The organism is Streptomyces sp. NPDC037389 (genome assembly GCF_040636475.1).
GTDB lineage: Bacteria > Actinomycetota > Actinomycetes > Streptomycetales > Streptomycetaceae > Streptomyces > Streptomyces hesseae.
Genome location: NZ_JBEZUS010000005.1, coordinates 1 through 115,343 on the forward strand (window position 1 = coordinate 1; position 115,343 = coordinate 115,343).

General features: G+C 70.0%; 87 protein-coding genes, 2 tRNA genes and 2 pseudogenes (1 of these 91 running past the window's edge). 59 read left to right on the forward strand and 32 right to left on the reverse strand.

All coding sequences use genetic code 11. From position 1 onward, the window contains the following. Nucleotides 1-159: 159 nt before the first annotated feature. Nucleotides 160-4,356 (reverse strand): Pls/PosA family non-ribosomal peptide synthetase, encoded by a 4,197-nt coding sequence (locus AB0E98_RS12250; RefSeq protein WP_361701547.1) that lies wholly within the window; start codon nt 4,354-4,356, stop codon nt 160-162. Between the two features lie 334 nt (nt 4,357-4,690). Then, nucleotides 4,691-6,328, reverse strand: coding sequence for an ABC-F family ATP-binding cassette domain-containing protein (locus tag AB0E98_RS12255; protein ID WP_361701548.1), 1,638 nt, complete (start codon nt 6,326-6,328; stop codon nt 4,691-4,693). Between the two features lie 335 nt (nt 6,329-6,663). Here AB0E98_RS12255 and AB0E98_RS12260 point away from each other — a divergent pair, with 335 nt between their 5' ends. From AB0E98_RS12260 to AB0E98_RS12270, 3 genes are read left to right on the forward strand one after another with little or no spacing between them, the layout of a single operon-like run. Next, nucleotides 6,664-7,629 (forward strand): FAD-dependent oxidoreductase, encoded by a 966-nt coding sequence (locus tag AB0E98_RS12260; protein WP_361701549.1) that lies wholly within the window; start codon nt 6,664-6,666, stop codon nt 7,627-7,629. A gap of 19 nt (nt 7,630-7,648) precedes the next feature. Then, on the forward strand, nt 7,649-8,602 hold the full coding sequence (locus tag AB0E98_RS12265) for a dihydrodipicolinate synthase family protein (RefSeq protein ID WP_361701551.1): 954 nt from the start codon (nt 7,649-7,651) through the stop codon (nt 8,600-8,602). A gap of 57 nt (nt 8,603-8,659) precedes the next feature. Beyond that, on the forward strand, nt 8,660-10,012 hold the full coding sequence (locus AB0E98_RS12270; protein ID WP_361701552.1) for a hypothetical protein: 1,353 nt from the start codon (nt 8,660-8,662) through the stop codon (nt 10,010-10,012). Here the strand turns inward: AB0E98_RS12270 and AB0E98_RS12275 are convergent. The 3 genes from AB0E98_RS12275 to AB0E98_RS12285 form a co-directional block, all read right to left on the reverse strand. Next, nucleotides 9,973-11,571, reverse strand: coding sequence for an AMP-binding protein (locus AB0E98_RS12275; RefSeq protein WP_361701554.1), 1,599 nt, complete (start codon nt 11,569-11,571; stop codon nt 9,973-9,975). The two genes, AB0E98_RS12270 and AB0E98_RS12275, sit on opposite strands and share 40 nt — an antisense overlap. A 523-nt stretch (nt 11,572-12,094) precedes the next feature. Then, nucleotides 12,095-14,488, reverse strand: coding sequence for a Tex family protein (locus AB0E98_RS12280; protein WP_361701556.1), 2,394 nt, complete (start codon nt 14,486-14,488; stop codon nt 12,095-12,097). Nucleotides 14,489-14,577: 89 nt separating this feature from the next. Beyond that, the gene (locus AB0E98_RS12285) at nt 14,578-15,447 is read right to left on the reverse strand and encodes a hypothetical protein (RefSeq protein WP_361701558.1); all 870 of its coding nucleotides are present in this window, start codon (nt 15,445-15,447) and stop codon (nt 14,578-14,580) included. Nucleotides 15,448-15,601: 154 nt separating this feature from the next. Between AB0E98_RS12285 and AB0E98_RS12290 the strand changes: the two genes are divergently transcribed. Further along, nucleotides 15,602-16,582, forward strand: a complete 981-nt coding sequence (locus tag AB0E98_RS12290; protein WP_361701560.1) for a GlxA family transcriptional regulator — start codon at nt 15,602-15,604, stop codon at nt 16,580-16,582. 54 nt (nt 16,583-16,636) lie between these two features. Beyond that, nucleotides 16,637-17,260: a DJ-1/PfpI family protein gene (locus tag AB0E98_RS12295; protein ID WP_361701561.1), complete on the forward strand. Its 624-nt coding sequence runs from the start codon at nt 16,637-16,639 to the stop codon at nt 17,258-17,260. Between the two features lie 111 nt (nt 17,261-17,371). On the opposite strand, the gene AB0E98_RS12300 is transcribed toward AB0E98_RS12295, so the two are convergent. Then, on the reverse strand, nt 17,372-18,124 hold the full coding sequence (locus tag AB0E98_RS12300) for an enoyl-CoA hydratase/isomerase family protein (RefSeq protein ID WP_361701563.1): 753 nt from the start codon (nt 18,122-18,124) through the stop codon (nt 17,372-17,374). A gap of 198 nt (nt 18,125-18,322) precedes the next feature. Between AB0E98_RS12300 and AB0E98_RS12305 the strand changes: the two genes are divergently transcribed. Next, nucleotides 18,323-18,829 (forward strand): ATP-binding protein, encoded by a 507-nt coding sequence (locus tag AB0E98_RS12305; protein ID WP_361701564.1) that lies wholly within the window; start codon nt 18,323-18,325, stop codon nt 18,827-18,829. Here AB0E98_RS12305 and idi read toward each other — a convergent pair. The 3 genes from idi to galE form a co-directional block, all read right to left on the reverse strand. Next, nucleotides 18,804-19,415 (reverse strand): isopentenyl-diphosphate Delta-isomerase, encoded by a 612-nt coding sequence (gene idi / locus AB0E98_RS12310; protein ID WP_361701566.1) that lies wholly within the window; start codon nt 19,413-19,415, stop codon nt 18,804-18,806. The two genes, AB0E98_RS12305 and idi, sit on opposite strands and share 26 nt — an antisense overlap. A gap of 121 nt (nt 19,416-19,536) precedes the next feature. After that, on the reverse strand, nt 19,537-20,511 hold the full coding sequence (locus tag AB0E98_RS12315) for a cation diffusion facilitator family transporter (RefSeq protein ID WP_361701568.1): 975 nt from the start codon (nt 20,509-20,511) through the stop codon (nt 19,537-19,539). 153 nt (nt 20,512-20,664) lie between these two features. Then, complete coding sequence (gene galE, locus AB0E98_RS12320) at nt 20,665-21,651, reverse strand: UDP-glucose 4-epimerase GalE (RefSeq protein ID WP_361701570.1); 987 nt, start codon at nt 21,649-21,651, stop codon at nt 20,665-20,667. Nucleotides 21,652-21,931: 280 nt separating this feature from the next. Here galE and AB0E98_RS12325 point away from each other — a divergent pair, with 280 nt between their 5' ends. The 17 genes from AB0E98_RS12325 (at nt 21,932) to AB0E98_RS12405 (ending at nt 42,411) form a co-directional block, all read left to right on the forward strand. Continuing rightward, nucleotides 21,932-23,770: a DUF5941 domain-containing protein gene (locus AB0E98_RS12325; protein WP_361702110.1), complete on the forward strand. Its 1,839-nt coding sequence runs from the start codon at nt 21,932-21,934 to the stop codon at nt 23,768-23,770. Continuing rightward, nucleotides 23,767-24,519 carry a phosphocholine cytidylyltransferase family protein gene (locus AB0E98_RS12330; RefSeq protein WP_361701571.1) on the forward strand — a complete coding sequence of 251 codons (753 nt, stop codon included), beginning with the start codon at nt 23,767-23,769 and terminating at the stop codon, nt 24,517-24,519. The genes AB0E98_RS12325 and AB0E98_RS12330 overlap by 4 nt, the downstream gene beginning before the upstream one ends. After that, nucleotides 24,507-25,568, forward strand: coding sequence for an iron-containing alcohol dehydrogenase family protein (locus AB0E98_RS12335; RefSeq protein WP_361701573.1), 1,062 nt, complete (start codon nt 24,507-24,509; stop codon nt 25,566-25,568). The genes AB0E98_RS12330 and AB0E98_RS12335 overlap by 13 nt, the downstream gene beginning before the upstream one ends. Then, a complete protein-coding gene (locus AB0E98_RS12340; RefSeq protein WP_361701575.1) occupies nt 25,546-26,325 on the forward strand; it encodes a CDP-alcohol phosphatidyltransferase family protein in 780 nt (259 codons plus the stop codon). The genes AB0E98_RS12335 and AB0E98_RS12340 overlap by 23 nt, the downstream gene beginning before the upstream one ends. An 11-nt stretch (nt 26,326-26,336) precedes the next feature. Beyond that, nucleotides 26,337-27,218 carry a glycosyltransferase family 2 protein gene (locus AB0E98_RS12345; RefSeq protein ID WP_361702111.1) on the forward strand — a complete coding sequence of 294 codons (882 nt, stop codon included), beginning with the start codon at nt 26,337-26,339 and terminating at the stop codon, nt 27,216-27,218. 91 nt (nt 27,219-27,309) lie between these two features. Beyond that, on the forward strand, nt 27,310-28,245 hold the full coding sequence (locus AB0E98_RS12350) for an ABC transporter permease (RefSeq protein ID WP_361701577.1): 936 nt from the start codon (nt 27,310-27,312) through the stop codon (nt 28,243-28,245). Then, nucleotides 28,238-29,026 carry an ABC transporter ATP-binding protein gene (locus tag AB0E98_RS12355; protein ID WP_361701579.1) on the forward strand — a complete coding sequence of 263 codons (789 nt, stop codon included), beginning with the start codon at nt 28,238-28,240 and terminating at the stop codon, nt 29,024-29,026. The genes AB0E98_RS12350 and AB0E98_RS12355 overlap by 8 nt, the downstream gene beginning before the upstream one ends. A gap of 405 nt (nt 29,027-29,431) precedes the next feature. Further along, nucleotides 29,432-30,331 carry a squalene synthase HpnC gene (gene hpnC / locus AB0E98_RS12360; protein ID WP_361701581.1) on the forward strand — a complete coding sequence of 300 codons (900 nt, stop codon included), beginning with the start codon at nt 29,432-29,434 and terminating at the stop codon, nt 30,329-30,331. Between the two features lie 8 nt (nt 30,332-30,339). Then, the gene (gene hpnD / locus AB0E98_RS12365; RefSeq protein ID WP_361701583.1) at nt 30,340-31,278 is read left to right on the forward strand and encodes a presqualene diphosphate synthase HpnD; all 939 of its coding nucleotides are present in this window, start codon (nt 30,340-30,342) and stop codon (nt 31,276-31,278) included. A gap of 130 nt (nt 31,279-31,408) precedes the next feature. Beyond that, nucleotides 31,409-32,869, forward strand: a complete 1,461-nt coding sequence (gene hpnE / locus AB0E98_RS12370; protein ID WP_361701584.1) for a hydroxysqualene dehydroxylase HpnE — start codon at nt 31,409-31,411, stop codon at nt 32,867-32,869. Nucleotides 32,870-32,913: 44 nt separating this feature from the next. Further along, nucleotides 32,914-34,008, forward strand: coding sequence for a polyprenyl synthetase family protein (locus AB0E98_RS12375; protein WP_361702113.1), 1,095 nt, complete (start codon nt 32,914-32,916; stop codon nt 34,006-34,008). Nucleotides 34,009-34,142: 134 nt separating this feature from the next. Next, on the forward strand, nt 34,143-36,161 hold the full coding sequence (gene shc / locus AB0E98_RS12380; protein WP_361701586.1) for a squalene--hopene cyclase: 2,019 nt from the start codon (nt 34,143-34,145) through the stop codon (nt 36,159-36,161). Beyond that, nucleotides 36,161-36,820 carry a 1-hydroxy-2-methyl-2-butenyl 4-diphosphate reductase gene (locus AB0E98_RS12385; protein WP_361701588.1) on the forward strand — a complete coding sequence of 220 codons (660 nt, stop codon included), beginning with the start codon at nt 36,161-36,163 and terminating at the stop codon, nt 36,818-36,820. The genes shc and AB0E98_RS12385 overlap by 1 nt, the downstream gene beginning before the upstream one ends. Before the next feature lie 5 nt (nt 36,821-36,825). Next, on the forward strand, nt 36,826-37,848 hold the full coding sequence (hpnH, locus tag AB0E98_RS12390; RefSeq protein WP_311609379.1) for an adenosyl-hopene transferase HpnH: 1,023 nt from the start codon (nt 36,826-36,828) through the stop codon (nt 37,846-37,848). 5 nt (nt 37,849-37,853) lie between these two features. Further along, nucleotides 37,854-39,020: a flavodoxin-dependent (E)-4-hydroxy-3-methylbut-2-enyl-diphosphate synthase gene (ispG, locus tag AB0E98_RS12395; RefSeq protein WP_361701591.1), complete on the forward strand. Its 1,167-nt coding sequence runs from the start codon at nt 37,854-37,856 to the stop codon at nt 39,018-39,020. Between the two features lie 68 nt (nt 39,021-39,088). After that, the gene (gene dxs, locus AB0E98_RS12400; RefSeq protein ID WP_361701593.1) at nt 39,089-41,017 is read left to right on the forward strand and encodes a 1-deoxy-D-xylulose-5-phosphate synthase; all 1,929 of its coding nucleotides are present in this window, start codon (nt 39,089-39,091) and stop codon (nt 41,015-41,017) included. After that, complete coding sequence (locus AB0E98_RS12405; RefSeq protein ID WP_361701595.1) at nt 41,014-42,411, forward strand: aspartate aminotransferase family protein; 1,398 nt, start codon at nt 41,014-41,016, stop codon at nt 42,409-42,411. The genes dxs and AB0E98_RS12405 overlap by 4 nt, the downstream gene beginning before the upstream one ends. Before the next feature lie 20 nt (nt 42,412-42,431). Here the strand turns inward: AB0E98_RS12405 and AB0E98_RS12410 are convergent, their stop codons facing one another. Next, on the reverse strand, nt 42,432-43,223 hold the full coding sequence (locus tag AB0E98_RS12410; RefSeq protein WP_361701597.1) for a tyrosine-protein phosphatase: 792 nt from the start codon (nt 43,221-43,223) through the stop codon (nt 42,432-42,434). Nucleotides 43,224-43,365: 142 nt separating this feature from the next. Between AB0E98_RS12410 and AB0E98_RS12415 the strand changes: the two genes are divergently transcribed. Continuing rightward, complete coding sequence (locus AB0E98_RS12415; RefSeq protein ID WP_361701598.1) at nt 43,366-44,157, forward strand: SGNH/GDSL hydrolase family protein; 792 nt, start codon at nt 43,366-43,368, stop codon at nt 44,155-44,157. A gap of 80 nt (nt 44,158-44,237) precedes the next feature. Here AB0E98_RS12415 and AB0E98_RS12420 read toward each other — a convergent pair whose 3' ends face one another. Beyond that, nucleotides 44,238-44,699: an ATP-binding protein gene (locus AB0E98_RS12420; RefSeq protein ID WP_361701599.1), complete on the reverse strand. Its 462-nt coding sequence runs from the start codon at nt 44,697-44,699 to the stop codon at nt 44,238-44,240. 136 nt (nt 44,700-44,835) lie between these two features. Between AB0E98_RS12420 and AB0E98_RS12425 the strand changes: the two genes are divergently transcribed. The 3 genes from AB0E98_RS12425 (at nt 44,836) to AB0E98_RS12435 (ending at nt 46,900) form a co-directional block, all read left to right on the forward strand. Then, nucleotides 44,836-45,702: a helix-turn-helix transcriptional regulator gene (locus AB0E98_RS12425; protein ID WP_361701601.1), complete on the forward strand. Its 867-nt coding sequence runs from the start codon at nt 44,836-44,838 to the stop codon at nt 45,700-45,702. A 3-nt stretch (nt 45,703-45,705) separates the two neighbouring features. Beyond that, the gene (locus tag AB0E98_RS12430; protein WP_361701603.1) at nt 45,706-45,972 is read left to right on the forward strand and encodes a DUF397 domain-containing protein; all 267 of its coding nucleotides are present in this window, start codon (nt 45,706-45,708) and stop codon (nt 45,970-45,972) included. Between the two features lie 157 nt (nt 45,973-46,129). After that, nucleotides 46,130-46,900, forward strand: a complete 771-nt coding sequence (locus AB0E98_RS12435; protein WP_361702114.1) for an SAM-dependent methyltransferase — start codon at nt 46,130-46,132, stop codon at nt 46,898-46,900. Between the two features lie 12 nt (nt 46,901-46,912). Here the strand turns inward: AB0E98_RS12435 and AB0E98_RS12440 are convergent, their stop codons facing one another. Next, on the reverse strand, nt 46,913-47,473 hold the full coding sequence (locus AB0E98_RS12440) for a carboxymuconolactone decarboxylase family protein (protein ID WP_361701605.1): 561 nt from the start codon (nt 47,471-47,473) through the stop codon (nt 46,913-46,915). A gap of 116 nt (nt 47,474-47,589) precedes the next feature. On the opposite strand from AB0E98_RS12440, the gene AB0E98_RS12445 reads away from it, so the two are divergent. The 3 genes from AB0E98_RS12445 (at nt 47,590) to AB0E98_RS12455 (ending at nt 50,502) form a co-directional block, all read left to right on the forward strand. Then, entirely contained in the window at nt 47,590-48,237 is a 648-nt protein-coding gene (locus AB0E98_RS12445; protein ID WP_361701606.1) for an alpha-ketoglutarate-dependent dioxygenase AlkB, read from the forward strand. 48 nt (nt 48,238-48,285) lie between these two features. After that, nucleotides 48,286-49,458, forward strand: a complete 1,173-nt coding sequence (locus tag AB0E98_RS12450; protein WP_361701608.1) for an MBL fold metallo-hydrolase — start codon at nt 48,286-48,288, stop codon at nt 49,456-49,458. 168 nt (nt 49,459-49,626) lie between these two features. Continuing rightward, the gene (locus tag AB0E98_RS12455) at nt 49,627-50,502 is read left to right on the forward strand and encodes a chitosanase (RefSeq protein WP_361701609.1); all 876 of its coding nucleotides are present in this window, start codon (nt 49,627-49,629) and stop codon (nt 50,500-50,502) included. Nucleotides 50,503-50,567: 65 nt separating this feature from the next. Here the strand turns inward: AB0E98_RS12455 and AB0E98_RS12460 are convergent, their stop codons facing one another. Beyond that, on the reverse strand, nt 50,568-53,900 hold the full coding sequence (locus tag AB0E98_RS12460) for an amidohydrolase family protein (RefSeq protein WP_361701611.1): 3,333 nt from the start codon (nt 53,898-53,900) through the stop codon (nt 50,568-50,570). 301 nt (nt 53,901-54,201) lie between these two features. Between AB0E98_RS12460 and AB0E98_RS12465 the strand changes: the two genes are divergently transcribed. Next, nucleotides 54,202-54,278 (forward strand) — tRNA-Pro (locus tag AB0E98_RS12465). A 153-nt stretch (nt 54,279-54,431) separates the two neighbouring features. Here the strand turns inward: AB0E98_RS12465 and AB0E98_RS12470 are convergent. The 4 genes from AB0E98_RS12470 to AB0E98_RS12485 all read right to left on the reverse strand — a co-directional run bounded on the left by AB0E98_RS12470 (nt 54,432) and on the right by AB0E98_RS12485 (nt 56,900). Beyond that, nucleotides 54,432-54,920 carry a tyrosine-type recombinase/integrase gene (locus tag AB0E98_RS12470; RefSeq protein WP_361701612.1) on the reverse strand — a complete coding sequence of 163 codons (489 nt, stop codon included), beginning with the start codon at nt 54,918-54,920 and terminating at the stop codon, nt 54,432-54,434. Nucleotides 54,921-55,061: 141 nt separating this feature from the next. Beyond that, the gene (locus AB0E98_RS12475; RefSeq protein ID WP_361701613.1) at nt 55,062-55,274 is read right to left on the reverse strand and encodes a hypothetical protein; all 213 of its coding nucleotides are present in this window, start codon (nt 55,272-55,274) and stop codon (nt 55,062-55,064) included. 436 nt (nt 55,275-55,710) lie between these two features. Then, nucleotides 55,711-56,334 carry an NUDIX hydrolase gene (locus AB0E98_RS12480; protein ID WP_361701614.1) on the reverse strand — a complete coding sequence of 208 codons (624 nt, stop codon included), beginning with the start codon at nt 56,332-56,334 and terminating at the stop codon, nt 55,711-55,713. Between the two features lie 59 nt (nt 56,335-56,393). After that, nucleotides 56,394-56,900 carry a hypothetical protein gene (locus AB0E98_RS12485; RefSeq protein WP_361701615.1) on the reverse strand — a complete coding sequence of 169 codons (507 nt, stop codon included), beginning with the start codon at nt 56,898-56,900 and terminating at the stop codon, nt 56,394-56,396. A gap of 761 nt (nt 56,901-57,661) precedes the next feature. On the opposite strand from AB0E98_RS12485, the gene AB0E98_RS12490 reads away from it, so the two are divergent. Continuing rightward, on the forward strand, nt 57,662-58,549 hold the full coding sequence (locus AB0E98_RS12490) for a hypothetical protein (RefSeq protein ID WP_361701616.1): 888 nt from the start codon (nt 57,662-57,664) through the stop codon (nt 58,547-58,549). Nucleotides 58,550-58,760: 211 nt separating this feature from the next. Continuing rightward, nucleotides 58,761-59,078 carry a hypothetical protein gene (locus tag AB0E98_RS12495; RefSeq protein WP_361701618.1) on the forward strand — a complete coding sequence of 106 codons (318 nt, stop codon included), beginning with the start codon at nt 58,761-58,763 and terminating at the stop codon, nt 59,076-59,078. Here the strand turns inward: AB0E98_RS12495 and AB0E98_RS12500 are convergent, their stop codons facing one another. Continuing rightward, nucleotides 59,079-59,660 (reverse strand): hypothetical protein, encoded by a 582-nt coding sequence (locus AB0E98_RS12500; RefSeq protein ID WP_361701619.1) that lies wholly within the window; start codon nt 59,658-59,660, stop codon nt 59,079-59,081. A gap of 40 nt (nt 59,661-59,700) precedes the next feature. Continuing rightward, a complete protein-coding gene (locus AB0E98_RS12505; protein ID WP_361701620.1) occupies nt 59,701-60,750 on the reverse strand; it encodes a hypothetical protein in 1,050 nt (349 codons plus the stop codon). Between the two features lie 230 nt (nt 60,751-60,980). Between AB0E98_RS12505 and AB0E98_RS12510 the strand changes: the two genes are divergently transcribed. From AB0E98_RS12510 to AB0E98_RS12530, 5 genes are read left to right on the forward strand one after another with little or no spacing between them, the layout of a single operon-like run. Then, entirely contained in the window at nt 60,981-63,860 is a 2,880-nt protein-coding gene (locus AB0E98_RS12510) for a DUF6603 domain-containing protein (RefSeq protein WP_361701621.1), read from the forward strand. After that, nucleotides 63,857-66,121, forward strand: a complete 2,265-nt coding sequence (locus AB0E98_RS12515; protein WP_361701623.1) for a hypothetical protein — start codon at nt 63,857-63,859, stop codon at nt 66,119-66,121. Before AB0E98_RS12510 ends, AB0E98_RS12515 begins: the two co-directional genes overlap by 4 nt. 34 nt (nt 66,122-66,155) lie before the next feature. Further along, nucleotides 66,156-69,986 carry a hypothetical protein gene (locus AB0E98_RS12520; protein ID WP_361701624.1) on the forward strand — a complete coding sequence of 1,277 codons (3,831 nt, stop codon included), beginning with the start codon at nt 66,156-66,158 and terminating at the stop codon, nt 69,984-69,986. Then, nucleotides 69,983-71,047: a hypothetical protein gene (locus tag AB0E98_RS12525; protein WP_361701626.1), complete on the forward strand. Its 1,065-nt coding sequence runs from the start codon at nt 69,983-69,985 to the stop codon at nt 71,045-71,047. The genes AB0E98_RS12520 and AB0E98_RS12525 overlap by 4 nt, the downstream gene beginning before the upstream one ends. Beyond that, nucleotides 71,044-72,228, forward strand: a complete 1,185-nt coding sequence (locus AB0E98_RS12530; RefSeq protein ID WP_361701627.1) for a hypothetical protein — start codon at nt 71,044-71,046, stop codon at nt 72,226-72,228. Before AB0E98_RS12525 ends, AB0E98_RS12530 begins: the two co-directional genes overlap by 4 nt. Nucleotides 72,229-72,452: 224 nt before the next feature. Here the strand turns inward: AB0E98_RS12530 and AB0E98_RS12535 are convergent, their stop codons facing one another. Then, a complete protein-coding gene (locus AB0E98_RS12535) occupies nt 72,453-73,172 on the reverse strand; it encodes a hypothetical protein (protein ID WP_361701628.1) in 720 nt (239 codons plus the stop codon). A gap of 231 nt (nt 73,173-73,403) precedes the next feature. Next, the gene (locus AB0E98_RS12540; RefSeq protein ID WP_361702116.1) at nt 73,404-73,838 is read right to left on the reverse strand and encodes a tyrosine-type recombinase/integrase; all 435 of its coding nucleotides are present in this window, start codon (nt 73,836-73,838) and stop codon (nt 73,404-73,406) included. A gap of 221 nt (nt 73,839-74,059) precedes the next feature. Between AB0E98_RS12540 and AB0E98_RS12545 the strand changes: the two genes are divergently transcribed. Beyond that, nucleotides 74,060-74,467 carry a hypothetical protein gene (locus tag AB0E98_RS12545; RefSeq protein WP_361702135.1) on the forward strand — a complete coding sequence of 136 codons (408 nt, stop codon included), beginning with the start codon at nt 74,060-74,062 and terminating at the stop codon, nt 74,465-74,467. Here the strand turns inward: AB0E98_RS12545 and AB0E98_RS12550 are convergent. Beyond that, nucleotides 74,444-74,809 (reverse strand): annotated as a pseudogene (locus tag AB0E98_RS12550) (hypothetical protein); the annotation flags it as partial. The gene AB0E98_RS12545 and the pseudogene AB0E98_RS12550 overlap by 24 nt on opposite strands. A 792-nt stretch (nt 74,810-75,601) precedes the next feature. Between AB0E98_RS12550 and AB0E98_RS12555 the strand changes: the two are divergent. Both AB0E98_RS12555 and AB0E98_RS12560 read left to right on the forward strand, forming a co-directional pair. Then, entirely contained in the window at nt 75,602-75,766 is a 165-nt protein-coding gene (locus tag AB0E98_RS12555) for a hypothetical protein (RefSeq protein WP_361701629.1), read from the forward strand. A gap of 103 nt (nt 75,767-75,869) precedes the next feature. Next, nucleotides 75,870-76,007, forward strand: a complete 138-nt coding sequence (locus AB0E98_RS12560; RefSeq protein WP_361701630.1) for a hypothetical protein — start codon at nt 75,870-75,872, stop codon at nt 76,005-76,007. On the opposite strand, the gene AB0E98_RS12565 is transcribed toward AB0E98_RS12560, so the two are convergent. Continuing rightward, nucleotides 76,000-78,990 (reverse strand): FG-GAP-like repeat-containing protein, encoded by a 2,991-nt coding sequence (locus AB0E98_RS12565; protein WP_361701631.1) that lies wholly within the window; start codon nt 78,988-78,990, stop codon nt 76,000-76,002. The genes AB0E98_RS12560 and AB0E98_RS12565 overlap by 8 nt on opposite strands. A 565-nt stretch (nt 78,991-79,555) precedes the next feature. On the opposite strand from AB0E98_RS12565, the gene AB0E98_RS12570 reads away from it, so the two are divergent. Continuing rightward, nucleotides 79,556-85,714: an RHS repeat-associated core domain-containing protein gene (locus AB0E98_RS12570; RefSeq protein ID WP_361701632.1), complete on the forward strand. Its 6,159-nt coding sequence runs from the start codon at nt 79,556-79,558 to the stop codon at nt 85,712-85,714. A 17-nt stretch (nt 85,715-85,731) separates the two neighbouring features. After that, a complete protein-coding gene (locus AB0E98_RS12575; RefSeq protein WP_361701633.1) occupies nt 85,732-86,169 on the forward strand; it encodes a hypothetical protein in 438 nt (145 codons plus the stop codon). Nucleotides 86,170-86,681: 512 nt separating this feature from the next. On the opposite strand, the gene AB0E98_RS12580 is transcribed toward AB0E98_RS12575, so the two are convergent. Beyond that, nucleotides 86,682-88,136 carry a tyrosine-type recombinase/integrase gene (locus AB0E98_RS12580; RefSeq protein ID WP_361701635.1) on the reverse strand — a complete coding sequence of 485 codons (1,455 nt, stop codon included), beginning with the start codon at nt 88,134-88,136 and terminating at the stop codon, nt 86,682-86,684. A 306-nt stretch (nt 88,137-88,442) separates the two neighbouring features. On the opposite strand from AB0E98_RS12580, the gene AB0E98_RS12585 reads away from it, so the two are divergent. The 7 genes and pseudogenes from AB0E98_RS12585 to AB0E98_RS12615 all read left to right on the forward strand — a co-directional run bounded on the left by AB0E98_RS12585 (nt 88,443) and on the right by AB0E98_RS12615 (nt 94,759). After that, the gene (locus tag AB0E98_RS12585; protein WP_361701637.1) at nt 88,443-89,579 is read left to right on the forward strand and encodes a hypothetical protein; all 1,137 of its coding nucleotides are present in this window, start codon (nt 88,443-88,445) and stop codon (nt 89,577-89,579) included. A gap of 61 nt (nt 89,580-89,640) precedes the next feature. Then, nucleotides 89,641-89,865: a hypothetical protein gene (locus AB0E98_RS12590; RefSeq protein WP_361701638.1), complete on the forward strand. Its 225-nt coding sequence runs from the start codon at nt 89,641-89,643 to the stop codon at nt 89,863-89,865. 531 nt (nt 89,866-90,396) lie between these two features. Beyond that, entirely contained in the window at nt 90,397-90,801 is a 405-nt protein-coding gene (locus AB0E98_RS12595) for a hypothetical protein (RefSeq protein WP_361701639.1), read from the forward strand. Between the two features lie 9 nt (nt 90,802-90,810). Continuing rightward, on the forward strand, nt 90,811-91,371 hold the full coding sequence (locus tag AB0E98_RS12600; RefSeq protein WP_361701641.1) for a hypothetical protein: 561 nt from the start codon (nt 90,811-90,813) through the stop codon (nt 91,369-91,371). A gap of 75 nt (nt 91,372-91,446) precedes the next feature. Further along, the gene (locus AB0E98_RS12605; protein WP_361701642.1) at nt 91,447-92,850 is read left to right on the forward strand and encodes a hypothetical protein; all 1,404 of its coding nucleotides are present in this window, start codon (nt 91,447-91,449) and stop codon (nt 92,848-92,850) included. A gap of 659 nt (nt 92,851-93,509) precedes the next feature. Continuing rightward, nucleotides 93,510-93,959, forward strand: a complete 450-nt coding sequence (locus AB0E98_RS12610) for an endonuclease domain-containing protein (protein ID WP_361702117.1) — start codon at nt 93,510-93,512, stop codon at nt 93,957-93,959. 52 nt (nt 93,960-94,011) lie between these two features. Next, nucleotides 94,012-94,759, forward strand: a pseudogene (locus AB0E98_RS12615) (transposase). 248 nt (nt 94,760-95,007) lie between these two features. Here the strand turns inward: AB0E98_RS12615 and AB0E98_RS12620 are convergent. Together AB0E98_RS12620 and AB0E98_RS12625 are read right to left on the reverse strand one after the other, a co-directional pair. After that, nucleotides 95,008-95,145 (reverse strand): hypothetical protein, encoded by a 138-nt coding sequence (locus AB0E98_RS12620; RefSeq protein ID WP_361701644.1) that lies wholly within the window; start codon nt 95,143-95,145, stop codon nt 95,008-95,010. 288 nt (nt 95,146-95,433) lie between these two features. Then, nucleotides 95,434-99,420 (reverse strand): CHAT domain-containing protein, encoded by a 3,987-nt coding sequence (locus AB0E98_RS12625; protein WP_361701645.1) that lies wholly within the window; start codon nt 99,418-99,420, stop codon nt 95,434-95,436. Between the two features lie 201 nt (nt 99,421-99,621). Here AB0E98_RS12625 and AB0E98_RS12630 point away from each other — a divergent pair, with 201 nt between their 5' ends. The 3 genes from AB0E98_RS12630 (at nt 99,622) to AB0E98_RS12640 (ending at nt 101,630) form a co-directional block, all read left to right on the forward strand. Continuing rightward, nucleotides 99,622-100,005, forward strand: a complete 384-nt coding sequence (locus AB0E98_RS12630; RefSeq protein WP_361701647.1) for a hypothetical protein — start codon at nt 99,622-99,624, stop codon at nt 100,003-100,005. Between the two features lies 1 nt (nt 100,006). Then, the gene (locus tag AB0E98_RS12635) at nt 100,007-101,020 is read left to right on the forward strand and encodes a hypothetical protein (RefSeq protein WP_361701648.1); all 1,014 of its coding nucleotides are present in this window, start codon (nt 100,007-100,009) and stop codon (nt 101,018-101,020) included. 497 nt (nt 101,021-101,517) lie between these two features. After that, nucleotides 101,518-101,630 (forward strand) — tRNA-Pro (locus AB0E98_RS12640). 137 nt (nt 101,631-101,767) lie between these two features. Here AB0E98_RS12640 and AB0E98_RS12645 read toward each other — a convergent pair. The 3 genes from AB0E98_RS12645 to AB0E98_RS12655 all read right to left on the reverse strand — a co-directional run bounded on the left by AB0E98_RS12645 (nt 101,768) and on the right by AB0E98_RS12655 (nt 105,001). Beyond that, complete coding sequence (locus tag AB0E98_RS12645; protein WP_361701649.1) at nt 101,768-102,172, reverse strand: transposase family protein; 405 nt, start codon at nt 102,170-102,172, stop codon at nt 101,768-101,770. A 106-nt stretch (nt 102,173-102,278) separates the two neighbouring features. Beyond that, on the reverse strand, nt 102,279-104,567 hold the full coding sequence (locus AB0E98_RS12650) for a heavy metal translocating P-type ATPase (protein WP_361701651.1): 2,289 nt from the start codon (nt 104,565-104,567) through the stop codon (nt 102,279-102,281). Between the two features lie 128 nt (nt 104,568-104,695). Continuing rightward, a complete protein-coding gene (locus tag AB0E98_RS12655) occupies nt 104,696-105,001 on the reverse strand; it encodes a heavy-metal-associated domain-containing protein (RefSeq protein ID WP_361701652.1) in 306 nt (101 codons plus the stop codon). A 389-nt stretch (nt 105,002-105,390) separates the two neighbouring features. On the opposite strand from AB0E98_RS12655, the gene AB0E98_RS12660 reads away from it, so the two are divergent. Beyond that, complete coding sequence (locus AB0E98_RS12660; RefSeq protein WP_361702118.1) at nt 105,391-106,464, forward strand: HoxN/HupN/NixA family nickel/cobalt transporter; 1,074 nt, start codon at nt 105,391-105,393, stop codon at nt 106,462-106,464. 129 nt (nt 106,465-106,593) lie between these two features. Continuing rightward, the gene (locus AB0E98_RS12665) at nt 106,594-107,022 is read left to right on the forward strand and encodes a hypothetical protein (protein ID WP_361701653.1); all 429 of its coding nucleotides are present in this window, start codon (nt 106,594-106,596) and stop codon (nt 107,020-107,022) included. 14 nt (nt 107,023-107,036) lie between these two features. Here the strand turns inward: AB0E98_RS12665 and AB0E98_RS12670 are convergent, their stop codons facing one another. Then, nucleotides 107,037-108,350 (reverse strand): MFS transporter, encoded by a 1,314-nt coding sequence (locus AB0E98_RS12670; protein WP_361701655.1) that lies wholly within the window; start codon nt 108,348-108,350, stop codon nt 107,037-107,039. After that, nucleotides 108,347-109,477: a PLP-dependent cysteine synthase family protein gene (locus AB0E98_RS12675; RefSeq protein ID WP_361701656.1), complete on the reverse strand. Its 1,131-nt coding sequence runs from the start codon at nt 109,475-109,477 to the stop codon at nt 108,347-108,349. Before AB0E98_RS12675 ends, AB0E98_RS12670 begins: the two co-directional genes overlap by 4 nt. A gap of 2,178 nt (nt 109,478-111,655) precedes the next feature. On the opposite strand from AB0E98_RS12675, the gene AB0E98_RS12680 reads away from it, so the two are divergent. After that, nucleotides 111,656-112,564 carry a hypothetical protein gene (locus tag AB0E98_RS12680; protein WP_361701658.1) on the forward strand — a complete coding sequence of 303 codons (909 nt, stop codon included), beginning with the start codon at nt 111,656-111,658 and terminating at the stop codon, nt 112,562-112,564. Nucleotides 112,565-112,612: 48 nt separating this feature from the next. On the opposite strand, the gene AB0E98_RS12685 is transcribed toward AB0E98_RS12680, so the two are convergent. Next, a complete protein-coding gene (locus AB0E98_RS12685) occupies nt 112,613-112,738 on the reverse strand; it encodes a hypothetical protein (protein ID WP_361701660.1) in 126 nt (41 codons plus the stop codon). Between the two features lie 28 nt (nt 112,739-112,766). Between AB0E98_RS12685 and AB0E98_RS12690 the strand changes: the two genes are divergently transcribed. The 3 genes in view from AB0E98_RS12690 to AB0E98_RS12700 are tightly spaced (at most 54 nt apart) and all read left to right on the forward strand, a layout consistent with a single transcriptional unit that may run on beyond the window. Then, entirely contained in the window at nt 112,767-113,444 is a 678-nt protein-coding gene (locus AB0E98_RS12690) for a M56 family metallopeptidase (protein WP_361701661.1), read from the forward strand. A gap of 54 nt (nt 113,445-113,498) precedes the next feature. Then, complete coding sequence (locus AB0E98_RS12695; protein ID WP_361701662.1) at nt 113,499-114,182, forward strand: response regulator transcription factor; 684 nt, start codon at nt 113,499-113,501, stop codon at nt 114,180-114,182. Between the two features lie 2 nt (nt 114,183-114,184). Further along, nucleotides 114,185-115,343, forward strand: the 5' portion of a protein-coding gene (locus tag AB0E98_RS12700) for a HAMP domain-containing sensor histidine kinase (protein ID WP_361701663.1). The gene runs 140 nt beyond the window's last position; 1,159 of the gene's 1,299 nt are visible here — the first part of the coding sequence; the start codon lies at nt 114,185-114,187; its stop codon lies off the right edge, out of view.

A 115,343-nucleotide genomic window follows, 5' to 3' on the forward strand; every position in this document is an offset into this window, starting at 1 on the left:
GGGGGGGGGGGCCTGGGGAGGGGGGCGGCGTGCACAGGCCCGAGTCGGCGGGGGGGCGGGGGGGGCCCCCGCGGGGGGGGGGGGGGGCGCCCCCGGGGCGCCCCCCCCCCGCGGCCGTGAGGAGGCCGCGGCGGCTGCACGAGAAGCGGTCCCGGAGGCTCATGCCACCAGCTCGGGCGCGGGCCGGGGCTCCGCCCCGGCGATGGGGTTGCCCGCCCAGTGGGTTCCGGCGGGCACCGTCTCGCCCCGCATGACGAGGGAGGACGGGCCGATGGCGGCGTGCTCGCCGACCGTGCTGCCCGGCAGCACGATGCCGTGCGGGCCGAGCGAGGCGCCCGCGCCCAGATCGACGCCGTCCATGCGCATGATCCGGTCGTGGAACAGGTGCGTCTGGAGCACACAGCCGCGGTTGACGGTGGCGCCGTCGCCGAGGGAGATGAGATCGGTCTCCGGCAGCCAGTGGGTGTCGCACCAGACGCCACGCCCGATGCGGACGCCGAGGCTGCGCAGCCACCAGTTGAGGACCGGCGTGCCGGTGAACGGACCCGCCAGCCACGGCACGGCGAGGGACTCCACGAAGGTGTCGTAGAGCTCGTTGCGCCACACGAAGGAGCTCCACAGGGGGTGCTCCCCGGCCTTGAAGCGGCCCATGAGCAGCCACTTGGCGGCGGTCGCGGTGAGCGCGGCCACGATGCCGGCGGCCAGCAGCAGGGGAGCGGCGATGAGCGCGGCGAAGCCGATGCCGCGGGCGTCCAGGGCGTCCTGCTCGATCAGCATCACGGCCTCGGCGAGCGCGAGGCCGCACATCAGTGGCAGCACCCGGCACAGTTCGACGGCCGCGCGGGCCATGACGAGGCGTCGGGGCGGCTCGAAGGTGCGCCCGGAGTCGCCGGCGGAGGCGACGCGCGGCAGCGGCATGGCCGGGCGGCCCAGCCAGGAGCTGCCGGGCTCGCTGTGCGCGGGGGCGTCGGACAGCACACCGATCAGCGCGTGGTCGGGGACCTCGCGGCCGGGGCCGACGATGCCGGAGTTGCCGACGAAGGCCCGGCGCCCGATACGGACGCGGCCCAGCCGCATCCGGCCCGCGTGGAGCTCGAACGGGGCGACCAGGGTGTCGTCCGCGAGGAACGCGCCGTCGTCGACGGTGAGGAGCGAGGGCAGCGGCAGGACCGTGGAGATCTCGGCCCGCCGGCCGATCCGCGCGCCCAGCAGGCGCAGCCAGCCGGGGGTGGCCAGGCTCGCGTAGAGCGGGAAGAGGCCGGCGCGGGCGCCGTCGAGGAGCCGGGTGACCAGCCAGACCCGCCAGGCGACGCCGCCGTCGGCGGGGTGGTTGCCTGGGGTGATGCCACGGCCGAGGATCCGGACGACCAGGGCGATGAGCAGCATCCAGCAGATGGTGGTGACGAAGGTGAACGCGGGGGCGGCGGCCAGCAGCCACAGTCCGGCGGACGTGAGGGTGGCGCAGCCCTTGATCAGGTAGTACGTGCCGATGAGCGCGGGCAGCGCGGCCAGCAGCGGCAGCAGCGGCAGCCCGGCGAGGGACAGCCCGTAGGCGAGGGGCCAGCGCCGCGAGCGGCGGTGTCGCGGGGTGTGCCGCCGGCCGTGCTCGGCCTCGCCGGGGCGGCGCGCCCCGGGAACGTGGGCGCTCCGCGCGGGGTGGGGTCCGGCGTGGGAGACGCCGGCGTCCGGGCTCCCGCCCGGGAACGTCCGGCCGCCGTGACCCGCCCCCGCGTAGGACACGTCCAGGGACGGCGCCCCGGAGTGCGCGGGCCCGGCGGCGGGCAGCCCGTCGTAGGAGTACTCGGCGTGGAACGCCTCGGCGCCCGGAGCCCCGGCCCGGAGCGGAGCGCCCTGGGGCGCTCCCGCATCCGTGAGCCCAGCCGCAGGCGACCCCGCAGGCGACCCTGCCACCGGGCGGGCCGGGGAGCCCTCCCACGTCTGGCCGGCCGGGATGTGGCCGTCCAGGCAGCCGCCGCCCTCAAGGGTGGCGTTCGGGCCCAGGGAGGCGCCCGGCATCAGCATGGTGCGGTGGCCGACGCGGGCGCCGGCGCCGATGGAGACCGCGCCGATGCGCAGCGTCTCGCCGTCGAGCCACCAGCCCGCGAGGTCGGCCTCCGGCTCGACGCCGCAGCCGTCGCCGAACTCGGCGAGGCCCGTGACCGGCGGCATGGCGTGGAGGGAGACGTTCCGGCCCGTCGCGCAGCCCAGGGCGCGGGCGTACCAGACGGCCCAGGGGGTGCCCAGCAGGGCGGGGACGCCGAAGGAGGCGACGGTGCGTTCGGCGGCCCACAGCCGCAGGTGGACCCGGCCGCCGCGCGGGTAGGCGCCCGGCGCGATGCCGCCGGTGAGCAGGCGTGCGGCGGTCGCGCCCAGCAGGAAGCGGGAGGGGGAGCTGAAGAGGATCAGCCAGCCGGCCAGCACCAGCCACCAGGAGGTGTGGGGGGCCCAGGCCTCGGGGGCCAGCAGGCCCAGGACGTTGTCGGCGGCGGCCAGGCCCACGAGCCCGCGCAGCCCGGCGACGCCGAACAGGGCGGTCTGCACCACGATCTGGGCCGCGCCCATGCGGCGGCGCACGGGCCGGACCTCGCGTTGGACGGCTTCCTGCGGGGCGAGGGTGTCGAGGTGGCCGGCCATGTCGCGGAGCACGGGATGGCGGTAGAGGGCGGCGACGGAGACGCCGGGGTAGTGCTCGCGCAGCGCGGAGGCCATCTTGGCGGCGGCCAGGCTGGTGCCGCCCAGGGAGACGAAGTCGGAGCCGGCGGAGGGCCGGGTGCCGAGCAGCTCTTCCCAGACGTCGGCGAGCCGGGCGGCGGTACCGGTCAGCGGCCCGCCCTCGGTCCCGTCGTCGCCGGTGGTGGGCAGCGGCCAGAGCAGGGCGTCGCGGTCGACCTTCCCGGAGGTGCGGGTGGGCAGCTCGGCGACCTCGCCGAGGACGGGCACCAGCGCGGCCGGCAGCCGTTCCGCCAGCAGCTTTCTCGCGAGCTCGCGGTCGTACTCGGGGCCGGGCACCACATATCCGGCGAGCAGCCGGCCGCCGGCCGGGGTGGTGCGGACGGCCGCGGCGGCGCCCAGCACGCCGGGCAGGGCGCTGAGCGCGGCGTCGATCTCGCCGAGCTCCAGCCGGCGCCCGCCGATCTTGATCTGGTCGTCGGCGCGACCGGCGAAGACCAGGCCCTCGGGGTCGGCGCGGACGAGGTCGCCGGTGCGGTAGGCGCGGGCGGTCTCCAGGGCGGCCGAGGGGCGGTAGCGGTCGGCGTCCTTGACGGGGTCGAGGTAGCGGGCGACGCCGACGCCGGCGACGACCAGCTCGCCCTCGGCGCCCCAGGGCACGGGCTCGCCCGCCGGGTCGACGACGGCCAGCTCCCAGCCGTCCAGGGGCAGCCCGATGCGCACGGGGTCGCCGGGGTGCATCCGGGCCGCGCAGGCGACGACGGTGGTCTCGGTGGGCCCGTAGGTGTTCCACATCTCGCGGCCGGGCACGGCGAAGCGGTCGACGAGCTCGGCGGGGCAGGCCTCGCCGCCGACGATCAGCAGCCGCACCCGGTCCAGGGACTCCGGCGGCCACAGCGCGGCGAGCGTGGGCACGGTGGAGACGACGGTGATGCCGCGCTCGACGAGCCAGGGGCCGAGCTCGTGGCCGGCGCGGACGAGGGAGCGGGGGGCGGGCACCAGGCAGGCGCCGTGCCGCCAGGCCAGCCACATCTCCTCGCAGGAGGCGTCGAAGGCCACGGACAGCCCGGCCAGGACGCGGTCGCCGGGGCCGAGCGGGCAGTCCTTGAGGAAGAGACCGGCCTCGGCGTCGGCGAAGGCGGCGGCGCTGCGGTGGCTGACGGCGACGCCCTTGGGGGCGCCCGTGGAGCCGGAGGTGAAGATGATCCAGGCGTCGTCGTCGGGCAGCGTCGGACGGCCCGCGCCGGTGGCGGGGGCGGGGCCCGGCATCAGCGTGTCCGCGGTGATGACCAGGCAGACCCCGGCCTCGCGGAAGACGGTGGTGGCCCGCTCGTCGGGGTCGTCGGCGTCGACGGGCACGTAGGCGGCGCCGCAGCGGAGGACGGCGAGGATCGTCAGGTACAGCTCGGCGGTGCCCGAGGGCACCCGGACGCCGATCCGGTCGCCCGGCCCGGCGCCGGCCCGGCGCAGCCGGTCGGCGCGGGAGGCGACCTCGGCGGTCAGCGCCCGGTAGGTCAGGGTCTCGCTGCCGGTGTCCAGGGCGAGGGCGTCGGGATGCGCGGCGGCGGTGGAATCGAACACGTCGAGCAGGGTGCGCTCCGGGTGCGGTGGGGCGCTCCGGTAGCGCGCCCTGCCCGCTGCGGAGCCCGTGGGTACGGGTGCGGGTCCTGGGAGGGTCGATGACATCAGTCGGTACGCCTCTATTCGACGTGGGTGGCACGGACGTCATCGGACGACGTCCGCAACCACAGACGACGCCCGCCGACGAGGGGTTCGTATGCCGGTTCCCAACGTTCCGTAAATCGAACGCACCCTGGGTAACCCCATCAACACTTCAAAAGCACAGCCGTACCCGGGGTATCACCGCTGATTCAATGGTCAAACAAGGCTGACGCCATGGCCTTCTCTTGGGGAAGTGTTGGCCTTCCCCTGGGATTCTTTTCGGACGCGGCTTCACCCGTTCGCTCGGCCCCCGCACAGCTTCCGCACAGCGAGCGCCGAGGAACCGCTCGGGGTCCGCTCAGCGCTCGCTCACGCGCCCGTCCGCGACCTCCAGCCGCCGCGTGGTGTGGACCGCGTCCAGCATCCGGCGGTCGTGGGTGACCAGCAGCAGCGTGCCGTCGTACGAGGCCAGCGCCGACTCCAGCTGTTCGATGGCCGGCAGGTCGAGGTGGTTGGTGGGCTCGTCGAGGACGAGCAGGTTCACCCCGCGCGCCTGGAGCAGGGCCAGCGCCGCACGGGTGCGCTCGCCCGGGGAGAGCGTCACGGCCGGGCGCAGCACGTGCGCCGCCTTGAGACCGAATTTCGCCAGCAGCGTCCGGACGTCCTCCGGGGCGAGCTCCGGGACCTCCGCGCCGAACGCCGCCAGCAGCGTCTCCTCGCCGAAGAACAGCGCCCGGGCCTGGTCCACCTCGCCCACGACCACTCCCGGGCCCAGCGCGGCGCCGCCCTCGTCCAGGGGCAGCCGGCCGAGCAGGGCGGCGAGCAGCGTGGACTTGCCGGAGCCGTTGGCGCCCGTGATGGCGACCCGGTCGGCCCAGTCGATCTGGAGGTCCACCGGGCCGAGGGCGAACGACCCGCGCCGGGCGACCGCGCCGCGCAGGGTCGCCACGACCGCGCCCGAGCGGGGCGCGGCGGCGATCTCCATCCGCAGCTCCCACTCCTTGCGGGGCTCGTCGACGACGTCGAGCCGCTCGATGAGCCGCTCGGTCTGGCGCGCCTTGGCGGCCTGCTTCTCCGTCGCCTCGGAACGGAACTTGCGGCCGATCTTGTCGTTGTCGGTGGCCTTGCGACGGGCGTTCTTGACGCCCTTCTCCATCCAGCCCCGCTGGGTGCGCGCCCGGGACTCCAGGGCCGCCCTGGTGTCGGCGTACTCGTCGTAGGCCTCGCGGGCGTGCCGGCGGGCGGTCTCGCGCTCCTCCAGATAGGCGGCGTAGCCACCGCCGTAGAGGTTCACCTGCTGCTGGGCGAGGTCGAGCTCCAGGACCTTGTTCACCGTGCGGGTCAGGAACTCCCGGTCGTGGCTGACCAGGACCGTGCCGGCACGCAGCCCCGTGACGAACGACTCCAGCCGGTCCAGGCCGTCCAGGTCGAGGTCGTTGGTGGGCTCGTCCAGCAGGAAGACGTCGTAGCGGCTGAGCAGCAGGGAGGCGAGGCCGGCGCGGGCGGCCTGACCGCCGGAGAGGCCGGTCATGGGCCGGTCCAGGCCGACGCCGAGGCCGAGCGAGGCGGCGACCTCGTCGGCCCGCTCGTCGAGATCGGCACCGCCCAGGTCCAGCCAGCGCTCCAGCGCGACGGAGTAGGCGTCGTCCGCCCCGGGCGCGCCGTCGACGAGGGCCTGGGTGGCGGCGTCGAGAGCGGTCTGCGCGGCGGCGACCCCGGTGCGGCGGGCGAGGAACGCGCGGACGGACTCGCCCGCGCGGCGCTCGGGCTCCTGCGGCAGATGGCCGACGGTGGCGGTGGGCGGGCTGAGCCGCAGCGTGCCCCGCTCGGGCGTGGCGAGGCCCGCGAGCATCCGCAGCAGGGTGGACTTCCCCGCCCCGTTGGCCCCGACGAGCCCGATGACGTCCCCGGGGGCGACGACGAGGTCGAGCCCGGAGAAGAGGGTGCGGTCGCCGTGTCCGGCGACGAGATCCTTGGCGACGAGGGTGGCACTCATAAGAGCACCGACTGTATCCGGTCGGACAATCAGCCCGTCCGGTGCGGCGGAGCCCCTTCGGGCAACACCCGTACCACCAGCACCTCGGCACCGCACCGTGCCACCGCATACGTGCCCCACGGCACCGGCGCCCCACCCGGTGCCCGCCCGGCCCGACCCGCCCGTCGAACAGTTCGCGCGCCCGCACCCGCCCCAGCGGCCCCGGCCGGTAGCCCGTCACCCGCACCCGGCACGCCTCGGTCACCTCCGGACGGGCCTGCCCGGCCGCCCTGTCCATTCCCCCGGGTGTGCCACTTCGAGCCCGGCGGCGGGGAATTCACCGGTACCGTCGGCGCATGGCAAGCGATGTGATCGTGGTCGGTGCCGGGGTCATCGGCCTGACCAGCGCGGTCGTCCTGGCGGAGCGCGGCAGGCGCGTCGAGGTGTGGACCCGCTCGCCGTCCGCGGAGACCACCTCGGCGGTGGCCGGGGGCCTGTGGTGGCCGTACCGGATCGAGCCGCGCGACCGGGCTGGCGACTGGGCGCTCGCCTCGCTCGCGGTCATGACCGGCCTGGCCGACGGGCCGGAACGCACCGGCGTGCGCCTGGCCGAGGGGACCCACGCCGGCCAGGCCCCGGCGGAGCTGGGGGCGTGGGCGGCCGAGGTGCCGGGGCTGCGGGCCGCGGGCGCGGGCGAACTGCCGCGCGGCTACGACCGCGGCGTACGCGTCCGCCTGCCGTTGCTGGACATGGCCACCCACCTCACCTATCTGACCCGGCGGCTCCGCGCGGCGGGCGGCACCGTCGCCGTCCGCCCCGTCGCCTCGCTCGCGCAGGCCGCCCGCTCGGCGCCCGCCGTGGTCAACTGCACCGGCCTGGGCGCCCGCGACCTCGTCCCCGACCCCTCGGTGCACCCGGTACGCGGCCAGCTCGTCGTGGTCGAGAACCCCGGCATCGACGAGTGGTTCACCACCGCCGACGGCTCCGCGACCGACACCCTCTACGTCTTCCCCCAGCCCTACGGCGCCGTCCTCGGCGGCACCGCCCAGGAACACATCTGGGACCGGGCCCCCTCGCCCTGCACCGCCCAGGCGATCATCAGCCGCTGCTCCCGCGTCTTCCCCCGCCTGGCCCGCGCCCGCGTCCTCGGCCACCGCGTGGGCCTGCGCCCGGCCCGCCCGCGCGTCCGCCTGGAGGCCGAGCCCCTGCCGGGCGGCGGCCGGCTGGTCCACAACTACGGCCACGGCGGCGCGGGCATCACCGTCTCCTGGGGATGCGCCCTGGAAGCGGCGGACCTGGTGGAGGCGGCCACGCCGTCTTGACAGCGCGGGCCCGGACGGAATGCTGTACCGCGTGACGCACCTGCCCACACCCCTGACCGGCGTCGTCCCTCCGCTCTGCACCCCCCTCACCCCCGGCGGCGAGGTGGACATCCGCTCCCTCGTCTCGCTCGTCGAACACCTGCTGGACGCCGGGGTCCACGCGGTGTTCGCCCTCGGCACCAGCGGCGAGGCGGCCTTCCTGAGCGACGCCCAGCGCGACGAGGTGCTGCGGGTCACCGTCGAGGCGGTGGCCGGACGGGTGCCCGTGCTGGCCGGGGTCATCGACATGACCACCGCCCGCGTCGTCGACCGGGCCCTGGCCGCCGCCGCCCACGGCGCCGACGCGCTGGTGGCCACCGCGCCCTTCTACGCCGGGACCCACCCCGCCGAGACCGCCGGCCACTTCCGCCGGATCCGGGCCGCCGTGGGCCTCCCGCTGATCGCCTACGACATCCCCCAGACCGTCCACAGCAAGCTCACCGCCCCCGTCCTCCTCCGGCTCGCCGAGGACGGCACCCTCGCCGGCCTCAAGGACAGCAGCGGCGACCTGGGCGCCTTCCGCCGGCTGCTGGTCGCGCTGCGCGAACGTGGCCTCGACCACGCCTTCGCCGTGCTCACCGGCTCCGAACTCACCGTGGACGCGGCCCTGCTGGCGGGCGCGCACGGCGTCGTCCCCGGGCTGGGCAACGTCGACCCGGCCGGGTACGTACGGCTGTACGGCCACGCGCGGGCCGGGCGCTGGCGGGAGGCGGCGGCCGAGCAGGACCGGCTCGCGGCGCTGTTCGCCCTCGTCGACGCGGGGGACACCACCACGATGAGCGGCGGTGCCGCCGCGCTCGGCGGCTTCAAGGCCGCCCTGCGCGCGCTCGGCGTCATCGACTGCGCGGCGACGGCCGCGCCCCAGCGGCCACTGTCCGAACAGGCCGTGGCCGAGGTCCGCCGACGGCTGACGGAGGGTGGGCTGCTCACGTAGCGCGGGCTTCCTGCCGAAGACGAACGGTGAACGCCGACCGGTGGGAGAGAGCCGCTCATGGACGAGGTGACCGCGCGCTACGTGGAACTGTGCCGTGCCGACGGGAGCGGGCTGAGCGCGGCTGTGGCCGAGGCCGAGCTGCCGGCCGCGCTGCGCGACGCCCGGCTGCTGGCCCGGCCGCTGTTCGCCGACGAGCCCGGGCTGCGGTCGGCGGCGGAGGACCTGCTGACCCTCTTCGACGTCCTCGTCACCCTGCCCGACCGGCTCTTCGACGGCGACATCGAGCGGTACTGGGCGGCCCTGGGCGGCGAACCCCGCCTGGGCCCGCCGCTACGGCGCCACGTACGCGCCGGACGGCCCGCGGACCGCTTCGGCCGGGCGGACCTCTACCGCGACGAGCACGGCTTCGCCCTGCTGGAGTTCAACATCGCCGGGGGAGTGGGCGGCTTCGAACTGGGCGAACTGCCCCGCTCCCTCGAAGCCGTGCCCGCCTTCGCCGCGTTCGCCGAGCGGTACGCGCTGCGCCATGTGCGGACCGCCGAACGCGTGGCCGAAACGCTGCGGGCCGTCGCGCCACGCCCGTCCCCCGTGGTGGCACTGGTGTTCGCGCCGGGGGCGCTGCCCCGGTACCGGCGGCCCGTCGCCCCCACCGTCGCGGTGCTGGAGGGCCAGGGGCTGGAGGTGGTCCTCGGCGAGCTGGGCGACGTGCGGGGCGACGCCGGGAAGCTGTTCGTCGGCACGGCCCGCGTCGACGTGGCGCTGCGCTTCTTCACCGTCGACGACACGATCGGGCACGAGGACGCCCTCGACGCGATCACGCGCGCCCATGAGAAGGGGACCGCGGTCCTGTGGACCGGCCTGGACAGCGCCCTGTTCACCAACAAGGGCGCCCTGGCGCTGCTGTCGGACCCCCGGTGCGACGCCGTGCTCTCCGAGCGGGAGCGGCGGGCGACGGAACGGATCCTGCCGTGGACCAGACTGCTGACCGCGCCACTGGTCGACCGGTGCGTCGAGGAACGCGAACGGACGATCCTCAAGCCCTGCCGCGGCTTCGCGGGCTCGGGCGTCGTAGCGGGCTGGGCCTGCCCGGAACGGGAGTGGCGCGACGTGCTGCGCTCCTCCGCGGGCGGCGGGTTCGTCGTACAACGGCGGGTCGTGCCCCGGCCGGAGCCGGTCGTGGACCCGGGGACGGGGGTGACCGAGGACTGGACGCCGGTCTGGGGCCTGTTCGTCACCCCCGACGGATACGGGGGCAACGCCATCCGCGCGCAGCGCGCCACCGGCGGTGACGTCATCGGCTACAGCACCAGCACCGAGACCCTGGCCACCGTCGCCTTCACCCGGCCCGTCGGAGATCAGCCCACCGGCGATCAGCCGGCGGACTCCGCCCGTGCCGTCGTGTCCCCGTGAAGCAGCCCCTGGTGCCCGGCCCAGTGGGGCGCGCGCAGGGCGGTCTTGTCGACCTTGCCGATGGGGGTCAGCGGCAGCGCGTCGACGAACTCGAAGCTCGCGGGCAGATAGACGGGCCGCTCCAGCTCGGCCAGCACACACTTGCGCAGCTCGTCGAGCTCGACCCGCGCCCCGGGAGCGGTGACGACGACGGCGTGCACGGCCTGCCCGTAGAACGGGTGCGGCACCGGGATCACCGCGGCGGCCCGGACCGCGGGATGGGTGGTCAGCGCGTTCTCCACCAGCGGCGAGTAGATGGTGGACCCGCCCTCCCCCGTGATGATCACGTCATTGCGCCGGTCCATGAGGAAGACGTAGCCCTCCTCGTCCTGGTGGCCGAGGTCGCCGGTGCGCAGCCAGCCGTCCGGGTGGAACGCGGCGGCGGTGGCCTCCGGCTGGTTGAGATAGCCCTCCATGACGCGCGGCCCGCGCGCGCAGATCTCCCCGACCTCCCCCGGCGGCAGGGGCCGGCCCTGGTCGTCGCGGACACCCGTCTCCATGTCGGGGAAGGACCGGCCGACCGAGCGCAGCAGTCTCCCGCCGTCCACGACGTGATCGGCGGAGCTCAGCGCTGTGAGACCGAACGCCTCCGTCTGCGCGTACAGCTGCCACAGCACCGGACCGAACCGGTCGAGGGCCTGCCGGAGCCGGTCCGGGGTGATCGGGCTGGCCCCGTACATGACGCGGCGCAGCCGGGAACAGTCGACGCCGGCCAGTGCCGGGTGGTCGAGCAGCCGGTACAGCATCGGGGGCATCAGCATCATGGCGGTGATCGGCTCGTTCGTCAGCGCCTCGATCACGGCCTCCGGAGTGAAGCGGTCCAGGAGGGTGAGGGTGCTGCCCTGGGCCAGGCTGGTCAGCGCGTACAGGCCGCCGACGTGGGCGATCTGGCTCGTCACCAGCAGCTGTACCGGCTCCGGCAGGAACGGGTGCGCCAGGATCGTCCGGTACATCCGGTGCCGGTGGAGGATGCACTTGGTGAGGCCCGTGGTGCCGCCGGAGCACAGGACGGTCTCGACCTGCGCGGCGTCCGCCCAGCCCTGGCCGGGGGCGGCATCGGCCCGCCGGGCCACGTCCAGGATGTCCGGCGCCGGCCCCCCGGGGCCCAGCGACCACAGACGGGCCCCGGAGAACGCGCTCGTGACGGCCTGCGCGCCCGCCTCCGGAATCCGGTCGTCCATGATCAGGGCGTCGGCGGGGGCGTTCTCCGCAATGCTCGCGTACTCGGCCGGGCCCCGGTCCATCGGCATCGGCAGGAACCGCGCCCCCACCAGATGCGCGGCGAAGGGCACGCACACCGCCTCGGGGCGGTTGCCGCTGGCGAGGGCCACGGTGGTGCCCGGACCGAGGCCCACCGACCGGAATCCGGCGGCCAGCCGGCGGACCGTCTCCGCCAGCTCGGTGTAGGTGATCCGGCGGGCGCCGTGCACCACGGCCTCCCGGCTCCCGTACCCGGGGAAGACCTCGTCCACCAGCCAAGCGGCGTAGCTGCGCCCTGCCACTCCGTCCGACCCGTCCATGGGCCCGCCTCCTCTTCCGGTTCCGGTAACCGCCCCTGGTCGGTGGAGGACGGGACATCGCGGGGCGACGGCGCGGACGCGCGTCGTCCCGTGTGATCGATGGCCGGTGGCACGGCGGCTCTCACCGGGAACGCCGCGCATTCATCCGGTCGGGTGCAGGAATCGGCCCGGGCACGAGAGGTCGGGCGGCGGAGTCGTGGTGTCGGCGACGGCGTACCGGGGGGCTGTCGGGCCGGTGCCGGCGGCGTATCGGGGGCTGCCGGTCCGATGCCGGTGGGGTCCGGCACCGTTCGAGAGGTCCCGCCGGGTGACCGTCCGGCCGGGCCGGAGCACTGGGCCGCGGACGGCGTGCACCCCACGCCGGCCGGTCCTGCCGCACTCGCGGCGGCCTGGCTGCGCCTGACCGTATGACCCCGGGTTGTGGGCGATCGTCCCGCTGGGCGATGGGGGCACCTCCCAGCGGTAGCCGGGGGAGGGTGGGCACAACCCCGACCACCGGGCCGCACCCACCCACGCGGCGGGGCTAACGGCCCTGCGGCCCCAGCAGTCCCGCACGCCGCAGCGCGTCCGCCATCGCACTGTCGGCCGGGGCGGCGGCCTGACGGCCGCCGCCCTCCGCCCGGCGCGGGCGCGGGGTGTTGCCCCGGCGCGGAGCGCCTCCCCGCTCGCCGCGCTCCGCACGCTCGCCGCGCTCGCGGGGCGCACCGCCACCGCGGGCGGCCGGCGTCGCCTCGTCGTCGATACGGAGCGTCAGCGAGATCCGCTTGCGCGGGATGTCGACGTCCATCACCTTCACGCGCACGATGTCGCCGGGCTTGACCACGTCGCGCGGGTCCTTCACGAACGTCTTCGACATCGCCGACACATGCACCAGGCCGTCCTGGTGGACGCCCACGTCCACGAACGCGCCGAAGGCCGCGACGTTGGTGACGACGCCCTCCAGCAGCATCCCCGGCGCCAGGTCGCCGATCTTCTCGACGCCCTCCTTGAACGTGGCCGTCTTGAAGGCGGGTCGCGGGTCGCGGCCCGGCTTCTCCAGCTCGCGGAGGATGTCCGTCACCGTGGGCAGACCGAAGGAGTCGCTCACATAGTCCTCGGGACGCATCGAGCGCAGCGTCGCCGTGTTGCCGATGAGCGCGGCGACGTCGCCGCCCGTGGTCTTCACCATGGACCGCACCACGGGGTACGCCTCGGGGTGGACGCTGGAGGCGTCCAGCGGGTCGTCGCCGCCGCGGATGCGGAGGAAGCCGGCGCACTGCTCGTATGCCTTGGGGCCCAGGCGGGCCACGTCCTTGAGCGCCCTGCGGGAGCGGAAGGGGCCGTTCGCGTCGCGGTGGGCGACGATGTTCTCGGCGAGGCCGGAGCTGATGCCGGAGACCCGGGAGAGCAGCGGCGTGGAGGCGGTGTTGACGTCGACGCCGACGCCGTTGACGCAGTCCTCGACGACCGCGTCCAGCGAGCGGGACAGCTTCACCTCGGACAGGTCGTGCTGGTACTGGCCGACGCCGATCGACTTCGGGTCGATCTTCACCAGCTCGGCGAGCGGGTCCTGGAGCCGGCGGGCGATGGAGACCGCGCCGCGCAGGGAGACGTCGAGCTCCGGCAGCTCCTGCGAGGCGAAGGCGGACGCGGAGTAGACCGAGGCGCCGGCCTCGGAGACCATCACCTTCGTCAGCTTCAGCTCCGGGTGACGGGTGATCAGATCGGCCGCCAGCTTGTCGGTCTCGCGGGAGGCCGTGCCGTTGCCGATCGCGACGAGCTCCACGCCGTGCTCACGGGCGAGCCGGGCCAGGGTGGCCAGCGAGGCGTCCCACTTGTTCTGCGGGACGTGCGGATAGATCGTCTCGGTGGCGGCGACCTTGCCGGTCGCGTCCACGACGGCGACCTTCACGCCCGTACGGAAGCCCGGGTCCAGGCCCATCGTGGCGCGGGTGCCGGCCGGGGCGGCGAGCAGCAGGTCGCGCAGGTTCGCCGCGAAGACCCGGACGGCCTCGTCCTCGGCGGCCTGGCGCAGCCGCGTCCGCAGGTCGATGCCGAGGTGCGTCTGGACCCGGGTGCGCCAGGCCCAGCGCACGGTGTCGCCCAGCCACTTGTCCGCGGGCCTGCCCCGGTCGGCGATCCCGAAGCGCCGGGCGATCATCTGCTCGTAGGCGCTGGGGCCCTCGGTGGTCTCCTCCGGAGCCTGCGGCTCCAGGGCGAGGTCGAGGACCTCCTCCTTCTCGCCGCGCAGCATCGCCAGCACCCGGTGCGAGGGGAGCTCGGTGAAGGGCTCGGCGAAGTCGAAGTAGTCGGCGAACTTCGCGCCCGCCTCCTCCTTCCCCTCGCGCACCTTCGCGGCCACCCGCCCGCGCGACCACATGCGCTCGCGCAGCTCGCCGATCAGGTCGGCGTCCTCGCCGAACCGCTCGGTGAGGATCGCGCGGGCGCCCTCGAGCGCGGCGGCCGCGTCCGCGACGCCCTTGTCCGCGTCGACGAACGCGGCCGCCGCCGCCGACGGCTCGGCACCGGGGTCGCGCAGCAGGCCCTCCGCCAGCGGCTCCAGCCCGGCCTCGCGGGCGATCTGCGCCTTGGTGCGCCGCTTGGGCTTGAAGGGCAGATAGATGTCCTCAAGGCGGGCCTTGGAGTCGGCCTCGCGGATCCGGGCCTCCAGCGCCTCGTCCAGCTTGCCCTGGGACCGCACGGACTCGAGGACCGCCGCCCGGCGGTCCTCCAGCTCCCGCAGATACCGCAGCCGCTCCTCCAGGGTGCGCAGCTGCGCGTCGTCGAGCGCCCCGGTCGCCTCCTTGCGGTAGCGCGCGACGAACGGCACGGTGGACCCGCCGTCGAGCAATTCGACGGCGGCCCGTACCTGCCGCTCCCGCACGCCGAGCTCCTCGGCGATCCTGCCTTCGATCGACGTCGACGTCGTCACGATCACGCTCCGCTTTCCCTGTTCCGCGGCGGTTCCGCCGCGCTGAGCCGCGATCTGCATTGTGGCAGGTACCGGTGACAGCGCCCGCGCGTCGGCTACCCCCGCAGGTCGGACGGGAAGGCGCCGCCCTGCACCAGGGTCGTGGTGTACCCCTGCGTCAGCTCGGTCAGCCGCGCGACCCCGGCGGCGCCCAGGTGCTCGTAGGGGGCGCGGTCCAGGTGGTCCGTCTCCTCCTCCAGCTCCTCGCGCAGCGCGACGCCCGCCTTCGACAGGGTGCCGTCGGCGTTCAGCAGCCCGCGCTCCAGCAGCCGCTCCCGGCCGGCGGCCAGGTCCTCCTCGCTCCAGCCGCGCGTGCGCAGCAGCCACTTGTGGGACATGCCCTTGCCGGTGGCGGAGTGGGTCAGGATCGCCTCGACCGGGTCGATCCCGGCCCGGACGAGGACCAGCAGGTGGCCGTCGCCGCGGTATTCGCGCAGCAGCGTGGTGGCGTGCCACAGCGCCAGGTGCGGGGCGTCCGGCACGGGCTGGTCGGCGTGGGCCGCGTACAGCGTGCGCATGGACCGGTCGCAGGCCTCGGTGGCCCGCAGCGCGAGCTCGGCGGCCTCGGCCATCTCGGGGGAGGCCACGGTCTCCTCGCCGAGCAGCCGCCGCAGCTGGGCGTCGGCGGCGCGCAGCCGCGCGGCCAGGACGTCCTCGGGGGAGGCGATGTCCCAGACGGCGGGGATGTGCCGGGAGATCAGCTCATGGCTGAAGCTGAAGAACGAGGCCGTCACCGCGCCGGGCCCGACCCGGCCGAAGGCGGCGGCGCGCCCCGCCAGATAGACGGCGCCGAAGCTCTCGGTGCCGCTGCCGATACCGAGGGCGCCCACCTCCTGCTGGATCTCCGGGGAGAAGTACTGGGCCGAGTGGTAGGGGTTGAGGAAGGACTGGCAGCGCCGTGCGGCGCCGGCGGGGAGAGAAGTCATGTCCCGTACCGTACGTACTGGTTGGTACGGCGGAAAGGGTGAACGTCACAGGTGAACGTCACAGCTGTCGCGCCGCGTCGTCCGCGCCCGGTGGCAGTAAAGGTGGGGAACCCGTCATTGCCGCCATGCCGGACGGGCCGCCAGCATGGTTGCCATGAGAACCCGCACGGTGCTGATCGTCCTCTTCGAGGGGATCCAGCCCCTCGATGTCACCGGCCCCCACGAGGTGTTCGCCGGGGTGCGGCACGCCCATGGCGGCGAGGGCGCCTACGAGGTGCGCACCGCGACGGTCGACGGCCGGCCGGTCCGCAGCACCAGCGGGCTGCGGCTGGCCCCCGACGCGGCGCTCGGCGACTGCGCCGTGCCGGATCTCCTCGTCGTCCCGGGCGGGGAGGGCGCCCTCGACCCGGATCCCCGGATCGTGGCCTGGCTGCGGGACAACGGCCCCCGGGCCGGGCGGCTGCTCTCCGTCTGCACGGGCGCGTTCCTGGTCGGAGCCGCCGGGCTGCTCGACGGCCGCCGCGCCACCACCCACTGGGCGTACTGCGACCGGTTCGCCGAGCGCTTCCCGGAGGTACGGCTGGACCCCGAGCCCATCTTCGTGCGGGACGGCGGCATCGCCACGTCGGCCGGGGTGACGGCGGGCATCGACCTCGCCCTCGCCGTCGTCGAGGAGGACCACGGCCGGAACGTGGCCCTCACCATCGCCCGCCACCTGGTCGTCTTCCTCCGGCGCCCCGGCAACCAGCGGCAGTTCAGCGTGCCGCTCGCCGCCCAGACCGCCGGACGGCCCACGCTGCGCGACCTCCAGCACTGGATCGTCGAGCACCTCCGCGCCGACCTGTCGGTGGACGCGCTCGCGGACCGGGCGGGCCTGTCGCCCCGGCACTTCGCCCGGGCCTTCCGGGACGAGGTGGGGATGACACCGGGGCGCTACGTCGACCTGGTGCGCCTGGAGGCCGCCCGCCGGCTGCTGGAGGACACCGGGCAGGGCGTGGAGGAGGTCTCCCGCGCCTGCGGCTACGGCACGCCCGAGGCGATGCGGCGGGCCTTCGTCCGGTCCCTGGGCGCGGGTCCGGCCGAATACCGGCGCCGCTTCCGGCCCATGACCCCTGTTCAGCCCCTCGCGGGCTGACCTTTCCTGTCACATCTCGATCGACCCTGACCGAGTACGAGAGAAGGCTTCGCCATGCAGATCGCCATCCTGCTTTATCCCGGTTTCACCGCTCTTGACGCGGTGGGCCCCTACGACACCCTCAGCCGCGTCCCCGGTGCCGAGACCGTCTTCGTGGCCGAGCGGCCCGGCCCGGTGGCCAACGAGAGCGGCAACCTCACGCTCGTCGCCGAGCGCTCCCTCGCGGACGTGCCCCGCCCCGACATCGTCGTCGTCCCCGGCGGGCCGGACCGGTTCCTGCCGCTGGAGCCGGGCCCCGTGCGCGATTGGCTGACGGCGGTGGACCGCCACACCACCTGGACGACGTCGGTGTGCACCGGATCGCTGATCCTGGCCTCCGCCGGACTGCTGACGGGCCGCCGGGCCACCTCGCACTGGCTGCACCTGGAGCAGCTGCGCTCCCTGGGCGCCGAGCCGACGGGGGAACGGGTCGTCACCGACGGCAAGTACGTCACGGCCGCCGGGGTGTCCTCGGGCATCGACATGGGCCTCACCCTCCTCGGCCGGATCTCGGGCGACCGGACGGCCCAGGCCGTCCAGCTGATGATCGAGTACGACCCCCAGCCGCCGTACGACGCGGGCTCCCCGGAAAAGGCCCCCGCCGACCTCGTCGCGGAGCGGCGCGCGGCGCGGGCGTGAACCGGACGCGGCCCGTAAGGGGCGCGGGGCAGTGCCGGTTTGCGGCTACCGCCGCGTGGGCGCGACCAGCCCCCACCGGCCCGCGGTGACCGGACCGTCCCGGACGGGGGTCTAGACGGACCACTCGAAGCGCGGCACCCGCCGTTCCAAGAACGCGGCGACACCCTCCGCGGTGTCGCCGCTGCCGTGTTCCCGCGCCGCCCAGTGGGCCACGCGGTCCGGCCCGGCCGGGCCCGCCGTGAACTCCTTGGCCGCCGCCTGCGTCAGTTGCGAGCGCGCCGCCAGTGTCGCCGCGAACGCGGCGACGCGCTCGTCCAGCGCGTCCGCCGGCCACACCTCGTCCACCAGCCCGGTGCGCAGGGCCCGTTCGGTGTCGATCAGCTCGGCCGAGAACAGCAGGTACTTGGCGGTCGCCGGGCCGACCAGCTCCACCAGCCGCCGGGTGGTGGACGCCGGGTAGACGATGCCCAGCCGGGCCGGGGTGACCCCGAAGGACGCCCCCTCCACGGCGAACCGCAGATCGCAGGCGACCGCGAGCTGGCAGCCGCCGCCCACGCAGTGGCCGCGCACGGCCGCGATCGTCGGCTTGGGGAAGGCGGCCAGCGCCTCCTCCGCCGCCACCGCCAGGTCCCGGGATCCCACGCCGCCGTCGGCGGCCAGCGTGGCGATGTCCGCGCCCGCGCAGAAGGTGTCGCCCTCGCCGGTCAGCACCAGCACCCGGACCGCCGGGTCGGCGGCGCAGCGCGCGAGGAGCGCGGGCAGCTCCCGCCACATCCCGGTGGTCATGGCGTTCCGCTTGGCGGGGTTGACGATCCGGACGGTGGCGACGGCTCCATCGATGCCGAGACGCAGTGCGGGTTCCATGGCCGGATGTTAACCGGGACCAGGAAGTCATGATCAAACAGTCTGCCGGGCGACAGCCGTGTGCGTGATCGGTCGAACCCCGCCGGAATCCGTCGATAGCCAATGACTTCTGGTCAGCTCACCGGAGCGGACGCCAAGGTTCCCAACACTCGGCACAGGTGGTCGGGCCACGGCGAGGGGTGGGATGCGGAGATGGAGATGCGCGGGGGACGCCCACCCGGGCCGGGACGGGCGGCCGCGCCCCGCAAGCCCGCCGAGTACGACGGGAGCTGGCGCTGGACCGCTCCCGCGCTCGACCGGACCGTTCCCGCGGCCCGCAGCGCGGTCCGCGAGCTGATCCGGCGCCGTGCGGTGCCGCTGCGCGAGGACCAGCTGTACGGGTTGCTGCTCATCGTCTCCGAACTGGTCACCAACGCCGTGCGGCACGCGGCGCTGCTCTCCCCGGAGGTGGCCGTGGAGGTCTCCCTGGGCCCGGAGTGGGTCCGGGTGGCCGTCGAGGACAACCACCCGTACCGCCCCGCGCCCATGGAGGCGTGCCCCGAGGACGAGCCGCGCACCGGCGGCCGGGGCCTGCTGCTGGTGCAGGCGACGGTGGAGGAGGCCGGTGGCGCCTACGACATCGAGCACACCGCCGGCGGCGGCAAGGTGGTCTGGGCCGCCCTGCCGCTGCGCCCCCGGCCTACCAGCCTGCGGCGTCCCCGGTGACCTCGCGGATCGCCGGGCGGGCGGCGTCCAGCACGGTCATGAACCACGCGGAGAAGGGGTACTTCTCGCGCAGCGCGTCCAGCTCGGCGGGGGTGACGAACGCGGTCTCCGCGATCTCGGACGGGTCCGGGTCCGGCAGGGCCGTGACCGTGCCCACGAACAGGTGGTTGTACTCCTGCTCGACCAGGCCCGAGGCCGGGTCCGGGTGGTTGTAGCGCACGGTCCCGGCCTCGCGCATCAGCGCGGGCGCCAGGCCCAGCTCCTCACCGGTGCGGCGGGCGGCGGCGACGAAGGGCGGCTCGGCCGGGTAGGGGTGGCCGCAGCAGGTGTTCGACCACACGCCGGGGGAGTGGTACTTCTCCAGCGCCCGGCGCTGGAGCAGCAGCCGGCCGGCGTCGTCGAAGAGAAAGACCGAGAAGGCCCGGTGCAACCGGCCGGGGGCGATGTGGGCGGAGAGCTTCTCGGCGGTGCCGATGGTTCTGCCGTCCTCGTCGACCAGCTCCAGCATGATCGGTTCGGTGGTGTCGGCGGCCGCGGGAACCCGGTCCGAGTCGGCGGAGCGGCCCTTGGCAGATGTGATCGGCATTGACCATCCTCATTGTCGGTCTTCCACCTTCAAGTCTGCCGTACGGAATGCCCACGGCCACGGCGGATGAGTCATCGATCCGATCGGTGACTGATCGGACCGGCCCTCGGCCGGCCGTGGCTCAGCGGCAGGTCTCGGCGGCAGGTCTCAGTGGGCAGAGACCGGCCTCGTGCTCGGCGCGCCCGCCGGGCTCCAGCTGGAAGGTGCAGTGCTCCACGGCGAAGTGCTCGCCGAGGCAGTCCTGAAGGTCGTGCAACATCTTCTCCTGCCCCGCCGGGTCCAGCGCGCCGGGGTCCACCACCACATGCGCCGACAGCACCGGCATCCCCGATGTGATCGTCCACACATGGAGATCGTGGAGGCCCCGCACCCCGGGCAGGGCCAGGATGTGCGCCCGCACCTCGCCGATGTCGACGTTCCTCGGCGCCGCTTCCAGCAGCACGTCCAGCGCCTCGCGCAGCAGCTTCACCGTGCGCGGCACGATCATCAGCCCGATCAGCAGGGAGGCGACAGGGTCGGCCCGGGTCCAGCCCGTCACCATGATCACCAGCGCGGAGACCACCACGGCCAGGGAGCCCAGGGCGTCCGAGAGGACCTCCAGGAACGCGCCCCGCACATTCAGGCTCTCCTTGCTGCCCCGCGTCAGCAGGGCCAGCGAGATGCCGTTGGCGACCACGCCGGCCAGGCCGAAGACGACCGTCCGCGTGCCCGGGACCGGCGCCGGCTCCGCCAGCCGCTCGACGGCCTCGACGAGGACGTAGCCGCCGACGCCGAGCATCAGCACACAGTTCAGCAGGGCGGCGAGGATCTCGGCCCGGGCGTAGCCGAAGGTGCGTCTGCCGGTGGCCGGGCGGGCGGCGAAACGAATCGCCACCAGGGCCATGAAGACCCCGATCGCGTCCGTGGCCATGTGGCCCGCCTCGGCGAACAGCGCGAGCGAACCCGTCAGCGCGCTGCCCGCGGCGTAGACCAGCAGGACGGTCAGGGTGATGCCCAGCGCGATCCGCAGCCGCCCCTTGTGGGCGGCCGCGGCCGTGCCGGTCGCACCGGGCGGGGGTCCCCCGTGCGAGTGGCCGTGGTGGTGACCCGCTCCCATGCCCGCCGCCTTCCGAGGCCGTCGTCGCCGCCCGGCCGGCGGGCACCCGCCGGCCGGGCCCAGTCAACTACGGGCGGGGGGTATCGGACGGCAACGCCTCTTCGACACCTCCGGGAGCCCGCCCTGGCCTGCGACGAATCCCTTGTACGGGGATCAGGGGCGGCGTGCCCCGGGGTGGTGGAGGCACCATCCCTCCCAGGCCGAGGCGACCATGTCGCGAAGGCCGTGGCGGGCGCTCCAGCCCAGCTCCTTCGCGATCAGCTCGTTGGAGGCCACGACACGCGCCGGATCACCCGGACGGCGCGGGGCCGTCTCGGGCGTCAGCTCCGGGCGCCCGGTGATTTCACCGATCAGGTCGGCCATCTCCCGGACGGACACCCCGAGCCCGGTGCCGACGTTCAGCGTCAGGTCGCCCGCGCCCGGTCGCTCGGCGAGCCGGCGGGCGGCGGCCAGGTGCGCGGTCGCCAGGTCCTCGATGTGGATGTAGTCACGGACGCAGGTGCCGTCCGGGGTGGCGTAGTCCTCGCCGAAGATCAGCGGGCGCTCGCCCCGGGTGACGCGGTCGAACATCATCGGGATGATGTTGAAGACGCCGGTGTCGGCCAGCTCCGGCCGGGCCGCGCCCGCCACGTTGAAGTAGCGCAGGCACGCCGTGGCGATGCCGTGCGCGGCGCCCGTCGCCCGGACGAGCCACTCGCCGGCGAGCTTGGTCTCGCCGTACGGGTTGATCGGCAGGCAGGGCGTGCGCTCGGTGACCAGGTCCACGTCGGGCATGCCGTAGACGGCCGCCGAGGACGAGAAGACGAAGCTGCGGACCCCGGCCGCGACCACGGCCTCCAGCAGCACGGTCAGCCCGTGGACGTTCTCCCGGTAGTACAGCAGGGGCTTCTCGACCGACTCCCCGACCTGCTTCTTCGCCGCCAGGTGCACCACCCCCGTCACGCCGAGGCCGGTGAGCGTCCGGTCGAGCAGCTCACGGTCCAGCACCGAGCCCCGCACCAGCTGGACCGACTCCGGCAGCCGGCCGGCCACGCCCGAGGACAGATCGTCCAGGACGGCCACCCGCTCCCCGGCCTCCGTCATCGCCCGCGCGACATGCGCCCCGATGTACCCAGCTCCACCTGTGATCAGCCACGTCATGACGGCACCCTATTCCAGCCATCCGACGGGAAACGTTTCGTCCGTCCGTGGGAACCGCCCGGACATCCCGGACGTCCTGATAGGGGCCGGTTCCCGGGCCTTCGCCCGGGCCGGGAACGCCCGGGTGCACGTGCGGTGAACTCGGCCTTCCGGTGATCCGATAGCCTCTGCCGTCGTGCCGTGCGCCGCCCCGCAGAGCCGGGCCCGGCGCGGCACGCCAGCCGCCCGCCGCGTCCCGCGGCCGCATGGCGGCCACGCCAGCCGCAAGGAGTGAGTTCGTCTGTCGACCGCCATCCTCATCGGTCCGCCGCCCGCCGGCTCCTCGCTGGAGGACGACCTGCGGGCGCTCGGCTTCGACGTGCGCACCACGACGGGTGCCGCCGGCGCGGCCGAGGAGCTCGCCGCGGTCCCGGCCGCCGAGCGGGTCGCCGTCGTCGACCCCCGCTTCGTCGGCCACCGGCACGCACTGCGGCTGGCCCTCACCGACCCCCGCTTCCCGGCGGGCGCCGTCCCCGGCGCCCTGACGGCACAGCCGGAAGCGCGCAGCGCGCTGGCGCTGGCGCTGACCGAACCGACGATCACGGGACAGGCACCGGCCGCGCCCGCCGCCGAGAGCCCGGCGCGGCCGGCCGGCGGCAGCCTGCCCGACGCCCTCGCCGCCCGGCTCGAAGCCGAAGGCGTCACCGTGCACCGCCCCGAGCTCGGCGTGCTCGTCGCCGCCGTGCCCGATGACGCGGACGCCCGGGCCAAGACGCTCGCCGAGACCGACGCCGTCGACGACGAGGCCGTACGGCTGCGCGCCGCCGTGAAGTCCCGCGACGGGTTCTTCACCACCTTCTGCGTCAGCCCGTACTCCCGGTACATCGCGCGCTGGTGCGCCCGCCGCGGCCTCACCCCCAATCAGGTGACGACCGCCTCCCTGCTGACCGCGCTGATCGCGGCCGGCTGCGCGGCCACCGGCACCCGGCCCGGGTTCGTCGCGGCGGGCGTGCTGCTGATCGCCTCGTTCGTCCTGGACTGCACCGACGGGCAGCTCGCCCGGTACTCGCTCCAGTACTCGACGCTCGGCGCCTGGCTCGACGCGACCTTCGACCGGGCCAAGGAGTACGCCTACTACGCGGGCCTGGCGCTGGGCGCCGCCCGTGGCGGCGATGACGTCTGGGCCCTCGCGCTCGGCGCCATGGTCCTCCAGACCTGCCGGCACGTCGTCGACTTCGCCTTCAACGAGGCCAACCACGACGCCACCGCCAACACCAGCCCCACCGCCGCCCTCTCCGGCAGGCTCGACAGCGTCGGCTGGACCGTCTGGGCCCGGCGCATGATCATCCTGCCGATCGGTGAGCGCTGGGCGCTGATAGCGCTGCTCACGGCGTTCACCACACCCCGTGTGGTCTTCGTCGTGCTGCTGATCGGCTGCGCCTTCGCCGCCTGCTACACCACCGCCGGCCGGGTGCTGCGCTCGCTGACCCGCAAGGCCCGCAGGACCGACCGCGCCGCCCAGGCCCTGGCCGACCTCGTGGACTCCGGCCCGGTGGCCGAGGCCGTGAGCCGCGTCCTCGGCCGGCGGGTGCCCGGCGGGTCGTACAGCGCGCCCTACTGGGCGCTGCTCGCCGCCGCGGCCCTGTTCGTCTGGCCGCTGGCCGCCGGGAACCTGGGCACCTGGCGGGGCCTGCCGCCCGCCGTGGTCTACGCGCTGCTCGCGGGCGTCGCCGTGGCGCACGCCCTCAAGGGCCCGCTCGACTGGCTGCTGCCGCCCGTCTTCCGGGCGACCGAGTACGGGATCGTCCTGCTGCTCGCCGCCCGCTCGGACGCCCCCGGCGCCCTGCCCGCGGCTTTCGGGCTGGTCGCCGCGGTCGCCTACCATCACTACGACACGGTGTACCGCATCCGCGGCGGCACCGGCGCGCCCCCGCACTGGCTCGTCCGGGCCATCGGCGGGCACGAGGGACGTGTGCTGGCGGTCACCGCCGCCGCCTCCCTGTGGCACGGCCGAGGCTTCACCATCGCGCTGACGGTCCTGGCGGCCGCCATCGCGCTCGTGGTGCTCAGCGAGAGCATCCGGTTCTGGGTGTCCTCCGGGGCGCCCGCAGTCCACGACGAAACAGGAGAACCCGCATGATCGGCCTCGTGCTGGCCGCCGGCGCCGGACGGCGTCTGCGCCCCTACACCGACACGCTGCCCAAGGCTCTGGTGCCGGTGGGTCCCGAAGGCGCGGAGGACTCGCTGACGGTCCTCGACCTGACCCTCGGCAACTTCGCCGAGGTCGGCCTGACCGAGGTCGCCGTCGTCGTCGGCTACCGCAAGGAGGCCGTGTACGCGCGCAAGGAGGAGCTGGAGGCCAAGTACGGCGTCACGCTCACCCTGATCGACAACGACAAGGCCGAGGAGTGGAACAACGCCTACTCCCTGTGGTGCGCCCGTGACGTGCTCGGCCGCGGTGTGATCCTCGCCAACGGCGACACCGTCCACCCCGTCTCCGTCGAGAAGACCCTGCTCGCCGCGCGCGGCGACGGCAAGAGGATCATCCTCGCCCTCGATACGGTGAAGAACCTCGCCGACGAGGAGATGAAGGTCGTCGTGGACGCCGGCAAGGGCGTCCAGAAGATCACCAAGCTGATGGAGCCCGGCGACGCCACCGGCGAGTACATCGGCGTCACCCTCATCGAGGCCGAGGCCGCCGCCGAGCTGGCCGACGCCCTGAAGGCCACCTTCGAGCGCGACCCCGACCTGTACTACGAGGACGGCTACCAGGAGCTCGTCCACCGCGGCTTCAAGATCGACACGGCCCCCATCGGCGAAGTGAAGTGGGTCGAGATCGACAACCACGACGACCTCGCCAAGGGCCGGGAGATCGCGTGCCAGTACTGACGAGGCTCATCCCCTCGCCGGTCGTCGTCGACATCCGCCCCGGAGCGCTGGACAACCTGGCCGGGCTCCTCCACGACCAGCGGATCTCCAGCTCCGGCAAGCTGGCCGTCGCCATCAGCGGCGGCTCCGGGGCGCAGCTGCGCGAGCGGCTCGCCCCGGCGCTGCCCGGCGCCTCCTGGTACGAGGTGGGCGGCGGCACCCTCGACGACGCCGTCCGGCTCGGCGACCGCATGAAGAAGGGGCGCTACGACGCGGTCGTGGGCCTCGGCGGCGGAAAGATCATCGACTGCGCCAAGTACGCGGCCGCCCGCATAGGGCTTCCGCTGGTCGCCGTGGCCACGAACCTCTCGCACGACGGGCTCTGCTCGCCGGTCGCCACGCTCGACAACGACGCGGGCCGCGGCTCCTACGGCGTGCCCAACCCGATCGCCGTCGTCATCGACCTGGACATCATCCGCGAGGCCCCGTCCCGCTACGTCCGCTCCGGTATCGGCGACGCGATCTCCAACATCTCCGCCGTCGCCGACTGGGAGCTCGCCCACCGCGAGCGCGGCGAGAGCATCGACGGACTGGCCGCGGCCATGGCCCGGCAGGCCGGAGAGGCCGTGCTGCGCCACCCCGGCGGCGTCGGCGACGACGCCTTCCTCCAGGTGCTCGCCGAGGGCCTGGTGCTCACCGGCATCTCGATGTCCGTCGCGGGCGACAGCCGGCCGGCCTCCGGCGCCTGTCACGAGATCAACCACGCCTTCGACCTCCTCTTCCCCAGGCGCGCCGCCAGCCACGGCGAGCAGTGCGGCCTCGGGGCAGCCTTCGCGATGCACCTGCGCGGTGCCCACGAGGAATCCGCGCTCATGGTCGAGGTACTGCGCCGCCACGGTCTGCCCGTGCTGCCGGGCGACATCGGCTTCACCGACGACGAGTTCGTCTCGGTCGTGGAGTACGCGCCGCAGACCCGCCCCGGGAGATACACCATCCTGGAGCACCTCGACCTCTCCACCGATCAGATCAGGGACGCGTACGCCGACTATGCACAAACCATCAGTCGCTGAACTCCGCCCGGTCGTCCACCCCGCGGGTGTGAAGGACCGGCGCAGCGGTGAGCACTGGGCAGGCCGCCTCTATATGCGAGAGATCTCGCTGCGCTGCGACCGCTACCTGGTGAACACCAGGGTCACGCCCAACCAGCTCACCTACCTGATGACCGTGGCGGGCGTCCTCGCGGCCCCGGCCCTGCTGGTGCCGGGGATCTGGGGCGCCGTCCTCGGTGTGGTCATGGTCCAGCTCTATCTGCTGCTGGACTGCGTCGACGGCGAGATCGCCCGCTGGAAGAAGCAGTACTCGAACTCCGGGGTGTACCTGGACCGGGTCGGCGCCTATCTGTGCGACGCCGCGGTCCTGGTCGGCCTGGGCCTGCGCGCCGCCGACCTGTGGGGGAGCGGCCGGATCGACTGGCTGTGGGCCTTCCTGGGCACGCTCGCCGCGCTCGGCGCCGTCCTGATCAAGGCCGAGACCGACCTCGTCGGCGTCGCCCGCCACCAGGCCGGGCTGCCGCCGGTCAAGGAGGCCGCGTCCGAGCCGCGCTCGTCCGGCATGGCGCTGGCCCGCAAGGCCGCCGCGGCGCTGAAGTTCCACCGGCTGATCCTCGGCATCGAGGCGTCCTTGCTGATCCTCCTCCTGGCGATCGTGGACGCGGCCCGGGGCGACCTGTTCTTCACCCGCCTCGGCACGGCCGTCCTGGCCGGCATCGCGCTGCTCCAGACGGTGCTCCACCTCGTGTCCATCCTGGCGTCGAGCAGGCTGAAGTGAGCGAGAACACGATGAAGGTCGGCGCGGTCGTCCTGACCATGGGCAACCGCCCCGACGAGCTGCGCGCCCTGCTGGAGTCGGTCGCCAAGCAGACCGGCGACCCCATCGAGGTCGTCGTCGTCGGCAACGGCTCCCCGCTGCCCGAGCTGTCCGTGCCCGGCCTCGCCGTGCGCACCGTCGAGCTGCCCGAGAACGTGGGCATCCCGGCCGGCCGCAACGTCGGCATCGAGGCCTTCGGTCCGGCCGGCCGGGACGTCGACGTCCTGCTCTTCCTCGACGACGACGGGCACCTGCCGAACCAGGACACGGCGAAGCTGTGCCGGGAGGCGTTCGCCGCCGACCCGGAGCTGGGCATCATCAGCTTCCGGATCGCCGACCCGGACACCGGCGTCACCCAGCGCCGTCATGTGCCCCGGCTGCGGGCGTCCGACCCGATGCGTTCCTCGCGCGTGACCACCTTCCTCGGTGGCGCCAACGCGGCCCGCACCCGGGTCTTCGCCGAGGTGGGCGGGCTGCCGGACGAGTTCTTCTACGCCCATGAGGAGACCGACCTGGCCTGGCGGGCCCTGGACGCGGGCTGGATGATCGACTACCGGTCGGACATGGTGCTCCACCACCCGACGACCGCCCCGAGCCGCCATGCCGTCTACCACCGTATGGTGGCCCGTAACCGGGTCTGGCTGGCCCGCCGCAATCTGCCCGCGCCGCTGGTCCCCGTCTACGTCGGGGTCTGGCTGCTGCTGACCCTGGCCCGGCGGCCCTCCCTGCCCGCGCTGCGCGCGTGGCTGGGCGGCTTCCGGGAGGGCTGGACGACCCCGTGCGGCCCACGGCGCCCGATGAAGTGGCGTACCGTGTGGCGCCTGACCCGACTGGGTCGTCCGCCCGTGATCTGACAAGCTCGTATCCGAGAGTCGTGTCGAAGAGCATCGGGCGCGCACCGGGGCCTGGCCCTGGGGGCGCGCCTTGAGGACGAAAGTGTCAACTGTGAGCGAGACAACGCACGACAGTGCGGTCGCCCTGACTGTGCCGTCGTCACCCGACGACGGACTGCCCGCCGCCGAGCTGGCCCGTAAGTACGGCCTCGCGGTGAGCGGCGCCCGGCCTTCCCTGGCCGAGTACACGCGGCAGCTGTGGGAGCGGCGCCACTTCATCGCCGCCTTCTCCCGGGCGAAGCTGACCGCTCAGTACAGCCAGGCCAAGCTGGGCCAGGTCTGGCAGGTGGCCACGCCCCTGCTGAACGCCGTCGTGTACTACTTCATCTTCGGCGTGATGATGGACCAGAAGCGCGCGATGGCGACGAACACCTACGTCCCGTTCCTGGTGACCGGTGTGTTCGTCTTCACCTTCACCCAGAGCTCGGCGATGGCGGGCGTCCGGGCGATCGCGGGCAACCTGGGCCTGGTGCGGGCCCTCCACTTCCCCCGGGCGGCCCTGCCGATCTCCTTCGCGCTCCAGCAGCTCCAGCAGCTGCTCTACTCGATGGTCGTGCTGGCCGTCGTCCTGGTGGCCTGCGGGCACATGCCGTCGATGGCATGGCTGATGATCGTCCCGGTGCTGGCGTTCCAGTTCCTCTTCAACACCGGACTGGCGCTGATCCTGGCCCGCGCGGGCAGCAAGACCCCCGACCTGGCCCAGCTGCTGCCGTTCCTGCTGCGCACCTGGATGTACGCCTCGGGTGTCATGTACAGCCTGGTCGACAACCTCAAGCGGACCCACGTGTCCCAGTGGGTGATCGATCTGCTGGGGGCCAACCCGGCGGCCGTCTACATCGACCTGATGCGCTACGCGCTCATCGACGACTACGGGGCGAAGCACCTGCCGCCGCACGTGTGGGCGCTGGCGGTCGGCTGGGCCGTGCTGATCGGCGTCGGCGGCTTCGTCTACTTCTGGAAGTCCGAGGAGAAGTACGGCCGTGGCTGAGCAGATCACCCCCAAGGGTTCCGAGAACGTCCCGACCGTGATCGCGGACGACGTCCATATCGTCTACCGCGTCTACGGCGGCAACACCGGCCGGGGCAGTGCCACGGCCGCCCTGAACCGGATCGTCCGCCGGCAGCCGAGCGCCGGCGTGCGGGAGGTGCACGCCGTCAAGGGTGTGAGCTTCACCGCCTACCGGGGCCAGGCCATCGGCCTGATCGGCTCCAACGGCTCGGGCAAGTCGACCCTGCTCAAGGCGATCGCCGGGCTGCTGCCCACCGAGCGCGGCAAGGTCTACACCGACGGCCAGCCCTCGCTGCTGGGCGTCAACGCCGCCCTGATGAACGACCTCACCGGCGAGAAGAACGTGATGCTCGGCGGGCTGGCCATGGGGATGTCCCGGGAGCAGATCCGCGAGCGCTACCAGGGCATCGTCGACTTCTCGGGGATCAACGAGAAGGGCGACTTCATCACCCTGCCGATGCGCACGTACTCGTCCGGCATGGCGGCCCGGCTGCGGTTCTCCATCGCGGCCGCCAAGGACCACGACGTGCTGATGATCGACGAGGCGCTGGCCACGGGTGACCGGGCCTTCCAGAAGCGCTCCGAGGAACGCATCCGTGAGCTCCGCAAGGAGGCCGGCACGGTCTTCCTGGTCAGCCACAACAACAAGTCCATCCGGGACACCTGTGACCGGGTGCTGTGGCTGGAGCGCGGGGAACTGCTGATGGACGGGCCGACGGACGAGGTCGTCCGGGCCTATGAGAAGGAAACGGCCCGCTGACACGGACGTGACGTCCAAGGCCCCCGCCGGTGCGCTCGCGGCGGGGGCCTTGACCGTTCCGTAACGATCAACTGGCTTATTGTCAGGGCCGATTGGGCGCTCGCGTGGCATGGTATGGATCAAGCACATACCCCGGCGAGCGTCGGACACCTGTGCGGCGTACGCTGTAGCCTGCTCTTTTGCGGCTGTTTTGGGGCGGGGCGTGGCGATGCACGCGGACGGCCCCACCGCCGGAGCCGCGACGGAGCGGCCCGGAAGGGAGGCCAGGGGCGCGGCCCGCCCTGCGGCGTGTCCGAAATAGGATGTTCTGGGTCGGCAGTGTAGAACGGGAGATGTGACGGCAATGGTTACGGGAACTCTCCAGATCAGAGACGCGTACGCCGTCCCCGGTCCGGGCAGCCCGCGATGACCGCGGGGACGGACGCGCACGCGCGCGCCGTGCTCGACAAGGCCGCGCACGAGAACTTCCCCGTGGCGCCCTTCTTCGTGCCACGCGCCTGGCGTACGGATCTCATGGCGATCTACGGCTACGCCCGCCTCGTCGACGACATCGGCGACGGCGACCTCGCCCCCGGCGGCCGCGACGCCGAGCTGCTCGGCCTGGACCGTGAGCGGACGGACGACCGCCCGGCCATGCTGGACGCCTTCGAGGCCGACCTCCGCCGGGTCTTCGACACCACCGGCACGGGCCCGCGCCACCCGCTGCTGCTCCGCCTGCGTCCGACCGTCCGCCGGTGCGGTCTGACGCCCGAGCCCTTCCTGGGGCTGATCGAGGCGAACCGCCAGGACCAGCGGGTGCGCCGCTACGGGACCTACGCCGACCTGCTCGCCTACTGCGAGCTGTCCGCGAACCCCGTCGGCCGCCTCGTCCTGGGCATCACCGGCACCACCAGCCCCGAGCGGGTCCGCCGCTCGGACGCGGTCTGCACCGCCCTGCAGATCGTCGAACACCTACAGGACGTCGCCGAGGACCTCCGGCGCGACCGCGTCTACCTGCCCGCCGAGGACATGGCGCGTTTCCGCGTCACGGAGGCCGATCTCGCCCTCCCGACCGCTGGCGCGTCGGTGCGCGCCCTGGTCGCGTACGAGGCGGAACGCGCCCGGCGCCTGCTGAATGAAGGCACCCCCCTGGTGGGTAGCGTCCACGGCAGGCTGAAGCTGTTGCTCGCGGGATTCGTGGGCGGAGGGAGGGCCGCACTCGCCGCGGTCACCGCCGCGGGACACGACGTTCTCCCCGGACCGCCCAAGCCCACCAAGCTCAGCCTGCTGCGCGAGGTGGGGGCGACACTGCGAAGAGAGGGGTGAGCCGGAACGTGAATGCAACGCCACAAGCGTCGCCGCCGGTACTCGCCGCGTACAGCTACTGCGAAGCCGTCACAGGACAGCAGGCCGGCAACTTCAGCTATGGGATCAGGCTGCTGCCCACCGCCAAGAGGCGGGCCATGTCGGCGCTGTACGCCTTCTCCCGGCGCGTCGACGACATCGGGGACGGCCCCCTGGACCCCGAGTCCAAGCGGCTGCGGCTGGAGGACGCCCGCACCACGCTCGACCGGATCCGGACGGGCGACATCGAGGAGGACGACACCGACCCGGTGGCCGTCGCGCTCGCCCATGCCGTGCGTCGCTTCCCCATCCCCCTCGGCGGCCTCGACGAGCTCATCGACGGCGTCCAGATGGACGTCCGCGGCGAGACCTACGAGACCTGGGACGACCTCGCCCGCTACTGCCGCTGTGTCGCCGGCGCCATCGGACGGCTCTCCCTGGGCGTCTTCGGCACCGTGCCCGGCGCACGGGACGCCGCGCGCGCCCCGGAGTACGCCGACACGCTGGGCCTGGCGCTCCAGCTCACCAACATCCTCCGCGACGTCCGCGAGGACGCGGCCAACGGCCGCACCTACCTGCCCTCCGACGACCTCGCCAAGTTCGGCTGCTCGGCCGGATTCCACTCCGCCCTGCCCCCGGCCGGCGCGGACTTCACCGGCCTGGTCCACTACGAGGTCCGGCGCGCCCGCGCGCTGTTCGCCGAGGGCATGAAGCTGCTGCCCATGCTCGACCGGCGCAGCGGCGCCTGCGTCGCGGCCATGTCCGGCATCTACCGCCGGCTGCTGGACCGCATCGCCGAGGAGCCCACGGCGGTGCTGCGCGGCCGCGTCTCGCTGCCGGGCCACGAGAAGGCCCTCGTCGCCGTGCGCGGACTCTCCGGCTACGACGCCCGCAGCGTCCACCGGCAGACCGCCAGGGGGCGCGTTTGATGACCCCCGCCCGCACCATGACGACCCGCACCGGCCGTACGCCCGGCGAGACGCTCCACCGCACCGGAAACCGGTGCGCAACCCTCCGCCCGGTGGACGCGTCCCTGACAGCAGCCGAGGGGATGGGCGCATGACAGAACGAACGACAACCCGGCCCGACCGGCTCCGCACGGACCAAGCAGGCCGCCCCGACGGGGCGGCCGCGGTAGTGATCGGGGGCGGACTCGCCGGTGTCACGGCGGCCCTCGAACTCGCCGCCGCCGGGCTCCGCGTCACCCTGCTGGAGGGCCGGCCCCGCCTCGGCGGGCTCGCCTTCTCCTTCCGCCGCGGCGAGCTGACCGTCGACAACGGCCAGCACGTCTACCTGCGCTGCTGCACCGCCTACCGGTGGTTCCTCGACCGGATCGGCGGCACCCACCTGGCCCCCCTCCAGGACCGGCTCGACGTGCCCGTCCTGGACGTCGGCCACCCCTCGGGCAGGCCCCGCCTCGGCCGGCTGCGCCGCGCCGCCCTGCCCGTACCCCTCCATCTGGCCGCCAGCCTCGCCACCTACCCGCACCTCTCGCTCGCCGAGCGGGCCGCGGTCGGGCGGGCCGCCATGGCGCTGCGCGGCCTCGATCCGGACGACCCCGCTCTGGACGGCGTGGACTTCGGCACCTGGCTGCGCCGCCACGGCCAGTCGCCCCGGACGGTCGAGGCCCTGTGGGACCTGGTGGGCGTGGCCACCCTCAACGCCACCGCCGACCACTCCTCGCTGGCCCTGGCGGCCACGGTCTTCAAGACCGGCCTGCTCTCCGACCCCGGCGCCGCCGACATCGGCTGGGCCCATGTGCCGCTCGGCGAGCTGCACGATCGCCTGGTCCGCGCCGCGCTGGACGCCGCCGGCGTCCGGGTCGCGCTGCGCACCCGCGCCACCCGGATCGCCCGCCGCCCCGACGGCGGCTGGCACGTCGACACCGAGAGCGGTCCGGGCAAGGACGACCGGCTGGAGGCCGGCACCGTCGTCCTCGCCGTGCCCCAGCGCGAGACCCACGCGCTGCTGCCCGAGGGCGCCCTCGACGACCCCGACCGGCTGCTCGGCATCGACACCGCGCCCATCCTCAACCTCCACGTCGTCTACGACCGCAAGGTCCTGCGGCAGCCCTTCTTCACGGCGCTCGGCAGCCCGGTGCAGTGGGTCTTCGACCGCACCGACTCCTCCGGGCTGGCCGCCCGGGACAAGGCCGCGCAGTACCTGGCCGTGTCCCAGTCCGCCGCGCGGGACGACATCGACCGGCCGGTCGCCGAGCTGCGCGAGCGCTACCTCCCCGAGCTGGCCCGGCTGCTGCCGGCCGCCCGGACGGCGCGGGTGAAGGACTTCTTCGTCACCCGCGAGCGGACGGCGACCTTCGCCCCCACCCCCGGCGTCGGCCGGCTCCGGCCCGACGCCCCCACGAACACGCCCGGCCTCTACCTGGCCGGCGCGTGGACCGCCACCGGCTGGCCCGCGACCATGGAGGGCGCGGTGCGCAGCGGCCTCGCCGCCGCCGGCGCGGCCCTCTCCGAGCTGGGCATGCTCCACCGGAGCCCCCTGCGGGAGGCGGCGGTATGAACCAGCGAGCCCTCAAGGCGCGCGTTCCCGCGAGCGGGACGCGCATGAGCACGACCACCACCAGAGGAGAGACCGTGACATCGGCGATCCCAGCTGTCGACACCGCGGGCGTGCGCGCCCTGCTGGAGCGCGGACGGACGCTTGCCACTCCGGTGCTGCGTGCCGCCGTGGACAGGCTCGCTGCACCCATGGACACCGTCGCCGCCTACCACTTCGGCTGGATCGACATCGACGGCAAGCCCGCCCACGGCGACCCGGGCAAGGCCGTCCGGCCCGCCCTCGCCCTGCTGTCGGCCGAGGCCGCCGGTGCCCCCGCCGAGACCGGCATCCCCGGCGCGGTGGCCGTCGAGCTCGTCCATAACTTCTCGTTGCTGCACGACGACCTGATGGACGGCGACGAGCAGCGCCGCCACCGCGACACCGTCTGGAAGGCCTACGGGCCGGCCCAGGCCATCCTCGTCGGCGACGCCCTCTTCGCGCTCGCCAACGAGATCCTGCTGGAGCTCGGCACGGTCGAGGCCGGGCGGGCCACCCGCCGGCTCACCACCGCCACCCGCAAGCTCATCGACGGCCAGGCCCAGGACATCTCCTACGAGCACCGCGAGCGCGTCACCGTCGCGGAGTGCCTGGAGATGGAGGGCAACAAGACCGGCGCGCTGCTGGCCTGCGCGGTCTCCATCGGCGCGGTCCTCGGCGGCGCCGACGACCGTACGGCCGACACCCTGGAGGCCTACGGCTACCACCTCGGCCTCGCCTTCCAGGCCGTCGACGACCTGCTGGGCATCTGGGGCGACCCGGAGGCCACCGGCAAGCAGACCTGGAGCGACCTGCGGCAGCGCAAGAAGTCCCTGCCCGTGGTCGCCGCCCTCGCGGCCGGCGGCCCCGCCTCCGAGCGGCTCGCCGGCATCCTCGCCGACGACGCGGGGCTCACCGACGCGCAGCTCGCCGACTTCGACGAGGAGGAGTTCGCCTCCCGCGCGGCGCTGATCGAGGAGGCGGGCGGCCGCGAGTGGACCGAGCAGGAGGCCCGCCGCCAGCACGCCACCGCCGTCGAGGCCCTCGACGGCATCGACATGCCCGCGGAGATCCGCGCGCAGCTCGTCGCGCTCGCCGATTTCGTCGTCGTACGGAAGAGTTGATCACCATAAACGCGAACTAGCCCCGCGGTCTCCGGCCGGTGCCTTGTGTGTGCGGCACCGGCTGACGGAACCCCCCGAAGTACGGCAGTCACAGCAGTACGGCAGAGAAGGAACTCACTGCATTAGGGGAAACCATGACAGCGACGACCGACGGCACCGGGGAGTCACCGCTCCCCGAGGCCGAGGCCGGCCACAGCACCACCGCTCCGGCGACCGCCACGGCGTCACCCGGAGCGCCGAAGACGAGTGAAGCCGCGGCGCGGGCCGTCACCCTCGCCACGGAACACCTGCTGGCCCGCCAGGACGCGGCGGGCTGGTGGAAGGGCGACCTGGAGACCAACGTCACCATGGACGCCGAGGACCTGCTGCTGCGCAGGTTCCTGGGCATCGACGACGAGCGGACCACGGCGGCCGCCGCCCGCTTCATCCGCTCGCGACAGCGCCCCGACGGCACCTGGGCCACCTTCCACGGCGGGCCCGCCGAGCTCTCCGCCACCGTCGAGGCCTACACCGCCCTCCGCCTCGCCGGGGACGCCCCCGAGGCCCCACACATGGCCGCCGCCTCCGCCTGGGTCCGCGAACAGGGCGGCATCGCCGCCGCCCGCGTCTTCACCCGGGTCTGGCTGGCCCTCTTCGGCTGGTGGCGGTGGGAGGACCTGCCCGAGCTACCGCCCGAGATCATGTACCTGCCGAAGTGGGTGCCCCTCAACCTCTACGACTTCGGCCAGTGGGCCCGGCAGACCATCGTCCCCCTGACGATCGTCTCCGCCCTGCGGCCCGTCCGGCCCGCGCCGTTCGCCCTCGACGAGCTCCACACCGACCCCCGCCGGCCGAACCCGCCGCGCCCCCTCGCCCCCGCCACCAGCTGGGACGGCCTCTTCCAGCGCCTGGACAAGGCGCTGCACGTCTACCATCGCCTCCCCGTCGCCCCGCTGCGCAGGGCCGCGCTGCGCTCGGCGGCCCGCTGGATCGTCGAGCGCCAGGAGAACGACGGCTGCTGGGGCGGCATCCAGCCTCCCGCCGTCTACTCGGTCATCGCCCTCCATCTGCTGGGCTACGACCTCCGTCACCCGGTGCTGCGCGCCGGGCTGGAGTCGCTGGACCGTTTCGCCGTCTGGCACGAGGACGCGGACGGCGCCCCCGTCCGGATGATCGAGGCCTGCCAGTCCCCGGTCTGGGACACCTGCCTGGCCACCACCGCCCTCGCCGACGCGGGCCTGAGCCCCGACCACCCGGCGCTGGTCAAAGCCGCCGACTGGATGCTGGACGAGCAGATCCTGCGCCCCGGCGACTGGACCGTCAAACGGCCGCACCTGACCCCGGGCGGCTGGGCGTTCGAGTTCGACAACGACGTCTACCCCGACATCGACGACACCGCCGAGGTCGTGCTCGCCCTCAAACGGGTCCGCCACCCCGACCCCGAACGCCTGGAGACGGCGGTCCGGCGGGCCGCCAACTGGGCGGTGGGCATGCGGTCGAGAAACGGCGCCTGGGGCGCCTTCGACGCCGACAACACCAGCCCGTTCCCCAACCGGCTGCCGTTCTGCGACTTCGGCGAAGTGATCGATCCGCCGTCCGCCGATGTCACCGCCCACGTCGTGGAGATGCTGGCGGTCCTCGGCAAGCAGCACGACCCGCGCGCCCGCCGGGGCGTCGAATGGCTGCTGGGCGAACAGGAGGAGTCCGGCGCCTGGTTCGGCCGCTGGGGCGTCAACTACGTCTACGGCACCGGGTCCGTGGTGCCCGCCCTGGTGGCCTCCGGCATCCCCGTCTCCCACCCCGCCGTCCGCCGGGCCGTCGCCTGGCTGGGCGAGGTGCAGAACCCGGACGGCGGCTGGGGCGAGGACCTCCGCTCGTACCGGGACCCCGAATGGATCGGCCGGGGCGCCTCCACCGCCTCCCAGACCGCCTGGGCGCTGCTGGCGCTGCTGGCGGCGGGGGAGCGGGACGGCGAGGCCGTGGAACGCGGGGTGACCTGGCTGACGGACACCCAGCGGGAGGACGGCTCCTGGGACGAGCCGCACTTCACCGGCACGGGCTTCCCCTGGGACTTCACCATCAACTACCACCTGTACCGCCAGGTGTTCCCCCTCACCGCCCTCGGCCGCTACCTGCACGGCGAGCCCTTCGCCGAGACGCCACTGGAGGGCTGATGTCCACCGGCACGGGTACCCCCGCCCCCGCACCGCTGCTGATCGCCTGCGCGCTCGGCATCGAGCGCCTCGCCCTGCGCGGCGGCCTCGGCGGCGCGGCCGGACCCGTGACCGTCCTGCGCACCGGCATGGGCCCGCAGGCCGCGGAACGCGCCGTGACCCGGGCCCTCACCGACGGCGCCCCGGCCGGGCCCGGGTTCGAGACCGCGGTGATCGCCACCGGCTTCTGCGCCGGCCTGGCGCCGGGGATGCACCCCGGCGACCTGGTCGTCGCCGACGAGACCCGCGACCGGGCGGGCCGTACCGAGTGCGCCGGCGTCGAGCTGCTGGCCAAGGAGCTCGCCCGGGTGGCGCCCCGGCGCGTCATCCACACCGGGCCGCTGGTCGGCTCCGACCACGTCGTACGGGGCGCGGAGCGGGGCGCGCTGCACGCCGCCGGGGCGCTGGCGGTGGACATGGAGTCCGCGGCCACGCTCCGAAGCGCCGTGCGGGCCGGTGCCCGCCCCGTTGCGGCCGTAAGAGTGGTCGTGGACGCTCCCGAACATGAACTTGTGCGAATCGGGACCTTGCGGGGTGGAATATCGGCTTTCCGCGTGCTCCGCACCGTCCTGCCGGCCTTTTTCGAATGGCACCGTTCTTTGCTGCTCCCCAGGAGGTGAGCCAGATGGCCATGCCGCTTCGCCAGACCATCCGGGTCGGGACCTATCTCTTCGAACAGAAGCTCCGCCGTCGGGAGAAGTTCCCGCTGATCGTCGAGCTGGAGCCGCTCTACGCCTGCAACCTCAAGTGCGAGGGCTGCGGGAAGATCCAGCATCCGGCGGGGGTGCTCAAACAGCGGATGCCCGTGGCCCAGGCGGTCGGCGCGGTGCTGGAGTCGGGGGCGCCGATGGTGTCCATCGCCGGCGGCGAGCCCCTGATGCACCCTCAGATCCACGAGATCGTGCGCCAGTTGGTGGCCAGGCGGAAATACGTCTTCCTGTGCACCAACGCCCTGCTCATGCGGAAGAAGATGGAGAAGTTCACCCCCTCGCCGTACTTCGCCTTCGCCGTGCACATCGACGGACTGCGCGAGCGCCACGACGAGTCCGTGGCCAAGGAGGGGGTGTTCGACGAGGCGGTGGAGGCGATCAAGGAGGCCAAGCGGCGGGGCTTCCGGGTCACCACCAACTCCACCTTCTTCAACACCGACACCCCCCAGACCATCATCGAGGTGCTCAACTTCCTCAATGACGAGCTGCGGGTCGACGAGATGATGATCTCGCCGGCCTACGCCTACGAGAAGGCCCCCGACCAGGACCACTTCCTGGGCGTCGAGCAGACCCGGGAGCTGTTCAGGAAGGCGTTCGCCGGGGGCAACCGCTCCCGCTGGCGGCTCAACCACAGTCCGCTCTTCCTCGACTTCCTGGAGGGGAAGGTCGACTTCCCCTGCACCGCGTGGGCCATCCCCAACTACTCGCTCTTCGGCTGGCAGCGCCCCTGCTATCTGATGAGCGACGGGTACGTGCCCACCTACCGGGAGCTGATCGAGGAGACCGACTGGGACAAGTACGGCCGCGGCAAGGACCCCCGGTGCGACAACTGCATGGCGCACTGCGGCTACGAGCCCACCGCCGTCCTCGCCACCATGGGCTCGCTCAAGGAGTCGCTGCGCGCGGCCCGCGAGAGCGTCGCCGGAAACCGGGGCTGACCGCGATGGCCACCACGGAGCCGGTCTCCCTCGGCCTGCCCGTGCCACCCGCCCGGCCCCTGGCGGCACGCCGTCCCGCACGGCGCATCCAGGTCGGCCGGGTACCGGTGGGCGGGGACGCCCCGGTGTCGGTGCAGTCGATGACGACGGCGGTCACGGCCGATGTCGGCGCCACATTGCAGCAGATCGCCGAGCTCACGGCGGCGGGCTGCCAGATCGTCCGCGTCGCCTGCCCCTCGCAGGACGACGCGGACGCGCTGCCGGTCATCGCCAGGAAGTCGCAGATCCCGGTGATCGCCGACATCCACTTCCAGCCGAAGTACGTCTTCGCCGCCATCGACGCCGGGTGCGCGGCGGTGCGCGTCAACCCCGGGAACATCCGGCAGTTCGACGACAAGGTCAAGGAGATCGCCAAGGCGGCCGCCGCCGCGGGCACCCCGATCCGCATCGGCGTCAACGCCGGGTCCCTGGACAAGCGACTGCTGGGCAAATACGGCAAGGCCACCCCGGAGGCCCTGGTGGAGTCGGCGCTGTGGGAGGCGTCGCTCTTCGAGGAGCACGGCTTCCGCGACATCAAGATCTCGGTCAAGCACAACGACCCCGTCGTGATGGTCAACGCCTACCGTCAGCTGGCCGCCCAGTGCGACTACCCGCTGCACCTGGGCGTCACCGAGGCCGGCCCGGCGTTCCAGGGCACCATCAAGTCCGCCGTCGCCTTCGGTGCCCTGCTCTCCGAGGGCATCGGCGACACCATCCGGGTCTCCCTCTCCGCCCCGCCCGCGGAGGAGGTGAAGGTCGGCATCCAGATCCTGGAGTCCCTGGGCCTCCGGCAGCGCCGGCTGGAGATCGTCTCCTGTCCGTCCTGCGGACGGGCACAGGTCGACGTCTACAAGCTGGCCGACGAGGTCACGGCCGGCCTGGACGGCATGGAGGTGCCGCTGCGCGTGGCGGTGATGGGCTGTGTCGTCAACGGGCCCGGCGAGGCCCGCGAGGCCGACCTGGGGGTGGCGTCCGGCAACGGCAAGGGCCAGATCTTCGTGAAGGGCGAGGTCATCAAGACCGTCCCCGAGTCGAAGATCGTGGAGACCCTCATCGACGAGGCCATGAAGCTCGCCGAACGGATGGAGAAGGACGGCACCCCCTCGGGGCCGCCGGCCGTCACCGTCCTCTGAGGAATCCGGGCGGAGTCCGATCAACGCGCCCGGCACCGCCGGGCCGACGACAGGAGGAGGGGGCCGGCGTGTCGTTGCTGGAGAACATCCGCGGTCCGCGCGACCTGAAGGAACTTGACGGCGAGGAGCTCACCGACCTCGCCGAGGAGATCCGCCATTTCCTGGTCCACGCCGTGGCCAGGACCGGCGGCCACCTCGGGCCGAACCTCGGCGTGGTCGAGCTGACCATCGCCCTGCACCGGTCCTTCGACTCGCCCTCGGACCGCATCCTGTGGGACACCGGGCACCAGTCCTACGTCCACAAGCTGCTCACCGGACGCCAGGACTTCTCCAAACTGCGCGGCAAGGGCGGCCTGTCCGGCTACCCCTCGCGCGAGGAGTCCGAGCACGACGTCATCGAGAACAGCCACGCCTCGACCGTCCTCGGCTGGGCCGACGGTCTCGCCAAGGCCAACCAGATCCTCGGCCGCTGGAACAACCACGTCGTCGCCGTCATCGGCGACGGCGCCCTCACAGGCGGCATGGCCTGGGAGGCCCTCAACAACATCGCGGCCGCCAAGGACCGCCCGCTGATCATCGTCGTCAACGACAACGAACGCTCCTACGCCCCCACCATCGGCGGCCTCGCCGACCACCTGGCCACCCTGCGCACCACCGACGGCTACGAACGCGCGCTGTCCTGGGGCAAGGACGCCGTCCAGAGCGTGCCCCTGCTCGGCAAGCCGCTCTACGAGTCGCTCCACGGGGCGAAGAAGGGCTTCAAGGACGCCTTCGCCCCCCAGGGCATGTTCGAGGACCTGGGACTGAAGTACCTCGGCCCGATAGACGGCCACGACATCGCGGCCGTCGAGTCGGCGCTGCGCCGGGCCAAGCGCTTCCACGGGCCCGTCCTCGTGCACTGCCGCACCGAGAAGGGGCGCGGCTACCAGCCCGCCCTGGAGGACGAGGCGGACCGCTTCCACACGGTCGGCGTGATGAACCCCCTGACCTGCGAGCCCCTCGCCCCCTCGGCCGGCACGTCGTGGACTTCGGTCTTCGGCGACGAGATGGTCAGGATCGGCGCCGAGCGGCCCGACGTCGTCGCGATCACGGCGGCGATGCTCCACCCCGTGGGCCTGAGCAAGTTCGCGGCGGCCTACCCGGACCGGGTCTGGGACGTCGGCATCGCCGAGCAGCACGGCGCGGTGTCGGCGGCCGGGCTCGCCACGGGCGGCCTCCACCCGGTCCTCGCCGTCTACGCCACGTTCCTCAACCGTGCCTTCGACCAGGTGTTGATGGACGTCGCCCTGCACAAGTGCGGCGTGACGTTCGTCCTGGACCGGGCCGGGGTCACCGGAACCGACGGGCCGTCCCACAACGGCGTGTGGGACATGTCGGTCCTCCAGGTCGTCCCCGGCCTGCGGATCGCCGCCCCGCGCGATGCCGGCCAGCTGCGGGCCCAGCTGCGCGAGGCCGTCGCCGTCGCCGACGCCCCCACCGTCGTCCGTTTCCCGAAGGAGAACGTGGGCGAGGCCCTCCCGGCCGTGGGCAGGATCGGCGGCATGGACGTGCTCACGGGCCCGGCGGACCCCGAGAAAGCGGACGTCCTGCTGGTCGCGGTCGGCGCCATGGCCCGGGTGGCTCTGGACGCGGCCGACCTGCTGGGCTCCCGGGGCACGAGCTGCACCGTCGTCGACCCGCGCTGGGTCAAACCCGTCGACGAGGCGCTGCCCGCGCTCGCCGCCCGCCACCGCGTGGTCGCCGTCGTCGAGGACAACAGCCGCACCGGAGGCGTCGGCTGGGCCGTGGCCCAGGCGCTCCGCGACGCCGACGTCGACCTGCCCGTACGGACCTTCGGCATCCCCGAGCAGTTCCTGGCCCACGCCAAGCGCTCGGAGGTCCTGGCGGACGTGGGGCTCACCCCCGCCGAGATCGCCGGACGGATCAGCGCCGTCCTGGTGAGGACCGAGGAACAGCACAAGGACAGGGACAGGGAGAAGGAGAAGAGCGAGGCATGACCGCCGACGGCACCGAGAGATTCGACCTGGCCCGGCTGCTGGCCGAGCGCGGCGGCGAACGGTACGAACTGCACGCCCGGTACCTCAACCACCAGCTGCCGCGCATGCTCCGCACCATCGGCTTCGACAAGGTGTACGAGCGGGCGGAGGGCGCGTACTTCTGGGACGCCGAGGGGCACGACTACCTCGACATGCTCTCCGGCTTCGGGGTGATGGGCCTGGGCCGGCACCACCCCGTGGTCCGCAAGGCCCTCCACGACGTCCTGGACGCCTCGCTCGCCGACCTCACCCGCTTCGACTGCCCACCGCTGCCCGGCCTGCTCGCCGAGCGGCTGCTGTCGTACACCCCGCACCTGGACCGGGTGTTCTTCGGCAACAGCGGCACCGAGGCGGTGGAGACCGCCCTGAAGTTCGCCCGGTACGCCACGGGCAGACCGCGCGTGCTGTACTGCGCCCACGCCTTCCACGGCCTGACCATCGGCTCCCTGTCCGTCAACGGTGAGGACGGCTTCCGGGACGGCTTCGCGCCCCTGCTCCCGGACACCCCGGTCCCGCTCGGCGACCTGGACGCCCTGGAACGGGAGCTGCGGCGCGGCGACGTGGCGGGCCTGATCGTCGAGCCCGTCCAGGGCAAGGGCGTCCACCTCACGCCGCCCGGCTACCTCCGGGCGGCGCAGGAGCTGCTGCACCGCCACAAGGCGCTCCTCATCGCGGACGAGGTGCAGACCGGGGTGGGCCGCACGGGAGCGTTCTTCGCCCACCAGCACGAGAGCGGGGTGGAGCCCGACCTGGTGTGCGTGGCGAAGGCCCTCTCGGGCGGCTATGTGCCGGTCGGGGCGACCCTGGGCAAGGACTGGATCTTCAAGAAGGTCTACTCGTCCATGGACCGGGTGCTCGTCCACTCGGCCAGCTTCGGCTCCAACGCGCAGGCCATGGCCGCCGGGCTGGCGGTGCTGGAGGTGCTGGAGGACGAGGGGATCGTCGCCAACGCCCGCGACACGGGCGAGCTGCTGCGCTCCCGCCTCGCGGCGCTGGTCGGCAAGTACGAGCTGCTGCACGACGTGCGCGGCCGCGGCCTGATGATCGGCATCGAGTTCGGCAGACCCAAGTCGCTGGGCCTGCGCGGCCGCTGGACGATGCTCCAGGCGGCCCGCAAGGGTCTCTTCGCCCAGATGGTCGTGGTGCCGCTGCTCCAGAAGCACCGCATTCTCACCCAGGTCTCGGGGGACCAGCTGGAGGTGATCAAACTGATCCCCCCACTGATCATCGGCGAACCCGAGGTCGACCGCTTCGTGGAAGCGTTCACGGCGGTGATGGACGAAGCCCACAACGGCGGCAGCCTGATGTGGGACTTCGGCCGCAACTTGGTGAAACAAGCTGTGACGGGCCGGTAGACCGGGTGTGCCCACCGGCCTCAGCGCAGCAAACGCTCCTGAAGCAAGGACCGCCCCTCGGCGGAGAGCCCGAGCCCCTCGGACACATACCGCTCCGTGGACCCCCACACCTCCCCGATCGCGGAGAACGCCGCATCCAGATAGAAGCTCCGCGCCTCGAACAGCGGAGAAAGCAACTCCGAAACCTCCGGAGAAACCTCCGCGTCGCGCCGCACCCGGTACCGCCGGTGCGGCGCGTTGGACTCCAGATAGTCGGCCTCGATGGCCTCGGCCGGCACCCCGAGCGCCAGCAGCGTCACCGCCACGGACAGCCCCGCCCGGTCCTTGCCGGCGGCACAGTGCATCAGCGCGGGCACGTCGCCCTCGGCGAGGGCGCGTACGACCCGCCCGTGCTCGGCCGTCCGCGTCGTGATGATCGTGCGGTACGAGGCGGCCATCCGGTCCGCCGCGCGGCCCTCGCCCAGCACGGACCGCAGCGTGGCCAGGTCGCCGTCGCGCACCATCCGCCAGAACTCGCTGCCGTCGGCCGGGTCGCTCAGCGGAAGGTTGACGTTCCGTACCCCGGGCAGGGCCACGTCCGGGCCCTCCAGCGCGATGTCCGCGGCGTTGCGGAAGTCGAATACGGTGTGCAGGCCCAGCGAGGCGAAGAACGCCGCGTCCGCCTCGGTGGCGTGGGCCAGGTGCCCGCTGCGGAACAGGACGCCGGGCCGGACGTGCCGTCCGTCGGCGGCCGGCAGTCCCCCCAGGTCGCGGAAGTTGCGGACCCCCACCAGCTCGGGCTCGGCCTGCGGGGCGGGCGGCGTCTGTGTCACGTGCGCTCCTCGGGGGTGTTCCGGTCGTCGGCGCCGATCGTATTCCGGGTCACGCGACATTGCCGGGGTGGGATACATCACGGCACGTCAACCCCTGGTTACGGTGGCGTAGGTCACTTGGGAAGGTGAATCATGCACTGACGTGGCAGACGATTCGAATTCATTCAGCAAGAGCGCGATCGGGTCGTACGCAGCCGTCGGGGACAGCTTCACCGAGGGCGTCGGGGACCCGGGTCCCGGCGACACCTTCGTCGGCTGGGCCGACCGACTGGCCGTACTCCTCTCCGACCAGCAGGAAGAACACTCCTTCCGGTACGCGAACCTCGCCGTTCGCGGCCGGCTCCTGGACCAGATCGTCGAGGAGCAGGTCCCCCGGGCCAAGGAACTCGGCCCCGACCTGGTCTCCTTCTGCGCCGGCGGCAATGACATCCTGCGCCCCGGCAGCGACCCGGACGACGTGGCCCAGCGCTACGAGGCGGCCGTCGCCGAGCTGTGCTCCTCCGTCGGCACGGTCCTGCTGTGCACCGGCTTCGACACCCGTGGCGTCCCGGTCCTGCGCCATCTGCGGGGCAAGATCGCGACGTACACCGCCCATGTCCGGTCCATCGCCGACCGCTACGACTGCCCGGTCCTCGACCTGTGGTCGCTGCGCTCGGTCCAGGACCGCCGGGCCTGGAGCGACGACCGGCTGCACCTGTCGGCCGACGGGCACACGCGCGTCGCGCTGCGGGCCGCCCAGGTGCTGGGCTTCGAGGTGCCGGCCGACCCCGACCAGGCCTGGCCGGACGAGGAGCAGCGCTCCGCCGCCGATGTGCGCCGGGACAACGTCCACTGGGCGCGCGAGTACCTGGTGCCGTGGATCGGCCGCCGGCTGCGCGGTGAGTCCTCGGGTGACAACGTGGAGCCCAAGCGCCCGGACCTGCTGCCGCTGTAGGCCTGTTGCCGCAGTGGGACCGTTGCCGCTGTAGGACCAGGGGGTCGGGTAGGACCAGGGGGTCGGGTAGGACCAGGGGGTCAGTGGGGGTGCCGCCCGTGCGGCAGGTCGGCCCAGACGACTCGGCCGTGGCCGCTGTCGTCGGGCCGGACCCCCCACTCCCGGGACAGCGCGCCGACCAGGAGCAGCCCGCGCCCGCTCTCCTCGTCCGTACCGCTCCGGCGCGCCCGGGGCTCCGTGGGGGCGTCGCCCTGATCGGCGACCTCTATACGCACCGCCACGCCGCTCACCCGCAGCTGGCAGCTGACCTTCTCGCTGTCCGTGTGCCGCACCGCGTTGGTGACCAGCTCCGACACCACCAATTGGGCGTCCTCGCAGGCCACTTCGTCTATTCCCCACTCCCGCAGTCGCGCGAGGACCCGTTGGCGCGCCTCCGCCACCGAGGTGTTGAGGGCCGGGAAGTGAAAGGCGTCCTGCCGCAGATGGCCGAGGAGAGAGCCGCCGCAGAGCCTGAGCGATGGTGCGTCATGGGAGAGGACCACTCCGCAACTATGTGCGATACGTATCAGCTGTGGCAAGGTTCAATCTGCAAATTACAGAATCGCAAGGACAGTCTGTCGGGCCGACAGGCCGCGTGGCACACTGCTGGCATATGACGGCAGTTGGAGGGGGTGGACAGTGGCGGACTCGCGACCGGCGGGTGCCCCGACGGTCCTGAGGGTCGTGCTCGGCAAGCGTCTTACGCACCTGAGGGAGCGGGCCGGTCTCTCCTACGAGGAGGCGGGCCGCGCCCTGGACGTCACCCACGCCACCGTCCGGAGAATGGAGAAGGCCGAGGTCGGGCTGAAGATCCCCTATGTGGAGAAGCTCCTCCACGTCTATGGGGTGCTCGACGCGGCCGAGGTCGAGGGCTTCCTCTGCCTCACCCGCGAGGCCAACCGCCCCGGCTGGTGGCACCGCTTCCGGGACGTCCTCCCCGAGTGGTTCAGCGCGTTCGTGAGCCTGGAGGGAGAGGCCAATCTCATCCGCGCGTACGAACCCCACTACATCCCCGGCCTGTTGCAGACCGAGGAGTACGCCCGGGCCGTGCTCCGCGCCGGGATGCCGCACGCCCGCGACGCCGACATCGAACGCGCCGTCACCGTCCGCCGGGAACGGCAGGGCCTGCTCGCCAAGGACGGGGCCCCGCTGCTCTGGGTGGTGATGGACGAGACGGTGCTGCGCCGCCCCATCGGCGGGCCGGACGTGATGCGCGCCCAGGTCGACCGGCTCGTCGAGGCCACCGACATGCCGAACGTACGACTCCAGCTGATGCCGTTCGCCGCCGGGCCGCACCCGGCGATGTACGGCCCCTTCCACATCTTCCGGTTCCCCCTCCAGGAGCTGCCGGACATCGCCTACGCCGAGAACCTCGTCGGAGCCTCGTACTTCGACCAGCGTGACGATGTCTCGTCCTTCCTGGAGGCGCTGGACCGGATGTGCGCGCAAGCCGCGCCGGCACACACCACCAAGGCGATCCTCGGTGGCATTCGTAAGGAGATCTGAACCATGGATCCGGACCGCGTCTACAACGGCATGCCCGCGACCGACCTCGGCACCGAGGGCTGGAGCAAGCCGTGGAGCGGCGGCAACGGCGGCAGCTGCGTCGAGGCCATGCGCTTGTGCGACGGCCGGGTGGCCCTGCGCCAGTCCACCGACCCCGGCGGCCCCGCACTGATCTACACGCGTCACGAGATGGAGACCTTCATCCGCGGCGCCAAGGCGGGCGAAGCCGACTTCCTGCTGGCCGGGCCGGGCGTCAACGCGGCCGAATAGGCGGCCGCGGCCCGCGCGACGGATCTCCGCGACGGATCTCACAGGCGTACCCGAACAGACGTACCGAAGGGAACAGGGCGTGATCGAGCACGGCGTGGACGGACCGGTCGGCATACCGGCCGAGGAGATCGACACCAGCAGGCCGCACCCGGCCCGGATGTACGACTACTACCTCGACGGCTGGGACAACTACGAGGTCGACCGGGCCGCCGCCGAACGCGTCATCGAGGCCCACCCCCAGGTCCGCCTCTCCGCCCGCGCCAACCGCGCCTTCCTGCGCCGGGCCGTACGGGAGGCGGTGCGCGGCGGCATCCGCCAGATCATCGACATCGGCACGGGCATCCCCACCTCGCCCAACACCCACGAGGTGGCCCGCGAGTCCGCCCCGGACGTCCGCGTGGCCTACGTCGACAACGACCCCATCGTGGCCACCCACGCGGAGGCCAAGCTCACCAGCGCGGGCGGCGCGGGCTTCGCCCTCGCCGACGTCCGGGAACCGGAGACGATCCTGGGGCACCCGGTCGTCCGGGAGCTGATCGACTTCGACCGGCCGGTGGCCCTGCTGCTCGTCGCCGTCCTCCACTTCGTCAAGGACGAGGAGGACCCGGCGGGCATCGTCGCCACCCTCGGCGACGCCCTGCCCGCCGGCAGTCTCCTGGTGATGTCCCACGCCACGGAGGAGCCCTACGAGGGCTACGCCGAGGGCCGCACCGACACCGCCGCCCGGGACGGCGTGCTGGACGTCTACAGGAACGCCACCGCCGCCCTCAACCTGCGCGGCCGCGCCGCCGTCGAGCCCCTCTTCGGCGACTTCGAGCTCCTCGACCCGGGCCTGGTCCGGGTGCCGCTGTGGCGCCCGGACGGACCGGTCCCCGGGCCCAAGGAGCTCAGCGACACCGTCTTCTACGGCGGCATGGGACGCAAGTGACCCGTCGGGGTCTCACACCCCCGGGCGGGCCGGGATCTCGCAGCTGTCCTTGAAGCCCTGACTGGTCAGCCCCAGCGCCGAGTTGATCCGCGAGCGGAGGTTCTCCACCGCCACCATCGCGGTCAGCTCGACGAACGCCGCCTCGCCGAGGCGCGACCGCAGCCGCTCCGCCAGGTCGTCCTCGACGGCCGGCGGGGTGGCGCTCATCGCCTCGGCGTACTCCATGACGTCCCGCTCCAGCGGGGTGTAGGCGTCACTGGACCGCCAGCGCGGCACGTCGCGCAGCTTGTCGGGCGCCATGCGCTGGTTGTGGCCCAGCCAGTAGCCGAAGTCCATGCACCACGAGCAGCCGATCGCGGCCGCCGACGCCATCACGGCGAGCTCCTTGAGCCCGCTGTCCAGCGCGTTCCAGCGGGCCAGCGACATCTCGAAGCGCGCGTCGGTCATCAGCACCCTGCGGTTGTGCCCCAGGGCCAGCAGCGGGTCGATGACCTTGCCGTAGGTGCGCCGGCTGTACCAGGCGGTGAGCCGGTTCACGAGCGTACGGGGCGGGGTGAGGGAGATGCGGGCCATGGCCGGTGCCTCCAGGAGGGAACGGTTGCTGTCACCCCTACGACGAGACGACCCCACCCGGATGTGACATCACAGGGTGAAGATCTTTTGTCGGTGCCCCCACATAGGCTGACCGCATGGACGGTGAGCTCTTCCCGCGGCCCGTGACCGAGGTCGCTCCGGGCGCGGTGCACGTCCCGGGCTGGCTGGACGAGGCCGCCCAGCACCGCCTCCTGGTGGCCTGCCGCGAGTGGGCCCGTCCCCCGGCGGGCCTGCGCACGGTGCGCATGCCCAGCGGGGGCGAGATGTCCGTGCGCTCGGTCGGACTGGGCTGGCACTGGTTCCCCTACGGCTACGCCCGCGCCGTCGTCGACGGCGACGGCGCACCGGTCAAGCCGTTCCCCCGTTGGCTGGACGAACTGGCGCGGGCGGCGGTGGCCCGCGCGTACGGCCGCCTGGCCGGGCCGGAGGCGTACGACATCGCGCTGGTGAACTTCTACGACGCCGGCGCGAAAATGGGCCTGCACCGCGACGCCGACGAGAAGTCCGCCGCGCCCGTCGTCTCCCTGAGCCTCGGCGACTCCTGCGTCTTCCGCTTCGGCCATCCGGGCGGCCGCACCCGCCCCTGGACCGACGTCGAGCTGCGCAGCGGCGATCTCTTCGTCTTCGGCGGCCCGGCCCGCCAGGCCTACCACGGTGTGCCCCGGACCCTGCCCGGCACCGCCCCGCCCGGGCTGGGGCTCAAGGGGCGGCTCAACATCACCCTGCGCGTGAGCGGGCTGTGACCCCCGGCGGATAATGGGACGACCTGCCTGCTCGACCCTGGAGGTGCCGTGACCGGCTCCCGCCCGTTCCGCTCGCCCCTGGACGCGCTGCGTCCCGCCGCCTTCGGCGCGGATCCGGCGGGGGAGCGGATGGCGCGCATCCGCCGGTCGCCGCACTTCGCCGACGGGGTGTTCGTCAACCCCGAGGGAACGCGCCGTACGCCGTCCGGCTCCATGCTGAAGTTCCTGCCCACCTACTTCCGCAAGGAGGAGCGCGCCCTGCGCGCCCCGGCCCACCCGGTGCCCGTCCACCCCACCACCGTCGCCGACCTGGCCGCCCCCCCGGCCTCCGGACTGCGGCTGACCTGGATGGGCCACTCCAGCGTGCTCGCCGAGATCGACGGCCACCGGGTGCTCTTCGACCCCGTCTGGTCCGAGCGCTGCTCGCCCTTCGCCTTCGCCGGCCCCCGGCGGCTCCACCCGGTGCCGGTGCCGCTGGCCGAGACCGGCCCGCTGGACGCCGTGGTCATCTCGCACGACCACTACGACCACCTCGACATGCCGACCGTCCGGACCCTGGCCCGCCGCACCGGCGTCGCCTTCGTCGTCCCCCTCGGCGTCGGCGCCCACCTGGAGCACTGGGGCGTCCCGGCGGACCGGATCACCGAGCTCGACTGGCACGAGTCGACACGGGTCGGCGGGCTCACCCTCACCGCCACCCCCGCCCGGCACTTCTGCGGCCGCGCGCTGCGCAACACCCAGCACACCCTGTGGGCCTCCTGGGTGGTCGCCGGGCCGGAGCACCGGATCTTCCACAGCGGCGACACCGGCTACTTCCCCGGCTTCACCGCCATCGGCGAGCAGTACGGCCCGTTCGACGCCACGATGGTGCAGATCGGCGCGTACTCCGAGTTCTGGCCCGACATCCATATGACCCCGGAGGAGGGCATGCGCGCCCACCTCGACCTCCAGGGCGGCGACGCCGCGCGGGGCGTCATGCTGCCGATCCACTGGGGCACGTTCAACCTCGCCCCGCACCCGTGGGAGGAGCCCGCCGAGGAGAGCGTGGCGGCGGCCCGGGAGACCGGGGCGCGGATCACGGTGCCCAGGCCCGGCCAGCCGTTCGAGCCCGGTGCGGGGCTGCCGCTCGACCCGTGGTGGCGCACGATCGCGATGCGGCCCACCGAGGCGGTGCCCGAGGCCGGAGCGCCCGTCGACGCCGAGGTCGCCCTTCAGGCATGAACCTTCAGGCATGAGCCCGGCAACGCCCTTGCACATGGCGTGAATCCGCATGTCTGTACGTGTTTCCTCTTGCGGAGGAAACGGAGCTGCGGCTTCAATTCCCGGTGACGGTTAGGAAACCTTCCTGACAGTTGCTGTCCGTTCCTTCACCGGGAAATGGAGTTCCGCATGCCCGCGCGCACCTCGACGAAGCCGAAGAAGACCGCCCGCCTCGCCTTACCGGTCCTGGCGATGGCCCTGCCCGCCTCCCTGGTCCTGGCCGGCCCCGGCCAGGCGGCGCAGCCGGCCCACGCCCGTACGGCCACGGTCCCCGCCGTTGCCGCGGCGGGCGCGCCCCTCGACGACCCGTACGAGAAGGACATCGCCATGCGGCTGGTCTCCAGCGCGGAGAACTCCTCGCTGGACTGGCGGGCGCAGTTCCGGTACATCGAGCCCTACCCCGACGGCCGGGGCTACACCGGCGGCATCATCGGCTTCACCTCCGGCACCGGCGACATGCTCGAACTCGTCGAGCGCTACACCAAGAAGAAGCCGGGCAACCCGCTCGCCAAGTACCTCCCCGCCCTGCGCAAGGCCAACGGCAGCGATTCGCACGAGGGGCTCGGCAAGCCCTTCGAGGAGGCCTGGCGGAAGGCCGCCGACGAGGACAAGGCGTTCCGGGACGCCCAGGAGGCCGAGCGCGACCGCGTCTACTTCGACCCGGCGGTCAAGCAGGCGAAGGACGACGGCCTGCGCACCCTCGGCCAGTTCGTCTACTACGACGCGATCGTCATGCACGGTCCCGGTGACGGCAAGGACAGCTTCGGCGGCATCCGCAAGGCCGCCCTCGCCAAGGCCAAGCCCCCGGCCCAGGGTGGCGACGAGAAGGACTACCTCAACGCCTTCTTCGACGCCCGTAAGAAGGTCATGAAGAAGGAGGAGGCCCACAGCGACACCAGCCGCGTCGACACCGCCCAGCGCGTCTTCCTGGGCGAGGGCAACTTCGACCTCCGGCCGCCGCTGAAGTGGAAGGTCTACGGCGACTCGTACCGGATCGACAAGTAGCACCACGGGGGTGTCGCGGGGCCGGGGCGCGAAGCCCCGGCCCCGCGGGCCGTCGGCGGACGCCGTCAGTGCCCGTCGTGCCCCAGGCCGCCCAGGTCGCAGCAGGAGTCCTTGCGCAGCTCCCGCCCGACCTCCAGCCACTCCCGGTGGAGCAGCCCATGGCGCGGGGCCGTGCCCGCCGTGCCCTCGTACGAGGCGACGAGCTCCCGCTGCTCGAAGCGGACCCCGCCGCGCAGCACCGACGCCGTCCGTACGAGCGTGTCGAAGTCGGTGAACGGATCGCCGTCGATCACGGTCGCGTCGGCGAGCTTGCCGACCTCCAGCGTGCCCAGGTCCCGCTCCGCCCCGAACGCCCGCGCCGGCAGCACCGTCGCCGTCCGCAGCGCCTGGGCCGGCGTCAGCCCGTACCGGTGGAGGGCGCGCAGCCCCAGGTGGAGGGAGAGGCCGACGGGAACGAGCGGGGCATCCGTGCCGAGGGCCACGATGCCGCCGCCGGACAGCACCTTCCGGTAGACGTCGATCTCGCGGCGCAGCGCGGTCAGCTGATCGTCCGTGGGCGCCTTCGCGGCGGTCTGCCGGACGGTCGCCACGTCCCACGGCGGCATCAGCACGGTGACGCGGGGGTCCTCGGCGAGGTCCGGGGTCTCGCCCAGCAGGGGCACCGAGGTGAAGATCGTGGCGATCATGCGGAAGTCGGTGGCCGTGTAGATCTCCGCCAGGTCCTGGTACGCCCGGCCGGTCGCCGTCGTGGCGTGGCCGAACTCCAGCCGCTGCGTCGCCTGGAGGTGCGTGGTGAGGTCCTGCCCCAGCTGGACGCCGGGCGAGCACAGGTGACTGCCGGTGCGCACCCCGAGTCGTTCGTGCGCGAAGCGGGCCGCCTCCCGCATCACCCAGCCCGGCGCGCGGACGTACGTCTTGACGAAGTCCCAGTCCAGGGCGGCGGCGCGGGTCAGCGAGCGGCGCAGCCCCTCCTCGGTGCGGTGGGCGCGGCCCATGCTGTAGGCGACGCGCGAGCCGTCCAGCAGCTCGCCCGCGGTCAGCAGCCTCGGCCCGGCCAGCGTGCCGGCCGCCACGGCCTCGCGGATGCGGGCCTGCTCGTAGGCGAAGCCGCCGAGGGAGACGGCCGTGGTGATCCCGTAGGCCAGCTGGAGGGTGGTCTGGCGCCCGCCGTAGGCGTACTGCCAGGGGTGGGTGTGGGCGTCCCAGAGGCCGGGGATCACGGTCTGGTGCGAGGCGTCGACCGTACGGAGGGCGGCCCGGCGGGCCCGGTGCGGTTCGACGGCGGCGATCCGGCCGTCGCGGACGACGAGGTCGACGTCCTCGCGCACGGTCGTGCCCGTGCCGTCCCAGAAGCGGCCCGCGCGCACGACGGTGTCGGCGGGGGTGGGGCGGCGGTAGTCGAGGGTGACGGGGACCGTGCGGGCGGTGCCGCCCGCCACGTCCAGCAGCCGGAGCCGCCCGGCGGAGAGGTAGAGGATCCGGCGGCTGTCGGCGGACCAGGAGGGGTGGTCGGCGGCCTCGTCGGTCAGCCGGCGCGGCTCGCCGTCGGGGGTGCCGTCGGGGCGTACGGGCAGCAGCCACAGCGCCGACTCGTTGATCACGGCCATGGAGCGGCCGTCGGGCGACCAGACGGGCCCGGAGTCGTAGCGGTCGGAGACCGAGGCGTGCGGGGCGAGGGCGTGCAGCCGGGCGGTCCCGCTGTCGGCGTCGACGACCCTGATCAGGTTGTAGCCCTCGCGGAACCGCTGGTTGAGCCGGTTGCGGTCGCACAGGGCGACGTAGCGCCCGTCGGGCGACCAGGTGGGCCGGCCGGGCAGGCCGCCCGCGCCCATGGGGGCCGCCAGCAGCTTCTCGGTGCCCGCCGCGAGGTCGCGGACGATGAGGTTGCCGGACATGTCGACGCAGGCCAGCCGGTTGCCGTCGGGGGAGAGCGCCGGGTGGACGCGGCCGCCGTCGGCCAGCACGGTCTCCTCGCCCGAGGCGAGGTCGCGGCGGCGGACGGCGTAGAGGCCGTCGCGGTCGTCGGTGAAGATCAGCGCGCGGCCGTCGCGAGTCCAGGTGGGCGCCATGACGTAACGCCCGGGGGAGGAGGCGAGGACCTGCCGGGGAGCGTTGCTCTTCTCGATCTCCGCGACCCAGAGGGCGTTGAGCGCGGCGAAGGCCACCTGGCGGCCGTCGGGGGAGAGGGCGGGCAAGTGGAGCGAGCGGACGCGGCGGACCACCGCGCCGGTGTCCGCGAAGTCGTACCGCTTGACCTCGTAGCGGGGCCGGTCCAGGGGCAGCTTCGCCTGGAAGGGGATGGTGACCGCCGGGACGCCGTGGGCGCCGGCCGGGGGCGTGGGCGCGGGGGCGGCCGAGGGGTGGGGGAGGGAGTCGGCGGCGGGCGTGCGCGGCGGCTCGGGGGCGGCGCCCGGTCTGACGATCGTGAACTGCCCGCTCACGGTCAGCAGCAGTTCGTCCCGCGAGACCCAGCGCGGCGGCACGGGTTCCACGTCGCCGTCGACCGGCACGACCGCCCCGTCCACGACGAGGAGGCAGGACGCGGCGGGTGCGGGCGTCGTCCGCAGATAGGCCAGCCGTCCGGCGGGCGAGACGGCCGGCGTCATGATCTGCGCGCCGGCCGCGTTCTCGGTGTGCTCGACGCGCACCGGCCCCCGCCCGTCGGCCGCCACGGACGCGACCGTACGGGCCTGGAGGGCGCCCCCGGCCACCTGCCCCCGGACGAACAGCAGCCGCTTGCCGTCCGGCGACCAGACGGGGTCGAAGTCCTCCCAGGCCCCGTCCTGCCCGGGCCCCTCCTGCCCGGCGGTCCCGGTGATCCGCGTCAGCGCTCCCGTCCGGACATCGACCACCCACACCCGGTAAGGACTGCCGGCCACGGGGTCGCCCTCGCGCTCCGACGCGAACGCGATCCGCGTCCCGTCCGGCGACCAGGCCGGCCCCCGGTCGTCCCACGGCCCGTCCGTCAGCTGCCGCAACCCGGAGCCGTCCGGCCGCAGCGTCCAGATGTGGAAGCCGCCGCCCCGGTAGGCGCAGACGGCCAGCAGCCGCCCGTCCGGCGCGTACGTGGGCCGGGTCGGCTCCAGATCGGCCGGGGTGATCGCGACGGCCTCCCCACCCTCGCGCGGCACGGACCACAGCACGTTCTGCACCTCGACGACCAGCCGCCCACCGTCCGGGGCCGGCGATCCCGCCCCATTGGTGGCGCCCGTGAACGACAGCGCGCCGTGCCCGGCCCGCGGGGCCGCCACCGCTTCTATCGCGTCCACGGGCAGCGCGACGGCCGCACCGGCCACGGCGGCGGTACCGGCCGCCGCCTGAAGAAAACCGCGTCGTGAGAGGGTGGTGTCCAACTGTCCTCCTGAGTCGGGGGAGTTGCACGGGGCGGCAGCCCCCATGGCGGAAGCCGATGGTTGCACGCCCCACAGGCCATGGGTCAACACCCTGGGACGATCACGAATGCCGGGCGGGGGCGTTTCCCGGGGCCCCCGCCCCACGCCTCCCGCCGGGGGCTCAGGGCCCGGGGGGATTCTTCATCCGAACGGGTAGCCCACGTCACACCCCCCCTTGTCGCGGCGGGCGCGGGCCCCGGCGGCGGGGCGGCGACGGGGCGGGAAAGCGGTGCGCGAGCACCGCGTGAAGTGCGGTATTGTTCTCATGCGCGGTCGGCGAGGGCGAAAGCCCGGGCCGGACGAGCACCGGGACGTGGCGCAGCTTGGTAGCGCACTTGACTGGGGGTCAAGGGGTCGTGGGTTCAAATCCCGCCGTCCCGACCAGCGATTTTCGCAGGTCGGAGGCCGTTCTCGCATGATGCGGGGGCGGCCTTTCTGATGTTTCGTCGGCTTGTGGTCGCAAGGTGGTCGCCATGCTCACGGCTGCCGGGGCTGTCCTGGCGTAATCCCTGGTGCTGGTGGGCTGTCTGGTGATGGTCATCTGGTTGTGCAGCTGGGGGATGTGGTCGCAGGGCGGTCGCGGTGCCGGGATAGACCGTGGGGAGCAGGTGGCCAGTCGGCGTGAGTGAGGGTTTTGTCGACAACGTCAACGGCTTCGCGGGTTGCCTGGGCGGTCAGGTGGCTGTAGACGTTCGCCGTAGTCGAAAGCGTGGAGTGCCGCAGGGTTTTCGATACCACCGTCAGTGGCACCCCCGCGTTGATCGAGATGGTGGCCGACAGATGTCGGAGATCGTGAAGTGTGGTGCGGGAGACCCCGGCTTTGCGGCACAGCAGGTGGAAGTGGTTGAGGACGTGCTGCGGGTGTAGTGGTCGGCCCTCGGCGCGGTGGAAGACGAAATCGCCCTCGAGACCTTCCATGGCTGACGGGTATCGCTCACGTCTGCGGCGACGAAGCGCAGTGGCGACGTGACTGGAGATCGCGACCCAGTTCCTGCTGCTTCTGGTCTTCGGTGTAGTGATCACCATGCGCTCCGCCGCTGGTCGGGGGATGATCGTGGGCCGCGCGGGATTGCGGTCGAGTCGGTGGTGCCGGACGGCCTCGCTGAGCGCACTCGACAGGGTGGCGAGGATGCGATGGACGGTGACTGAGCCGCGAGCGCTGGCGAGCTAGGCCCGTACGAGGGCGGCGATGTGGCCGTAGCCGAGGTCATCGAGCTTGATCTTCCCGAGCGCGGGGATGAGGTCGTCGACGACGTACGCGTGATAGCGCACCACGGCCGTCGGCTTCAGCGTCATGGTCTTGGCCTGGAGCCAGGCGGTCAGATAGTCCGCGACCGTCTGGTTCGGGTCCGCAAGGAAGCCGCCGGCACTGTCGACCATCCGGCGCAGAGCCTGCGCAGCCGTGTTCCGGTCAGGGAAGCCGCCTCGTCGGATGGTGCGCCGACGAGCGGGGGAGGGGAGATCGACGGCGAACGTCCAGGTTCCGTGATCAGGATCGGTGAGGAGCCGTGGACAGCGTGATCCGAGTTGTTTGAGCAGGTGGTCCCGGCAGCCGCAGTGCCGGTAGACGCGTCCCCGAGTAGCGGCGGAGCGCATGGTGATCGCTTCCAAAGGTTGCGCATTGAACTGCTACACCCAGTGTCGACCCGGGAGTGCCGATTCCTGTGACCACATGCGACCACAACGGCATCCGCACCCTCTCTGACCTGCGGAAAACCCTTGGCAGGGCGACAAGTGCGTGATGTTGTCGAGGCTCCATCAAGCCGTCATGACATGACACAGCGTTGCCCGACATGGAGCAGCGTGGCTCTGCGGCTCACGGCAAGTTTTCCAGGATGACGGTGAACCAACTGAGGTCGTTGTCCGTGCGCCAGGACCGGATCAACGACCGTTTTTCGGTGAAGTTCCATTTCTCTACACTGCACAGTTCGTTGTCCAGCGGTGCGGGACAATGATGTTCGGCGATAATTCTGCCCTCTGGAATCGCGCCATTCTTGACGGACTGGCTGGCGATGGCACCTACTTCCAGGGTCTTCGCGACGGCGGCGTGGCCGTCGATAAGCTGCTCCGGTGTGCAGAGAAAATAAACGCCATAGTAGTAGCACCGTTTTCTGCCGTAGTGCTTCCAGCCGCGACAGACGCATTGAAGGCCCGAAATGCCCGCGGCCGTCTCCTCGCGGAATTCGCGGATGGCCTCCTTCGAGATCCTCTCTTTCTGGCATTTTGGATTTCCCTGCCCATCTTCCTCTACAGGGATCTTCGGGTATTCATCGACCCCGCCTCCCGGGAGGGCGCATTTGCCTCCACCGTGTGGAATTCTGATTCCGCTGCTCTGGGTGGCGCGGCCTTTGTAGAAGTACCCCATGGTGTTCTTCTTGAACATGAGGAAATTCTTGTTACCGTCGTGCATGACTGCATAGACGTATTCGGGCAGGGGCATGGTGCTGCTCCATTCGGATGCGGCGCCGGGGCATCCGGTCGCGATGGTGGTGTGGCCTGCTACGTGAGCATGGTGGTCAGGTCGGTGAAGGGTACGGGGGTCTGCAGTGGATCGGATGCGCCCCAGGATGCTGAGATCGCCCAGCCCCTGGTGGTGTCTTTGTCCAGGACGCCAGAGAAGAGAGCGGATTTTCTCCCGATGAGAAGAGAAAAGGTGACACGCAGATGGAATCCGCCGGGGCTGTACCTGATGTGCAGCTCTTTCATTTGCGCTGGAATGCCTTCCAGGGGTGCATTCATGTGCGCGGTGAAGGTGAAATCTCGCGCATCATTGGTTCCTGTGCGCACTGTGGTGATTGTCAGTGACAGGTGGGTGATTGAAGTGGTTCCTCCTGTGACGAGGGGAAGATCCAGACGCCAGGTGGCTTCGAGCCACGCCGCGAGGTCGCTCATTTTGATGTCCTGGATCCGGCCTGCCTGCATCAGGAAGGTTCCTTGCCCGGCGGAGTGAAATGTGAATTTCTTGCCGCCGATGGTAGGCGGGGGATAAGCGCTCGCCGAGGTCATGGATTTCGTCCTTTCTCGGCTGTCCTTTCCTGCCGGTCCAGGGAGATCCGGTAGCCGGTTCGGGTGGAGGCCGCCGTTTGGCTGGTTTGCGATGACTCGGGCACTCATGCGGGCGGTATGTGTGGTGATGCGAGGTTATGACTGGACCGGATGCCGGCAGCCGTGGCGCGTCCGCACAGCGCCCGCTCGGGGGAGCTGAAACGACCAGGCAGCGGAACATCAGGGGCCAGGGCGGCTCGATTTCCGATTTCGCCATGGCGGCGGCTCACAGGCGTGTCGCCGTAGGTGGCACCAGGCATATGTCCGTAACGCCACCGTCGCATTGATCCTGCGGTAGCCCGCCGGGGGACCGGACCGGATTCCTGCCCAAGGGCGGCCCGGTATACCCGGGACACGCCGAGATCGACCCGAAAGAAGGAAGAATTCCAGGATCGTGGAAAGGTTCGTCGCGCCTCCTGAGCCCAGCGCCCAAGACTCGGAGAATCGACTGGGGGTGGCATACCAGCCGTAGCCGGAGTGGTCTCGTCGTGTCCGTGGCACACCGTAGGAAGGTCCGACGCATGGGAAAAATCTATGTTCACGGAAACTTTCGATATCTGTCCATCATGGGAAGGTGGACGCAGCTGTCTTTCGGGATAGAACTCCGACGGGAAGGCAGGAAGCCTCTGCCGATGGCCGCGGAGGAAGACCTCGCAGAGGAACACGTGAACGGAGGCCCCGGCGAGACCAGGGCCCGACACTCGAGGATCACCGTCGACGGCGTGAATCGACTGCTCTACGGCTATCGGACGAATAGCTATGCCAGCTCGAACTGCCTGTCCGAGCTGAATACGTCATGGGATGTCGATGAGCCGTCCAATGCTTCCTACTTCTTCCCACCGGACGGACGTTTGTATATCGGTCATGACGACAAAGCCGAAGTCTACATTTACAACAAGCCCGTCTCCGGTACGCGCAAAGGGCGGAAAGACCCAACCTTCTACCATTTCAGCGATGACTGGAAGGAAGGGATCACTGATCTCGCGGTCGGACAGGCGAAGGAGACGAAGAAATTCTTCGCCCTCTCGCGGCACGTCGATGAATCCGGCCACCGTCTGCTCTTCGCGGGAACCATGACCACACCCGGAACGGTGTGGAGCCCCGCGGTCGACCCGACAATCAAAGTCCACGGCGGCAGCCGTTTCGTCGCGGTTGACCCATCGAACGGTTATGTTTTCGTCGGTGGGGACCGAACTCTGCAGCGCCTGAACCTCATGAACCCATCCGGTAGCCTTGTCGATTTTCCCGGAGTCGGCATGCTCTGCTGTCCGCCGGTTTTCTGCGAGAAGGGCGGCACCGTCTATTGCTGTACGGTGGAAAATAATGACGGGCAGCTCCAGTCGGTCCGATACAAGACGACGGATCCTTCGAGTCGTGAACCGCTCACGGTCGTCAAAACGACGTACATCTCCGCCGGTGCGGCCGTCGACCCGGAGACGCAGAATCTATGGGTAATTCGCGCCAAGAATCCGACCACCCTCAATGTATTCGAGATCGACCCCGTAACGCCTGCCATTCTGGGGACATTCACCCAGGAGATCCCAGGAGAGCTTGAACGGCTGGACCAGTGGATTACCAATTCCTGCTATGCGGCAATGTTCGTCTCGTGAGCTCATGAGCAGACCGCCAGAACCTCATGGAAACCTGAAAATAGACAGCAGTACGACGATCACCATGAGCACTGTTGTCTCCGGTCACAAAAGAATCGAATACGGGCGGGCTCGAAACATTGAGGTGGCGAAGCTTGCGGACTGGATGCAAACGCAGCTCGGGGGAACAGTTCCTCTCCCGCCTTCAATCCGTGGAGCCACGCTAGACCAGATGACCGTTCTCATCTCGTCAAAACATATCGACGAGAAGGTGCTGCGGGCATTCGAGTTCAGCGCCTCCCTCGCGGTGCCGGTTACGGGAATCAGTGTCGATATCTACCGCCTCAAGATCACTCACTCTCTTGAGGGCGGGGTGTGGGCGGAAGTGAGGCTACGTCTTTCGATTCCCGGAGAAACGCCGAGAACCATGCTCTTCGGTGGCGAAATCGCCGCCGGTGAAGCAGGTCCGGCCATTCAATGCGACTGGGCTGTCGCCGGGCCGGAGGGAGTGACGGTCGCAGAGATCGCCAAAGCGCTCGGCATCACATGATCAGGGCTGGTCCGGAGTGCCGTACCGGACAGTCTTCTTGCGCTCCGTATGTCTGCACTCCGACGGCTTGTTGTGCTTGACAACAAGCTCATGAAAGAATTTGTCGACTCCGGCACACTTTTTGTTTCCCTCCGTGAAGCCGGACTCATAGTGCTCGCGCCGGGTTTCCACTCCTGCTGGAAGCCCGAGCCGTTTTTTGATGGCATGAGCCATTTCTGTGGGGCCGGAAACCGGCCATTCATTTCTTTCGAACAGAACCCATCCGTCGGTGCCCAGGAAATCCGGACCCCAGGAGTCGAGCACGCCGATGATGTCGACCAGGAAGACGGCATCCGGCGAGAACATCTTTCTCATCTCTCCCAGGATTCTGCTGGATGAGTACTCCTTCAGCTCCTCGTTCGTCTTGATCATGGCGCCCATGTGTGCGCCGATCAAGATGTTGTTTCGCAGGTGGCATGTCACGGTCAGGCAGCTCGTGATGCTGGGATAGACAATCGCGACGCCCTGCCCCGTCTGCCCTTCCATAATCTTTTTTACCTCCCCTTCCTGGATCCTCCTGGGTGATGTGGTTCCGGTGGGCACTTCCACTTCCTTTCGGTCGACCCGGCGCGGGCTCTACGTGCTACTTCGGCCACAACATGACGTATCCCGCGCTCGTTCGCCAGAACTGTGAAAACCCACCAGAGGTCATGGCCATCACTTTATTGACAATCGCCATGCCGGTGGTCTCGACTTCGAACACTCTGAAGCAGTTGGCGCTGTCCGCGTGAACAACCCAGAGGTTTTGGGTGGTGGGGTGCACCGCCACCCCTGCGCATGTGGCCGAGGTGGTGACCAGGTCTCGTGGCGTCCGGCTGCCCGGGTCATTCACGGCATACCGCACTGCCTGGATCTTTCCGGATACACGTTCAACGGTGAAGCAGTAGACGGTGCCTGCTCTCTCGCTGAAGACTGGAGGCGCACAACTTTCTCCTGGATCGCGGAAGTCCACCAGAGAGCTGTTAGAAGACAGGGTGAGACGTTGCAGCGCACTGGTGCCTGCGACGAAGGCGTAGCTGTTCGAGGGGTCGATCGAAACGAAGCAGCTGTTTCCGTCTACGTCGAAGGTGGGGTCGTCCAGTACGTGAGCCGTTCCGGGCGGTTGCATGCTGCCGGCGTGGAGCAGGCGCTTTCCTGCTTCGTTGGTATGCGCGGAGAGCGCGTAGAAGCGCCCCACCTCATCCCTGCCGGTACCCAAGGCGAGGTCGGTTACGCCGTGCGTCCAGGAATCCGAGAAGGTGTAGGACTCGGGGTTTTTCTGCCCCCGGCGGGTGCCGTTCGCTGGTTTGTTGAAGATCTGGACACGCCCGCAGTTCGATGCGCCTACGTACAGCCGTCCATCCTTCGGCCGGAAACACGCTGATCGGTTGTAGGTATTGTTGTCGAGCGTGTTGCCCGAGGGGGCTTCTTTTAGAATGAACGGGCCGAACATGCCGTAGTACCAAAGGCCATTGACTGGATCGAGCATCACATGTCGGAACTTCGGCGGTGCAGCGAGCGTGTGTTCCTCCTCTCGCGGCTGCGCGCTTCCTCTGTGTACTTGGAGTACTTCGGCGTCGGTTCTTCCAGTGGTGACATCGATGGTCACCGTCTCGGTGGACAGTGGGGCGTGGGCGACGCCCTTAATCTTCATGTGCATGATGCTCCGTGGTGACGAAGGTCGCCGGTCCTGTTCGCTCCAGATTCGCGGCGGTGACCTCCGTGAGCGAATAGGCCGCGATTTTTTCGCTCGTATGGCCGATGCCGGCTGTGGCGCATTGCCGAGTAACCGTGGTCGGCTCGTAGCGTGTGAGAAGGTCCCGGTTCTCGGTCGAATGGGTTGCGATGAGTGACGGTGTGTGGGATCAGCTTCCCGGGGAAGCCGTGCCGGCGCTGACCTCTGCCTGCCTCCGCCTGGAATTCCCCTCCGGCGGCGGACAGGTCTCCCTGGCACTGCGTGCCTCTGGTACGGCGTCGGGACGCACCTGGTCAGTGGGTCTGGCTTCCGCACACAAGCCGGAGGAAGGGCGGGTGACCGCCGTGGTCGCCGCAGCGAAACCCGATCTGTCCCTGGCCCAACTGCCCGTGGTGGGGTCGCGGTTGCCGCAGAACGCCGCTCGGCTCTCGCGGGTCGCGCTCGCTGCCAGAAACGGTGCCAAGGTGCCCTCGGGCGCGATGATCGCGCGTCTGCAGAGCCTGCTGGCGAGCCTGGGATGTGAAGCTTTGCCTGCGCTGACCGCCCAGGCTCTGGAGCGGAAGGCGTCCGTGGGCGTCGAGGCCCAGGTCTCCGGCGCCCCGGTCCAGGTGTGGACCGGTTTCGGGAGCGGTCCCCGTATGGATCTCACCAGCACCGGCGAAGCCGGTGCGGAACCTCTGCCGGGGCCCGAGGGGTCGGGAAGCCCGGCTCTGCTGCCGGCCTCCGAAGGGGAGTGGTGGGGCTCACGCGCCCTGCCTGTCGCCCACACGGCACCGGACAAGGCAGACGCCGATCCGCCCGAGCCCGGGTACGACGACACCGCTCGGACAGCCGAGATCGTTCCTGTCGTCGGCAAGCTGACGTCCCCGGAGCTCGCAACCGGCCACGAGAGCCGCGCGGGTGCCGTTGCTGCCACCGTATGGAAGGACGTGAACCGAGCTGTCGGCCCCCTCCAGATCCATCGCTTCGGCTTGGCCTATACCACGTCTCCGAAGCGACTGTGGCTCCTGCTGGACGCCTCTCTCGGCGCGGTCGGTCTCGTCTTCGACGCCGTGGGACTCGGTCTGGGGGTCGCCTTCGACGGGGCCTTCACCGTCTCCGGGACGCTGGACGGCTTGGGAGTGTCGTACGCGGCCGGGCCCGTGCACATCGCCGGTGCGCTCGTCCGGGACCCCAACCCGCCGGAGCCGCTCGTTCTGTTGATCGGCGGCATGCTCGTGGTCACCACGCCACGACTGGGTCTCCTGGCAGCCGGCATGTACGGGGAGATGTCGGACGGGCGCGCCACCGTGTTCGTCGTGGGCCAGATGACGGGCCTTCACCTGCCCCTGGGGCCGATCGACGTCACCGGACTGCTCGGAGGGCTCGGCTACAACTCCCGGCTGGCGCTGCCCGAAAAGGCGGCGGAAGTTCCGCAGTACCCGCTGGTGGCAGGCATCGGGAACGAGAGTGCCCTGCCGCTCAAGGGCGGTGCGGCCGCGGTGCTGAAGAAGCTGGGCAGCCTCGTCACCGCAGCCGGAGATCACTTCTGGATCGCTGTCGGTGCCCAGTTCACCGTCTTCAAGGTCGTCGAGGCTTCCGTGGTGGTGGCTCTCCGGGTTTCGCCCGGCGACCTGACGGTCGCGCTGCTGGGTGTGGCCCGTGCCCGGTTCCCGCAGAAAGACGACCCGTACGCCTGCCTCACGCTCGGTCTCCGCGCCGTCTACCGGCTCTCGACGGGCGAACTCTCCGTCTCAGGAGCACTGGATCCGGCCCAGTCGTACCTGGTGAGCAAGGACTGCCGCCTCAGTGGCGAGTTCGCGGTGTGCACCTGGGTACCGCCGTCGTCCCGGGCCGGGGATTTCGTGATCACCCTTGGCGGTTACCACCCGGCGTATCAGCCGCCCCGGCACTACCCCCGGGACGTGCAGCGCATCGGCATCAGCTGGCAGCCCAACGATGCCGTCGTCGTGCGCGGCGAGGCGTACGCGGCTGTGACGCCGTCGATGCTGCAGGTCGGGGGAGCGCTGCGCATCGAGTACTCGTCCAGCCGTGTCTCTGCCTGGCTTCGGGCTCACATCGACGCCACGGTGCAGTGGGAACCGTTCCGCTTCGAGCTGTCCGTGGGCGTTCAGGTCGGTGTCGAGATCCGATTCCTTGGCACTCACCGGCTCGAACTGGACGTCAAGCTTGTCCTGTGGGGGCCGCCGACAGGCGGAGTGGCCCAGTTGCGACTGCCTGTGGTGCCCGACGTGTACGTGCGCTTCGGAGCCGGACGACCCAAAAATGCCGCCGCATTGGGCTGGAGTGAATTCCACACGCGTGTGCTGGCCGGCGCCGGAGCCGAGGTTTTGGTGGCCTCCGGTCTCCTCCAGGAACAGAAGACACCCTCTGCCCGGAACGCGACGCCGGTGGTGCATCTCGACAGCCTCACCCTGGCCGTACGGACGCCGGCACCCTGCACCCACCTGCGGACGCAGACGGGAGCCGATACCCATCAGACGAAAGCCGGCTCTGCCGACGCCACCGTTCCCATCCGGCCCATGAACAAGGGCGCAGTGACAACGGCCTGCACGCTCTCCCTCAGGGACAGCTCCGGTAGGGTCGTCAGCCTCGAAGGCTGGACCGTCACCCCCGACCACGCAGCTCTTCCGGCCGCCGCCTGGGGCGCCCCTCTCGGCCCCTCCTCGCCCCCGCCCGTCGCGCCCCGCCAGGAACTCCTCGGCGGTCAGGTGACCGGCGCCAGGCTTGTCCCCCCTCCGGCCACCCGCACCGACCCGCCCCTTCAGGGAATGCCGAAGGAGCGGCTGGAGGCGGAGTCCGGCAAGGACGGCAAACTGCCGGGCGCCGACGGCGAATTCGGCGACCGGCTGACCGATGGGACCCGCCGGAAGGTGGCCGAAGCCGTGAGCACCACCGCGGCACAGCAGGCACGCACGGGCCTGTACGCGTGCTGGAGGGCACTGGGAATCGCCCCCGGAAACCCGACAGGCCCGCCCCTGGATGCGCTGAACGGCTATGCCTCCCGGCTGTGGTCCACCGTCGCCGACGACCCGATGCTCGTCCCCACCTCCGGCGGTTCCCGATGACCGATCCCACTGCTCTCCGCCTCACCGCGCCCAAGGCCCTCAAGGTCACCCTCGTAGGCCAGGACCAGCCACCGCTCCAGCCCGGCACCTACACGCTCTCGGTCGACCAGCCTGTCAAGGAGGGCGCCACCACACTGGGCGGGCTCTCCAGCAAGCAGTCCTTCACGTTGCATGCACCACGCTTCGCCCTGGACCCGGCAGACGTCATCGCGGTGCATCCGCCGCCCACCGCCACCGGCCGCTTCGAGATGACCCTTCCGCACCTCGTCCTGGCCCGCGGTGGTCTGCCCTGGTCACGGCGGCTCACCGGTGACGGCCAGATCCCATGGGTGGCGCTGCTCCTGCTCACCGATGACGACGTGCTTCTCAATCCGGACACCCGGGAGCCCGTCTCCGGGCGTACCGTCAAGGATCTGCTGCGACCGCCCCGGAACATCCTGGCCCCGTCCCTTACCCCGGTCCCGGACGAGGCGCTGCACGGCCGCCCCTGTCAGACCCTCGACCTGCGGGCCGACGCGCTGACCGACGTACTGCCCAAGTGCGGAGAACTCCGATGGCTCGCACACGTACGCAATGTGTACACCGAAGGGCAGTCGCAGACGACCGGGAGCGCTGACACCTTCGTCCTCGGCCGCCGGGCCGTGATCACCACCAACCGCTTCCCCCGAACGCCTTCCCGCCGCTACACTGCTGTCCTGGTCTCCCTGGAGGGCTACGCCAGCTACACCTTCCTGGGAGGCAGTACCACCCCCCCCTCCGGCACCACGGCGATCCGGCTGGCCGCCCTGTGGTCCTGGTCCTTCACCACCGGCCCGTCGACGGGAGACCCCCTCAACAGCGACTTCCACGCCCTCGCCGGACGCCTGTCCGCAGCCACCGCCACCGAGCGGCTGCTGCGCCTGCCGCACAGCGCCGGCAAGGACGAGATCGCCACGCATGTGGCCCGCCGACTGGAAGGCGGCCACGTGCCGGTCACCTACCGGCTGCCGACCGGCGAACACGCACCCGCCTGGTTCCGAGGCCCCTTCACGGCCCGCCCCGCCCGCAGAGTGCCCACCGGACGCGAAGCGCTGCAAAGCGCCGACGCAGCCCTCATCTACCTGGAGCGCTACGGTGCCTGGGACGTCAGCTACGCCTGCGCCTACACACTCGGCCAGGTGCTCGCAGCCGCGGATCCCGGCCTGTTGCGTGCGCTGGAGGGCTACCGGGCCGACGGGCTGACCGCCGCGCAGCGTTCGTACCGTGCCCCCGCAGCCACGACCGGTGGCGGCACTGACGCCCGTGCCCGCTTCCAGGCCCTTGTCACACGGGACCTCGCCAAAAGGATCGACGAGGGACTAAAGAAGCGTGACACGGGACAGGCCGCTCCGCCCGCCGACGACAGGCCCGTGAGCGGGAGCCAGGCGACTTGGCATGGCATCGGCGCCCTGGAGCGCGCTGTTCACGCTCTGACCGTACAGCCGGCAGCGAACAGCGGCGACGGCCCGGCCGACAGTCCACTGTCGCGAGCGCTGCGCACAGTGGCCGGTGACCACACGGACGCCGTGGCCGAGGCGCTGGGGCCGCCGGTGCAATGGCTCTCCCGCGTCCCCTTCGACCACTTGGTCCCGCATGCCGGAATGCTGCCCGAGCACAGCGCCCGCTTCTTCCAAGTCGACCACCAGTGGATGCGCGCGCTCTTCGCCGGCCTGCGCAGCGTGGGTGCGGTCAGTTACCTCGACCTCCATCTCGACCAACTACTGGCGAGCGCCCTGGCCGAGCGCATGGAGCCCGAACTGCCCGTGTTCGGCGGGCTGGTGCGCTCCCCGCTGATCCGATACTGGCCCGATTTGATCGTCGAAGCGTCCAAGAACGGCAGCAGCATCACCATGTACACCAGCCGACCACTGCCTGACGTTCTACTGCTGTTGTGCAACAAGCAACAGCCCGACACCGTGATCCTCCGGGAACCCCCACACGGGCTGAGCATGGGCATCGACACCATGGACTCGGGCGGTGCACTCAACTTGCGCCGACCGAGCGGCGACACCATCGGCAGCCCTCTCGGCGCGCAGGCAACCGGACTCAACGCCTGTGTACGCGGTGCCGGCGGCCGTACCAAAGAAGTGCTGCGTCTTACCGAGGGCAGTGAACCGATGACGGAGAAGGTGCAGGCCGCCCTGCGGGCCGCGCTGAATGACAAGGGTTACGCACTCACACCGGCCGGACTGGCACTGCAACTGCTCAACAGCGCCGGCCAGCTCCGGCTCGTCACCTCCTGACCGGCTGCGTTCGTACGAAAGAGATGCCGACCTTATGGACAGCAGTCCGCACACCGCTCCCACTGTCGTCATTGCGCCGATGACCATCGACGGGCTGGTCGTGACCAAGCTCGTTGCTGCCGATCCGTTCTGGCGGAAGCAACTCGCTTTCCCCAGCCACTACCGGAACCCCGAGCCGCGGCCGCTGGACGCCAGTCACCGGTTCGGTGTCCAAGAACGGGACCAAGGCGTCTACCTCCACTGGCACTTGCCGGAAGCGCTCGGCAAGGGCCGCATCGACCTCACCCAGGGCACCGACGCATCGCTGCGTTACCCCGCGGTGCCCAACAGGTGGATCATCCTGCGCTACTACCACCCCGACGGAAGATCTGCCGACCAGAGCCCTCAGGTCGCGGGCTGGCTCATCTACAGCGATTACCTGTCCGCCAAGCCCCGGGGAGAGAAGGGGGGAGCCACGTCACGTGTGGGGCGCGCCCAGTGGCTGGGGCTCAGCAAGTCCCTGACCAGCAGCGAATGGAGCGAGCCCACGGGCGGCCAGTGGCTCAGGCCCCTGACCGCGCTAGGGCCGGGCGTGCCGGCTTTCGCCGCGTTCCAGCCGTACTGCGAGGACGTTTTCTCCTTCCACGACCCCCTGGTCGGCGCCGACGGCAAGCCTGCGGCTCTCGGCAAGGGCAGTCTCAGCTATCTGGTGGCCGGCTGGCACACCACGGCCGTCGACGACCCCGTGGCTGCCCAGCAGATCACCGACCTGCTCTCCTTCTTCTGCGACAGTTCCACCGACCACCGAGCCGAGAACGCGCTGCGCCGCCTCGGCTGGAGCATCACCCCCGCACCCGCCTTCATGGGCAACGACCGTTCGCTGTATGCGGGCACTCTGCTGGCCATCCCGTGGGATCCCGCGAAGAAGCCCCAGCCCGATCCACGTCCGGACGGCAGCCAGGACATCAAGGCGGCCATCGGCCACGACATGGCGGACGCCATGGCCGCCCTCGTGCAGGACAGTCTCCCAGGAGAGCCGTCCAACGGTGTCGACAAGGCCGCGGCCGAGCCCTTCCACGCCTTTCACGCAGGCCACCTGGCCGCCCTGGACCGGGCCGTCGACCCCGGATTCGAGCCCGACCTGCTGGCAGTCGCAGCCCACCGCGACTGGTTCGCCCCGTATCCGGACGGCACCTGGTGGAAGGTCACCCGTACCGAGGTCGACGCGGTCCTCACACCGGACGACGACGGCGACGACGTCTCCAGGGATGAGTCCCTCCGGGCAAGACTCGCCGCCCTCAACACCGCTCAGCGCGCCCTCGACCACAAGCAGTACGAGGTGGTCGGCCGACGCCGGCAGGTAACCGAAATGTGGTGGCTGACATGTCTCTATGCCGAAGCGAAGGCCAAGCCCCCCTTCGACAACGCCAAGGCCGTCGACCAGACCGACCCCGCCAAAGCCGGTGCCGCAAAGGACTTGAAGACCGCCGTCGACGCACTGCTCAAGCTCCGCGGCGAACGCGACGCCGCACGCACCGCCCTTCAACAGGCCCTGCCGAAAGGGTGGAAGCTCAGCTCCGGGCCCGGCGCCCCGTTTTACGCTCCCGAGGATCCCACCCTGCTGATGCGCGGAGCCGGTACCCCGCTCAGCGACTCACTCGCGCGGAACACACCCCTGCCCTGCCGGTACGGCGGCCAGCCGGTCAGCAGCGCCTCCGTCGTCGCCAAGGAGGGCTCTCCTGCCGAGAAGTTCACTGCACCGTCGGCGGCCCGCCTGCCGCTTCCCGCCACTTGGGACCGCGCCGTCCGGTCGGCCCCCGAAGCCGTGCGCGGCGTGCTGAAAGACCTCGGCCGTGAGCTCTACGTCCTGCACGCCACGGCGCACTACCTCCACCAGGCCGGTCACCTCTCGTACGGCACCCGCCTCGCGGACCACGAGCGGCTCGCCAAGCCACTGCCCGCCACGTGGCCGCTTGCCGACACCGTGTGGCAGCAGCCCTGGCGCCCGCTCACACTCACCTGGCAAGTCCGTTGCCATACCCTGCCGTACGAGCGGACCGGTGGGGCCGGAGTCTGGCACTTCGACGGCGGTCGGCGTCGCCTGAAGACGGACACGAATGCCGTCGGAACCGTCGAATTCCAAGGGCGCAGTCTCATCAGCGCCGTACCCACCACGACGCTGCAGCAGCGGATCAACACCCACAAGGCCACCTATCCCGACACTCCTGCCGGTGCTTTCGACGGCTTCCGGGACCTGGCCGGTACCTGGAACCTCGCCTCACAACGGCTGACCGGCCTGCGCGCCGCCCTCACCCGCCGGACGGCTGGCCACCTCTTGCCCGGCGCCCCGACACCGCTGCCCGACATCCTCAAGCCTCTTGACTCTCTGGTCCCCGACCCCGGACTCGGCGCTCACCTGCCCGTCCAGGCTGCTCATGTACGGCTGCGCAAGCTCAACGTCGTCGACAGTTTCGGCCGCGGCGTCCTCGTCGTCAGCGACGACAACGAACAGAACTACCGCGTACGCCGCTCGCAGAGCCTCACCAGCGCCCGCAAGGCCAAGACCGGCGACGAGGCAGAGGACAAGGATGTCCACCGCTACCTGGAACTGGTCCCCCGGCTTCCCCAGCCCGCCCGGCTGTGCATGACGCCCATGTCACACAAGGCCACCGCCACCGGCCTCGACAAGGTCGTCGACGCGGACAGCGACCCCTTCCTGGCGACCGACACCCCTGTCGGAGGCTGGTTCGTCGTCCGCCGCACCAGCCCGCAAGGCCACCCGGCCAGACACTGGGTCCTCGCCGCCTACGCCCCGAACGGTGACGCCCTGGGGGAGGTCCGCTTCCTCTCCGGACCCGCCATTGACGGCAGCCGAGACGCCGTCACCTGGGTCCCTCTGCCCGGCTCGCCCTATCCGACGCCACGGTCCCTGTGGCAGCCCGCCTTCGCCGCCACCTACCCCGCACTGGCAGGCTTCCTGCGCGGGCTCGTCGACGAAGACCCGGATGCCATCGCCGCCGGCACCAAGCCCGCCACCGAGCGGCCCTTCCGCATGGTCGACCTTGCCCAGAGCGTCGAAGCCGGGTTGCTGGCCACCACCCACCGACCCGGCAGTCGGCCCATCGGAGCCGGCCTGGCTGCGGGACGGCCACTCGCGCTGGTGCGGCTGCGACTCCACCTCGAACTCGACGCCCGCCCGCTCACTGATCCCGCCTGGAACAAAGTCTTCGACAAGGACACGACCACGGACCCGTATTACGCCACCCGCCGCTGGCCCGTCCGCCTCGGCTTCGGCGGCGACCTCGCCGACGGACTCATGGGCTACTTCACCGGCCCCCTCACCAGCCCGGGAGCCACTGACTACGACACGCTGCACGCAGTCCACGCCCCCGAGCATCCCGCCGGCATCTACACCGTCCCCATCACCGACGGCCTGGACCTCGCCGTCCCCGCACGCCCCGTCGCGCCGACAGTGAATCCTGCCGACGCGGCCTACCTGACCGCACTGATCGACCCGTACACCCACATCACCGCCCACACGGACATCCAGCCCGCCCTGCGCTACCGGCTGCCGCCCGCGGCTGTTGCCGAGCACCTGCGGCGCCTGACCCTCGCCGTACGGCTCGGGCCGGCCCTCGCCCGCATTCTTCCCCCGACCCTGCGCAAGGGGGGCGGAGCTGCACTGCCCCAGCTGACCATCCCGACCCCGGAAGCAGCTGGGGCCTGGGGGTTCGCCGAACCGGCCCGGCCACCCGCCGAAGGCTGGGCCCGGTACGCACTGGCTGCCGCCACCAGCGAAGCCCGCCTCGGGTCCGACGCGCCCCAGGCGCACAGCGGCTACCTCACCCTCACCGTGCAACCGCCCAAAGAGAACGAGAAGCGATGACGACCACACCGGACTGCACCGTCACCCTTCAGCCGGACTTTCTCCGCTGCACTCCACACGGCGACCTCGAAACCAGCACCCTTCACGTACGCATCGACCCCCCTGCACCGTGCCGAACCATTCGCATCACCGTACCCACGGGCAACGGGGCCGGTGACCTCGCGGCGGCCCCCTCAGAGCTGGCCACCGCCACGCCGAGCTGGAAGCTGACGCATCCGGCCCCCGGAGTGATCGAGGCAAGCACGGATGGCAATTTCGGCGTCTCTCTCGATCTACAGCTGACCGGTCTGCTCGTCGGGCCTGATCCGGGTCCCGTCGACATCACGGTCACCACCATGCTGGACGACGGCACCGAGCACACGGTCACCCGGCAACTCATCAAGGACTTCAATGACTTTGCCATCACAGGACTGCGCCCGGAGCCGCTCCAGACCACGTACGACGGTTCCGTCGAGCTGCTGTGGCAAGGGCCGAAGACCACTCCCAAGCCCACGTATTACCTGTGGCGCTCGGACGGGAAACCAGTCGATAGCCCGATCAACGTCAACGACAAGAACGGCGAGTGCCGATACCAGGTCAAGAACCTCACCAGTGCCGCCAATGCCTTTCTACTGAAGGCCACGGGGCCTGGGAACAAGGAAGCTCGTGGCGTGACCGCAGTCGCCGTCACCCACGGCGACGTCCATGCCGGAGCTCTGTCGGCCAACGGCAACACCACTCTGCTCAAGAGCCCTGTGACCTGCCTGGACGAAACGGTGGTCAAGACGAAAAGATACAAGTCCACCACCGACGGCTTCCTCATCGCCAACCTGACGACCAGGAGCGCTGGCGAACGAGCCACCCTGGAGATCACTGTCTCTCCAGGCGGTTCCTACGCTCAGCCCGCCGTCACCCGTACTCTGCATGCGGATGCTGCCCACATTCCGGTCGACATCCAACTCCCTGTCCCCGCAGGGGCCACCCTGAAACTCGAGCTCACAGGCGCAGCCCCGAAAGCGCAGGCGAGCTGGTTCGCGCTCGGGGGCGGACAACTCACCGAGCAGAGCGAGGCCGACCAGTGACCGCGAACACGGCACCCACCGCGTCTGCGGCGGACGATACGGGGCCGGCCCTCGCTGACGTCCCGCTCCTCACGTATTCCCTCGGCCCGGACCACCTCGATGCCGCGGCCCGGAACGCGGAACTGATGTTGATCGCCACCAACAAGACCGGCAAGGACGTAACCGTCACGCGTCTCACCCTGCGCGTTCCCCGCGGCCGCGGCGAGAACGACCTGACCATCCAGACAAAGGAGGGGGTGGGAGTCAACACGCCTGATGGTTGGGACACTTACGCACAGGACCTCATCAACCCCACCCGCATTGAGTTGGGCGCCGAGTATTCAGGCAGCGACGGGAAGGTGGTGCCGCACAACGGCACGGTGACATTCACCCTCACCGGCATCACCGTCAACGGACGGCCGGGCGTGGTACCGCTCACGGCCTGCGAGTACGCACGGGATGACACCCTCCGCACCAAGCCCCTCGCCCTCAGTAAGACCACTCCGGGCTTCGTCTTCCGTGACTTCCGCCCCGATCCCTACATGATCGACGCGAATCACCGCAGCACCAGCCTGACCTGGAAGACGCAGAAGCCACCGAAGACCGCCGTTGTCTATTGGCTAACCTGCACCACCGACAGCGGCCCGAGCCGGCCCATCAACGTCTCGAACCGTACGAGCCACCCACTCGCTCCCATCACGAACACGCTCTGTCTGCTCACGGCCGAACTCACGCCGGCCACGGGTCCGAAGACCACCGCTACTCTCAACACCCAGGTGTTGGTGGCCCGTCCCACCGTCTCCACACACAAGCTCTCGGTCGACCGCACCGTCAGCCTGCTCAACCGTCCGCTCGCCGAGGGCGGCCCCGTGCCCGGCTACACCAGCTCCGACTGGCGCAAGGACCCGATCGAAAGCCCCAGGGCAACCTTCACTGCGGACACAGACGGTCTGCTCCTGGCCACCGTGCGATCCCGCCTGTCCGGAAAGGTCGCGACGGTCCGTATCGAACTGAGCAAGTCCGGTACTAGCCTGGCAACTTTGAACGTGCGCGCAGGAGTGACCGAACGGACCTGCTGCCTTCCGGTCCCCGCCAAGCACACGGTCACGCTTACCACGACCTTGTCCGACAACCCTGACGAGAAGTGGTACCTCCTCGCACTTGATTGGCGCCCCTTCGGTGTCGGCCGCCTCACCCAATGAGGGCGAGCACGGCATCCGGGTGATGATCCGCCCCCGTATGAGCAGCCCGTCACGGGACGTTCAAGGACAGTTCCTGCTCCGCAGAGTCACGCCCCGAGGGGGCGGGCGAATAGCCGCAAGGCGCAGCGGGAACAAAGGTCGTCCTCACCACGAGAACTGGGCCGATCCTCAGTCGTGGACCGTGTCCCGCACCACCTCGATCAGTCGACCGCGGTTCTTATCGGCTACTTCGATGGTTCTGCCCTGCCCAAGAACTTCTGCGCCGACTGCTTGCTAAAGGTGCATGACGAGCTCTTCCTGGTCACGGTGAAAGAGGTCTCCTCCTTGCCGTCCGTCCCGGCATATACGCGCAGGACCGGCTGGGTCTTTACCTGGTCGTAGCCAAGAAAGGCAGCCGTCACGGCCGAGTCCAGCGGACCGGGCACCGCTTTGCCGACCGGACCGCTGGAGGGGTCCCAGAGGCAGTAGGCACATTTCCGGTCCAGGGTCTTCCCCCACAACAGCACGTTACTGTCCGCGAGTTCAGCGGCTGCCGTCACCGTGAATCCCGGCGGAACGGCCGGTACGGGGCGGATGTGGGCGGCTTGGCGGGGCTTCAAGTGATGCCAGGAGACGCGCCGGTATGCGGAACCGTGCGTAACGAGTGCGTGCATGGTATATGCCTCGAAGCCGATCTGCTCATCTCTCCGATAGATCCCCAGGGGCGGATTGTCGCCGAACCTGCCGACAAGGCAGGGCCATAGATCGGAATACCGTACAGGCTGTGCAGAGAATGGATGGTTAACGGGAGGCTCCCCGTTTCCTGAATTCCAGGATTCGATCGGATCTCCCGTGCCCTCCTTCTGAAGGATCCTTCGCACGACGTTGCTGCTGTAGAAGACGTAGACAAGCGGTTCGCCGACGGGCCCCTTGCCTGCCACCAGTGCGGCGGGTGCTTTTCTCATGGGTCTTCTCCTCTTGCGGTTCCGGTTCGACCGGGCTGTCACCAGTTCGGACAGTCTGCCCTTGCGCCTACCTACCGAGAAGAACCCTGTCTCGGCGAGTCCTGCAACGGCTACCGGCCCCGCGCCGGGTGTTTGAGGGGGCTTGGTGCCTTATTTGGGCATGAATTGACCCCCTGGGGGTCAAAGGGTCGTGGGTTCAAATCCCGCCGTCTCGACTTGCATTTTCGCAGGTCAGCCGTTTCCTTGTAGTGAGGGAACGGCCTTTCTGATGTTGTGTCGGTTTGTGGTCGCAATGTGGTCGCACGTGCTCACCGCTGCCGGGGCTGTCCGGGGGTAAATCCTGGTGCTGGTGGGCTGCCTGATGGTGATCATCTGGTTGTGCAGCTGCGGGATGTGGTCGCAGAGCGGTCGCGGTGCGGGGATCGGACGTGGGGGAGCGGGTAGCCGGTCGGCCTGGGTGAGGGTTTGATCGATGGCGTCGACGGCTTCGCGGGCTGCCTGGGTGGTGAGGTGGCTGTAGACGTTCGCGGTCGTGGAGAGCGTCGAGTGCCGCAGAGTCTTCGACACCACGGTGAGCGGAACGCCGGCGTTGATCGAGATCGTGGCCGACAGGTGCCGGAGATCATGGATCGTCGTACGGGAGACGCCTGCTTTCCGGCAGAGCAGATGGAACCGGTTGAGGACGTACTCCGGGTGGAGCGGTCAGCCGTCGGGCCTGTGGAACACGAAATCGCCTTCGAGCCCTGCCATCGTTGACGGCGTCTGTCCGGGGCGCGGTGGTGGAGGGCGGTGGCGACGCGGCCGGAGACGGCGACCCAATTCTTACTGCTCCTGGTCTTGGGCGTGGTGATCGCGAGACGGTTGTTGTCGATCGCGGAGAGCGTCGCGTGTATATAGAGGACGCGCTTGTCGAGGCGGAGGTCGTCCCAGCCCAGAGCGAGTGCTTCTCCCTTGCGGATGCCGGTGCCGATGAGAACCTCGACAAGATCGGCCATGAGCGGATCGGCCGTATGGCAGTGCCGCAGGAAGGCGACAGCCTCGTCGACGGTCCAGATGTGGCGCTCGGCTGTTGCCGGCCGGGGGATGATCGTGGGCCGTGCGGGGTTGTGGTCGAGCCGGTGGTGCCGGACCGCCCCGCCGAGTGCGCTGGACAAGGTGGCGAGGATCCGGTGAACGGTGACTGGGCCCCGTCCGCGCGAGAGCTGCGCTCGGACGAAGGCCGCGATGTGGCCGTAGCCGAGATCGTCGAGCTTGATCTTCCCGAGCGCGGGGATGAGATCGTCCTCGACATATGAGTGGTAGCGGACCGTGGTCGTCGGCTTCAAGGTCATGGCCTTGGCCTGGAGCCAGGCAGTCAGGTAGTCGGCGACCGTCTGGTTCGGATCGGCGAGAAGACCCGTACCAGCGGTGTCGATCAGGCGCCGCAGGGCCTGTGACGCGGTGCCCCGGTCAGGGAAGCCGCCACGACGGACGGTGTGACGCCCCGGGGCGCAGTGAGGGATATCGACGGCGAACGTCCATGTGCCGTGATCAGGATCGGTTACGAGTCGCGGACAGCGTGATCCGAGCTGTTTGTGTAGCTGGTCCTGGCAGCCGCAGCGGCGGTAGACGCGCCCCCGAGAGGTGGTGGAGCGCATGGTGATCGCTTCCAAAGGTTGCGCATTGAACTGCTACAATCAGTGTCAATCGTGGTGTGGCCGATCTTGAGACCACACGCGGCCACAATGGGTCCCGCACCCCTCCTGACCTGCTTCGCTCCCTTGGCGGGGCCCCAAGTGCGGGGCTGCGTCCCGGTGGCTGAAGCCCCTGCTGCGGCCGGGGGCGGGCGATGCCGAATATGGACAGTGAGCGGGGGATGGTGAGACCTGCTCGCAGAACGTGATCAGTCGGCGTTTGGGTGTTGGAGTCCGTCCAGGAGCGCTTTGTCTGTTGTTCTTGAACCATGACGGACGCCAGCGCGGCGGCGCGGGCCGACGCCCTCGCCGTCCTCGCGCTGCGCGAGGCCATCCACCGCGAGACGGAGCACGGCCGCGGCGTGTACCTCCACGACGCCCTTTGGCTCGGCGCCACCTGGAACGATGCCGGCGCCGTCCTCGGCCTCACCCCTGACGCTCGCGAGCTGCTGCGCGCCTGGGCTACGGGCCAGCACACGCTGTACACACCGCATCCGAGGAATGGGGCGAGTAGCTGCTCGGCCTCAGCACCGAGCAGCACGTCGCCGGCCTGGCCCTTACCGAGCTCGTCGGCGACGAGCCGACGGAGGGCGCTCAGTGAGGTTCGCGCCATTCATCCGCTGCTCGCATTGTGGTCTCGTCGGCATCCCGGCCGAGGAGCGCCGCCGGCGGGTGGCCGGGATGGCGCAGGCCCGCCGTGCGGGCTTGTCCCAGGGACGGAGGGGGTGATGACCACCGGCATCGAGCAGCGCCGAGGTGGCCGTTGACGCTGAGCTTGTCCCTGCCCAGCCCGTCGGCGGGGCGGTGGAGGCTTACGACCCGGCGGCGGCTGCGGTGCTCGCCGCGCTCGAGCAGGGTACCGACGAGCACATCGAGGCCGTGCGCCCACGCAAGACGAAGATCTCCTACGCCCGCGACTGAGCGCTGTGGACGGAGTTCCACGGCTGGCTCGCCGAGCGCACCGGCACCGATCGACCGCCGGATCACCGGGGTGGCCGGCACCGACCGGCGGTCTCCGTGCAACGTGACCGTGCCCAAGGACGCCGCGCTCGCTGCCCGGCAGCTGGCCAAGCGGTTCCGCGCGCAGGGCAGACGGGCCGGACGCGCCGGGGCGGGGCGCCCGGAAGAAGTGCCCCGCCCCGGCGCGCCTGTGCTCAGCTGAGGGCCGTGAAGTCGCCCCAGCCGCCCGTGCCCACAGCGAACGGAGAACCGTGATCGCGAGTGGTGATCTTCGGGTAGAAGAGGAGCCCCGCGGCGTTGTCGGTGGTGGTAGCCCAGAGGTCCGGGACACCGTCGTTGTCGGCGTCGCCTCCGGAGGCGATCAGGGGGCGGTAGGCCGCGGTCCAGTGTTGGCCGAACTGCTGGCGCGTGCTCCCGTCACCCAGACCCTCACCGGCCGGTCCGCTTCCCGGGTACACATAGATCTCACCCGAGCTGCGCCGACGAGTCACCAGGTCGACGCGCCCGTCACCGGTGACGTCTCCGGGGGCGATCACGTCGAAGTCGGTCCAGCCGCCGTCACCGATGAGGACGGGGTCCGTCTCGTCGAGGTACCAGCTGCTGGATCCGTAGTAGAGCCAGAGGTGGTCGCCTTCCTTGACCAGCAGGTCGGGAAAGGAGGGGATGTCGGGCGTGCCGTCGTTGTCGAGGTCGGTGGGGCCATCGACGTCGCCGATGGCCACGATCTGCTGGGCGTTGTTCCAGTGGTTGTGGGTCGGGTCGTACACGCGGAGCTCCTGGCTCCCCATCGGGCAGCCCTGCGGCTGTCCGTCGACGACCTCGACGGACTTCGTGCAGGCGTAGCCAAGGCCGTTGTTGGGATGGACGAACAGCTTCTTGGTGCCGTCGCTCTGGGGACGTGCGGAGATGAGATCCTCGTAGCCGTCACCGGTCCAGTCGCCGCGGTGGGTGATCAGGGCGCCGGTGAAGTTCTCATTGCTGACGACCGTCGCCGGTCCGACGCCTCCGTTGCCGGTTCCGGCGTAGAGGCGCAGGTCACCGTTGGTGCGGATGCCGTACAGGTCGGAGTTGCCGTCGCCGTTGAGGTCCCCGGGCCTGTCGGCGATCTTGGGGCTGTTGGCGTAGAAGAAGTAGATCTGGATGTCCGAGGGGTTGCCGGCCTTGTCGAGACTGCGGGCGTAGAGCTTGTGCACGCCGACCGACATGGGGGTCACCTTGACGGAGACGGACCCTCCCGGTGAGGCGGCGGAGACCGTACGGCGGGTGGTGTCCCAGTCGTTCCAGTACTCGTACTTCGTCACGTCGCCGACTCCCCCGGAAGCGATGGTGAAGGAGCCGGGGGTACGGGCCGTTCCCGTGGCGGCCGGCCAGCCGTTGCCTCCGTCGGGGTACTCCGTGGAGGAGACGACGGGCAGGGCGCCGGGGCGCGAGGTGTCGATGGTGAAGCGGCACGGCTCGGCGGGTGCCCAGGGAGAGACGGCGGTGCCGTCGTCGGCACGCACCTGCCACTGGTGGACGGCGCCGTCCTTGAGGACGGACTTGGGCACGGTGACCCGGGCGACGTTGCCGCTGGTGACCGACACGGTCTGGTTGAAGATCGCGGGATCGCCGTCCTTGATCCACATGTTGAACCGTGCCTTGACGGTTCCCCCGTCCGGGTCGGAGATCTTGGCGTACAGTTGAACGTCGCTGTTGCCGATGACCGAGGTCTGCTTGGCACGGCATTCGGTGGCGGGACTCGTACCGTAATCGGTCGGGGTGCTGGGCGGGGTCGTGTATTCGGTCGACAGTACCGCGGACTTGGCGTCGAACTTCTTCCAGCTGTAGACGGACGTCTCCGTGGCGGCGCGCAGGCCGAGCGTCCAGTTGGTCCAGTGGGAGGCGGCGGCCTCCTTGGTTCCCGACGTCACGTCGAAGGCGAGGTTGCCCGCAGGGCAACTGGTGCTGCCCGCCCAGCCCTTGGTCTCACTGGTGGTGGCCACCTTGCGGGTCCAGCTGGGCTGGTTGTTCCAGGTGGTGCCGGAACTGATGCTGCCCGTGTCCCACAGCTGGGTCTCCCGATCCTCGCAGGACCAGGACCATGTGTTCTTGATCCGGAACGTGGACTTGATGATCCGCTTGTCGGTGTCCCAGAGGTTCTTGGTGTTGAGCTGGAAGAAGGAGCGGCCTAGCCCGTCGGTTTCGTTCTCGTAGCCGATGCGCGCGGTGGACGTGCCCTTCGTGCCGTCGCGGTCGATCCACCCCGCGCCGTTGTAGAAGGCGCTGTTGGCGTACTTCTTGTAGACGAGGGCCCAGGCCTGGCGGGCGCCGTCGACGTACGGGTCGATGAACACCGGGTAGGTGGTGTCCTTGCCCGTCAGCAGTCCCGTGTCCGGAGTGATCTTGAGGTTGGACGGTGTCACCGCCACCTTCATCTCGGAGGTCCTGGCACCCTGCCCCGGCTGGAACTCGTCATCGGCTGGGGCGGGGGCAGGGAGCGCGGCGGTTCGCGCCAGGGGAGCGCTGCGGGCGGCCTGCTGCGCGGTATCAGCGTTCTGGGCCGGTCCGGAGCTGTCCCACATCCTCGGGGTCGGCCCCGAGAAGACCACCTGCCCGGCCGGGTTGACGCCCGTGAGGTTGCCGTACTGGTCGACGGAGACCTTCACCCCGTCGGCGGACATGCCGTACTGGATGGCCTTGAGCGCCGGATCGGCGGCTGCCCGGGGTGACCTGACCACCAGGAGCTGCCCGAAGCCGGTCGCGCTCGCCCGCACCTTCAGGTCCACGTCCGGGAGCACCTCGGGATAGGTGACCGTGTTGCCGGAGACCTGCGCCTTCGGCAGCGCCTTCGGCCAGGACAGCGATACCCGTCGGCCGTCGCGTTCGATGGTGGCCAATGGGCCGTCGCCGCCCGGGGAGAAGGACATCTTCACCGGGGTCGCGGCCGGGCTGATGCGGCCGTCCTCGGCCGGGGCCAGCGCGGTGTCGATGTCCACCAGCGCGTGGTTCTTCTTCACCCGCTGAGGGAGGGCGTAGCGCTCCTCGGTGAAGGTGCCCGAGGGGTTGGCGAAGACGGACGACGTCTCGGTCCGCCGGGGTATGACCTCGACCGGCTTCCCGCTGCTCTCCGCCTCCTTGAGTGCGGCTCCGTCAGCCTTCGCTACCGCGGTGGTGGGAGGACCTGGTGTGCTGCCGTCACCGGGCACCGGCGTGGCGGCGGCCCCGGGCAGGGAAATGCCATTGACGATGAAAAGAAGCGAACAGGCGAGAAGAGCGCGTGGAATGCCTCTTCTGCGTGCGCCCAGCCTTGTTGGCATGGGAAATGCCCTTCGGTTTGTCCATGAATTGCGAGGGCACCGTAAAGGCAGACCCAAAGGACTGGCAAAACGAATGATGCCACAGATGATCATGGGCTGGCCAGAGGTTTCATTTATCTGCACATTATGTCCGGAAATATCGGAGGTGATATCGGTCAAATCGCCCAGCTGGTAGTCGCAGGCGATCCACCGTGCGGGGGTCGATGGTCACACAGCGTGATATGTTTCACGCCACCTTTACGTAACCAACTTGGGGATTTGGCAAATGCCTGCCTTTATGAGGTTCTCGTCGAGGAGGCGCCCGGAAGGCGCTCCCGCGAGACATTCGACAAGTCGAATAACCGCTGCACTTACGGCTACGGTGACCATTGCCGGGCTGCTCTCCTACGATTCGTTTTCGACCCGGGGAACGGCTCCAGGGACCCAGCGGATCAAACCCGTACCCGTCTCGGAGGTGAAGGCCAGACCGGACCGGACCCCGGACCAGGCGGCACGGAACGCGTGGCACGAGGCGCCGTCCGCGACGTGGCCGAAGGCCGGCGGCGTCACCGTCGCGCTCCCGTCGGCCGCCGGCGCGTCGAGTCCGAAGAAGGCACGGGCCGGTTCCCTGCCCGTGGAGATCGCGTCCTCCCATACCGCCGACAAGGCGGGGCTGGGCACGGTGCGCGTCGAGACGCTGGACCGCAAGGCGGCGGAGCGTGCCGGTGTCGACGGCGTGCTGCTCAAGGTGACAGGCCAGGGCAAGGCCTCGGCCGACAGCGCCGTCGACGTCAAGGTGGACTACTCGGCCTTCCGGAACGCCTACGGCGGTGACTGGGCGTCCCGGCTCACCCTCGTGCAGCTGCCCGACTGCGCGCTGACGGACCCCAAGGACGCCGCGTGCCACCGCGGTACGCCTCTGCCGTCGGCGAGCAACGACGCCGCGAAGGGCGCGCTGAAGGCGACCGTTCCGCTACGGCGCGTCGCCAGGTCCGCGGCCTTCGCCCCCGTACTGCTGGCGGCGACCGCCGATGCTTCCGGGGCCTCCGGGGCCGCTGGAGACTGGAAGGCCACTTCACTCTCGCCTTCCGGTAGTTGGCAGTCGGGAGGTTCCGGTGGTGGCTTCGGCTGGAGCTACCCGATCGTCCTGCCCGAGGTCCCGGGCGGTCACGCGCCGGAGCTCGCCCTCTCCTACTCGTCCCAGGCCGTCGACGGCCGTACTGCGGCCACCAACAACCAGGCCAACTGGGTCGGCGACGGCTGGAGCATGGCCGACAGCTTCGTGGAACGGCGCTACAAGCCGTGTATCGACGACATGAAGGACGGCAACAACAAGGCCAAGAACGGCGACCTCTGCTGGGGCACCGACAACGCCGTGCTCTCCCTCAACGGCTCCACGACCGAGCTCGTCAAGGACGACAAGAGTGGCGAGTGGAAGCTCAGGCAGGACAACGGCACCAAGATCGAGCGCCTGAACTCCGCCGACCGGGGCAACGGTGACAACGACGGTGAGTACTGGCACCTGACCACTCCGGACGGGACCCAGTACTACTTCGGCTATAACCGTCTTCCCGGCTGGTCCTCCGGCAAGACCGAGACCCACTCCACCTGGACCGTTCCCGTGCACGGCAACCACAAGGGCGAGCCGTGCCACAAGGACGCCTTCGGGGACTCGTCCTGCAGCCAGGCCTGGCGGTGGAACCTCGACTACGTCGTGACCCCCGGCTCGGACGCCATGGCGTACTACTACACGGCCGAGACGAACCACTACGCGCGCAACGCCAGCTCGACCACGGGCAAGGGAACCGTCACCGAGTACGTCCGCGGCGGATACCTGAACCGCATCGACTACGGCCTGCGTGCGGACAACATCTACGGCACCAACGCCGCGGCCGCGCGGGTGACCTTCACTGAGGCGGAACGCTGCCTGCCCGACTCGGACTTCGCGTGTGCTGAGGACAAGTTCACCAAGGACAACGCCAAGTACTGGCCCGATGTGCCCTTCGACCGGTACTGCAAGTCCGGCGACGAGTGCAAGGAACAGTACTCGCCGAGCTTCTGGACCCGTAAGCGTCTCGCGAAGATCACCACGGAGTCGCTGATCGACGGCTCCTACAAGACGGGCGACACCTGGGAGCTCAAGCACCAGTTCCCGAGCAGCGGCGACGGCAGCAGCCCGGCCCTGTGGCTGTCGGCGATCTCCCACACCGGTCACGTCGGCGGCAAGGAAACGACGCTGCCGGACGTCACCTTCAAGGGAATCCAGTTGCCCAACCGCGTGGAGAAGGCCCTCGACGCGGTGCCGCCGCTCGTGCGGTACCGGGTCTCCGCCGTGCAGACGGAGACCGGTGGCACCATCGGCGTCACCTACTCGGAACCGGAGTGCAAGGCGGGCGACCTGCCGGACGAGGCGCACAACGCGCGCCGCTGCCACCCCGTCTACTGGGTGCCCCAGGACTCCCCGGCCGCGGACTACAAGCCGGTCAAGGACTGGTTCCACACCTATGTGGTCACGCAGGTCCGCGAGTCGGACAACACCGGCGGCGCCCCCGACAAGCAGATCGAATACACCTATCTCGACGGTCCTGTCTGGGAGAAGAGCCAGGATGAGCTGACGAAGCCCGAGCACCGCGCCTACAGCGAGTACCGGGGCTATGGCCGGGTGCAGACCCGCGCCGGTGCCGGCGCCGACCGGCGCACGCTCACCGAATCCCGCTACTTCCAGGGCGCGACCGGCACCCAGGTCGCCGACAGCGAGGGCAACAAGACCGACGACCACCCGGCGTTCGCCGGAATGGTCCGCGAATCGGCCACATACGACGGCGACGGCGGCAAGCTGCTGTCCGCCAAGGTGTACGAGCCCTGGCGCAAGGGACCGACCGCCACCCATGCCCGCGAGGGCCTTCCCGACCTCACCGCTCAGGTGTCCGGGATCCAGGCTGAGAGCGGCCGGACGGCGGTCGGTGACGGCTGGCGGCGTACGAAGTCCGAGCGGACCTTCGACGACTACGGCATGCCCCTGACGGAGACTGACTTCGGCGACACGGCGAAGACGGGCGACGAGACGTGCGCGACGACGACGTACGCGCGTAACGGCAAGAACCCCATCCTCAACGCCGTCGCCGTGCGGCGCGTCCTGTCGGTGCCCTGCGGCAAGGAACCGAGCCTCCCCGACGACCTCATATCGGAGAAGCGCTCGTACTACGACGGCTCGGGCACGCTGGGCGAACTGCCGGACAAGGGCCGGGGGCTCGTCACGCGGACGGACGAGCAGGACGCCAAGGGAACAGGGTTCGTCACGACCGGCACGGCCACCTACGACCAGTACGGCCGGGCCCTGACGGTGACCGACGCGCTCAACAACAAGTCCACCACCGCGTACACCCCGGCAACCGGCGCGTCTTCCACCAAAATCACCGTCACCAACGCGCTGGGACACACGTCCAGCACGGAATTCGCGCTCGGACACGGCGTGATCACGGCCCAGACCGACGCCAACGGCAAGAGGGTCGAAGCCGAATACGACGGCCTCGCCCGGCTGACGAAGGTATGGAAGCCCGGACACTCCAAGTCGGCCTTCCCCAAGAGCCCCACGTTCGAGTACGACTACCAGATCCGCCGTGACGGCCCCACCGTCGTCACCTCGAAGACGCTGGAGCACAACGGCTCCTACCGGACCGACTACGCCCTCTACGACGGGCTCCTGCGCTCCCGCCAGACCCAGACGGCATCCGCGACGGGCACCGGCAGGGTCATCTCGGAGACCTTCTACGACACACGCGGTCTCGAGTGGAAGTCGTACGGTTCCTACTACGCCGACGGCGACCCCTCCGGCACTCTGGTCACCAGTGACGACTCCAAGGTGCCGAACCTCACGGAGAACCTGTACGACGGGGCGGGGCGTCTCACCGACGCGATCTCCCGGAAGTACGGGGACGAGACGAAGCGCACCCGGACGATTCACGAGGGCGACCGCACCACGGTGATCCCGCCCAAGGGCGGCACGGCCACCACGACCGTCAGCGACGCCCTGGGGCGTCAGACGGAACTGATCCAGTACACGAACGACGACCGCACGGCCTCGCAGTCCACGCGCTACTCGTACAACGCCAAGGGACAGCGGGAGAAGGTCACCGACCCCGCCGGCAGCACGTGGGCCTACCGTTACGACGCCCGGGGCCGGGAAGTGGAGACCGACGACCCCGACAAGGGGCTGAGCACCACCGCGTACGACGCCCTGGACCGGCCCGTGTCGCTGACAGACGCGAAGAACGCCACGCTCACCACCGTGTACGACGTGCTGGGCCGCAAGACGCAGCTCAGGCAGAACGGCGCGGTCCTGAGCGAATGGGTCTACGACACCGTCGCCAAGGGCCAGCTGACGTCGGCCAGCCGGATCGTCGGCGGCAAGAAGTACACCTTCGAGACGACCGCTTTCGACGACTGGTACAACCCCACCGCCGACAAGGTCACCATCCCCGACAGCGAAGGGGGCCTCGCGGGCACCTACGAGTGGACCCGCGGCTACAACGCCAATAACGGACTCCCCGAATGGGTGCGCCAGCCTGCCATCGGGGGACTCGCCGCGGAGCGCGTCACCACCAACTACGACGACTCCAAGCCGTACGACCTGCCCCTGCGCACGACGGTGAGCGGTGCCACGCTGGTCGCCGACACCAAGTACGACGCCTTCAGCCGTCCGCTCCGCAGGGAGATGGGCACGCAGGGCAAGCGGCTGTGGGAGACCAAGGAGTACGACGAGCACACCGGTGACCTGACGCACACCACGACGGAGCAGGAGTCCGGCCCCTCAGGCCCCGGGCGCCTGGACGACATCCGGTACACCTACGACGCGGCGGGCAACATGACCCGCCTGACCACCGTCACCGGCCAGGGAGAGGCCGCAGTCACCGACACGCAGTGCTTCGTCACCGACTCCCTGCGGCGGATCACCCACGCGTGGACCACGACCGACGCCTGCGCGACCAAGCCGGAAGGCAGCAACCGTCCGAAGGTCGGCGGGTCCGACCCGTACTGGCACTCCTACGCCTATGACGCGATAGGCAGTCGACAGACCGAAACGCTGCACGACGCCGGCGGGGACGTCGCCAAGGACGTGAAGCGGGCCTACGCCTACCCGGCCAAGGACGCACGGCAGCGCCGGGCCCTGACCTCCGTGACGACGACACGAGGGGAACAGACCACGCCGGAGCGCTCGGACGACTTCGTCTACGACGCCGTGGGCAACACCGTCCTGCGCCGGACCGAAGACAAGGAGCAGGCCCTCGACTGGGATGCCGAAGGCCATCTCACCAAGGTCACGGAGAACGGTCGGACCACCAGCTACGTCTACGACGCGGGCGGTGCCCGGCTCATCCGCAAGGACGCCGAGGGCAGCACCCTCTACCTGCCCGACGGCAACGAGCTCCTGCTGAAGCCCGACGGCACCACGAAGGTCGGGACGCGGTACTACACCCACAGCGGCGAGACCACCGCCCTACGGGCGGGAGGCAAGCTCAGCTACCTCTTCTCGGACCACCACGACACCGCCACCACCGCCGTCGACGCCGCCACCCAGGCGGTGAACCGCCGCAAGCTGACCGTCTTCGGTGCCCAGCGCGGCGCGGCATCCACGGCATGGCCCGGAGACCGCGGGTTCGTCGGCGGCACGAAGGACAATGCCACGGGGCTCACCCACCTGGGAGCCCGTGAGTACGATCCGGCGACCGCCCGGTTCATCAGCGTCGACCCGTTGATGGACGTCACCGATCCGCAGCAGTTGCACGGGTACAGCTACGGCAACAACAACCCATTGCTGTACAGCGACCCGGACGGGAAGTGGTGGGGCTCGACACTCGTCAACTGGTTCTTCGGTACGGACGTCGGTGAAGTCATCAACGAGGCTATTGAGGTCTACGTCGATTACCACGCTCAGCGGGCCGTCCGGCCTCATGTGTCCAATCAGAAGCTCAACAACTACCTGGGCAACATCTATGCGCGGGACAATGCCAAAAATGTCTACGGAAACGGCAAGGCCAGCGCTGCCATCAGGTACGAGCTTCGGAACGGCCACAGGCTCGTGTCCGGTGGACTGGAGAAGGACCAGTGGCACGTACAGAAGGGGTGGGCCGTCCTTTCCGGCCTTTCTGATCTGATCGACGGGGACCGTGCGGCCCGTGAAGGAGCGAAGGGAAAAAACGCGGTCCGGCTCTCGGACGAGGATCTGGCGACAGCGAAGCGAGAGGCGCAGGAGCTGTGGGAGGCGTTGAATTCCAGAGATGTCACGGGAAATGTGGAAAAGGAAATCAAGAGTAAGCCTCAGCTGGAGAAGGAGATGAGGACGAACCGGGATAAGGTGGTCAAATCAGCTGGTATGCAGGATGTCACGGGCCAGGGGTTCGAGCGCAATAAGTACAGTGGTCGCCCGGAGCCGGTGGGGGAGCCCACGAAGATGCGCGGGTTCGCGCGTACCTTTGGCATCGTAGGTGGAGTGGCTCAAGTACCCGGATATGCGCGAGACGTGCAGCGGCATGGTTTCAAGCAAGCGACGAAGGATCTGATCAAGAACTTGGTCGATCCGTTCGGGATAGCGAAGAGAAACAGCACGCCATCGAATTCCGGCTGTCCGTGCTAGAAGGAAGAAGTAACTCTGTGATCGTCACTTCCTACACTCAAATCCCGGCTCTCCTGGTCGACTTCGTGCCCGAGGCGGCGAGCCTGATCGAGGAGGAGGCCGACATGCCCATCCGCGAGGCGGTTCGTGACGACGACTTCGCGCTCGGCTACTTCAATCTCCTTGGAAATGTGCTGTCCTACCCTCTGCTGATGCCTCAGCTGCGCTCGGGTGATCCGGATCGCGATCTCGTCGCGCGCTGCTTCGCCTTCGTGGAGAAGTTGATGGAGAGCCCGGAGGACGGGATCCGGTCGGCTGCGCACTTCCAGTGCCTGGAGCCGCTTCTCGATGCGGGCGGCCTTCTTGAGACGGCGCTTCCGTTCATGGGGGAGCGGACGAGGGGAGAGGCCGCGAAAATGGTGCAGTTCTACGCCGTCGAAGTGGACGACGATACGCGTAGGCAGCTAGGGCTGTAGCTCTGCTGCATTCCGATGAAAAAGAGGGGCAGGAGCCGTCGAACGGCTCCTGCCCCTCAGCGCATTCAGGGCCCGAGGGCCCCGCACCTCAGGTCATCCGCAACGCCAGGAAGAAGTCCGGCTTGTCCTCCAGCCGCGACAAGTCGCGCCCTGTCAGCTGCTCACCGACAACTGCCCCCCACCCGGGCGGGAGCCCACGTCGCTTTCCCGCCGGTCTCCGCGGTGGCCGGAGAGAACCCGAATGGTGAGCGGCCACCTATCCCGCCACACATCGGCCAACCATGGATCCACGCTGTCGCCTGATGTGCGGAGAAGCGAAATAACAGGCCCCACGCGCGCTCCTGCCGGTGAAGAGCAAGGGCAAGCGCAGCTGCGGGAGGGGGCTGGACCTCGCCTTGGGGGTGTCGCCTTTCGGGGCGGCGGGTCAAGTCGGGCGGTGCGTCGGGCTGGAGGATCCCCGGGACCAGTTTGGGACCACACGAACGCGCGCCTGGGGTCAAGGGGTCGTGGGTTCAAATCCCGCCGTCCCGACCAGCGATTTTCGCAGGTCGGAGGCCGTTCTCGCATGATGCGGGGGCGGCCTTTCTGATGTTTCGTTGGCTTGTGGTCGCGAGGTGGTCGCAGGCTCGGGGGACCTTCAGGGCTGGGCTGCTGTAATTCCTGGTGCTGGTGGGCTGTCTGATGACGGTCATCTGGTTGTGCAGCTGGGGGATGTGGTCGCAGGGCGGTCGCGGTGCCGGGATGGGCCGTGGGGGAGGGGGTGGCTGGTCGGCTCGGGTGAGGGTTTTGTCGATTACATCAACGGCTTCGCGGGCTGCCTGGGCGGTCAGATGGCTGTAGACGTTTGCCGTGGTCGAGAGCGTGGAGTGCCGCAGGGTCTTGGACACCACGGTGAGCGGGACACCGGCGTTGATCGAGATCGTGGCCGACAGGTGCCGTAGATCATGAATCGTGGTGCGGGAGACGCCGGCCTCGCGGCTGAGCAGGTGGAACCGGTTGAGGGCGTATTCCGGATGGAGTGGCTGACCGTCGGCTCGGTGGAAGACAAAATTGCCCTCGAGGCCCTCTGCGGTTGACGGACACAGCTCGCGTCTGCGGCGCTGCAGGGCGGCGGCGACGCGGCCGGAGATCGCGACCCAGTTCCTGCTGCTCCTGGTCTTGGGCGTGGTGATCACGAGGCGGTTGTTGTCGATCGCGGACAGTGTGGTGTGTATATAGAGGACACGCTTGTCGAGGTGAACGTCCTCCCAGCGCAGAGCGAGCGCTTCCCCTTTACGGATGCCGGTTCCGATGAGGACTTCGACGAGGTCGGCCATGAGCGGGTCGGCGGTGTGGCAGTACCGCAGGAAGGTGACCGCTTCGTCGATGGACCAGATGTGGCGTTCGGCGGCGGTGGGTCGGGGGATGATCGTGGGTCGTGCGGGGTTGTGGTCGAGCCGGTGATGCCGCACCGCCTCGCCCAGCGCACTCGACAGGGTGGCGAGGATCCGGTGGACGGTGACCGGTCCACGGCCGCCGGCGAACTGTGCTCGTACGAAGGCCGCGATGTGGCCGTAGCCGAGATCGTCGAGCCTGATCTTCCCCAGTGCGGGGATGAGGTCGTCGACAACGTAGTGGTGGTAGCGGACCGTGGTCGTCGGCTTCAAGGTCATCGCCTTAGCCTGGAGCCAGGCGGTCAGATAGTCAGCGACCGTCTGGTTCGGGTCGGCGAGGAAGCCGCCGGCACTGTCGACCATCCGCCGCAGCGCCTGGGTGGCCTCCTCGCGGGTAGAGAACCCGCCTCGCCGGATGGTGCGCCGACGGGCGGGGGAGGGGAGATCAACGACGAACGTCCAGGTCCCGTGATCAGGATCGGCGAGTAGCTTTGGACAGCATGGTCCGAGCTGGTGGTGCAGGTCGTCCCGGCAGCCGCAGCGCCGGTAGACGCGCCCCCGAGTAGTGGCAGAGCGCATGGTGATCGCTTCCAAAGGTTGCGCATTGAACTGCTACACCCAGTGTCGAACCCGGGACGGTGGTTCCTGCGACCACATGCGACCACAACGGCATCCGCGCCGCGTCTGACCTGCGCATATCCCTTGGCGGGGCGACAAGTACGGCCTTTGCTGGCAGACCATGCACACTGGCACGGTCACATTGTCGGGCGCGTCGTCATGCCGCTCACCGCAGATGCGGCACGTGCGACTCAGACCATTTGAAGGCGACTGCTCGCGCACACGACGCAGTGTTTCTGGTGAGGGGTCCGAGAAGCGGCGCGGGTGGGTGATGATGACTTCGTGAGTCTGGACCTGAGTAACTATGAACTTCTGTGGCCAACATCGCTGTTTATTTCCGAGGGCGAACGCATCCTCAAGTCACGGGGGCACTCCTGGGAGGAGCGTGCGATATGGCTCATGACTGAGGCGCTGACCGGCACAACCGCCGTCACGGACTTCGAGGATACGCCGGACCACAGCGCCGATCCCTGGGCGAGCACCGTCAGCGACTTGGGCACCAAACCAGCCGTGACAAATAGGTACGACTGGTTTGCCGAGCTCATCAACCGCGCATCTGAACTTCGGCCCGCGGCCGCGCCGCGGCCGTACTGGCCGCAACGGCAGGGGCGGGAGCTTTCCCATGACGGCAGCACCGCGCAAGACGCCCGCCGCGACTTCGCGCGGATCATCTACGAGTTCACGGACAACGGTTACCTGGCCGAGAGGTTCGGCGAGGAATGTGTCGACGCCCCGAATGGCTTGCCCGACGCCTCCGAGGTGATCGACAAGTACCTTGGCATACCCAACCTGTGGCCGCTGACACCGGAGACCTGGGACGAGGACACTTTCTACGGGCTGATCGAGGTCTTCCACGACCTGGTCAGCCGCCCCCGCCTGCGGCGCTTTCACTCCTACGCCAGCTGCGGCTGGCACCACTCAGAATTCCACAACGGCCCGGCCCGCATTCTGTACCGGTCCAAGGTCAACGAACTGCTGCGCTTCGCCAGGATTGAGTACGAGCTGGCCGCGGAAGGTGAAGACCTGGGACGCCTGGTCGCCTTCACCGACGACGCCCGAAGCCAGCTGGTGCACCGGGCGCTCAACGACAGCGCACCCAGCATCGCCACACGCATCCGCCACGCCATAGCGCTCTTCCGCGGCCGCGACACGTCCGCCGAAAGCAAGAGGTCGGCGATCGTCACCCTTGCAGGCATCCTCGAGGAACGCCGCACCCTGATCAAGGATGAAGTCGGGAAGCCCGACGAAGGCGCCCTGTTCGAGATCGCCAACCGCTACGACCTGCGTCATCGCCGAGCCGACCAGCATGGCGACTATGACGAAGCGTTCCTCGACTGGATCTTCTGGTGGTACCTCGCCACGGTCGAGCTGACCAACCGGCTGATTGCGTCACGGCGGCACCTCGCCGAAGGTAGCTGACCAGCTACCCACCAGGCCCGCCACGACCGCAGACGACTCCATCGGTCTGGATACTGTCCGTATGGCTGAAGGCTCCGATCCACAACAGGACGTCACCTACAGGGCCCCTGTTGGCTCCGTCGACCTCCGGGCGTTCGACGACAACGGCAAACCCTATGAGATCTGGGCGTGCCACGACTGCCTGCCGTGGCACGCCGAAGTTGTTGTCATTGAGGAGGAGACCCTGATCAGGGAGTGGCACGCCGTCGAGTGCCCGCAGTTCCAGCAACTCATACAGGACAGGTGATGTCTGATGGCCTTATGGCGAGATCGCCGAGCCAGATGTCCATGGCGGCGTTGGTCCGTGGTGCAGGTGGTCCTGGTAGCCGCAGCGCCGGTAGACGCGTCCCCGAGTGGTGGCGGATGACGGGGCGTCAGTCTCGCTGTCGTAGCTCGTCGCTCTGGGCATGGGCGAAGGAACTCACTGGTCGGCTCTCTGTGGATCGTGGTGGCGAGCGTTCTGCTTGAGCTCGAGGATGGCCCGGTCCGCCTGGGCGTTCTCCCCTTGGGCGACTCGGTGTACTCCAGCCCGCCACCGCTCCGTCACCAGACGCTGCGACCTGAACCGAGCTGATCGACAAGACGGACCCAGCACAACCCGGGGCGCTGGCCACCGACCGCACCGGTGCCCGACGCCCCGGACTTACGGCCGCGCCGCAGCAAGAGCGGCCGCGCGGCAACGCTCGCGGTTTCTGCCCACTCGCGCCACGTTGCGCTCCTCCTGCCTGTAGCGTGATTGTCCCAACCATGCGCTCCAGGAGGGTAGATGGATCCGGAAATGGCAGCCTTAGCATCCTCGGCTGCCACGGCACTGGTCACCGCGTGGACGACCGAGGCGTGGACCGGACTCAAGCAGCGGCTCGGGCGTCTGATTGGCCGGGGCAACGATCGTCAGGCCGCCGTGGTCGCGGCGGACCTAGCCACCACGCAGACCGAGCTGGCCGTCGCCGACGCGACGGGTGACCTCGACCGCGTGGCCCAGGTGGAGCAGGCATGGCGGGACCGCCTCCGACTCTTCCTCGCGGAGGACCCGGCGGCCGCAGTCGAACTACGGCTCATCCTGGATGAGTTCGAGCGTGCCCGGAGCGGCGGCGCCGCTCGTGACCGGGACCACCTGGAGGTCCACCACAACACCTTCCACGGCCCGGTCCAGTTGAAAGGTGTCCAGAACAACCACGACTGAGACACGGGAATGGACAACGAGCGCACCTCCTTTGATGTACACGGCAACCGCATCGACGGGCCGACACAGGTCGCGGGGACGCAGAACAACTACTTCTCCGCCGGTCCCGCGAGCCCACCGCCACCCGGCACGTGGACGACGGTGGAACGGGCGGATCCGCTCGCCTTCGGCGTGCATCGCCCCCGCCGGCAGGAAGGTCGGCCCCTCCTGCACCCCTACGTGACCCGGGATGTCGATGTCCGCGTGCGTCCCCTAATCGCCCGGCTCAGACGCACCGGCGGCTTCCTGGTTCTCACCGGCGACTCGACCGCGGGGAAGACCCGCTGCGCCTTCGAAGCCATGCGGGCTGAACTGGCCGGGTGCCGAGTGTGGGCGCCTCCTCGCACTGCCGACCTGCGGCCGCTCGCGGGCTTGGACCTGCCCTCAGCGGAAGGCTGGGTGCTCTGGTTGGACGATGTCGAGGACTACGTCCGGGACGACGGACTGGAGCCCGCGCTCCTGTCCGGCCTCGTTCACCGAGGGGTCGTCGTGCTCGCGACCCTGCGGGACGAGCAGGTCGACCGCTTCTAGCGCCGGAGTTCCAGCCGGGCCGCCCTCGAAGCGCCGTACGCCTTCCTGGCCAACCTCGGCGCGCGTGTGCTCCACATGGCCGAGCAGATCCGCCTCGACCGCATGTGGAGCCGAGCCGAGCTGGGCCGCGCCGAGGAGGTGGATGACCCCGGGCTGGAGGAGGCCCTGAGACACCGGGGCGACTACGGGATCGCCGAGTACCTGGGCGCAGGGCCGGCGCTGCTGGACGAGATGAACCGGGCCTGCCGGGCAGGTGGAAATCCGCGAGGGCACGCCTACGTCAGGGCTGCGGTCGACCTGCACCGTGCGGGTCTGCTGGAGATTCCCTTCGCCGCCATCGAGGAGCTGCACCTCACCTACTTGGAGAGAATCCCGGGCGCACGGCCGGAGTCGGCCGCAGAGGCGTTCACCTGGGCGACCCGGGTCCACTACGGGGCGACGGGAATGATCAACCCGGTGGGCGTCGACTCCGTCGCGTGGAAGCCTTTCGACTACCTCGTGGAGCACTTCTCCTGGGGCGAGCAGCCTGTCCACCGGGACACCTGGGACATCGTCCGCAGGCACGTCCGGCACGACTTCCATCTGTACCTCGTCGGCAGGCTCGCGGCAGCGTTCGGAGAAGACGACGTCGCCGAATCCATCTGGCGCCCGCTGGCCGACTCCGGGAATGCGGACGCCCTGTTCTGCATCGCCCTCCTACGGTCCCGACAAGGGAATCCGGCGGAGTCCGAAGGCCTGCTGCACCGCGCCGCGGATCTCGGGCACGAGGACGCCCCGTACGGACTGGGTCTGCTACTGCGCGAGCAGGGACGGCTGCAGGAGTGCGAGATCCAGTGGCAGCGCGCCGCCGTCGACGGTAACGCAGAGGCCGCGTACGACCTCAGCAAGCTCATGCACGACCAGGGGCGGGACGCGGAAGCGGAAATGTGGCTTCGCGCGGCCGCCGAACACAGCCACGGCGAGGCCCTCTACACGCTCGGCGTACTGCTGGCACAACGGAAGCAGTACCGGGAATCCGAACGCTGGCTCTGGGAAGCGGTTCACCAGCACGTCGACGGGGCGGAGGAATTCCTGGAGACCGTGATCCGGCTGCGCGAGACCGCCCGGGATGTCGAGGAGTTGAGGAACGAGGCGCGGAACGGGGACTGGGACGCGGCCTTTGCCCTCGCTGAGCTCCTCAGATCCCTCGACGAGCTCAAGGAGGCGGAGCACTGGTTGCACCGGGCCGCGTATGCCGAGCATTCCGAGGCGACGCTGAGGTACGGGTTCGTCCTGTCCGTCGTCCATAGGGACTACGAAGGCGGGGAGCCCTGGCTGCGCCTGGCGGCGAACGCGGGGAGCATCGAGGCTACCTACTGGCTCGGGGTGAACCTCGGGATGCAGAAGAGGGGGCGTGAGTCGCTCCAGCTCATCGCGCTCGCCGCCCGGGCCGGACTCCCCGCCGCGACGGAGTACCTGAGGAACCGGGCCGAACCCTAAAGGCCTGCAGAAGAACAACATGCCGATGTCTGGTTCGGCTGCGCCGTCATGTGGTAAGTGGCTCGCTAAGCTGCAGGATTCGCCCGACCGCGGTCATGGATGCCACGGTCTACGGCGACGGCTGACGCTGCTTCCTTCCTGGTCACCGAGGCCTGCCACAACGAGCGTCCCCGGAACTGAAATCCGCATGTTGTTCTTCTGTAATCCCTTAAGTAACGGCTGAGTATTACCTCGATGAGCCAGATGCCGCAGACCTTGCCATCTTAGAGTCGAAAGGTGAACTGGCTGATATGTTAATAGGTGACGAAATTGGCAGAGTTGACGGTCGGACGGGTGGGGTTGTGAAGGTCTGCAGGGCCACTGGAGACGGCTGGAAGTGTGACAGGCAGGTCATAGCGAAGGGCCTGTGTAACGCGCACTACCAGCAACATAAGCGAGGGATGCGGGAGTTCAAGCCTGCACAGGTAAAGCGTCGCAGTGACAAAACGTACTCGAAGTTCCGCTGTGAGGCGTCGAGCCAGCACCCCCTAGCTATGCCTGGGTCCTCCGTTTGGGGCTGCGATCGGGAGGTCCGCAACGCGAACAAAGGCCTGTGCGACACCCATTACCTGCAGACTCTCGCGTCGAGTGTGGTCAAGCCATTCAAGGCGAAGCTCCCCATGGCGACTATCCTTGCGTATCGAGACCAAGGGCTGAAGCAGTGCTGCACCTGCAAGCAGGTCAAATCGTTCGAGGAGTTCTATAAGAGCAAGACCTCGGCTGACAGTTATCGGCCACAGTGTGTTTCATGTATCAAATGGGTCCATATTGAGGGGAGCTTCCACCTCACGCAGGAGGATTACTGGGCACTGCTTGACCATCAAAACCAGTCCTGTGCAATCTGCAACGTGAAGGGGCTGCGGGAAGTTGGGACTTGGCACATCGATCATGATCACTCTTGTTGCCCGAAACAGGGTAGGTCGTGCGGGAAATGCATTCGAGGTCTCCTCTGTAGCAGTTGCAATGCGAAGGGGCTCTCCTGGTACGAGAACCTTCCGGCGGACCTCCGTAACATCCCGATATTTGAGTCCTATCTTTCCGATCCACCCGCAAAGAAGGTCCTCCTCTGAGGTCAGTTCCGTAACCGCTGGTCATGGGTGAGATGATCTTTGCACGGCTGGTGTGGTCACGGCATCGGAGCCGTCTTGGATAGGCCCGTTCACCGGGCTGAGCCCGCGCTGCTTCGGCAAGTTGGTGACCATGGTGCAGCGTGAGAGTGCAGCCGAACCACGGCTGGGGCGTCCGTGGGGTCTGTTGCTTGAGGGCAGCATTCTGTTGGTCGCGGCCTCCTGACGCACAAACTTGACGATGTGCCAGCTGGTCCTGCTGTTCGGAATTTCGAAGTCGGCGGCCGACCGGATCATCGACCACATCGGCCCTCTGCTGGCACTGCCGTCTCGGCGCCGGTTCACGAGAGGCATGGTGCTGATTGTGGAGGGGGCCCTGTACACACTCGTGATCACACGGTCGCCGAGCAGTCCAAGAACTACCGGTACACCAGGTCGTTATCGACTCCGAAACCCGATTGGTCGTCGTGGCCGGACTGCCGCTGCCGGGCAACCTCAACCACTGCAAGGCGTGGGAGGAATCGGAGACCAAGAGCGCGGTCGGCCGGTCGGCCGTGAAAGCGGATGGCGGCTATCCAGGGACCGGGGTGATCATGCCGCACCGTCGCTCCCCGGGCGAAGAACTGCCAGGCTGGAAGCGGGAGCGCAATCGCTCGCACAAACAGGTCCGGGCCCGAGTGGAGCATGTCTTGGTCAGCATGAAGACCTCGAAGATTCTTCATGGTTGCCGGCTCAAGAGCGACGGCGTACACCGCGCCATGTACAGCATCGCCCGCCTGCGCTACCTAGCCCCTACCCGATAGTGGTTGCGCATCCCCTTGAATCCGGGCATGCAGATGCATGTCATGTCAGCCATCCGCATGCCGTAGCGCAATGCGCCGAACGCCCTCAAATGCGAAACCGGCCTTCTCTCCGCCACCCGGTAATAGATCTCGTTGCGGTCAGAATGTGCAAGCTCCAGACGGTGGAAGTCCACCTCCTTCAGCGCCCAGTTGAACAGCGCGGCGAGAGAGCGCGGAGTGATCCCTTGTCCGCGGGCATGGGGCAATACTCAGTACGCGCATTCGGCAAGACCCTGGAAGAGATCCATCCAGCGCAAGGCCAACTGGCCCAGGTGCTCACCGCCGACCGCACGGTTGACCTCCCACTGGGCGCCGCGCTCCTCCTGCCACTGTCGCTCGGCGGCCACAATCCACCTCTCAGCTGCCGTCCGCGAGTTCATACGACGCATAGACCAGAGCCGGATCGTCGTGTCCTGGAAGGCGTCCAGCAAGACCATTGCGACCTGCCAGGCAAGCGACCCAGTGACCAACCATCGAAGATCACTTACGGGACAGCCCTTAGGCACGACCGCGACCCGGCATTCGATGCTCGATGCGCTGTGATTAACTCCCGCCCCCGTATGACGCTTTCGGTATTCGGCGCTGAGTCCTGAAGTCCACCTGAACGAGGTCGAAATCGGCGGCGGGCTTCAGTGTCATGCACCGGAGTGGACGTATGCGGCCCACAGCGACGGCGCAGCGCGGTATTGGTCCCGCAGCATGTGCACTGTCCGGTGGAGGGCCTCAGCGGATCGGGGGATGGCAAGGTCGCCTTGCTCGTTCCCGAGCATGTCGTAGAACGACTGCGCGGCCTGTTCTGCGACGGCGTCATCGATCTCCCAGAGTGTCCCGATGACATGCCGGAAGCCCGCCAACTGGAATGCGCTGGTCAGTTGGATGGCTTCATCTATGAGGTCGGTGTTGGTGTTCGCTGCAGTGCTGCAGGCCGAGAGATAGGCAAGGTCTGCGGAGTCGAGGTTGATCCGAGCGAGGCTCGCCAGGGTCAGTGGGGCGGATTGGTGGTCGCTGAGCAAGAGCCGGCTCCGTGACGGGTCTGTCCGGTCGGTGATCCCGTGACAGGCAAAATGGACGATGGCGCTCTCCTCCAGCGCGACGAGGATCTTGTCCTTCGTCGGGTCATCAGCGTCGGCCCGGCCGTCTGGAAGTGCGGCGGCGATATAGGTCTGCGGGGAGGGCAGACGAGTGCCCACCCAGTCAGCCTCGGCCGCAGCTTTACTCAGTGGGGCGCCGTTCGGTAGGCCGGGTGTGACAGGCATGGCCACGACCAGTGATCGACGCTCGACGGTCGGAACCGCTCGCACGGCTCTCCGCGCATACTGCAGAGAACGTATGCTCGGCGCGTACGAGGAGATCACGCGGTCCAGCACGGTGCGGCTGTCCTGCTGGTCTTGGTGGTACCCGGCGGCATGGAGGGGCAGGAGTCCGAGAATCCCACCGGGAAGCCACCAGACGCGCGGCGTCGGCGAATCGGGTGATGGCAGGGAATCCAGGCCGAGGCTCATGAGAACCGGTTCAGCGACGACGTCCCAGAGCCACTCCAGGACCGCCGACACATCACGTTGCGCGTGGATCCTCTCGGCCCGGGCAGCCTGCGGGTCGCTGGCCGTGGCAAGAGCAGTGTAAAAGACGTTGATCTGAGTGGTGAGTGACTCGGTGTCAAGTCCTCTGAGGTGGATCCTGCTGACGCCGTTCTCCGTCACCGCAATGGCATCGCTGCCGTACCTGCTGACGTTGAAAAGTACCACGGGACCCAATCGAGCTTCCTTGATCAGGTCCTCGGCGACCGGTTGGCGAAGGAAGCCCGCGAAACCGTCCAACGAGCGCACCTGGTCGATCAGCTCGGCAAGGTCCAAGGCCGCCCGATGTCTGCCGAGTGGCTGCGATGCTCCCAGCGCGCTGGCGCGCGTGGAAGCCTGGACGGCCACAGTCGGCGGCGCAGGAACATCGGAGTCGAGCACGTCGGTCAGCTGGACAAACCGATCAGCCAGGCGCGGGTGGGTTTGCCGAAGGGCTGTCAGGTCTGTCCTGTTCTCAAGCGCTTGGCCCAGCAAGACCGCACGCCCCGATTCCAGTACGACCAGTGCGCGCTCGAGCACCGGAAGGGCAGGCGGTTCCGAGTCGGAGCCGCCCAGTAGCAGCGCTGCGGCATCACCGGCGAGCCCGGACAGTTCACTGAGCTCGTGCTGCTGGTCGCTTCGCCTGAGCCACCGTTCTGCGACGGTTGGCAACAGCTCGACTGCGGTAGCGAGCAATTCGGCGCCCCGGGCAGGTTCCGACTCGGCGAGCAGCGCCGTGGCTGATCTCGCCGCGCGGATCCGAGTGGACGGCGCACCGGAGGTGAGCTTTAGCGCCGCCTCGAAGGCGTTGACTGTTTCCTCCTTACCGTAGCCGGTCGCTCGGAACCGGGCGTCCAGGGACATCCCGAGGTTTGCCAGCACAACCGTCCGGAAGGGCTGGTCCGCCGGACTGGCTGCCACCGCCTGCTGGCCGGCTTCGATCGCGGACTCAAGGTCACGGAGATCACCGGTGGCCGTGAACCTCGAGCGCAGTGCGCCGCCCAGGTTGGAGATGAACCCTGCGCGGTCAGGGCGGCCGACCGGCGTGACATCCGCAGCTTGGCCGAGCAGCTCGATGGCGTCATCCAGGTCCTGCAAGTCGCCGGTGAGCTCGTACCTGGCTTCCAAGGACATTGCATGGTTGGACAGAAGCAACCCACGATCGGGATGGTCGACCGCCGCACGATGCGCGGCCTCGGCGTTCGCCTGAACCGCTGCCTCCAAGTCTGCTTCCGCGCCGGTACGCCAGAATCGCGTCTGCAGGGCTCCCGCGAGATTGGAGAGGTACCTGGGGCGGTCCGGGTGGTCCGGCTGAGTGGCCGCGACAGCCTGTTCTCCGTACGAGATCGCGGCGTTCAGGTCCGCCGTTGTGCCGGATCGCCTGAATCTCTCGGCCAGGGCAAGGGCCACGTTGGACAGGTACCCCGGCAGGCCCGGGTGGTTCTCCGGTGCCGCCTCGACTGCCTGCTCCCCGAAAGCGATCGCAGCTTCCAGATCCGCGACTTCTCCAACGGATCGGAATCGGGTGCTCAATGCGATGCCGAGATTGGACAGGTGGTTCGCGCGCTCGACATGACGGTCTGGCGCGAGCTCGACCGCCTCTTGCAGGGCTTCGATGCCAAGCTCCAGGTCGGCGGACACCGCCGTCAGCCGGAACCGCGCCTGCAACGCACCGCCGTAGTTGGACAGCGCCTCTGGTCGCTCGGAGTGCCCGCTCGGAGTGACCGCCAGGGCTTTCCCGAGGGCGTCGACGGCATCGTCGATGTCCTGTACCGCACCGCCGGCTTCGAAACGGGTCTGCAGGGCGTGTCCGAGGTTGCCGAGAACCCCGCGCAGCAACTGGGAGTCGGCTGGCGCACGGTCGGCCGCACGCCGATTCAGCAGGACGGCCTCAGCCAGATCCTCCGCATTCCCGGATTGCTCGAACCTGATCCGATGAGCAGTTCCGAGGTTTGACAGAAGTCCGGCAAATGCCGGGTCTTCCGGCTCGGCGAGTTCCATCGCCTGCCGATGTCTGTGGATGGCCTCGTCCAGGTCCTCCAGGTTCCCGCTGTGTCCGAAGGCGATCAGCAGCACTTCACCGAGGTTCGCCGAGAGGGTCGGAGCGAGGGTGTCTTCGCGGATGGCTTGGTCAACGCCTTGCCGAGCAGTGCCGAGGGATTCCCTCAGATCTGCTGACGCGCCGACAGATCTGAATCGGGTGAGCAGTGCCTGGCTCAGTAGCGCCAGCGCCGTGCAGTGCTGCGGCTCTCCCGCCGGGAGAGCCGCAACTGCTCGTCTGAAGACAGCAATCGCTTCGTCGAGATCGGATGGATCGGTGCGGCGTTGGAAGCGTTCCTGCAGAGCCACCGCGAGCGTGATCAGGGCCCCTCCCCGGAGCGGTGAGTCAGGAAGACCTGTGGCCACCGCCCGCTGCATGTAGTCAAGGGCCTTATCGAGATCAGCAGGCTTCTGAGTGACTCCGAACCTGCTCCACGCGAGAGAGCCCGCGTTGAACAGAATCTCCGCGGGCGGGGAGTGATCCACTGGAATGATCTTCACCGCTGCCTCGGCGAAAGCGACGGCGGTATCCTGATCCGCTGGGTCACCGAGCAGGTCGAACTGCCGCTGCAGGGCGATACTCAGATCTGACAGGCGCCAGGCTCGTATGGGGTCATCAGGTGCAGTGGCTGCAACGATGCGGTGCCACAGCCGGACAACTGCGCGAACCTCGGATCGGTCGACTTTCTTGAGAATCGAGGTCGCGCTGATCACGGCATTGTCGACAATAGTGGGGAGCAAAACCTCGGGTAGGGGATCTACGCCAGCGATGAAGCAGGGAGTGAACGCTTCGACAGCAGCGATCCAGTCATTTTGACTCGTCCCAGGCTCCTGAGCCCTGATGCGATAGAAGTGCACCCATCCCAGCACCAGCCACCCCTCGACGCCGCCCTCGCCCTTCTGCAGGCTCTGCTTGAGTAGTTGCGCGTTGGCGAGGACCTCGGGCCCAAGTGCGACTTTGGGATCACCGGCCAAGCGGGTCGAACTCAGCTGCTTCATCGCAGTGTTCAGGTGTTCCTGGTACAAGGCGGCTCCCGGCTCTCCCAGCAAAGGTTGCAACTGATATGCAATCAGAGAGCATGCTGTCACGCGCCGTTGCTAACGCCGTCCATGCGTACCGGCATGATGACCAGCACTCTTACGATATCGTCCTCCCGGGCCAGCTCCACGCGTCAACTACTACTGCAGGCGCCACGCAAGCGGGTCCAATGACTCCTGGGAGGGCAGATGGTCGACAGGCCAGACGATGAGCTCGCGGACGCGGTTGCATACGTTTGCGGGGATGCAGCGGAGATCCGCGAAGCACTGGAACCTGCCACCGAACCGCTGGACCGCCTCCTGGAGGCTGTGCGCGCCGGCGAGGGCGTCGCCACTGCCCTGAACGACCTCCACGTGGCTCTGCAGGCGGCAGGTGATGCCCTGGGTGTGCATGGCCGCAACCGATCCGCGGCAAGTGGTCTGCGGCTCGCCGGTGTTGTGGCCTCCCGGCCAAGAGATACTCTCCTGATCTGTCCGACCGGACGTTGCAGCCGGTATGACCGGCCCGATCCGGTCGCTCCCGCTCCGAGCTGCGCCATCGACGGTCTGGCGCTGCGCCAGACGCTGCTCTGACATGGGCGGCCTGTTGGCGACGCTCAGCGGTAAGTTGGCGGAACGCTGGCTGTCCCTGCTGGTCCTTCCCGGCGTGCTGTTCGTGTCGGCCGTCGCGGCCGCCCGGATGCTCGGTCACGGTCATGCCCTTAACCTTGCTCTACTAGTGCGCCAGGTGAAGCACTGGGCGACCGCTGTCAAGCTAGCTGGCCTTCCCGGTCTGGCCGTGGCCATGGTGGCCCTTCTACTTGCCTCCGCTGCGGCCGGGCTTGTCGCCCAAGCCCTTGGCTCGGGGTGCGAGTACGTCGTGCTGGCGAGCCGGTGGGATTCATGGCCGCCCCCGTGGCGGCAGCTCGCTCGGAGCTGCGTCGACAGGCGGCGCCGTAGGTGGGAACGCGAACGGGCCGCCTATGCGCGGGAATGGAACGCCGCTGCACGCCGCACAGTCCTGGCCGCCCGGTCCGATCCGCACGCTGGTACGGCCGACCAGGTACCGCTCCGACGAGACGCCCTCCTCGATGCCGCGTACCAACGGATCACTCGGATCTCCGAGTTCGAACCCCAACGCCCCACGTGGACCGGTGACCGCATTCATGCCGTCACGGTCCGTCTCGACGAGATCTACCGGCTCGATCTCGGAGTCGTCTGGCCATCGCTGTGGTTCACCCTGCCCGAAGTCGAACGCACCGAGATCAACGCGGCCCGTGAGGCCCTGACGCGTGCCACCACCCTGGTCGGCTGGTCGCTGCTCTACCTCTCGCTCGCGGTGATCTGGTGGCCGGGGCTCGTCATCGCCTGCGTCACTGTGGCCACTGCCTGGCGCCGCACCCGGGATGCCGCCGACGCCTACGCGCAGCTCATTCAGGCGAGCACCCAGTTGCATGCCCGTGCGCTCGCCTGCCAGCTCGGAATCAGCCCGGAGGGCGAGGAGCGCCTCACTCCCCAAGCGGGATGGGATCTCACACGCTTTCTGCAAGGGCGTGTTCGGGGCACCGTATCCACCGACATGCAGGCATCGACAACCAGCCTGCCGTGAGAGCACGGTAGCGCCACGGCGGCAGCTACTGCGGGTCCGCGAACGACTGTGGGGACGCATGGGGAGACGGGACAGCTTGCTCGCAGCCGTCCGAGCCCGAGTCCGGCAAATTGTCGATCTTCGGATCCTGCGCCGGCCCTTGAGTCCGAAGCTCTTGCCGAGGCAGGGTGGTTCGCCAGAACTCGAGCCCAGCCTGATCTCGTCGAACCGCCGCAGCCCCTCGATAGCCGTCTGCGCGATCGGCGCGCCCAGCGGGTGGTGGGCCTTGCCCAGCAGGCCGATCAGGTCAGTGATCTCCGTGGTCATGTGGTCGGCGATGTTCAACCCGTTGGCCGCAGAAACTGTCGTCCGATGCCGACGCCCGGCGGCTCGGGCTCGCGCGGCGTACGCTGGTCTTGTGGCCAGCTGACAAATCCCTGAACTGCGGGAGGTGGCCGAGGTGATGGAGATCCTGGGGACCACTTGGGGACCACACGTCATGCGCGTAAATGGACAACCAGGACGTTACTGAATGAACTGTCACGGTAATTTGCCCTGATTGTCCGGGATTTGATGGTTTAGTACTTGACTGGGGGTCAAGGGGTCGTGGGTTCAAATCCCGCCGTCCCGACACGGTGAAACGCCCTCTGGCCTGGGAGAAATCCCAGGCCAGAGGGCGTTTTGCATGTCTCGGAGCGAGGGCGATTCTGATGTGACGTCAGGCGCTCGGGGACCACTTGGGGACCACGCCATCCGGAAAACCCCTGATCAGACCCTGTTTCGCTGGGGACCGAGATCACGAGTGATTTCGGGGTTTTGTGTACATCGGTAGCCGCCATCGACGATGAGTACGTCGCCGCTGCCCGGCCTGCGCTTGGCCGGGGCCGGGGCCGGGGCCGGCAACGGCCCGTGCCGGGAGATGATGCGGCCGGCGGCGGTGGAGATCCCGAAGGGCGGGGCGAGCTGTGGCCTGGGCAGGTTGGTGCGGCAGTACATCGCCACCAGCAGTACCCGGCCCTCCAGGGGCAGCGGCCACGGACGACCGGGCCGGCCAGGATCCAGAGCCTGCCCGCCAGTCCGGTGGACAGCCTTCACCAGGCGCTGGAACTGCCGCGGGCGAAGCCCGGTGAACACCTGGACGAACTCACGACGCTGAGCGGAGACCACCTGCACGACCAGACCGACGCAGGCAACCCGACACGGTTACGAGAAGAGCTTTGTGCCGGAAGGAGGCCCGGCAGAAGCCGGGCCTCCTTCCGGAGTCGGAACTCGTGACGCCTTACCGGAAGCGGCGGAGGCGGAGGCTGTTGGTGACGACGAAGACGGAGGAGAAGGCCATGGCCGCTCCGGCGATCATCGGGTTGAGCATGCCGGCCGCCGCGAGGGGGAGGGCGGCGATGTTGTAGCCGAAGGCCCAGAAGAGGTTGCCCTTGATGGTGCCGAGGGTGCGGCGGGAGAGCCGGATCGCGTCGGCGGCCACCAGCAGGTCGCCCCGTACGAGGGTGAGGTCGCCGGCCTCGATGGCGGCGTCGGTGCCGGTGCCCATGGCCAGGCCGAGGTCGGCGGTGGCCAGGGCGGCCGCGTCGTTGACGCCGTCGCCGACCATGGCGACCGAACGGCCCTCGGCCTGCAGGCGCTTGACGACGTCGACCTTGTCCTGGGGGAGGACCTCGGCGATGACCTCGTCGATGCCCACCTCGCGGGCGACGGCCTCGGCGACGGCCTTGTTGTCACCGGTCAGGAGGACGGGGGTGAGGCCGAGGCGGCGCAGTTCGGCGATGGCGGCCGCGCTGGTGTCCTTGACGGCGTCGGCGACGGTGAGGACGCCGCGGGCCGCGCCGTCCCAGGCGACGGCCACGGCGGTGCGGCCCTCGGCCTCCGCGGCGGCCTTCGCCGCGGCGAGTTCGACCGGCAGCTCGATGACCCACTCGGCGAGCAGCTTCTCGCGGCCGACCAGCACCGCGTGCCCGTCCACGACTCCCTGGACGCCCAGCCCGGCGATGTTCTCGAAGCTCTCGGGGGCCGGCAGGGTGCCGGTGCGCTCGGCGGCGCCGTCGGCGATGGCGCGGGCGATGGGGTGCTCGGAGGCGTGCTCCAGGGCGCCGGCCAGGCGGAGCAGGTCCTGCTCGGAGACGCCGGGGGCGGTGATGACCTCGTGCAGGGCCATGCGGCCGGTGGTGACGGTGCCGGTCTTGTCCAGGACGACGGTGTCGACGCGGCGCGTGGACTCCAGGACCTCGGGGCCCTTGATGAGGATGCCGAGCTGGGCGCCGCGGCCGGTGCCGACCATGAGGGCGGTCGGGGTGGCCAGGCCCAGGGCGCAGGGGCAGGCGATGATGAGCACGGCGACGGCGGCGGTGAACGCGGCGGTGGCGTCGCCGGTCACGGACAGCCAGGTGAGCAGGGTGCCGAGGGCGATCAGCAGGACGACGGGGACGAAGATCCCGGAGATGCGGTCGGCCAGGCGCTGGACGGCGGCCTTGCCGTTCTGGGCGTCCTCCACGAGCCTGGCCATGCGGGACAGCTGGGTGTCGGCGCCGACGCGGGTGGCCCGGACGACCAGGCGGCCGGAGACGTTGACGGTGGCGCCGGTGACGGCGTCGCCCACGGTGACGTCCATGGGCACGGACTCGCCGGTCAGCATGGAGGCGTCGACGGCGGAGCCGCCCTCGGTGACCGTGCCGTCGGTGGCGATCTTCTCCCCGGGGCGTACGACGAACAGGTCGCCGGCCGCCAGTTCCGCTACGGGAACGCGGACTTCGCGCCCGTCGCGCAGGACGGCCACGTCCTTGGCGCCCAGCTCCAGCAGCGCCCGCAGGGCCGCGCCGGCCTTGCGCTTGGACTTCGCCTCCAGATAGCGCCCGGCCAGGATGAAGGCGGTGACGCCGGCGGCGGCCTCCAGGTAGATGGAGGACGAGCCGTCCGCCCGCGAGACCGAGAAGTCGAAGCCGTGCCGCATGCCCGGCATGCCGGCGTGGCCGAAGAACAGCGCCCACAGCGACCAGCCGAGCGCGGCGAGCGTGCCGATCGACACGAGCGTGTCCATGGTGGCGGCGCCGTGCCGGGCGTTGGTCCACGCCGCCTTGTGGAAGGGCAGCGCGCCCCACACCACCACCGGCGCGGCCAGGGTCAGGGACAGCCACTGCCAGTTGTCGAACTGCAGGGCCGGGACCATGGCCATCAGCACGACCGGCACCGCGAGGACGAGCGACACCGCCAGCCGCTGCCGCAGGGCCCCGGTCTCCCCGCCGTCACCCGCCTCGGCGGCTTCCGGCTGGACCGTCTCCGTCCCCGTCCCCGTCTCCGTCACCGGCTTCGGCGGCTCCTGCGCCGTGTAGCCGGTCTTCTCCACGGTGGCGATGAGGTCGGCTATCCCGGTCCCCGGCCTGTAGGTGACCTTGGCCTTCTCGGTGGCGAAGTTGACCGTCGCCGTGACGCCGTCCATGCGGTTGAGCTTCTTCTCGATGCGTGCCGCGCAGGACGCGCAGGTCATGCCGCCGATGGAGAGTTCGACTTCGGAGGCGGCCGCGGCGGGTGCCGGGGTCTTCTCGAGAGCGGTGCTGGTCATTCGGAGTCTCCTGGAGGAGGGCCGGAGCTGCGGGCGTCCATATCAGTGGAGCGGCACGAACCGGCGGGTACCGGGAACTGTGTACGGGGAGGGGGTATCCGGGGGGAGTCCCGGGTATCCGGGGTGTCTCAGGCGCGGCCGGCGAGCTCGTAGCCCGCCTCGTCCACGGCGGCGCGGACGGCCTCGTCGTCCAGCGGGCCGGTGGAGGTGACGGTCACCAGCCCGGTGGCGGCCACGGCCTTGACGGAGGTCACGCCGGCCAGGGCGGAGACCTCCTGCGAGATCGATCCCTCGCAGTGGCCGCAGGTCATGCCGGTCACCTTGTAGACCGTGGTGATGGCGGTGGCGGTGCCGACCTGGACGTCTGTGGCCGTGGAGGTGCCGCAGGTGCCGCCGGGGGTGCAGCAGGAGCCGGAGTTCGTCGGGGAGGTCATGGCTGGTCCTTGAGGTCGTGGGCGCACGTGGTGCGCGGGGTGTGCGCGGTGTCTTGTGCGAGAGGCGGCCGGGAAGGTGCCCGGCGTCTCCTGCTGACCAGAACCATATACCCCCCAGGGGTATTCCGTAAGGGGGGTGCAGCGGCGTGTGGCACGGCGCAAAGGTCTGTGGGCTGCGCACGGTCGCTGCCATGGGAGTGGCGAGTGGCGCGTGCGCCCGCTCAAGCGGTTGTGCACCCGGACACTGCTGCGTACGAGTTGCAGCTACGAGTGCGGCGCGCCTACGGTGTGCCGTCGTTTGCGCACCGCAGGAAGGGGCCGCCATGGTCACCACCGTCTCCACCGCCCAGGACACACGTCTCACGCGGTGGCAGCGAATATCGGGAGTGATGACCCGGGCCGAGTGGCGCCGCATGGGCGGTATGGCCGCGTTCATCCTGGCCCTCCACATCGTGGGCTGGTTCACGCTGGTCGCCATCGTCGCCCCCGAGCACTACAGCGTCGGCACGAAGTCCTTCGGTATCGGCATCGGTGTCACCGCGTACACGCTCGGCATGCGGCATGCCTTCGACGCCGATCACATCGCCGCGATCGACAACACCACCCGCAAGTTGATGCACGAGGGCAAGCGGCCGCTCTCGGTCGGCTTCTGGTTCTCGCTCGGCCACTCCAGCATCGTCTTCGCCCTGGCCCTGCTCCTCTCCCTCGGCGTCAAGGCCCTGGCAGGACCGGTGGAGGACGACAACTCGCAGCTCCATGAGATCACCGGCTGGATCGGCACCACCGTCTCCGGTGTCTTCCTCTACGCCATCGCGATCGTCAACGTCGTGATCCTCGCGGGCATCTGGAAGGTCTTCCGGCGCATGCGCTCCGGCCACTTCGACGAGGCGGAGCTGGAGGAGCAGCTCAACAACCGGGGCTTCATGAACCGGCTGCTGGGCCGGGTGATGAAGTCGATCACCAAGCCCTGGCAGATGTACCCGCTGGGCCTGCTCTTCGGCCTCGGCTTCGACACCGCCACCGAGATCGCCCTGCTCGTCCTGGCCGGCTCCGGCGCCGCCTCCGGCCTGCCCTGGTACGCGATCCTCTGCCTGCCCGTCCTCTTCGCGGCGGGGATGTCGCTGCTGGACACCATCGACGGCTCGTTCATGAACTTCGCCTACGGCTGGGCCTTCTCCAAGCCGGTCCGCAAGGTCTACTACAACCTCACGATCACCGGCCTGTCCGTCGCTGTAGCCCTGGTCATCGGCACGATCGAACTGCTCGGACTCCTCGCCGACAGGCTCGGCCTGCACGGCCCCTTCTGGGACTGGATCGGCGGCCTCGACCTCAACACCGTCGGCTTCGTCATCGTCGGGCTGTTCTTCGCCACGTGGGTCCTCGCCCTGGTGATCTGGAAGGTCGCCCGGATCGAGGAGAAGTGGACCGCCGACGTGAAGTCGGTTCCCGCGACCTCCGACTAACCGGCCGTGCGGCTCGGCGGTGACCATGACTGCGATCCCGGGGCCGCGCCGTCCGGAAGCAGCGAGCCGCCGGCCCACGAGGACACCGGCCACCACCACTGACGACCAGCAGCGTGAGCCCGCACCATGATGAGCGGGCTCGCACGCCGGGGGCAGCCCACCGCGAAGGCGGAGAGCGCCCCGGCGACCACGGCTCGCGCGGTCCTGGGCCGTGCCGTGCCGGTCTCGGCCGCGCTTCGTCCGGACCGGGCCCGGATGCACGTGGCGACCAGCAATCCGTCGAGCGCGGAGCTGACCACCCAGACCGGGTGGTTCCACCACAGCACCGGATTCGTCCGTGTGCAGAGCGGCGTGGGCACGATCCCGGTCGGGACGCCGATCACCAGCCCGGCGAGAGTCGTCACGACGGCCGCCACCGACCAGTGGCGCCAGGTCCACATCCGCATGCGTCCGCCCTTCGCCGGCTTCGTCCGCGCATTACCGCTGAGCAGCTTGACGGAAAGGGGTGTGCCCCGAGGAGGGGCGGCGGGCCTGGTGGTCGGCACCCCTCCCCGGTGACGGTGTGACGTGCGTCAGGTGGTTGTCGCCTTCGCGTTGCGCGGTTCGGGATGTGTCCGTGACTGTGGGGAGTCGAGGCGGCCGGTGCGATGCAGGCCGTACACGGCAGCGCCACACGCCAGCCCCAGGGCGAGCAGCGCGGCCCACGGCAAGGCCGGGATGCCCGCGGCGCGGGCGGCGTCGAGTGCGGCGCCGGTGAGAAGGTTGCCGAGGGTGATGCCGATTCCGCAGATGGTGTTGTAGAGCCCGTAGTGAGTGGCGACGAGGCGGTTGCCGGAGAGGCGGACGATGGTGTCCATCTCGAAGGGGTAGGCGATCATCGTGCCCAGTGCCAGCAGCAGCGCCGCGAGCGCGGGCGGTACTGCCGCGAGCAGCCACAGGCCCGGGCCGTCGTGCGGTACGGGTGCGGCGGTGGCCAGGAGCAGCGGCAGGAAGGCCGCCCCCATGGTCACCAGGCCCCAGCCGAGCGCCCGGCCGGGCGCCACGCGGGCCTCGCACCAGGCGGTGACCCTGGTCTGGAACGCGATGGTGCTCAGGCCCGAGACGGCGAAGAGAGCTGCCACGGCGGCGGTGCCGAAGGTGCCGTCACCGCCCAGGCGCCGTACCTCCAGGGGCAGGGCGAGGTACACCTGGAAGGACAGCACGTACGAGCCGATCATGGCCGCGGAGAAGAGCAGGAAGGGCCGGTTGGCGAGAATGCCCCGCCACTGGGTCCGTAGACCGTGCTGTTCGTCCGGCTCCTGGGTGGCCTCGCCCCTCCGGGCCGGCAGGGCGCGGATCTGTACGACGCTCAGTAGCGCGAAGATCCCGGCGGCGACCAGGCAGGTGACGCGGAAGTCGACGCCGGTGAGGACCATGCCGGCCAGGGGGCCCATGAGGATGCCCGCCTGGTAGAAGACGTTGAAGAGGGCGAACGCCTCCACTCGGCGGTCACCGGCGTCGGTGGCCAGGTACGCCCGCACGGCCGGGTTGAACAGGGCGCCGGCCAGGCCGGTGGCGGCGGAGGCGGCCAGCAGGGCGGACAGGGAGTCCACCAGCCCGAGCGCCGCGAAGCCGGCGGTGCGCAGGATGCAGCCGGCGACGATGAGCGGCTTGTAGCCGAAGCGGTCGGCGAGGGCTCCACCGACCAGGAACATGCCCTGCTGGCTGAAGTTGCGCACACCCAGGACCAGTCCGACCAGCCATCCGGCCAGCCCGAGGGTGCCGGCCAGGTGCGCCGCCAGATAGGGCATGAGCATGTAGAAGCCCAGGTTGATGGTGAACTGGTTCACCATCAGCAACTGGACGCTGGCGGGGTAGGAGCGTGCTTGCGCGATGGTGCTCTTCACCGACCGTCCTCCGTTCCGGCTTCCTCGCCGGTGTCGGCGCCGGACAGGGTGAGGGGGTCGACCACGGTGGTGCAGCGGGTCCAGCGGGTGACCTCCTTTTCGTCGAGCCGCCCGACGACCTCCGGTTCCGGCGCGGGTGGTGCGTCGAGGAGTCCGTGGGCGGCGCAGTAGTCGTCGTCGTAGACCGTGCCGAGGTAGCGCTGCGGGCCGTCGGGGAAGATCGCCGCGATCCTGGTGTCGGCCGGCAGGGTGCGGGCCAGCCAGCCGGCGACCAGAGCGACGGCGCCGACGCTCCAGCCGCCGGTCGCGTAGTGGGAGGCGGCCAGTTGCCGGCAGGTCCACACGGCCTCGGCGGGGGAGACCCAGTGCACCTCGCTGAAGTGGTCGTAGGCGACGTTGCGGGGGTAGATGCTGGAGCCGAGCCCGCGCATCAGACGGGGCCGGGCGGGCTGCCCGAAGATCGTCGAACCTATGGTGTCCACGCCGACGAGCCGGAGCCCGGGGAAGAGCTGGCGCAGGACCCGGGAGACGCCGGCCGAGTGGCCGCCTGTGCCGACGCTGCACACCAGGACGTCGATGTGCCCGAGCTGGTGGGCGAGTTCGAGGGCGAGCGGGGTGTAGGCGGTGGTGTTGTCGGGGTTGTTGTACTGGTCGGGGCACCAGGAGCCGGGGTGCCGTTCGAGGAGGCGGGTGACGCGGTCGCGCCGGGCTTGCTGCCAGCCTCCGGCCGGGTGGGGCTCGGAGACGATGTTGACCTGCGCGCCGTAGGCGGTCAGGAGCCGGGTCATGGACCGCTCCAGGCCCGGGTCGGTGACCAGCGTGACCGGGTGGCCGTGGACCATGCCGGCCAGGGCGAGGCCGAGACCGAGGGTGCCGCTGGTGGACTCGATGATCCGTCCGCCGGGCTCGAGGTCGCCGCGGGCGCGGGCCCGCTCGACCATGTGGAGGCCGGGCCGGTCCTTGATGCCTCCGGGGTTGAATCCCTCGAGCTTCGCCCAGAAGCCCCGCCCTGCGGGGGCCAGCGGCTCGGAGACCCGCAGTAGGGGCGTGTTCCCGACGAGGGAGGACATGTCGTGGGCGCGGGGGGAAGCCGTGGGGTTCGAGACAGCAGAAGTCACGGGTTGCATGGATTCGCTTTCGCTTGATGAGTAACAGGGGACGTGCTCATCTCGCGCTGTGTCGCACGGAGGCCCGGGGCCTCTCGTCGTGGGGCAGCGCGGCGGGATACGCCGCGGCCGGGTGTGCTCGGCCGCGGCGGCGGATCTCTAGATCAGCCAGCGGCAGACGGTGGCAAGCAGGGATCTGCCCGTGCGTGGCATGCATGGCCCGTGGGACATCCGCCTCGGGACCAGCGGACCCACCTTGCCCGCGGTGGAGGCGGGGAACGGGGCTTGTGGCAGTCCCAGTGACGAGCGGCAGGTGTGGCTTGCCCGGGCGGCCGCCACCTTGGGGGCGCAGTCATGGGACGAGGGAGTGTGGGGTGCCGCTTTCTCCCCGGATGCGTGGGGTTGCTGCTGTGAGGTGAGTGCAGAGCCCGGCAACTGCGCCGCCGAGGGAACCGGGCAGACCAATGCGCTCAGCAGGGCAAGGAGGGAGAGCACGGCCAGCAGGCGCGTGCGCCGCAGGCTTGCGCCGGCTGTCCCGGTTCGGCCCGGGTGGACGGTGGGTGTGGGCAGGACTGGTCGGCACGCCGGTGCCGACCGCACCTCTCGCGGTAACCGCATGATTCTCCGAGCGGCTATCGACGTGTCACGACGCCGGGTGTGCCGCAGGCAGGTTCAGACAGGGCTACGGGCAGGCACCGGTGAGGGGACGCACCTGATACTGCAGGGGCGTGGGGGAATCAGTCAGCGGTGCCGAGGACAAGCCGGTGCCTGGAGACCCGTCGGCGAAGGAAGGGAGCCGACGGCCCGGGAAACGGCCGGCGGAGAGGGGCGCCCGGATCTAGATCCGCAGAATCGTGGCCCCGCCGGTTGGCGGGGGAGAGACGAAAAGGGCGTCGGCCGTCGTGATCGCCGGAGCCACGGCCGCGTACGGCGCCGGTGGCGCACCCGAAGAAGACGCGCACGGCAGCGGGAGCGCCACACCATGATTGGGCTGACCGGCCAGGCAGCTGTGTGCCGCGTGCCCCGCTTCGTGGCCGTCGTGACCGTGACTGCCGCAGAGGCCGTTGCCCGTGGTGCCGTCGTCGACGGCGTGCTGCACCGCTGTCCGGTGGATTGCCCAAGCCGGCTGGGTTGCCGAAGCCGGCGGAGCGTGGACTGCGGGAACAACTGAGAGAGGTGAGATATGGCCTTCGACGGCTTCGGCGCTGATCCCATGGGAGTACAGCAGCCCCAGAAGAAGCGCCGCCAACCACAACAAACGCCGCAGACCCACTCGGTGCGAGCGGGAACACAGCGCACGCGTGGCGGGCCGGGCCGTGACCATGCCGTGATCGTAGCGGCATTGCCGTAAGTCGCGCTTCAAGACCGGCGTTTCCCGGACGTTGAACGATTCGTCTTCGCTTATACGGTGGGCGACTCATCGCTACTGAGCCAGGGCGGCCGGTTCCGGCGTACTCTGCGACGACCCGCTGGCCGGATGACTCGGTCCGGCTCGGTGCCCCGGAGACAACGGAGACAACTTGGCCGGATGCGGTCCTTGCGGTGGGCGAGGTCACTTTCCGGCGACAAAGCTGCCGCAGGGGTACCGGGCGGGGGTATCGTCGGAAGAGATTCCGTTCCCGCCGGGTCCGGAACCGACCCCAAGGAGTATGCGTGGGCGTCGCACGGTCGCACGGGCGGGCTCTGGCCCGTCTGCTCGCGGTGTGCGCTGTGCTGCTCGGGGTCTTCCTCATGCACGGCACCCCGGCCACCGCTGCTTCCGGCTGCCACGAGGCCATGCCGGCCTCCGCCTCGATGCCCGGTGAGCAGTCTGCTCACGGTGAGCATGCGACTACTGCCGAAGCCGCTTCCGCAGCCCTTCCCGCACCGGCGCACGCCGCCTCCCAGGCGATGGCCGGCGAACACGGGACCCAGTGCGTCGCGACACCCGTTCGCGACCGGATCCCGCTGCCGACGATTTGGCTTCTGGCAGCAGCGGTCTTCGGAGGTCTCGCCGTCTGGGCGCTGCCGTGGCGGCGCGTCGCAGGCCGGACCGGGCGGCGTGGGCCCCCGGGGAGCGGACGCGACCTACTGCTGAGAGTGTGCGTAGCGCGGAACTGACAGGCACCCCGCCCGCGCCCGGTAATACGGGCTTCGGGCCACGTGCCCTGATCACCTGTGCGCCGTCGTGATGCGCACTCCGCAAAGGATTTTTCTCAGATGTCGTTCACTCCTCGTTTCACCCGTCGCCGCGGTCTCGCAGCTGCCGGTACAGCCGTCGTCCTCGCGGTGACGCTGGCCGCCTGCGGCTCGTCGAAGGACTCCGACTCGTCCATGCCGGGCATGGACCACGGCGCCAAGCCCTCGCCGTCGTCCTCGGCGCCGTCGATGCCCGGTATGGACCACGGCAGCATGGGCGATGGCCTGGCCGACTCCAAGGACGGCTACAAACTGACGTCCACCGCCACGGAGCCGGCGGCGGGCAAGGACAGCGAGTACAAGTTCCAGATCATCGGCCCGGACGGCAAGCCGGTCACCGCCTTCGCGGACGACCAGACCAAGAAGATGCACTTCTACGCCGTCCGCTCGGACCTCACCGGCTTCCAGCACCTGCACCCCACCATGGCGGACGACGGCACCTGGACCGCCGGCCTGTCGGCCCTGGAGCCGGGCACCTGGCGGACGTACGCGTCCTTCGTCCCGGACAGCGGTGCGGGCAAGGGCAAGGACTTCGTCCTCAGCCGCACCGTCACCGTTCCCGGCGATGCCCGGAAGACCCCGCTGCCGCAGGCCGCCACCAGCGCTGAGGTCGACGGCTGCACCGTCACCGTCAAGGGTGGCCTCATGGCCGGCATGACCCACCCGATGACCGTCAGCGTCAGCAAGGACGGCAAGCCGGTCACCGACCTCCAGCCTTACCTGGGGACCTACGCCCACCTGACGGCCTTCCACGAGGGCGACCAGGCCTTTGCCCACCTCCACCCGGAGACCAAGGTGAACGGTGACAAGGGCGGGCCGGACCTCGCCTTCCAGGCCATGTTGCCCAAGTCCGGCAACTGGCGGCTGTTCCTGCAGTTCCAGACCGGTGGCAAGCTCCACACCGCCGCGCTGACCCTGAGCGTCGGCTGACAGCCCGTTTGACGGTCGGGGCGGTGCTGCGACGCCGCCTCGACCGGGTCACGAGCTGCTGGTGCCGGGCATCTCGCGCATCTCGGCGATCTCGGCGGTCCGGGAAGTGACGATGTTGCCGGCCATCTCCTTGGCGGGGACCTTCTCGCCCCAGGACGTCAGCCAGGTCGTCATGGTGTCGATCTCCGGAGACTGAGCTTTCTTGATCTTCTCTGACGTGATCGTCGACGCGGCGCACCGCTACCGGATCTTCACCGTGCGGCGGGTACGGGCATGGTGGAAGGCGGTGCTGGACGCGGCCTGCTTCCCGGGCGACGCGTCGGTGGTCGTGACCGAGGACGCCTACGCCGACGCCTACGCGATGCCGGGCCTGCCCGGACGCGTCGTCGTCTCCACCGGTATGCTCGCGGCCCTCGATCCGGCCGAGCGCGAGGCGCTGCTCGCCCACGAGCGGGCTCATCTGCGGGGCCATCACTATCTGTTCACCGCGGCCGTCCAGACGTCGGCCGCGGCGAACCCTCTGCTGCGGCCGCCGGCCACCGCGGTCTCCTTCACCGTGGAGCGGTGGGCCGACGAACACGCCGCCACCGTGTGCCGGGACCGCCGTCCGGTGGCCCGCGCCGTGGGCAAGGCGGCCATCGCCGCCAAGCGCACCGGACACCGGCGGATCCCCGCCGCGGCGCTCGGCCTGCTCGGGCGCGGCCGCGAGCCGGCCGTCGGCCCGGTGCCGCGCCGGGTGGCGGCCCTGCTGGCCCCGCCCCCGCGCAACCACCCGGGATGGGTGTGGGCGGCCGCGCTGCTGATGGCCGCCACCGTGGTGTGTGCGCTGGAAGCGATGCACGACCTCCACAAGCTGCTGGAACCGGCCGAGCTCTCGTGAAACACACGACCTGCCGCCCGGACGCCGCCCCCTCGCTGCCGTTAGCGTGAGGCCGTGGCACGCATTGTGATCGTCGAGGACGACGAGACCATCGGAGGCAGGCTCGCCTCGACGCTGCGGGCCCTGGGCCACGACAGCGAGTGGTGTCCCGACGGTGCGGCGGCGCTGGGAAGGGCCGCCCGGGGCCCCGCCGAGCTGGTGCTGCTCGATCTGGGGCTGCCGGACGCCGACGGGTTCGAGCTGTGCCGGCAGTTGCGGGAACGTCTGCCCGACGCCGTGCTGGTGGTGCTGACCGCCCGCACCGGTGAGATGGACGTGATCCAGGCCCTGGAATCGGGCGCGGACGACTACCTGACCAAGCCGTTCCGGCTCGCCGAGCTTCAGGCGCGCATCGCGGCGCACCTGCGGCGTGCGTCACCGGGCGGGAACGGCGGCACGTCACGGATCCGCCACGGCACGCTGCTCATCGACCGCGCGGCGCGGCGCTGCTCCACTCCGACGCGGGAGGTGGTCCTGCGGCCCAAGGAATTCGACTTGCTGGCCCGGCTGGCCGCCTCCGCGGGGCAGGCGGTGAGCCGGGAGGACCTGATGAGCGACGTGTGGGACGAGAACTGGTTCGGTTCCACCAAGACGCTCGACGTCCATGTGGCGGCGCTGCGCCGCAAGCTCGGTGACCAGGTGCGGATCACCACCTTGCGGCACTTCGGGTACCGGCTCGAACCGCCCGGGGGGCGGTGATCGTGCGCCGTCGCATCCTCCGGGCCACTGTGGTGGCGGTGGTGTGCGCGGTGGTGCTGTTCTCCGTGCCGCTGGCTGTGGCGGTGCTGCGGCTGTACCGGCAGGACGAGGTGCGCGAGCTGCAGCAGCTGGCCGATCAGGTGGCCGTGAGCGTCCCGGCGGACGTGCACGACACGCGGGATCCGATGGAACTGCCGCCCGCCGAGTCCGGTACCCGGCTCGGTGTGTACGACGACACGGGGCGTCTGGTCATCGGGGCAGGTCCAGCCCGCGGTGACGGTCCGGTGCGTGAGGCCCTCGCGGGTTCGGCAGCATCGCGCCGACTGGGCGACCAGCTGGTGGCGGCGGTCCCGGTGGGCTCCGGGGAGCGGGTACGGGCGGTGGTGCGGGCCGCCTCCCCGGCCGATGGTCCGCTGCGCCGGGCGGCTCTCACCTGGGCCGGCATGCTCGGGCTGGCGGCGGTCGCGGTCGGGGTGGGCGTCGTGCTGGCGGTGCGGTCCAGCAGGCGCCTCGCCCGCCCTCTGGAGGCGCTGGCGGCGACGGCCGTACGGCTGGAGGGCGGTGACCTGACCGCCCGCGCCGCCCCCACCGGACTACCGGAGGCCGACGAGGTCGCCGACGCGCTGGGCCGCGCCGCCGGACACATCGACCGCCTGCTGCGCCGTGAGCGGGCCTTCAGCTCGGACGCCTCGCACCAGCTGCGCACCGCGCTGACCCGGGTGCGGCTGGAACTGGAGAGCGCGCTGTCCGCCACCGCGCCGACGGACCCGCACGATGCGATGCGTACCGCCCTGGCGTCCCTGACCCACATGGAGGCCACACTGGGCGACCTCCTGGCCCTGGCCCGGGATGTGCCGGAGCGGGCGCCGCTGGACGTGGGCGAGCTGCTCGCCGAGGCCGAACGGCGCTGGCACGGCGAGCTGGCAGCCGCCGGGCGGCCCCTGCGGGTCGTCGCCGAGGAGGACCTGCCCGAGGCGGTCGGCTCACCGCGCGCGGGGCGGCAGGTCCTGGATGTCCTGCTGGCCAACGCCGTTGTCCATGGCAGCGGCGCGGTGACGGTCACCGCGAGGGACGCGGCCGGAGTACTCGCCGTGGACATCGAGGACGAGGGCCCCGCCCTGCCCGAGGACCAGGATGTGTTCGCCCGGCGGCGGAGCGACG

What these genes read in the sequence shown, in the direction of transcription:
- AB0E98_RS12250 (WP_361701547.1), bottom strand. Translation starts at nt 4,356, where the DNA reads ATGTCATCGACCCTCCCAGGACCCGCACCCGTACCCACGGGCTCCGCA.
- AB0E98_RS12255 (WP_361701548.1), bottom strand. Translation starts at nt 6,328, where the DNA reads ATGAGTGCCACCCTCGTCGCCAAGGATCTCGTCGCCGGACACGGCGAC.
- AB0E98_RS12260 (WP_361701549.1), top strand. Translation starts at nt 6,664, where the DNA reads ATGGCAAGCGATGTGATCGTGGTCGGTGCCGGGGTCATCGGCCTGACC.
- AB0E98_RS12265 (WP_361701551.1), top strand. Translation starts at nt 7,649, where the DNA reads ATGCTGTACCGCGTGACGCACCTGCCCACACCCCTGACCGGCGTCGTC.
- AB0E98_RS12270 (WP_361701552.1), top strand. Translation starts at nt 8,660, where the DNA reads ATGGACGAGGTGACCGCGCGCTACGTGGAACTGTGCCGTGCCGACGGG.
- AB0E98_RS12275 (WP_361701554.1), bottom strand. Translation starts at nt 11,571, where the DNA reads ATGGACGGGTCGGACGGAGTGGCAGGGCGCAGCTACGCCGCTTGGCTG.
- AB0E98_RS12285 (WP_361701558.1), bottom strand. Translation starts at nt 15,447, where the DNA reads ATGACTTCTCTCCCCGCCGGCGCCGCACGGCGCTGCCAGTCCTTCCTC.
- AB0E98_RS12290 (WP_361701560.1), top strand. Translation starts at nt 15,602, where the DNA reads ATGAGAACCCGCACGGTGCTGATCGTCCTCTTCGAGGGGATCCAGCCC.
- AB0E98_RS12295 (WP_361701561.1), top strand. Translation starts at nt 16,637, where the DNA reads ATGCAGATCGCCATCCTGCTTTATCCCGGTTTCACCGCTCTTGACGCG.
- AB0E98_RS12300 (WP_361701563.1), bottom strand. Translation starts at nt 18,124, where the DNA reads ATGGAACCCGCACTGCGTCTCGGCATCGATGGAGCCGTCGCCACCGTC.
- AB0E98_RS12305 (WP_361701564.1), top strand. Translation starts at nt 18,323, where the DNA reads ATGCGCGGGGGACGCCCACCCGGGCCGGGACGGGCGGCCGCGCCCCGC.
- idi (WP_361701566.1), bottom strand. Translation starts at nt 19,415, where the DNA reads ATGCCGATCACATCTGCCAAGGGCCGCTCCGCCGACTCGGACCGGGTT.
- AB0E98_RS12315 (WP_361701568.1), bottom strand. Translation starts at nt 20,511, where the DNA reads ATGGGAGCGGGTCACCACCACGGCCACTCGCACGGGGGACCCCCGCCC.
- galE (WP_361701570.1), bottom strand. Translation starts at nt 21,651, where the DNA reads ATGACGTGGCTGATCACAGGTGGAGCTGGGTACATCGGGGCGCATGTC.
- AB0E98_RS12330 (WP_361701571.1), top strand. Translation starts at nt 23,767, where the DNA reads ATGATCGGCCTCGTGCTGGCCGCCGGCGCCGGACGGCGTCTGCGCCCC.
- AB0E98_RS12340 (WP_361701575.1), top strand. Translation starts at nt 25,546, where the DNA reads ATGCACAAACCATCAGTCGCTGAACTCCGCCCGGTCGTCCACCCCGCG.
- AB0E98_RS12345 (WP_361702111.1), top strand. Translation starts at nt 26,337, where the DNA reads ATGAAGGTCGGCGCGGTCGTCCTGACCATGGGCAACCGCCCCGACGAG.
- hpnC (WP_361701581.1), top strand. Translation starts at nt 29,432, where the DNA reads ATGACCGCGGGGACGGACGCGCACGCGCGCGCCGTGCTCGACAAGGCC.
- hpnE (WP_361701584.1), top strand. Translation starts at nt 31,409, where the DNA reads ATGACAGAACGAACGACAACCCGGCCCGACCGGCTCCGCACGGACCAA.
- AB0E98_RS12375 (WP_361702113.1), top strand. Translation starts at nt 32,914, where the DNA reads ATGAGCACGACCACCACCAGAGGAGAGACCGTGACATCGGCGATCCCA.
- shc (WP_361701586.1), top strand. Translation starts at nt 34,143, where the DNA reads ATGACAGCGACGACCGACGGCACCGGGGAGTCACCGCTCCCCGAGGCC.
- AB0E98_RS12385 (WP_361701588.1), top strand. Translation starts at nt 36,161, where the DNA reads ATGTCCACCGGCACGGGTACCCCCGCCCCCGCACCGCTGCTGATCGCC.
- hpnH (WP_311609379.1), top strand. Translation starts at nt 36,826, where the DNA reads ATGGCCATGCCGCTTCGCCAGACCATCCGGGTCGGGACCTATCTCTTC.
- ispG (WP_361701591.1), top strand. Translation starts at nt 37,854, where the DNA reads ATGGCCACCACGGAGCCGGTCTCCCTCGGCCTGCCCGTGCCACCCGCC.
- AB0E98_RS12405 (WP_361701595.1), top strand. Translation starts at nt 41,014, where the DNA reads ATGACCGCCGACGGCACCGAGAGATTCGACCTGGCCCGGCTGCTGGCC.
- AB0E98_RS12430 (WP_361701603.1), top strand. Translation starts at nt 45,706, where the DNA reads ATGGATCCGGACCGCGTCTACAACGGCATGCCCGCGACCGACCTCGGC.
- AB0E98_RS12435 (WP_361702114.1), top strand. Translation starts at nt 46,130, where the DNA reads ATGTACGACTACTACCTCGACGGCTGGGACAACTACGAGGTCGACCGG.
- AB0E98_RS12440 (WP_361701605.1), bottom strand. Translation starts at nt 47,473, where the DNA reads ATGGCCCGCATCTCCCTCACCCCGCCCCGTACGCTCGTGAACCGGCTC.
- AB0E98_RS12445 (WP_361701606.1), top strand. Translation starts at nt 47,590, where the DNA reads ATGGACGGTGAGCTCTTCCCGCGGCCCGTGACCGAGGTCGCTCCGGGC.
- AB0E98_RS12455 (WP_361701609.1), top strand. Translation starts at nt 49,627, where the DNA reads ATGCCCGCGCGCACCTCGACGAAGCCGAAGAAGACCGCCCGCCTCGCC.
- AB0E98_RS12460 (WP_361701611.1), bottom strand. Translation starts at nt 53,900, where the DNA reads ATGGGGGCTGCCGCCCCGTGCAACTCCCCCGACTCAGGAGGACAGTTG.
- AB0E98_RS12470 (WP_361701612.1), bottom strand. Translation starts at nt 54,920, where the DNA reads ATGGTGATCACTACACCGAAGACCAGAAGCAGCAGGAACTGGGTCGCG.
- AB0E98_RS12475 (WP_361701613.1), bottom strand. Translation starts at nt 55,274, where the DNA reads ATGGTCGACAGTGCCGGCGGCTTCCTTGCGGACCCGAACCAGACGGTC.
- AB0E98_RS12480 (WP_361701614.1), bottom strand. Translation starts at nt 56,334, where the DNA reads ATGCCCCTGCCCGAATACGTCTATGCAGTCATGCACGACGGTAACAAG.
- AB0E98_RS12485 (WP_361701615.1), bottom strand. Translation starts at nt 56,900, where the DNA reads ATGACCTCGGCGAGCGCTTATCCCCCGCCTACCATCGGCGGCAAGAAA.
- AB0E98_RS12495 (WP_361701618.1), top strand. Translation starts at nt 58,761, where the DNA reads ATGACCGTTCTCATCTCGTCAAAACATATCGACGAGAAGGTGCTGCGG.
- AB0E98_RS12505 (WP_361701620.1), bottom strand. Translation starts at nt 60,750, where the DNA reads ATGAAGATTAAGGGCGTCGCCCACGCCCCACTGTCCACCGAGACGGTG.
- AB0E98_RS12515 (WP_361701623.1), top strand. Translation starts at nt 63,857, where the DNA reads ATGACCGATCCCACTGCTCTCCGCCTCACCGCGCCCAAGGCCCTCAAG.
- AB0E98_RS12520 (WP_361701624.1), top strand. Translation starts at nt 66,156, where the DNA reads ATGGACAGCAGTCCGCACACCGCTCCCACTGTCGTCATTGCGCCGATG.
- AB0E98_RS12525 (WP_361701626.1), top strand. Translation starts at nt 69,983, where the DNA reads ATGACGACCACACCGGACTGCACCGTCACCCTTCAGCCGGACTTTCTC.
- AB0E98_RS12535 (WP_361701628.1), bottom strand. Translation starts at nt 73,172, where the DNA reads ATGAGAAAAGCACCCGCCGCACTGGTGGCAGGCAAGGGGCCCGTCGGC.
- AB0E98_RS12590 (WP_361701638.1), top strand. Translation starts at nt 89,641, where the DNA reads ATGGCTGAAGGCTCCGATCCACAACAGGACGTCACCTACAGGGCCCCT.
- AB0E98_RS12595 (WP_361701639.1), top strand. Translation starts at nt 90,397, where the DNA reads ATGGCAGCCTTAGCATCCTCGGCTGCCACGGCACTGGTCACCGCGTGG.
- AB0E98_RS12600 (WP_361701641.1), top strand. Translation starts at nt 90,811, where the DNA reads ATGGACAACGAGCGCACCTCCTTTGATGTACACGGCAACCGCATCGAC.
- AB0E98_RS12605 (WP_361701642.1), top strand. Translation starts at nt 91,447, where the DNA reads ATGGCCGAGCAGATCCGCCTCGACCGCATGTGGAGCCGAGCCGAGCTG.
- AB0E98_RS12610 (WP_361702117.1), top strand. Translation starts at nt 93,510, where the DNA reads ATGGCGACTATCCTTGCGTATCGAGACCAAGGGCTGAAGCAGTGCTGC.
- AB0E98_RS12630 (WP_361701647.1), top strand. Translation starts at nt 99,622, where the DNA reads ATGGTCGACAGGCCAGACGATGAGCTCGCGGACGCGGTTGCATACGTT.
- AB0E98_RS12635 (WP_361701648.1), top strand. Translation starts at nt 100,007, where the DNA reads ATGGGCGGCCTGTTGGCGACGCTCAGCGGTAAGTTGGCGGAACGCTGG.
- AB0E98_RS12650 (WP_361701651.1), bottom strand. Translation starts at nt 104,567, where the DNA reads ATGACCAGCACCGCTCTCGAGAAGACCCCGGCACCCGCCGCGGCCGCC.
- AB0E98_RS12655 (WP_361701652.1), bottom strand. Translation starts at nt 105,001, where the DNA reads ATGACCTCCCCGACGAACTCCGGCTCCTGCTGCACCCCCGGCGGCACC.
- AB0E98_RS12660 (WP_361702118.1), top strand. Translation starts at nt 105,391, where the DNA reads ATGACCCGGGCCGAGTGGCGCCGCATGGGCGGTATGGCCGCGTTCATC.
- AB0E98_RS12665 (WP_361701653.1), top strand. Translation starts at nt 106,594, where the DNA reads ATGAGCGGGCTCGCACGCCGGGGGCAGCCCACCGCGAAGGCGGAGAGC.
- AB0E98_RS12675 (WP_361701656.1), bottom strand. Translation starts at nt 109,477, where the DNA reads ATGCAACCCGTGACTTCTGCTGTCTCGAACCCCACGGCTTCCCCCCGC.
- AB0E98_RS12680 (WP_361701658.1), top strand. Translation starts at nt 111,656, where the DNA reads ATGTCGTTCACTCCTCGTTTCACCCGTCGCCGCGGTCTCGCAGCTGCC.
- AB0E98_RS12685 (WP_361701660.1), bottom strand. Translation starts at nt 112,738, where the DNA reads ATGACGACCTGGCTGACGTCCTGGGGCGAGAAGGTCCCCGCCAAGGAG.